The organism is Lentzea jiangxiensis (assembly GCF_900104175.1).
Classification (GTDB): Bacteria; Actinomycetota; Actinomycetes; order Mycobacteriales; family Pseudonocardiaceae; genus Lentzea; species Lentzea jiangxiensis.
This window is the reverse complement of record NZ_FNIX01000020.1, coordinates 1-115,066: the sequence shown is the minus strand read 5'-3', so window position 1 is coordinate 115,066 and position 115,066 is coordinate 1. Positions and strand designations below refer to the sequence as shown.

Here is a 115,066-nt window from a genome sequence, read left to right as displayed (position 1 = left end):
ACTCGGCCACCCTGCCGGAGTCGCTGAAGAAGTCGTACCAGGCGGTGTGGGACGGCGAGTGGTACCGCCTGTTCCTGCCGAACGAGCTGGGCGGCTTCGGCACCCCGCCGTCGGTCACGTGGGCCGCGTCCGAGCTGCTGCTCGGGGCGAACCCGGCCGTCTACATGTACCTGGCGGGTCCGAGCTTCGCGACGGTCGTCTACAACAACGGCACTGAGCGCGACAAGCAGTGGGCCCAGCTGATGATCGACCGCGGCTGGGGCGCCACGATGGTGCTGACCGAGCCGGACGCCGGCTCCGACGTCGGCGCCGGCCGCACCAAGGCCTTCAAGCAGGACGACGGCAGCTGGCACATCGAGGGCGTGAAGCGCTTCATCACGTCCGCGGACCAGGACCTGACCGAGAACATCATGCACATGGTGCTCGCTCGTCCCGAGGGCGAGGGGATCGAGGCGAAGCCCGGCACCAAGGGCCTGTCGCTGTTCCTGGTGCCGAAGTTCCACTTCGACCCGCAGACCGGTGAGCTGGGCGAGCGCAACGGCGCCTTCGTCACCAACGTCGAGCACAAGATGGGCCTCAAGGCGTCCACCACGTGCGAGCTGACCTTCGGCCAGCACGGCGTGCCTGCCAAGGGCTGGCTGCTCGGCGAGGTGCACGACGGCATCGCGCAGATGTTCGACGTCATCGAGTACGCCCGCATGATGGTCGGCACCAAGGCCATCGCGACGCTGTCGACCGGCTACCTGAACGCGCTGTCGTACGCCAAGGAGCGCGTGCAGAGCGCCGACCTCACGCGCATGACGGACAAGACCGCCCCGCGCGTCACCATCACCAACCACCCCGACGTCCGCCGCAGCCTGATGCTGCAGAAGGCGTACGCCGAGGGCCTGCGCGCCGTGTACCTCTACACCGCGACCCTGCAGGACAAGGTGATGCTCGGCGGCGATGACGCGGAGCTGGCGGCCAAGGTCAACGACCTGCTGCTGCCGATCGTCAAGGGTGTCGGCTCGGAGCGCGCGTACGAGCAGCTCGCGCAGTCGCTGCAGACGCTGGGCGGCTCGGGCTTCCTGCAGGAGTACCCGATCGAGCAGTACATCCGCGACGCGAAGATCGACTCGCTGTACGAGGGCACCACGGCCATCCAGTCGCTGGACTTCTTCTTCCGCAAGATCATCCGCGACAAGGGCCAGGCGCTCGCGTTCATCAACGGCGAGATCCAGAAGTTCCTCGACAACGAGGGCGGCAACGGCCGTCTGAAGGAGGAGCGCGCTCTCCTGAAGCAGGGCCTGGAAGACCTGCAGGGCATGCTCGGCGCCCTGGTCGGCTTCCTGACCACGTCGCAGGAGGACGTCCGCAACCTCTACAAGGTCGGCCAGAACTCGGTCCGCCTGCTGATGACCGCGGGTGACGTCCTCGTCGGCTGGCTGCTGCTGCGCCAGGCCGAGGTCGCGCTGGAGAAGCTCGGCGGCACGCCGTCCGCCAAGGACAAGGCGTTCTACGAGGGCAAGATCGCGGTGGCGTCGTTCTTCGCGAAGAACGTGCTGCCGGAGCTCACCTCGCGCCGCAAGATCGCGGAGTCCACGGACAACGCGCTGATGGACATCGACGAGAGCGCTTTCTGAGCCCCTCACCGACGACGGGCCCGCGTACCTCCTGCCCGAGGTGCGCGGGCCCGTTTCCATTGCGCCGGAAGAACAGCGGACCGACCGCGGCACCGAGGTCGAACAGCACCAGCGCGAAGACCTCACCGGGTGCAGCTTGACTTCGTTGTCAGTTGACAGGGCCTCGTTCGGAATCAAAAATTGCCCGGTGGCCCTGTACCTGCTGATGGTGTGCGCGATCGCCGGTGTCGCGGTGCTCGCGACGCTCGTCCTGCGCCGCGTGAAGAACCGGCAGCGGCGCCAGGACGCGCTGTGGTCCGGGTACCGGCAGCACATGGACGAGCTGCGCGAAGCGTCGCCCGGGGCCGAGTTGGCCAGGGTGGCGCAGGTCCACCAGGGAGCGGAGCACGGCACGAAGGCCGTGATCGCGTGGGAGCGGACCGGGATCGAGCAGGAAACGTGGTTCGAGGGGACCGACCTGGACCCCGGCGACCTCCTGCTGCTGCGCGGGAGCCCTGGCTGGGGGCCGGACGCCGGCAGTCCCAACGTCTTCTACGTGGCGCCGGGTCAGGTCCTGTCGTTGATGACCGTGGAGGCGCAGGAGGCCGCGGCCCGGCACCAGCACAGGCGCGCGGCCACCGACGTCACTCCTTGAGAGCGCGGGCAGCGGCGAAGCAGTAGACGCCGAACGCGGCGATGCCGATGGCGACCGCGGTCAGCAGGAACATGCCGTAGGGCTGTGCCGCCAGCGTCTTCAGCGCCTTGTCCATGCCACCGGACTGCTGCGGGTCCGCGTTGACGGCGGCGAGTCCGACGAGGACACCGATCACCGCATAGGCCGTGCCCTTGCCGATCCAGCCGATCCTGCCCACCGGCTCGATCCACGACGGCGCGCGGCTCATGTCGAGGTCCTTCTCGAAGGACTTCTTGACGCCCTTGTAGATGATCACACCGGCGATGGAGAGGATGCCGATGGCGATGGCGCCGACGATGAACTGGCCACCGGGCCACGAGAGCACCTGCGCGGTGAGCTCCTGCTGCTGCTGCTGGTTCTGGTTGCCGGAGCCACCGGACCCAGTCGCGTACTTGAACGCACCGAAGGCGATACCGGTCGCCGTGACGGCACGGGCCGCGGAGCCGATGCGCTTGGAGATCCGCTTGCGCTTCTTGTCGATGTAGGTGTACCCGACGAACGCCAGGAGCAGCTGCCACAGCGCGAAGCACACCAGCCCGATCGCCAGGGTCCACAGCAGCCACGAACCGGCCTGGGCGATGTCGCTCAACGCGCCTTTCGAGTCGGCCTGTTCGGAAGCACCGAACGCGACCTGGATCGCGAGCCACGCCACAAGGACGTGCACAACCCCGTACAACACCATCCCCGCGCGCCCCAGCGTCTGGACGACGGGATGTCTTCGCGCCTCTTGCGCAAAAGTGGCCACGAACGGGTGAATACCCGCGCGTGGCCACCGTGAACCAGCGTCTTGTCAGCTGCCAGGCGGCGGCGGCTCGCAGATGATCTTGAACTGCGGGTCGTACTTCACCGTGCGCGACTCGGTGCGGGACTGGCCGTTGCGGCGGTCCGTTATCGTGCGCGTGTCCGTCACGGAGAAGCCGGGTGAGCCGTTGCTCGGCGTGCAACCGGCCTTGTTGACCTTCTTCTCCTGCGGCTGCGTGGGGGCGAAATCACCGCTGGTGGAGCCGGTGACGTCGTAGTTCTTGGTGCCCCACAGCACGATCTTGATCGACGAAGGCGTCCAGATCGTCTGGATCGCGACGCCCGTGTCGTCCGGGTTCGTGAAGGCGATGTCGATCACGCTGTTGCCTGCGCCGTCCATGAACACGGTGGCCTCGCGGCCCTTCGGGTACCGCGTGATCCAGTAGCTGTGCTCCCGGTGGCCCGCGTCCTTCATGCCCGCGTAGTAGTACGCGTTGTAGAGCGTGGTCGCGAACTGCGAGATGCCGCCGCCGACCGCCTGGCCGGGGATGCCGTTCTCGATGATGCCCGACTCGACGTAGCCCTGCGCGGTGCCGCGCGGACCCGTGTACTTGTTGAGGCTGAACGTCTCCTTGGGCTTCACGATCGCGCCGTTGACCTTTTCGGCGACGACGCGGATGTTCACACCCGAGGCAGGGGTGAAGCCACCGGTCTGGAACTCGCCGATGACCTCCTTGATGCCCATCTTGTTCGCCTGCTCGGTGGTGACCTTCGCGGGCGTGTGCTTGTACTCGAACTTGATCTCGCGGCCGTCGGTCTTCTTCAGCGTGTCGAAGTACGGCTGGAGGTTCTTGTCCCAGTCGAGGTCGAGGCCGTCCACCGAGGGCTTGACCGTCGGCCTGCCGCCCTCGAAGACGATCTGGGCGTCCTTGCCCTCCTTGACCGTGTCCTTGAGCTGCGGCGTCGTGACCTCGGCGAGCTTGTCCCTGTTCGGCGTCACGTTCAGCGCGCCGCCCTCACCGGGGGCGAACGACAGGGTGGTGCCGATCTGCTCCGGGGTGAGCGTCGCGTCCTTGCCCTCGCCCTTGATGACGACCGGACCGGAGACCGCGGTCTTCACGATCTCGTTGAGCGCCTTCTCGACGCCCTCCTTGGTCGTCTTGACCTCGGTGAAGTCCATCGGGACGTCGACCGGGTCGCCGGACGCCCAGTTCGCGACGACGGCGCTGACGGCACCCTCGGTCTTGAGCTTCTGACCCGCGTGCGGCTCGACGGCGACGGGGGTGGCGCCCTCGAACCTGATGGTGCCCTCGACGGGCTCGTGGTCGAGCTTGGGGCGCATGGCCTCCAGCGCGCCGGAGACCTTCACGTCGTCGGCCTTCGTCGCGACACCGACCTCACGGCTCGTGAAGAACGAGGTGACGCGCGTGATCGGGCTGAGCGGCTGGCTGCCGGCACGGTCGATCGTGCTGTTCCAGTCGAGCTCGAGGCCCGCCGCGTTCGGGTCGAGCTCCGCCGTGACGTCGCCGGCCTTGAGCGCGACGGGCTTGCTCAGGCGGGGACCGATCTCGTCGCGGAGCTTCTTCTCGGCCTCGTCGTGGGCCATGCCGCCGACGTCGACGCCCGCCACGGTCACGCCGCGCGGGACGTTGCCGCTCGAGACGAGGATGTCGAGGCCGTACAGCAACCCCAGGACGCCGATGGCGGCCGCGACCACGATCAGCGCCTTCTTCTTCGTGTTCTTCGGCTGTGCCTCGTCCGCGCCGGGCTCGACCATCACGGGCCCGTGGACGCCGGAGTCCTCCGGCCGGGGCAGGGGCTGCGGCTCGGGCGGCCCCACCGGCTTCATGTACTCCGTGGCCGCCTCGCCCGCCGGGAACCCGACGCCGGGCACGGCCGCGGTGACGGTCGGCTCGTTCGAGTCGGGCTCCTCAGACGGCCAGGCCTCGGTCGAGGCGTCCACCTGGACCGGGGTCAACCTGGTCGTCTGCTCGGAGGACGTGCCGCCTGGACCCACCGGAGGCATCGCTCTCGTCTTGTCAGCGTCGTACGGCACAGCTCTCCCCGTTGCCTGTCTCTCCTGAGGTGGCATATGTGTGCAGCTATCAGGCGCAGATCACGAACCGGCGGCTCATAGGTACAGACCAGTACCGTGCTCGGTCAGCTCGGTCGCCACCGCGTGCAGATCGCGTTCCCTGATCACGAGGTACGTGGTGCCCTGCACCTCGACCTCGAACTGGTCCTCCGGGTTGAACATCACCCGGTCGCCGACCTTCACGTGGCGCACTCCGGTACCGACTCCGAACACCTCACCCCACGCCAACCGCTTCGCCATCTGGGCAGTAGCGGGGATCACGATGCCACCGCTGGAACGCCGCTCGCCGTCCTCCGGCGAGATGCGGACCATCACACGGTCGTAGAGCATCTGGATCTCGAGCTTGACATCAGGCACCAGCAGAGTCTACGTGGCTTGCCCAGCCCCCTCGTCCATGCCGCCCATCAGCAGCGGTAGGCGGGTAGGTGCATCGGCAACCACTCGGACGGGGACCCCCCAGTCCTGCCTGGTCAGACGGCAGACCGGGTGTTCGTCGGCAGGATCGTCACTGCAACTGGCGGCCTGCGCTACGACGTGCAGAACGCCGTTCGTGACCTGATCGTTGATCCGCAACGCCCGTACCAGTTCGGTGCTGACGCCCGCGCCCTCGAGGATGAGCTCCGGGGGAGAGCTCGTGATCTCCAAACGCGTTGAGGGGCCGTACCTCTCGTCCAGCTTCGTCCCGGTCGGCGGGGTGAAGACGACCGCGAGCTCGAACGCCCCGGACGCGATGTCCGTCGACGGCCGCTTCACCTCGTGGGCGGCGCCGTCGATCCTGGTGGCGGACGCCGCGAACCGCTCCAGGCGGTGGGCGGCGCTCGCGACGACGACCAGCTCACCGTCGACCAGCAGCGCGTCGGACGGCTCGGCGACGTCCGTGGCGATGGTCGTCAGCGTCCGGGCCGCGGGGTCGTAGCGGCGGACCGCGTTGTTGTAGGTGTCGCTGATGACCACCGAGTGGTCGTCCAGGACCGTGACGCCCAACGGGTGCTGCAGCAGCGCCTCGTCCGCGTCGCCGTCCTTGTGCCCGAACGCGAACAGGCCCTTGCCGATGACGGTGTGGACCTCGCCGTGCTCCAGGTAGCGCAGCGCGCTCGTCTCGGAGTCGACCATCCACAGCCGGTCGCCGTCCGCCGCGAGCCCGGACGTCTGCGCGAAAAAGGCGCCTTCGGCGGGCCCGTCGTTGATGCCCTCGACGGTGGTGCCGGCCAGGCGGCGGACGGTCCCCGCCGCCGGGTCGAAGAAGCCCAGCGTGTGGTTGCCGGCCATGGCGATGGCCACGCCGCCGTTCCACCACGCCACGTCCCACGGGCTCGTCAGCTCGATCTTGTCCGCCGGGCCGTCCGTCTCGCCGTCGCGCCACTGCTCGCCGGTGCCCGCGATTGTCGTGACCTCGCCGGTGGTCAGGTCCAGGCCGCGGAGGAGGTGGTTGACCGTGTCCGCGATGACGACGTCGTAGCCGTGGGTGTTCGGCACCAGCGCGAGGCCCGCGGGCTCGGAGAAGGTCGGGGACGTGCCGTCCTGCCTGCCGCGCTCGCCGGTGCCGATGCGGCGGACGACGGTCTCGCCGTCCGCCTCGAGCTCGACGATGCTGTGGTGGGCCGAGTCGCTCACCAGGATCGTGCCGCTGGGGGTGACGACGGCCTTGGCCGGGAAGCGCAGCGTGGTGCTCGCCGGCTCCGGGGCCTGGTACGGACCGGAACCGCGGTGCAGCGTGCCCTTCGCGTCGTGCTCCGCGACCAGCTCGCCGATGATGGTCCTCAGCGCCTCGACGTGGCCCTCACCTGCGGCGACGTGCACGACGTAGCCCTCGGGGTCGACGAGGACCAGTGTCGGCCACGCCTTCACGGCGTAGTTCTGCCAGGTGGTGAGCTCCGGGTCGTCGAGGACCGGGTGGTGCACCTCGTAGCGCTCGACGGCGGCCGCCAGGGCGTCCGGGTCGGCCTCGTGCACGAACTTCGGCGAGTGCACGCCGATCGTGACGAGGATGTCCTCGAACTCCTTCTCCAGCGGCCGCAGCTCGTCGAGGACGTGCAGGCAGTTGATGCAGCAGAACGTCCAGAAGTCGAGCAGCACGACCTTGCCGCGCAGGTCCTTGAGGCTGACCGTGGTGCCACCGGTGTTCAGCCAGCCGCGGCCGACGAGCTCGGGGGCACGGACACGGGCACGGCGCTTCACAGTCGTCACGGCCGTATCCAACACTGTGGACGGTCGTGCTGTTCCGACGTCCATCAGGTGAGAAGGACGGCCTTGAGCTCGTCGATGCCCTCCCGCCACTTCGGACCGTACCCGGCCTCGTCCCACAGTTCGCGCAGCTCCGATTCCGGCGCCAGCACGCGGTCCAGCGCCTGCACGGCCAGAGCGCGCACCTCCGGCGAGAAGGCGGGCATCGGCACGCCCGGACCGTACGCGGTGGTGACCGACGTGCCGCCCGGGAGCTGTGCGGCGATCAGCGCGGCCGAGGCCACCGCCTGGCACGCCTCGTCGCTGTCGAGGAACTCGTCGGACTCGATCGTGCTGGTCAGTGCGGTGCGGATGATGTTCTCCCGTTCGGCCTCCGCGGCTTCGCGCAGCTTGGCCGAGAAGTCCGCGGCGGTGTCGTTGTCGAAGTGGCCGATGTCCCAGGTTCCCATGCCGGTGATCTTCGCAGCCGCCACCGACAATTCACGGCAGCCGCAGTCCCGGCTTCTCGCCGTCGTCGAACACCGGCATCTTCCGGATCCGCGCCTCCGACAGATCGACCTCGCCACCGGTGAACCGGGCGCCGCGGAACGACACCTCACCGCCGTTGAACTCCGCGCCGTCGAACTGCACCCGCCCGGAGCTGAACTCGGCCCCGTCGAACGTCACGCGCGCGCCGTCGAACGTGGCACCGCCGAACCACACCTCGCCGCCGCAGACCACCATCCCGTCGAACGAGATCCAGCCGGCGGGGAACCGCGCCAGGCTCAGGAAGAACTTCCCGGACGGGATCCGGACGCCCGCGAAGTCCGCCGACCGCAGCACCGCCCGCACGAGGTCGAAGTCGTGGCCCTGCCAGCTGACCGCCGCGCCGTCGCGCAGGTGGCGGGAGATCACGCCGGTGATCGCCAGGCGCACCTCGGACTCGGCGTCGAGGTACCACTGCGACTCCAGCTCCGGCTCGTACGGGATGCGCAGGTAGGCGCAGAGCACGTCGATGCAGACCTGCCGCTGCTGTGGCCACTCGTCGGCGAGCGAGGCGAGCGCGTAGACACCGGCCAGCCGCACGGCGGGCGACTCGTTGCCGATCTGGTTGCAGGCGGCGCCGAAGCGTTCGTTGAGCAGCTTCACGCGTTCGCGCGTCTCGGCGGACTCGCTGATGCGTTGCTTGCGGTAGGCCACGACCAAGGCGACGACACCGCCGATGCCCGCGACGACGGTCAGCGCGACCTTGATGATGTCGAGACGACTCGTCGGCGCGGTGGGAAATCCCAGTGCCGTCCACAGCAGTGCCGCCGCGAGGGCGAAAACCGTTAGGCCGATCAGCACAACGAGGACGAGATGCCTTCTGATCGACCAAACCAGGCCGGAATCCACATGGTGGACGTTAACCGCCCGTCTGAACTTTTGCGCCATCTTTGGCGTAGAGGACGCCGGGAGGTGCGTGATGGTGGAGTACCTGGTGATCGGTGCGGGTCCGGCGGGCTTGCAGATGGGGAGTTTCCTGCACCGTGCAGGCCGTGACTACCTGGTCGTGGAGGCGGATCCGGAGCCGGCGGGTTTCTTCCGGACGTTTCCGCGGCACCGCGTTCTCTCGACGGACGACAACTGGTTGTTCGACGGAGTGCCGTTCTCGCGCTACAGCAAGAGGTCTTTCCCGAACGCCGACGACCTGGTGCGTTATCTCGAGGACTTCGCGCGGCCGTTGAACGTCCGGTACAACACACCTGTCAGCGACCTGAGCGGTTACCACGCGCGGCACGTCATCATCGCGACGGGCAAAAAGCCCCACCTGCCCAGCATTCCGGGCGTCGAGCACGCGGAGACCTACGCGAGCGCGAGCACCGACCCGACCGAGTACGCGGGCAAGCGGGTGCTGATCATCGGCCGCGGGCACAGCGCGTTCGAGACGGCGGACAACATCTCGGCCACCGCCCGCCTCACCCACACCGTCGGACGGACCGTGCAGCGGATCCGCAAGGAAGGCGAGGAGTTCGTCGCCACGATCGACGGCACCGGCGAACTGCGGTACGACAGGGTCGTCGTCTGCGCCGGCTTCCGCCGCGACACCACCCTCGACCACCCGCAGGCGCACGTGCTCACCGGCGACTCGATCAAGGCGATCCGGCACGCCGCCCGAGCGTTGCACCGCACCCTGGAAGCCGAGCACCACGGCGTCCCGTGGCCGCACCGCAGGCTGCGCAACCGCCCGGACGCGCTGGCCGCGACCGTCGCGACGCGGGCAGGCGAGATCCCGGACGGCCTCGCCGACGTCGTGGTGACGCAAGGACAACACGCCCTGCTCTACGACGAGATGCCCACGGCCGAACGCAACGGCTTCGTCATCACCAGCACGCAGGTCCGGCACTACCGGCGCAACGAGCTGATCGCCGTCGAACGACGCCTGCACCGCAAGCCGCTGGAGAGGTTCTTCTCGCAGCAGCTCGCGGTGCCGTGCATCGCCTAGACGGGCAGCGTGCGCGCGAGGAACTGCGCGGTGAGGTCCCAGGCGCGGTCGGCGGCGGCCTGGTCGTACCAGGGACCGAGGTGGTTGAGGAACGCGTGGCCCGCGGGCTCCAGGTGGATCTCGGCGTTGTCGTGCCCCTCCACCGCGTCCACGACCTTCCGGTACTCGGTGATGTACGCGTCCTCGGTGCCGAAGTGGAACAGGATCGGGCACGACACCTCGCCGAGCGTGCCGATCTGGTCCGGCACACCGGAACCGTAGAACGACACGGCCGTGTCCGGGTCCGACGCGACGGCCGCGTTGTACGCCAGCGTGCCGCCGAGGCAGAAGCCGAGCACACCGACACCACCGCTCACCTCGGGCAGCCCGCGGAGGTACTCCACCGACGCCACGACGTCCTGCACGGCGAGCGGGAAGTCGAGGTTGCCGACGACCTCCATCGACCGCTGGATGCCGGCCTCGTCGTGCTCGCCCACCCAGCCGGGCTGGAAGCGGTGGAACAGCTCGGGCACCGCCACGACGTAGCCGAGCGCGGCGAGCTTCTCCGCGATGCCCCGCAGGTAGCCGTCCAGGCCGAAGATCTCCTGGATCAGCACGATGCCGGGGCCGGAGCCCGACTCGGGGAGCCAGAGCGGCAGCGGCATGTCGTTCACTCGATGGGTCATGGAACGATCCTGCCCGAGGAAGCGGGGGTGCGGCACCGCCCGTGCGGGGTGCGTCGGGTGAGCTGCCACCGGCCCCGGCGAAAAGGGCTTCGTCCGCGCCGTCGCCAGGCCCGATAATCGGCCGGTGTTCAGGCTGATCGCGACCGACCTCGACGGCACGCTGCTGCGACCGGGCGGCGTGCTCAGCGACCGCACCCGCGCCGCGCTCGACGCCGTCGGGGCGGACGTCGTGGTCGTCACCGCGCGGCCGCCGCGGTTCGTGCAGGACCTGCGGCTGACCGGCACGGCGATCTGCTCCAACGGCGCGATGGTCTACGACCTCACCCACCGCGAGGTGACGCATGCGCAGACGGTGCCGCTCGACGTCGTGCGGAAGGTGTCGGAGGCGTTGGCCGAGGTGATCCCCGGTGTCGGCATCGCGGTCGAGACCGGGCTGGAAGTGCTGTGCGAGCCGGGGTTCCGGGGGTTCGGGCCGAGCAATCCACATCGGACGCTGGAGGTGCTCGACCACGTCTTCGACGAGGCGCACCAGGTCGTGCAGATGCTCGCGTGGGCGCCGGACGCCGAGAGCGACCACATGATGGAGATCGCCCGGGAGGCCGTCGGGCAGCACGTCGCGGTCACGCACTCGGGAGGTCTCGGCTTGCTGGAGATCAGCCCGCCCGGTGTGTCGAAGGCGGCGACGCTCGAAAGCCTGTGCGGCACAAGGGGAATCGGCAAGGACGAGGTCATCGCGTTCGGGGACATGCCGAACGACCTGTCGGTGCTCGGGTGGGCCGGCACGGCGTACGCGATGGGCAACGCGCACCCGCTCGTGAAGCAGGCCTGCGCCAACCACGCGCCGCCGAACACCGAGGACGGCGTGGCGCAGGTCCTCGAACGGCTCTTCCGCCTCTAACGGCGCGGGACCGAGGTGGGTCCCGCCACCTCGGCGCCCAGGGCGGTCACCCGCTGCCGCAGCTCCCGGTCGGCCGTCACGACGGTCACGGCGCGGCCGGCGCCCTCCTCGCGCACCACCTCGACGATCGTGTCGTCGCCGTCGCCGGGTGCGGCGACGACACGGACGTCTTCGACGGAGGAGACGTTGCGCGCCTTGCCCTCCACGACCAGGACGACTTCCTCGTCGCGGCCGCGCAGGGCGTCGCGGAGGCGTTCGGCCGCGGCCGCCCGGTCGCGCCACCACCCGTCGGGCACCGACCCGACGACGTTGGCGGCGTCGACGACGAGCAAGGGCTTCACGCTTCCAGCGTGCCTCAGCCCCGGCGGGCCCGCAGCGCGTCGAGCGAGTCGGGGCCCTCGTCCACGGCGAGTGCCGCGGCGGGAGCCGAGGAGACGCCTGCCCAGCGCAGGACGGCGGCCGTCGCGGTGGCGCGGTCGGCTTCGGGCAGGCGGGCGATGTTCGCGCCGTGGTTGCCGCCCGGCACCGTGAACGACAGCGAGTCGCGCGTGCCGCGGCCCAGCGTGAACGGCTCGGCGCTCCACGGGTCGTTCTCGCCGTTCACGAACAGCAGCCGCGAGCCTTGGTGGCGCACCCAGCGGTCGATGTCGGCCATCGCGCGCCTGTCGAAGCGCGGGAAGCGGATCGAGTCGGGCACCATCGTGCGCGGCACGCTCGAACCGGGGTGGCGCAACAGGTCGCGCACCGCGGACTCGTCCGCTTCCGGCCAGCCCAGCTGCGTTCCGGCCTGGTAGTAGTAGGTCTCGTACGGCGCGACGCCCGCGTCGGTGTAGAAGTCGAAGCCGACGGTCCTGTCGATGAACGTCCACAGGTCGTCCACCGAGGCACCCGCGCCCGGCACCAGGGCGCACTGGTCCTGGGTCCCGTACTGCCAGAACGTGAACGGCGTGTCGAGGACCAGCACCTCCAGCGCCCGGTGCGCGCCGCCGAACTGCCCGTAGGTGTACCCCTTGGCCTCCAGGCGGGCGACGAACTCGTCGCGGTGCTGCAGGACCTGCCGCTGCACGCCTTCCAGGCGCCGGTTGCACGACGGGTCGTCGCCGACGTCGCGGATGAACTCGCCGTAGACGTCGCGGTCGTTCACCACGTCGTTCGGCGCGACGTACGCGATGGTCGCGTCGACGTCGCGCGGGAAGAACCGGCGGTGGTAGATCGACGTCATGCCGCCCTTGCTGGCACCGGTCGACAGCCACTTCGCGCCGTAGATCTTCTTGAACGCGGTGACGATCCGGTGGTGGTCGTTGGCCGCCTGCCAGATGGTCAGGTCGTCCCAGTCGGCGGGCGACGGGCGCGACGGCGCGAAGAACCGCTGCTCCACGCTGATCTGGTTGCCGTCGACGAGCCGCGCGGGCTCGGAGGCGCTGACCGTGCCGGACAGGTGGTAGCCGGAGGTGTGCAGCACCATCGGCTTGGCTTCCGCCTTGTGCAGCAACGAGAACCGCTGCTCGAACTTCTGGCCGCGCGGCTTGCGGTGGTCCGCGGGCTGCTCGATGCCGAGGACGAACGTCCGGGCGGTGCCGGACGTCGCTTCGCTGATGATCCGCACGCCGGGCAGGGCGGCGAGGCGGTCTTCGATGTCGGGGGCGGCGGACACCACGGCGGCGGTGGCGGCGACCTGCGCCGATGCCAGGCCGAACGCCAGCAGGGAGCGTGCGAGTCTGTTCACCACCTCAAGCTATTGAGCCCGCACACCCCGCCGGACCGGCCGATCGTCGGGCTTATCCGAAGCTCGCGTAGTAGGACGCGGCCAGGTCCTCGCCACCGTGCCCCTTGGTGACAGCGCGGTTCAGCCGTGCGCTCGACGCCTGGGCCACGTCGAGCTGGATGCCGGCGCGCACCGCGGCCTGGTTCACGAGCAACGCGTCCTTCAGGGCGTTCTGCACGGTGAACGCGGGCGGGAAGGACCGTTCGATGACCGCGTTGCCCTTCGTCTGCAGGTAGGCGCAGTCCAGGGCGCCGCCGGACACGGCCTCCAGGAACAGCTTCGGGTCTAGCCCGGACGCCTCGGCGAGCGACACGGCCTCGCCCACCGCCGCGGTCAGCGCGAGCACCCAGCTGTTCGCGACGAGCTTGAGCTTCGACGACGCCCCGGCCTCGCCGACCCACATCGTGCGGGCGCCGATCACGTCGAACACGGGCTGCACCCGGTCGCGCAGCTCCTCGGCGCCGGAGGCGAGCACGACGAGCTCGCCCTCGGCCGCCGGCTTCGTGCTGCCGAGCACGGGCGCGTCCACGAACTCCAGCCCGAGCGACCGGGCGAGCGCGATGTGGTCCTCGGTCGCCTCGACGCCGACGGTGGACGCCTGGACCCAGACGGCGTCGTGCGCCAGCGAGGGAGCCGCGGCCTGGATGGCTTCCGTGACGGTGACACCGTCGTTGAGCACGGTCAGCACCACCTCGGCGCCGTCGACGGCGTCAGCGGGGGTGCCGGCGACGGTGGCGCCCTTGGCGGCGAGAGGTTCGGCCTTCGCACGCGTGCGGTTCCAGACCCGGACCTCGTGTCCGGCCGCGGCGAGGTTGGCTGCGATGGGGGCACCCATGAGGCCGGTGCCGAGCACGGCGATCTTCATGTCCCCAGCAAACAAGAAACCTCGCGGTGCTGCCAGGTCGGGGGTCCGACAGCACCGCGAGGTCAACTGTGACATCGGCGCACCGACGTGCGCTGTTACAACACCACGATACTGTGGCGTGGATCACGTTTAACACAATGAAACCCCTGGAGCGCGGGAGGTGCTCCAGGGGTTTCCGCTTGGGGAGGCACTCGCATCGGGGCGCGGTGCGAGTGCCGGGTTCGTGAAGTCAGCGCAAGGTGGTGACCTGAGCCTGGGCGATTGCCATCAGCTCGTGACGCATGGACGGGGTGGTCGCCATGTCGATCGCGCGAGCCACGGCCTTCCGGTTGCGCGCCTCGGCACGACGGGCGCGGAGCTTCGCTGCGAAGTTCATCTCGGTCTGCACTTCCCTCTTCGAGGTCTTGTCGGCTGGTAACCCAAGTATGCACCTTGCCGCGCGCAGAAGCACGTGATTGTCCGGTGAGTTGGGGCACATGCCGATGAATCATCGGCCGACAACGTGAACGGCCGGACAACGGTCGGAGGCCTCCGTCAGTCCTCCCGCTCCAGCAGGAAGCGCCCGAAGTGCGGCACGGTGAAGGCGATCTGACCGCGTTCCGCGCTGTAGACCAGGCCTTTCTTGATGGGCGAGTCCCGCGCGGGCAACGGCGACTAGGACTTGCGACCCAGGTGGGGCGGTGTTGACGCCCGCGTACTTTCGTCGGTCAACTGGGCGATCGACCGGAGATACTCGCGTTCAGCGGGCGTCGCACGCTCGTATCGGGAGCCGAAGAAGCCCACGGCCAGCTCCGCGTCGGCCTCCGGAGCGGCGACGGAGACGTCCAGGGCGGTGATCGGCTCGGCGGACGCGTCGAACAGGGCGTCCAGTGCCTCGTCGGCGATGCCCGCGTCTTCCCGTTCGACCGGGCCAGCACGGCGCGGTCGGCGTCCTCCCGGCTGAGCCTGTCGATGCGGACGTAGCGGAAGAGGCGTTCCGAGTACGAGTTGCCGGCGCTGAGCACCGCCGGCAGGTGCGCCAGACCGGCACCGACGACCACGAGAGGCGCGCCGCAGAGACGCGCAGACCAGCCTCGAAGTGCCGCCGAACAGTTGCGAATGGTGGGCGGTGCGGGTTGGCTGGTCCCCGTGGCTGAAGTCGTGACGAAGGGGACCGGCGAGGTCGAGCGCACCGCCGACCGCGCCCAGGTGGACGTGACGTTCGAGGCTCTCGGCGCCGAACGCTCCGAGGCGGTGAGCACGCTCAACCAGCGCGTCTCCGCCGTCGAGCCGCTGCTCGAGGAGTTCGAGGTGCGGTCGCGGCAGCTGTCCGCGCACGACAACTGGGACAACAACCAGCGCGTCGGCAGCCGCGCCCAGCAGCAGTACGTGATCTGGGTGAAGGACCTCGACCGCCTCGACGCCCTGCTGGCCGAGCTCGTGCAGGCCGAGCCGTCCTGGATCAACGGCCCGTCGTGGGCGCTCGTCGACGACACCGAGGCCATCCGCGAGGCACAGCGGGAAGCCGTGGCTGATGCGTTGCGTCGCGCCGAGGGCTACGCCACGGCGCTGGGGCGGCGGCTCGGCCCGTTGCTGCGCATCGGCGACACGGAGGGCGGCGCGCACTACTCGCCGCGGATGATGAGCGGCGGCGCGTCGTTCGAGATGGCGGGGCCGGCCGGCATGGTCGACCAGCTGAACCTGAAGGCGCAGCAGATCACCGTGACGGCGTCGTGCACGGCCGCCTGGTCGCTGCTCGACTGAGGGTGGCCACGGGGTGATCCACCCCGCTAGTGGCCGTTGAGCGACTCCATCGCGTGGTGCACGGCGGTGGCGTCGGCGTCGCCCGGGTTGGCCTTCAGCCACCTCCTGAGCCACTCGACCCGCCGCCTCGCCGCCGTGGCCAGCGTCAGCGTGATGTAGGCGCGGCGTTCCCATTCGCGCGCCGACTTCATCGCGTCCGCCGCCGGACGCCACTCGCCGCGCAGCGTGCCGGCCAGCGCACGCGCCAGCACGGGATCTCTCTCGGGATCGACTTCCAGGTTTCCCACGCCCCACCCCCACAACCGCTGCACTGCGGTCCGGGAAGTGTGCAGGAGCGACCCTCGTGTTCGGCAAGCCCTGCCGCGTCACCGTTCCAGAATCGCAGTGATGCCCTGGCCGCCCGCCGCGCAAATGGACACGAACCCGCGTCCACTTCCCTTCCGGTGCAGCAGCTTCGCCAGCGTGGCCACGATCCGGGCACCGGTGGCGGCGAACGGGTGGCCCGCCGCGAGCGACGAGCCGTTGACGTTCAGCTTCTCCCTGTCGATCTCGCCGAGCTCCTCCTCCCACGCCTTGAGCGTGGCGAGCACCTGCGACGCGAACGCCTCGTGCACCTCGTAGAAGTCGAAGTCCTGCAACGTGATGCCCGCCTTGTCGAGCATGCGCGGCGCGGCGTGCACGGGCGCCATGAGCAGGCCCTCGTCGCCGTGCACGTAGTCGACCGCGGCGGTCTCGGCGAACGTCAGGTACGCGAGGACCGGCAGCTTGCGCGCGGCGGCCCACTCCTCGGTGGCGAGCAGGACCGCGGAGGCGCCGTCGGAGAGCGGGGTCGAGTTGCCGGCGGTCATCGTGTCGCCGAAGACCGGCTTGAGCTTCGCGAGCTTCTCGGCGCTGCTGTCCGGGCGGAGGTTCTGGTCGCGGGTCAGGCCGAGGTACGGGGTGACGAGGTCGTCGAAGAAGCCCTCGTCGTAGGCGCGCGCGAGGTTGCGGTGGCTGCGCGCGGTCAGCTCGTCCTGGTCCTCACGCGTGATGCCGTACCGGGCGGCGGTGATGGCCGCGTGCTCGCCCATGGACATGCCGGTGCGCGGTTCGCCGTTGCGCGGCAGGTGCGGGACGACGTGGCTCGGGCGGAGCCTGGTCAGCAGGCTGATCTTGCGGGTGCGGTTGAACTCCAGCAGCAGCTTGCGGAAGTTCTCGTTGACGCCGATCGGGGCGTCGCTGGTCGTGTCGACGCCGCCCGCGATGCCCGCCTCGATCTGCCCGAGCGCGATCTTGTTCGCCACGGCGATGATCGCCTGCAGACCGGTGCCGCACGCCTGCTGCAGGTCGTACGCGGGGGTTTCGGGGCTGAGCCTGCTGCCGAGGACCGACTCGCGGACGAGGTTGAAGTCGCGCGAGTGCTTCAGGACGGCTCCCGCGACCACCTCGCCGAGGCGCTCGCCCTGCAGCCCGAAGCGGCTGACCAGGCCGTCGAGCACCGTCGTGAACATGTCCTGGTTCGACGCGGTGGCGTACGGGCCGTTCGAGCGGGCGAACGGGATGCGGTTGCCGCCGATGATCGCTACTCGCATGCCCGGCATACTACCTACTAGCAAGTAGACTTACTAGCGAGTAGGTTGTTGCGCGTGGACAGGTACCAGAAGTTCGCGACGTCAGGGCTGGGCCGCCAGCTCGTCCGCAGGCTCGGCCTGCCGAACCCGCACCCCCTCCGCCGGGACGCCGCACTGGCCACGCCGGTGCTCGTCGGCGGCGCGAGCCGGTTGCCCTTCCTGAAGCAGCTGGAAACGGGGTCCGCCCCCTACGGCGCGCTCGTGTTCGACGCGTCCGAGATCAGCACGGTCGCCGACCTGCGCCGGCTGCACGACTTCTTCCACCCGGTGATCACGCAGCTCGGGTCGTGCGGACGCGTGGTCGTCATCGGGCGGTCGCCGGACTCCGTGGCGCAGCGGGCCCTCGAAGGGTTCGTGCGTTCGGTCGGCAAGGAGCTGCGCAAGGGCGGCACGGCGAACCTCGTCCACGTGCACGACGGCGCCGAGGAAGGTGTGGAGTCGACGCTGCGGTTCCTGCTGTCCGGACGGTCCGCGTACGTGTCCGGGCAGGTCATCCACGTGTCCGGCACCTCGCCGACCGGCACCCTGCAGGGCAAGGTCGCGCTGGTCACGGGCGCTTCGCGCGGCATCGGTGAGGCGATCGCCGCCACCCTCGCCCGCGACGGCGCCCACGTGGTCTGCCTCGACGTGCCCGCGGCGGGGGAGGACCTGTCGAAGGTCGCGAACGCCATCGGCGGGTCGGCGTTGCAGCTCGACATCACCGGCGACCCGGCGAAGCTGACCTCCTACCTGCTCGAACGGCACGGCGGCGTGGACGTCGTCGTGCACAACGCGGGCATCACGCGCGACAAGACGCTCGCGCGCATGGACGCCGACAGGTGGGACGCGGTGCTGGAGGTCAACCTCGCCTGCCAGGAGCGGGTCAACGACGCGCTGCTGCACGGCGGCGTGCTGCGACCCGGCGGGCGGATCGTCGGGGTGTCGTCGATCGCCGGCATCGCGGGCAACGTCGGCCAGACCAACTACGCCACGTCGAAGGCCGGCGTCATCGGCATGGTCCAGACGCTCGCGCCCGTTCTCGCCTCCCGCGGCGCCACGATCAACGCCGTCGCGCCCGGCTTCATCGAGACGAAGATGACCGCGGCCGTGCCGTTCGCGACCCGCGAGGTCGGCAGGCGGATGAACAGCCTGTCGCAGGGCGGCCTGCCGGTGGACGTCGCCGAGACCGTGGCGTGGTTCGCCTCGCCGGGATCCGGTGGCGTGAACGGCAACGTCGTGCGCGTGTGCGGCCAGATGCTGCTGGGGGCCTGATGTTGCTGCGCGCGGCCCTCACGTCGTTCCGCCGCGGGGAATCCCTGACCGCCCAACCCGTTTCGGCCTCGGTCGACGTGTCGCTGGAGCACCTGGCGGCCTACAACGCGGTGTGCGGCTTCGGCCTGCGCGACGCGCTGCCGCTGACGTACCCGCACGTGCTCGGCTTCCCGTTGCAGATGAGGCTGATGTCCGGCGCCGGGTTCCCGTTCCCGCTGCCGGGCCTCGTGCACGTCGCGAACCGGATCACGCAGTCACGCCCGCTGGCGCTGGACGAGCCGCTGGAGATCACGGTGTCGGCGCGCGATCTGCGGCCGCACCCGCAGGGCACGCAGGTCGACGTCGTGACGTCGGTTTCCGGTGTCTGGGCCGGGGTGTCGACCTACCTGCGGCGCACCGGGGGCCCGGCGGGCTCTGGCGGAGAACCGCGACGACCGGCCGGCTCGGCGGTCTGGCGGGTGCCCGCGGACATCGGACGGCGCTACGGCGCGGTGTCCGGCGACCGCAACCCGATCCACCTGCACCCGGTGAGCGCCAAGCTGTTCGGCTTCCCGCGCGCCATCGCGCACGGCATGTGGACGAAGGCCCGGTGTCTGGCCGCGCTGGAAGGGCGGCTGCCCGAGTCCGTGACGGTCGACGTCCGGTTCAAGAAGCCGCTGCTCATCCCCGGTCGCGTCGAGTTCTCCGCGCACGAGGACGCCGACGGCTGGGAGTTCGCCGTCTGGGGCAAAGGACCCCACCTGCTCGGTTCAGCGACGTGACGGCGGATGCCACACGTTGCCGTCGACGAGGTCGCCGAAGCCCATCCACACGAGGTTCATGAGGCGGGCGGCGACGACGCCCGCGGGCTCCTCCGGGTGGTCGAGCCACCAGTCCGCGAGCGACTCGCCCGCCCCGACCAGCGCGGCGGCCAGCGACTCGGCCTCGAGCTTGGTCGCCGGGGCCTTCGTGGACTGGGTGAGCAGCGCCGCGACCAGTGACACCGCGCGGCCGCGCATGTCCGTGAGCTCGATCGCGAACGGACCGCCCTGCGTGGACGCCTGCCGGTGCAGCACCTGCCAGCTCGCCCGGTTCTCCCCGACGAACCCGAAGAACGCGCGCAGGCCGCTCCACAGTTGCACGTCGGGTTCCTGGTCGGGCTCGACACCCGACGCGATGGCCTCCATCATCCGCGTCGCCTCACGCCGGATGCAGGTCGCGAACAGCTCTTCCTTCGACCCGAGGTAGGCGTAGAGCATCGGCTTGGAGATGCCCGCGACCTCGGAGATCTCGTCCATCGAGGCGGAGTGGAAGCCGAGCCGCGAGAACACGTCGACGGCGGCGTCCATGATCTGCCGCTCACGCACCGCGCGCGGCAAGCGCTTGGCTCGACCTTCTGTGCGCATCACTACCCCTCGTCCGGAGCAACAAGATTATCGGATCTGCTTGCCGCCCTATCTACTCGCCAGTAGTCTTACTCGCGAGTAGGTACCAGGAGGTGTCCCCATGACGCTCGACCTCACCACCGAGGCGATCGCCAAGCTCAGCCCTGCCGAGCTGATCAGCACGTTGCAGCAGGTCTCGCCGGACGACCCCGCCCTCAAGGGCGTCGACATCGACGTCATCGCGCGCGGCATCGACCCGAAGAAGCTGGGCAAGGACGACTTCGCGGCGTTGCTGAAGGCACTCGGCGCCCTCGCCGACGGTGGCGCCGACCTCGACCTGTCGAAGATGGACCCGTCCAACTTCGCCCGCATCATCTCGCGCGCCTCGAAGGACCAGATCGAGGCCGTCGTGGCCGACGACGCCCTGCGGGTGCGCGTGCTGGACGAGGTCTTCCGCCGCATGGAGGTCCACTTCCGCGCGGACCGGGCCGGCGCGACGAAGGCCGTCGTGCACTTCCACGTGCTCGAAGACGTCTACGAGGCGATCATCGAGAACGCCGAGTGCACCATCAACAAGGGCGTGACGCGCGAGGCCCGCGCCATCGTCACGCTGACGCCCGCCGACTTCCTCAAGCTCGCGACCGGCAACGCCTCCGCCCCCGTGCTGTTCATGACGGGCAAGCTGAAGGTGAAGGGCGACCTGGGGTTCGCGGCCGGGTTCATGAGCCTGTTCAACATCCCGAAGGCCTGACCGAATTCTCTTGGGAGTGACTCAGTGGGTGGCTTCTCGCTCGAGCTGAACGAAGACCAGACCGACCTGCGCGACTGGGTGCACGGCTTCGCTCGTGACGTGATCAGGCCGGCGGCCTCCGAGTGGGACGAGCGCGAGGAGACGCCGTGGCCCGTGATCCAGGAGGCCGCGAAGATCGGCCTCTACGGCTTCGAGGCCCTCGCGACCTGGTTCGCCGACCCGATCGGCCTGTCCCTGCCGATCGCCACCGAGGAGCTGTTCTGGGGTGACGCCGGCATCGCGCTGTCGCTGATGGGTACCGGCCTCGCCGTCGCGGGCATCTTCGCGGGCGGCGAACCCGAGCAGCTCGCCGAGTGGGTGCCGGAGTGCTTCGGCGACGAGTCCGACCCGAAGCTCGCGGCGTTCTGCGCCTCCGAACCGCAGGCGGGCTCCGACGTCGCCGGCTACCGCACGCGCGCCCGGTACGACGAGGCCACCGACGAGTGGGTCATCAACGGCCAGAAGGCGTGGGCCACCAACGGCGGCATCGCGAACGTGCACGTCGTCACCGCCGTCGTCGACCCCGCCCTGGGCGCCCGCGGTCAGGCGGGCTTCATCGTCCCGCCCGGCACACCCGGCGTGTCGTCCCCGGGCAAGATCAAGAAGCACGGCATGCGCGCCTCGCACACGGCCGACGTCTTCTTCGACGACGTGCGCGTCCCCGGCCGTTGCGTCCTCGGCGGCCGCGAACGCCTGGAGGCCAGGCTCGCCCGCGCCCGCGAGGGCCAGCGCGCCGGCGGCCAGGCCGCGATGGCGACGTTCGAGACGACCCGCCCGACCGTCGGCGCCATGGCCGTCGGCGTCGCCCGTGCCGCCTACGACTACGCGCTCGACTACGCCAAGGACCGCGAGGCGTTCGGCCGCAAGATCATCGAGAACCAGTCGATCGCCTTCGACCTCGCGAACATGAAGATGGAGATCGACGCGTCCCGCCTGCTGGTGTGGCGTGCGGCGTGGATGGGGCGCAACAACGTGCCGTTCACCGCGGGCGAGGGCTCGATGTCGAAGCTCAAGGCGTCCGAGGTGTCGGTGTGGGCGACCGAGCGGGCGATCCACATCCTCGGTGGCGCCGGGTACACGCGGGAGCACCCGGTGGAGCGGATGCACCGCGACGCCAAGATCTTCACCATCTTCGAGGGGACCTCGGAGATCCAGCGGCTCGTCGTGTCGCGCGCGATCTCCGGCTTGCAGATCAGGTGAGTTGAGCACTTCTGGGCCGTCTGAGGGGCGGGGTCCTGCGAGGCTTGCAGACCCCGTCCACCGCGAGCCGCGCCAACGGCCAACGAACTGCGGACAGCACGAAGGGCGTTACCCCGGCACACCACGATCGGCTTCGTGTCGGGGTGATGCCTCGGGTGCGGATGACAGCGGCCAGCAGAAATCCACTTGGGCGGCCAGTTGCCGCAGCAGGCTTCGCTCACCGCTGGCGGCCATTTGCACGAACAGTGACGGTTCCGGCTGAGTCGCCGCATCCGGGCCCCGAGGACCATCGGCGGGTATCTTCACCGGATGACGGACGTCCGCGACTTCCGGCACGCCTGTTGTGCAGCTGCTCGTCGCACCGGCGGCAATGTGATCGAGTTCCGCCTCGCCGGCCATGTGACACCCAACTTCCACCAGGGGCTTATCGCCTACCGCGAGCGCACGGTCGCTGTCGCCTGCACGCGCGACTCAGCGGTGCTGGCCCTCGCAGAGCCCCGGACCATCGATTTCGTCGACGGCGCGGTGGAGTCGGGCCCGCTGACGTTTGTCGACGCCCCTGAGCTGATGGCTGTACTGGCCACGCTGCTGCCGAAATCCCGAGTGCTCACCCCGTCCGAGCTGAACGGCCCGTTCGACGCCACGGCGTGGCCCCACATCTCGTCAAACGACATCAGGTACTGGCGGCCCGGCACCCTCGGCGAAGCGCTCTTCAACTACTGGGACTGAAGAGCGCCGGAACCCCACATGCTCCGGTTGCCGTCACGCACCGCACTGACACCCGCGGCCAGATGACTTCCGCCAAGTGGCCGCCAGCGGGGAATCCGAACTGGCCACCGACATGGTGGGCTGCCCAAGCCAGGCCGGGTGCAGGCCGTCAAGGGCCGAGCCGGTCGAGCTTCTCACCCAGGACAGCCGGATCAGCCCCCGGCGCAAGATCAGGTGAGCCGCCCCGCCGGCCGGGACGTGCGCCCCGGCCCGCGATCTGCGGCGTTTGGTAATGTGCCGGGCGCCCCGCGGTCTGGGCGACCCCACCTGGAGGAACGCCGTGCGCACGTTGACCCATGCCGAGTTCATGGAGATGCGGCGCTTCCCCGCGCTCGACGGGTTGCGGGCGTTCGCGGCCGTGATCGTGGTGGTGTTCCACTTCGGCGGCGCCGAGTGGAAGTGGCTGTCCGGCTGGGTCGGCGTCTACCTGTTCTTCGTGCTCTCCGGCTTCCTGATCACCACGTTGCTGCTGCGCGAGCAGGACACCAAGGGCCGGATCTCGCTCAAGAACTTCTACATCCGGCGCGTGTTCCGGATCATGCCGCCGTACTTCGTGATCTTCTTCTTCATCATGGCGTTCTTCTACCTGCGCGGTGACTTCTTCACGATCCGCTACCCGGAGACGCTGAAGTACTACCTGCCGTTCATGAACGAGTTCCTGCCGGCGGGCATGGCGGGCGCGCCGAATGACTACTTCTCCGGCTCGTGGACGCTCGGCATCGAGCAGAAGTTCTACCTCGTGTGGCCCGCGCTGATGGTCGTCGCCGGAGTCGCCGCGGCCCGTCGGCGCGTGTACATCGCGCTGGGTGCGATGGCCGTGCTGATCGCCCTCATCCCGCTCACGGGCGGTTGGTTCACGGCGTACTCGATGAGCGCGCTCTACACGTCGTCGGTGCACTACGTGGTGCTGCTGGTCGGCGCTCTGCTGGCGATCGTCATGAACAGCAAGCGCCTGTACGCGTTCGTCCAGCCGTTGACGCACCCGCTGGTCGCGCCGGTCTCGATCATCGCGTTCGTCGTGCTGCACGTGAACATGGAGACGCTCTGGCACTCCACCGGCAACGCCGTGGTGCTGCTGCTGGGCTACGCGGTGCTGACGGCGGCGCTGATCGTGTCGCTCATGAACCGCAACCCCGTCACGTGGGTGCTGTCGACCGCGCCGATGCGCTTCGTCGGCGACCGCTCGTACTCGCTGTACCTGTTCCAGGGCATCGCGGGCTTCATGGTCGCCTCGATGCTGCCGCGCTTCCAGGTCTACGGCACGCTCACGGCCGTCGTGGTGACGCTGGTGTCGTTGCTGCTGGCGGACATCGTGTTCCGCTGGGTCGAGCACCCGGCGATCGAGCTCGGCCGCCGCATCATCGCGCGCCGCTCGCAGAAGGCGCAGGCGCCGGTGAACCCGCCGCACAAGGAAGTCCCGCCGGTCCCGGTCAACGCCTGAGGCCGTGTCCCGGGCACCGTTCAGCGTTGTGGCGGCGCGGATCAGAGAGGCAGGGTCAGGACCGCGCCCACTCGCTTGAGCTCGCGGCGGTGCACGGCGAGCAGCACGACGTCGGCGGGCCTGCGGAAGTGCAGGACCACGAAGTTGGGGTGCGGCGGGTCCTGGTCGACGATCTGCTCGACCCGGCCCTCGTCGTCGCTGAAGACGATCCGCTCATCCCAGATGATCTTGGTGGGCCCGAAGAACAGCTCACCCTCCTGCCACTCGCCGTCGAGGAAGACGTCGCCGTCCCCGCGCGAGTTGTCGTCCCCGCCCGGCCCGAAGGCCTCGCCGAGGACTCCCCCGAGAATCTCGAACAACGCAGACATCACGTTCCCCCTTCGTTGCCACAGGAACGAGCTGGGCGCCCAGCTGGTTCCCGTTGCCCGGGAGGGCTTATCCGAACGGCTGTCCGGCCTCGCGCAGCCAGGCCCGCTCCCGCGAGTGGTCCGGCACGGCCGGCCAGCCGTTGACCTTCGCGATCAGCACCCAGTACCGCTCGGCCCGCGGGTCCGCGAAGTCGGCGAACTCGCGCAGCTTCGTCACGAGGTGCTCGTCGTTCGGCAGGCCCAGGGCCTGCGCCCAGTTCGCGTTCACCCGGTCCACGACCTCGTCGGCTGCCGCGGACCCCGGCGCGATGCCGGCGTCGATCGCCTCACGGGCCTGGGCGATCGCGAAGGTGAACGCCTCCATCTGGTTCTCCGACCGGGGACCCATGTCCTCGCCGTTGCGGCGGTACTCCTCGTGCTGCTGCGACATCCGCTTCACCGAGGCGCGGAAGTCCGGGTCCTGCACGAGCTTCGCGAGCTCGACCCACGCCTCCAGCTGCTCGGTCGACGGGTCGTCCGGCAGCTCGATCCGCACCGACCGCATGTGCTGCTCGAACTGCGGGTCCAGCTCGTAGGGCCCGAACACCTCCTCGAAGAAGTCGTCGAGGATCCGCTGGCGCTCCTCGTCCGACATGCGTGCCAACTCGTTCATCAGTTCCATCTCCCCTCCTTTGGCGACGGCGCGCAGGACGGCACGGCGCAGCCGCAACGTCTTCATCTGCGCGTCGATCGCATCCGCGTGTGCCCGCGCCACGTCGGTCACCGACACCTCGCGCGCCAGGACGCGGCCGGCGGTCGGCAGGTCCACGCCCAGGTCCCTGAGCGTGCGGACCAGCTTCAGCCTCGCCACGGCGTCGGCGTCGTAGGTGCGGTAGCCGCCGGTGGTCCTGTCCACGGGCGGGATGAGGCCCGAGTCGGAGTAGAACCTGATGGTGCGGACGGTGAGTCCGGTCATCTTGGCGAGCTCGCCGATCTGGTAGCGCGTCACGGACCCACTGTGGACCCTCCAGTTGCTGGAGGGTCAACCTGAATCACCGGACGGGTGGCCGAACAGCGAAAAGGCCCCCGCACCGGAGTGCGGGGGCCTCGTCACGGGCTACCTCAGCAGGTCATCCTCAGCAGGTCATCCTCAGTAGGTCATCGCGATGCCCGGCTCGGCCAGCAGCGCGCCGACGTCGGCCAGGAACTGCGAGCCCTGCTGCCCGTCGACCACGCGGTGGTCGAACGACAACGCGAGCTGGCAGATCTTGCGGACCTTGATCTCGCCGTCGACCACCCACGGCATGTCGCGGATCGCGCCCAGGGCGAGGATCGCGGACTCGCCGGGGTTGAGGATCGGCGTGCCGGTGTCGACGCCGAAGACGCCGACGTTGGTGATCGTGATGGTGCCGTTCATCATGTCGGCCGGGGACGTCTTGCCCTCGCGGGCGACGGTGGCGAGCTCGTCGAGCGCGATCGCCAGTTCCTTCAACGACATCCGGTCGGCGTCGCGGACCTTCGGGACCACCAGGCCGCGCGGCGTGGCGGCCGCGATGCCCAGGTGGACGTAGTCCTTGTAGACGATCTCGTTCGCCGCCGCGTCCCAGGTGGCGTTGACGTCCGGCGTGCGGCGGGCCGCGAGGACGACCGCCTTGGCGCAGAACGCCAGCGGGGTCAGCTTCACGCCGCGGAACTCCGGCGCGTTCTTGAGGCGCGCGCGCAGTTCCATCATCGGGGTCACGTCGACCGTCAGGAACTCGGTGACGTGCGGTGCGGTGAACGCGCTGTCCACCATCGCCTGCGCGGTCGCCTTGCGGACGCCCTTGATGGGCACCCGGCGTTCGCGCGTGCCGTTGTCCACGTAGGACGTGGCGGCGGCCGGAGCGGCGGCGGGGGCGGAGACGGCGGTTTCGACGTCCTCGCGCGTGATGACGCCGCCGGGGCCGGAGCCCGTCAGGGCGTGCAGGTCGACGCCGAGGTCCTTGGCCAGCTTGCGGACCGGCGGCTTGGCCAGCGGCACGTAGCCACCCGGCGCCTGCACCGGCGCGGCGACCACCACGGGAGCGGGAGCAGGCGCGGGTGCGGGTGCCGGCGGAGCCACGACGGCAGCGGCCGGAGCGGCACCGGTGTCCTTGCGGGCACGGCGCTTCGCGGCACCGGACTTCGGGCCGTAGCCGACGAGCGTCGCGATGCGCCCGCCCGGCATCTCCTCGCCGATCTTGCCGGACGAGGTGCCGTTGGCCTCGGCGGCAGCCGGAGCCGGGGCGGCGGGTGCCGCGGCGCCACCGGGGTCGGTGTCGATCGTGATGATCGGGACGCCGACCTCGACGGTCTGGCCCGGCTCGGCCAGCAGCTCCGTCACGACGCCCGCCCACGGGCAGGGCAGCTCGACGGCGGCCTTGGCCGTCTCGATCTCGACGATGATCTGGTTGACCGTGACGGTGTCACCGGGCTTCACGTGCCAGGTGAGGATCTCGGCCTCGGTCAGCCCCTCCGCCGTGTCGGGCAGGGGGAATTGCTTGTACTGCGGCATTTCCGGTTGTCCCCTTACCAGGCGAGAGAGCGGTCGACGGCGTGCAGCACCCGGTCGAGGTCGGGGAGGAACTCCTCCTCGAGCTTCGACGGCGGGTACGGGGTGTCGAAGCCGGTCACCCGCAGCACCGGTGCCTGCAGGGAGTAGAAGCACTCCTGCTGGACCTTGGCCGCGATCTCGCTGGCGATCGAGGACTCGGACGGCGCCTCGGACACGACGACCAGGCGGCCGGTGCGGCGCACCGACTCGAACACGGGCGCCAGGTCGAGCGGCGACAGCGTGCGCAGGTCGATGACCTCCAGCGACGTGCCGTCCTCGGAGGCCGCGTTGGCGGCGTCGAGGGCAGTGCGGACCATCGGGCCGTACGCCACCAGCGTCGCGTCCGTGCCCTGACGCAGCACGCGCGACTCGAACAGCTTGCCGGGCGCGGACGTCGTGTCGACCTCGCCCTTTTCGTAGTAGCGGCGCTTGGGCTCGAAGAACAGCACCGGGTCGTCGCAGTCGATCGCCTGCTGGATCATCCAGTACGCGTCGGACGGGTTCGAGCACGAGACGACCTTGAGGCCGGCGGTGTGCGCGAAGTACGACTCGGGCGACTCCGAGTGGTGCTCGACGGCACCGATGCCGCCACCGAACGGCACGCGGATCACGATGGGCATCTTGATCTTGCCCTGCGTGCGGTAGTGCAGCTTCGCGACCTGCGACACGATCTGGTCGAAGCCCGGGAAGATGAAGCCGTCGAACTGGATCTCGCACACCGGGCGGTAGCCGCGGATCGCGAGGCCCACGGCGGTGCCGATGATGCCGGACTCCGCGAGCGGCGTGTCGAGCACGCGCTGCTCACCGAAGTCCTTCTGCAGGCCGTCGGTGATGCGGAAGACGCCACCGAGCTTGCCGATGTCCTCGCCCATCATGATGACCTTGGGGTTGGCCTCCATGGCCGCCCGCAGGCCCATGTTGAGCGCCTTGGAGATCGTGAGCGTCTGCACCGGGGTCGCCGGGGCGGCGGCGGTCGAACGATCCATCGTCGGAGCAGCCATCAGTGCTCACCTCCAGCAAAACCCGAGACGTAGTCGAGGAATTCGTCGCGCTGCGCTTCGAGGTTGGGGTTGCCCTCGGCGTAGACGTTGCTGAAGATCCGTTCAGCGGGCGGGTCGGGCATGTTCGTGCAGAACTCCCGCAGCTCCTCGCCCAGCTCGTCGGCGTCGGCCTCGACGCTCTCGAAGAACTCGCTGTCGGCCCACTGCTGGCGGACCAGGTAGACCTTCACGCGCTCGATCGGGTCCTTGAGCTTCCACATCTCCAGCTCGTCCGACAGCCGGTAGCGGGTCGGGTCGTCGGAGGTGGTGTGCGCGTCCATCCGGTAGGTGAACGCCTCGATCAGGATCGGGCCGTTGCCGTGGCGGCACTCGTCGAGCGCCCACTTCGTCACGGCGAGCGTCGCGAGAACGTCGTTGCCGTCGACGCGGATGCCGGGGAAGCCGTAGCCGCGGGCACGCTGGTACAGCGGCAGGCGCGACTGGCGCTCGGTGGGCTCGGAGATGGCCCACTGGTTGTTCTGGCAGAAGAAGACGAGCGGCGCGTCGTAGACCGCGGCCCACACGAAGCCCTCGTGCACGTCACCCTGGCTGGTCGCGCCGTCGCCGAAGAAGCACATGGTGGCTTCTCCCTCGTCGTCGCCGACCTTGCCGTCGAACTTCTGACCCATCGCGTACCCGGCCGCGTTGAGGACCTGGTTGCCGATGACGATCGTGTACGGGTGGAAGCGCTTCTCGACCGGGTCCCACGTGCCCTGGTCGGTGCCGCGGAAGATGCCGAGGAGCTCGGTCGGGTTGATCCCGCGCGTCCACGCGATGCCGTGCTCGCGGTAGCTCGGGAAGGCCATGTCGGTCTCGCGCATCGCCCGGCCGGCACCGATCTGCGCGGCCTCCTGGCCGAGCAGCGGCACCCAGATGCCGAGCTGGCCCTTGCGCTGCAGGGCGTTGGCCTCGCGGTCGACCCGGCGGATCAGGACCATGTCGCGGTACAGACCGCGCAGCTCCTCCGGCGTGATGTCGATGTCGAAGTCGGGGTGCGTGACGCGCTCACCCTCGGGGGTGAGGAGCTGCACCAGGTCGGCGCCGCCCTCGTCTGTCGCTCGCAAGCCTGCGATCACCTGTTCCGCTGTCGGTTTTGCGGCAGTGGCGGCCGGCGCTGCGTCCGGCTCAGGGTGCGTCCATTGCTCAGGGGACGACATGCGCCTACTCCTCTGTCTTCTCCGACCGCCCGATCGCTCGTGACGACCTCGTGCGGCGACGCCGGCGGTCGCCGCCAACCCTGTGGGGCCGGAGGCAGCCGTCGACGGTGACGGTGGCTTACGACCACATCCTGACACGGCCTCACCCGAGTTGGTGAGACCCGTCCCACTTCGTAACACACGAGTCAACGTTCTGATCAGCGACAACTGTCGGAGGTTCGACCTTTTGCCCTCCGACGGATGTCGTCCGGTCACCGGACGCGGATGTCCCGGTTACCGATCGTTAACTAATCGGGAGGTCTCGCACAAGAGGCTACGGACGCGAGCAGAGGCGGAGTCGTGACAGGATCGAGAGGTGGACCGCTCAGTTGTGACCAGCACCGTCAGGACGCTTTGGGACGACGACATCGTCCCGAGCCTGTCTCAGCTCGTCGCCGTGCCGGCGATCTCCCCCGCGTTCGACCCCGCCTGGGAGGAACACGGGGAGTTGGCGGCGGCGATCGACCACGTGAAGGCCTGGATCGCCTCGCGCTCGCTGCCCGGCGTGACGCTCGAGGTCGTCCAACTGGCGGGACGCACACCGCTGCTCGTCGTCGACGTCCCGCCGTCCGGCAACTCGGGCGACGACACGGTGTTGCTCTACGGACACCTGGACAAGCAGCCGCCGGTGGGCGGCTGGGGCGAGGGACTGGGCCCGTGGACGCCGGTGCTGCGTGACGGACGTCTCTACGGCCGCGGTGCCGCCGATGACGGTTACTCCGGATATGCCGCAATCGCTGCTATCGAGGCCGTGCGCACGGCGGGTGGTTCGCACGCCCGGTGCGTCGTGCTGCTGGAGACCGGCGAGGAGTCCGGTTCGCCCGACCTCCCCGCGTACCTGGAGCACCTGTCGGACCGCCTCGGCCGGGTGTCGCTGGTCGTCTGCCTCGACTCGGGCGGCTCCGACTACGACCGCATGTGGCTGACGACGTCGCTGCGCGGCCTCGTGCAGGTCACGGCCACCGTGCGGGTCCTGGACGGCGGCCTGCACTCCGGCATGGCGTCGGGCATCGTGCCGTCGTCGTTCCGGATCGCCCGGGTCCTGCTCGACCGGATCGAGAACTCGGAGACCGGCGAGATCCTGGTCCCGGAGATGCACGTCGAGATCCCGGCCCACCGCCTGGCCGAGGTCCGCGAGGCCGTCGAGGCCGCGCCGGGCGCGCTGTGGGACCCGGTTCCGCGCGTCGGCGACCTGCAACCCGTGTCGTCCGACGAGGTCGAGCTCGCGCTGAACTCCGGCTGGCGCCCGACCCTCTCGGTCACCGGCGCCGAGGGCCTGCCGCTGCCGGACGACGCGGGCAACGTCCTGCGCCCGTACACGACCCTCGTGCTGTCCTTCCGCCTGCCGCCGACGGCGTCGTCCTCGGCCGCCCTGGAGGCGGTGCGCGAGAAGCTGACCACCGACGTGCCCTACAACGCGACGGTCGAGCTCTCCCGGGTCGAGGCGGCCGACGGCTGGAACGCGCCCGAGCTGGCACCTTGGCTGTCGGCCGTGCTGGACGAGGCGGGCAAGGAGATCTTCGGCGCGCCGTGGCGCACCGTGTCGCTGGGCGGCTCGATCCCGTTCATGGGCCTGCTGCACGAGGCCTACCCGGACGCCCAGTTCGTGGTGACCGGCGTGATCGGGCCGGACTCGAACTGCCACGTCCCGGACGAGTGGCTGCACCTGGCGCACGCGGCGAGGGTCACCGAGGCGATCGCCCTGGTCCTCGACTCGCACGCGAAGCAGGGCTGACCCGTTTTCGAGTGATGTAGGACTCAGCCGAGACGCAGCCCCGACCGCCTGTTTGAACCCGTGTCGCACACTGGGGTGATGGGTGAGCATGCGGAACGGGCGCGTCTCGCGGAGTCGGACACACCGACTTCGCCGTGGCGGCTGTGGGGGCCGTACCTGTCGGGTCGCCAGTGGGGCACGGTCCGCGAGGACTACTCACCCCAGGGTGACGCGTGGGCCTCGTTCCCGTTCGACCACGCCCGTTCACGCGCCTACCGGTGGGGTGAGGACGGCATCGCCGGCCTCTGCGACGTGCACGGGTTCCTGAACTTCGCCGTCGCCCTGTGGAACGGCAGGGACCCGTTCCTCAAGGAGCGGTACTTCGGCCTCGCCAACGAAGAGGGCAACCACGGCGAGGACGTCAAGGAGCACTGGTGGGTGACCGACGGGACGCCCACCCACTCCTGGATGCAGGTGGTCTACCGCTACCCGCAGCGGGAGTTCCCGTACGCGCGGCTGCGGGAGATGGCGCGCAGCGCCGGGCGGGAGAACCGCGAGCCCGAGCTCAGCGACACCGGGGTGCTCGACGAGAACCGGTTCTTCGACGTCCAGGTCACCTACGCGAAGGCCGACACGGACGACATCTGCATCGAGATCAGCGCGACCAACCACGGGCCCCAGGACGCGCCGCTGCACCTGCTGCCCCAGCTGTGGTTCCGCAACACGTGGGCCTGGGGACGCGACCAGCGCCCGTGCCAGCTCGTCGCGAGCACCACGACCGGGCGGAAGGTCACGGCCGACCACGGCAACCTCGGCCGGTACACGCTGCACCTCGACGACTCGCCGTCGATGCTCATGACGGACAACGAGAGCAACGAGGTCGCCCTGTTCGGGGCCGAGCGCAACCCCTCGCCGTGGGTCAAGGACGGCATCTGCGACTACGTGGTGCGCGGCAGCACCTCGTCGTGCCAGGTCGCCGGGCCGGACGACGCCGGGGTGGCGGGCACGAAGTTCGCCGCCTGGTACTCGTTCGACCCGGTGGAGCCGGGCGAGACCGTCACGATCCGCCTGCGGCTGACCGGCGGCGACGGGCACGTCGACCCGTTCGGGCCGAGCTTCCGGGACACGATGAGCGCGCGGAAGCTCGAGGCCGACGAGTTCCACGACGCCATCGCACCGCAGAGCAGCACCGAGGAGAAGCACGTGCTGCGGCGTGCGCTCGCGGGGCTCATGTGGACCAAGCAGCACTACCGGTTCCGAACCCGTGACTGGCTCGACGGCGACCCGACCAAGCCCGAGGCGCCCTCGGGCAGGAGGACGCCCGAGGCGCGCAACGTGCACTGGCGGCACCTCGACGTCGCCGACGTCATCTCGATGCCGGACGAGTGGGAGTACCCCTGGTTCGCGGCGTGGGACCTGGCGTTCCACACGATCCCGTTCACGCTGGTCGACCCGGCGTTCGCGAAGGAGCAGCTGCTGCTGTTCTGCCGCGAGTGGATGATGCACCCCAACGGCCAGATCCCGGCCTACGAGTGGGAGTTCGGCGACGTCAACCCGCCGGTGCACGCGTGGGCCGCGTTGCAGGTCTACCGCGCGGACGGCAGCAGGGACCGGCGGTTCCTCGCCAAGATCTTCCACAAGCTGCTGCTCAACTTCTCGTGGTGGGTCAACCGCAAGGACGCCGACGGCAGCTACCTGTTCGAGGGCGGGTTCCTCGGCATGGACAACATCGGGCCGGTCAACCGGTCGGAGCCGATGCTGGGCGCGTGGCGGCTGGAGCAGTCCGACGCCACGTCGTGGATGGCCGCGTACAGCCTGCACCTGATGCAGATCGCGCTGGAGCTGGCGCGCGACGACGAGTCCTACGAGGACGTCGCCACGAAGTTCGTCGAGCACTTCCTGTCGATCGCGGAGGCCTTCACGCACTTCGGCTCGTCGGGCAACGGCATCTGGCACGACGAGGACGGCTTCTGCTACGACCGGGTCTCGCGGCGCCGGCCCGACGGCAGCGTCGAGTCCGAGCCGGTGCGCGTGCGGTCGATGGTCGGGCTGATCCCGCTGCTGGCGTCGGCCGTCCTGCAGCCGTGGGTGCTCGAGGAGCTGCACGGGTTCACCAGCCGGCTGGAGCACCTGCTCAAGCGCCGGCCCGAGCTGCGGCAGTTCATCACGTTCCACTACGAGCGCGGCGCCTTCGTGTCGTTGCTCGACGAGCAGAAGCTCAAGCGCGTGCTGCACCGCATGCTGGACGAGCAGGAGTTCCTCTCGCCGCACGGCATCCGCAGCCTCAGCGCGGCCCACCGCGAGGGCCTGGAGGTCAAGGTCGCGGGTCAGGACCACCGCATGGGCTACGAACCCGGCGAGTCGCACACGCCGATGTTCGGCGGCAACTCGAACTGGCGCGGCCCGGTCTGGCTGCCCACGAACGCGCTGCTCGTCGAGGCGCTGCGCACGGTCTGCGCGTTCCACGACGGCGCGTTCCAGGTCGAGATGCCGACGCACTCCGGCCGCTGGGTCACCGCGGGCCAGGTGGCGGACGAGCTGAGCGACCGGCTCGTCGGGCTCTTCCTGCCCGACCACGACGGGCGCAGGCCGTCCGACGGCAAGCGCGTCGAGGCCTCCGAGTCACCTCTTTGGCGCAAGCACGTCACGTTCAGCGAGTACTTCGACGGGGACACCGGGGAAGGGCTGGGTGCGACGCACCAGACCGGCTGGACGGCACTCGTGGCCGGTCTGCTGACCGAACGCACGCGCTGAGCAGGGCTGTCGTGATCAAATCCTGATCAAGGACACGCTCACGGATGGTTATCATTCGTGTGCAATACGTGCAAACGTTGTGTGACCTAGGCCAAATCGCACAATATTTTGCGCATCACTGGGCGATTTGACGCAAAATCATTGCAAGGCAGTGTCCTGTAACACGCACGTGCTGTCCACCACGTCACCCGAGTGGCAGGATCCCGTTCACTCGTCCGCGACAGTTACGAGGAGTGACGCAGTGGCTAGTCGTACCAGGCAGTTGATGGCCATGATCCCGGCCTTGGGACTGGCCGTGATGGCAGCTTCGGGCTGCGCGACTCCCGTGAACCAGCCCGCGGGCAACTCGGGTGTCACGCTCGTGCAGAGCGGCAAGCTCGTCACCTGCACCCACCTCTCCTACAAGCCCTTCCAGTACAGCGAGGGCGACAAGACGGTCGGCTTCGACGTCGACCTCGTCGACCTCGTCGCGAAGGACCTCGGGGTCACGCAGCAGATCTTCGACACCCCGTTCGAGACGATCACCTCGGGCACGTCGTTCAGCGCGAACCAGTGCGACCTGGCCGCCGCCGGCATGACGATCACCGACGAGCGCAAGCAGGCGATCGACTTCTCCGACCCGTACTTCGACGCCTCGCAGGCGCTGCTGGTCAAGAAGGGGGCGAACATCAAGTCCCTGGCCGACCTCAAGGGCAAGAAGCTCGGCGTCCAGCAGGACACCACCGGTGAGAAGTACGGCAACGACAACGCTGCCGCCAACGGCTACACCGTCGTGCAGTTCGAGGACCTGCCGCTGTCCGAGACGGCCGTCCGCACCGGCGCCGTCGACGCGGTGATCAACGACAACGGCGTTCTCTACGACTACGCCAAGGAGTTCCCGGACACCGAGGTCACCACCGAGTTCGAGACCGGCGAGAAGTACGGCATCGGCCTCAAGAAGGGCAACACCGCCCTGCAGACCAAGGTGAACGAGGTCCTGAAGAAGGCCAAGGAGAACGGCGAGTACGACAAGATCTACGAGAAGTGGTTCGGCAAGAAGCCGACGTCGAAGTAGTCGCTTCTCCGGGGCCGGTGCAAGCACGTCGCGCCGGCCCCGCCGCTTGTCCGAACCCTTTTCGCTAGGAGCCGCAATGGCCATGTCCAAGCGCAAGCGCGCGGGATACATCCGCTACGCGCAGTACGGACTGCTGGTCGTCATCACCCTGCTGGTCGCCTTCCTGGCCGACTGGGGGCAGATCAAGGGCGCGTTCTTCAACACCGAGATCGCCGCCTCGATGTTCCCCAGCGTCATCACCGTGGCGCTGAAGAACACCATCATCTACACCGCGCTCGGCTTCGCCTTCGGTCTCGCGCTGGGCCTCGTGCTCGCGCTGATGAAGCTGTCGTCGGTCGCGCCGTACCGCTGGATCGCGACGGTCTACATCGAGTTCTTCCGCGGTGTGCCGGCACTTCTGGTGTTCATCGGCATCTACTACGGCGTGCCGATCGCGTTCCAGATGCAGTTCCCGCCGCTGACGACGGTCATGCTGGCGCTCGGTGGCGTCGGCGCCGCCTACATGGCCGAAACGATCCGCGCCGGCATCCAGGCCGTGCCGAAGGGGCAGGTCGAGGCGGCCCGTTCGCTCGGCATGTCGAGCAGCCGCGCCATGATCACGATCGTGATCCCGCAGGCGTTCCGGATCATCCTGCCGCCGCTGACGAACGAGCTGATCCTGCTGACCAAGGACTCCTCGCTCATCTACATCCTCGGCCTGTTCCGCGAGCAGTACGAGCTCACCAAGTTCGGCCGGGAGACGCTGAGCCGCAGCCCGTCCCTCACGCCGATCCTCATCGCGGGTCTGTGCTACCTGATCATCACGCTGCCGCTCGGCTACCTGTCGCGGTACCTGGAGCGCCGTGGCACCACCGGCGGCAGGAAGAAGGTGTCGGCATGAGCGACGTCGCCGTCGAGATCACCGGGCTGAAGAAGTCGTTCGGCCCGCTGGAAGTCCTCAAGAACATCGACCTGAAGGTCAACCGCGGCGACGTGGTCTGCATCATCGGCCCGTCCGGTTCCGGCAAGTCGACGCTGCTGCGCTGCGTGAACGTCCTGGAGGAGCCGAACGGCGGCAAGATCGTCGTCAACGGCACCGAGCTGACCGACCCGGACGTCGACATCGACTCCGCCCGGACCAAGATCGGCATGGTCTTCCAGGGCTTCAACCTGTTCTCGCACCTCAACGTGCTGGCGAACCTCACGGTGGCGCAGCGCAAGGTCCTCAAGCGCTCCGAGGAGGAGTCGAGCAAGATCGCGCTGCACAACCTCGAGCGCGTCGGGCTGAGCGAGAAGGCGCACTCGATGCCCGCGCAGCTCTCCGGCGGCCAGCAGCAGCGCGTGGCGATCGCCCGCGCGCTGTCGATGGACCCCGAGGTGATGCTGTTCGACGAGCCGACCTCGGCGCTCGACCCCGAGCTCGTCGGTGACGTCCTCGGCGTGATGCGCCAGCTCGCCGACGAGGGCATGACGATGCTGGTCGTCACGCACGAGATGCAGTTCGCCCGCGAGGTCGCCGACAAGGTGATCTTCATGGACGGCGGCTACATCGTCGAGGAGGGCCCGGCGGCCGACGTGATCGGCAACCCGCAGGAACCGCGCACCCAGGAGTTCCTGGCCCGCGTGCTCGACCCGACGCACCACGGCCCGAGCGACCCGGTCTAGGTCGCGCGTGGCGAGGGGGAGAGTCGCCGCGGCCGAGGTGCTGCGGGGACTGCTGGGGGAGAACGACAACTCAGGTGGTGGCGGGTGGCGGCTGCCCCGGCGCAAGCCGAGCACCCCGCCCGTCATCCGCGTCGTGGACCGCGTGGTCACCGACGTGCTGGACCTGCGCGCGGTCGAGGTGCCGTACGTGCTCGAGTTCGAGCGCTGCCAGTTCGAGGCGGCGCCGGACCTGCGCCAGGCGAACCTCGCCGGCATCTCGTTCAGCGAGTGCGACCTGCCGGGGCTGGCGGCGCGAAACCTGCACAGCAGCAACGACGTGTCGTTGCTCGGCTGCACCGTCACCGGCCTGGCGGACCTGACCGACGCCGAGATCGCGGGCTCGGTGTTGTTGCGCGACAGCAGGTTCAGCGTGCCGGGCGAGCTGTGCCTGCACGGTGACCGGCTGACGGTCGCCGGGGCGCTGCTCGGGTTCGGCATCACCACCGAGGGCGAGGTGCGGCTCGCGGGGGCGCGCATCGGCGGCAACGTCAACCTCGGCAGCGCGGTGCTGGAGAACGCCGACGGTTTCACGTTGAACGGCAACGGCATGCAGGTCGGCGGCAACCTGCTGGGCGCGTTCACCTCGCACGGCGTGGTGTTCCTGGCCAACGCGCGGATCAGCTCGACGCTCTCGCTCAGCGGCGCGGTCCTCTCGCGGGGCACGAACTTCAAGCCCACCAGCGACCCGCACGCCGACCCGTCCGCGACGCTCTTCCTCGACCGCGTGGACGTCTCGGGCGACCTGGAGCTCGACCGCGGCTTCACGAGCCAGGGCACCATCCGCGCCGTGAACGCGAAGATCGGCGGCACGTTCTCGCTGGCGGAAGCTGTTCTGGACGCCGTGTCGCCGAACTCGGTCGGCACCGACCCGACCGGTTCCGGCCGCGCGTTGCACGTCGACGGCGCGGAGATCGGCGGTGACGTCGTCGGGCGCGGCGTGAAGATCAGGGGCCAGCTGCGCATGGTCGACACGCACGTCCGCGGCAGCATCACGGTCGAACGGGCCACCGTGGCCAACCCGGCCGCCGATGCCGTGCTGGCCAACCGCTCCCAGATCGGCAGCAACTTCGTGGTGCGCGAGTCGGACGTGTCCGGTGGCTTGGAGCTGCGCGGCATCACCGTCGGCGCGAACCTCGACCTGCGCGGCAGCAGGCTGACGAGGCCGGGCAAGTACCGGCACCAGCCGCGCGAGAAGCCGTCGCTCGACATCGGCGGCGCCACGATCGGCCGCGACCTCATCTGCGCGCGCGGCGACAAGGAGTTCGTGGCGCACGGCGGCGTGCGCTGCCGTCGTGCGGTGATCGGCCGCATGGCGAACTTCAACGGCGCGGTGCTCGGCTACAAGCTCGACAGCCACGCGTTGAACGCCATGGGCATGCAGGCCCAGGAGCTGATGCTCAACGTCGTGTCGCCGCCCAAGGGCCTGGTGACGCTGCGGCAGGCGCGCTGCACGTCGTTGGACGACAACGAGAACTTCTGGAACGCCACCGGGTTCATCGACCTCGACGACTTCCGCTACGACTCGCTCGCCTACCCGATCGACCTGCGCGACGACGCCCAGGTGCAGCGGCGGCTGCGCTGGCTGCGGCAGGCGATGCGGCGCAGCTACCACCCGCGCCCGTACGACCACTTCGCCGAGATGCTGACCGCCGCGGGCAACGAGGAGCACGCCTCCACGGTGCTCATCGAGAAGCAACGCCTGCGGTACCGCGCGGTCGCCGAGGGCATGCGGTTCTTCGGGCCCCTGGTGCTGCTGTGGAGCTTCCTGCAGCGGTCGATGGTCGGCTACGGCTACCGCCCGGCGCGCGCACTCGGGTGGCTGATCGCGGCGTGGCTGGTGGGCAGCCTGTGGTTCGAGTTCAAGGGGCCGCTGGTGGAGATCAACGAGGACGACCACCTGCCGTGGAACGCGTGGCTCTACACGATCGACCTGGTGGTGCCGATCGTCGACTTCGGCAACAAGAACCGCTGGCAGACGCCGGGCGCGTCGCAGTGGATCGCGTCGGGCCTGATCGTGACGGGCTGGATCCTGGCGACGACCGTGGCGGCCGGCCTCACCCGGATGTTGAAGCGGTAGGACTCCACCATCGGGGTATTCCGCCGGTTGGTGATCAGTGGTGCGATCGACCGGTGACCGCCGCCGAGTCGACCGAGCTGTTCGTCGGGCCTCGGACCGCGCCGCTGCAGGTGGTGCGGCTGACCTCGCCCGCTCCGGCGGGGCCGGTGCACGCGCACGTCTCCGGCCCCGGCCTGCACTCGCCGCGGCACGGCGGCGCGCTGCCGCCGGGCCCGTTCGGCTACGAGCTCGGTGTCGACGTCTCCGAGCACGCGCCCGGCGCCGTGGTGCCCGCCCGGGCCGTCGTGAGGTCCGCGGCCGGCGAGGAGTCGTGCACGTTCTCGCTGGTGGTGGGCACTCCGGGGTGGACGGTGCACCTCGTCGGGCACGTCGCCGGGGACGCGCCGTTCGCCGCGCTGCGGGCCCACCTGGACCTGGCCCTGACTGATCCCGCCTACCGGTTCACGGTGACGTCGGTGGAGCTGCTGCAGCCGTACTGGGACACGTTCCCGCAGCACCGCTCGTCGCTGCTGCGACTGATCGCCGAGGGCCGCGTCGAGGTCGTGGGCTCGGCGTCCAACGTGGTCGGTGTGCGGCCGTTGCTGTCGTCACTGCCTGCCGGATCGCCGCTCGTGGCTGCTTCGCTGGGCGAGGCCGAGCGTTCGGTGTACTCGTCGTTCCTGGAGCTGCGGCCTTTCGCCGCCGCGCCGCACGTGATGCTGCCGGTCGGGACACCTCAGGCCGCTCCGAACCCGTGGGTGACCGCGATCCACCACGACTGGAACGCGCGCTACACGTGGCCACGGGTCGTCTGCTCGTTGCCGCGCGACTACTACGTGCGCGGATCCGTTCCGGTGCCTCGCGCTCCGGCGGACGACTCACCTGCCGCCGTCTTCGCCACGCACGCCGCGCGCCTGACCGGGGCGGCCTTCCCCTCCGCCGCTCTCGCCCGTGCCGCCCTGGCACACCCGCGGGAGGCCTTCGACCTGCAGACCGACGTCGTCTCGCGTTCCCTGGACGCCCTGACGTCCGCTGTGGACTCGTCGGTCGTGGTGTGGAACCCGTTGCCCTCGCCGTGCAGCCACATCGTGTCCGTGCACCTGCCATCAGCTCGTAACGTGCACGTGGAGTTCGAGGGCGCCGCTCTGCCGACGTTGATCGACGGCGTGACGGTGACGTTCCTGGCGCGCGATGTGCCGGCGCACGGATGGCGCACCTACTCGTTGGTCGAGGACGACATCGACCACGGCTGGAAGCGCGGCTACGGCACGGAGATCGCATCCGCTCACCACGTCCTGTCGTACGACCCGATCGCGTCCCTCATCGCCGTGGACGGTCCACCGCTCGAGGCGCCGCGCCTGATCGGCCCGGTGACCGTCTGGCACAGCGAGGTCGGGGAGAGGATGGTCGGCTCCACGGCCTTCACCCTGTGGCACGACGTGCCCCACCTGAACCCGTCACCGCTGGTGGGGGTGCTGGGTTCCCGTTCACCCGCCACCGGCACCCTGGACGCCGAGGTGTCCCGCCTGTCACCGGCCGGACCGCCGCTCGGCCCCGTCGAACCGGCCGTCACGCCGATCTTCGCGCGCTACTGGCTGCACGAACCGGCACCGCTGGGCGGCCTGCCCGCCAACGTCCACCTGGAGGTCCTCGGCCCCACCCGCCTGCGCGTCGTCGTCGTGTCCAACGCCGAGGCGTTCACCGCGACCGTCCGCCTGACTCTGCCCGGCGGCTGGTCGGCGTCGTGGGGGGCGCTGCCCGTGACGCTCCCGGCAGGCGGCTACGTCTCCGCCGAGGTGGGTCTCCGGCCACCCCGCACACCCGGCTGCCACCCGGTCCGCGCGACGCTGGAGGGCCTGCCGTTCGAGGTGTACGACGTGGCCCTGCTGACCGTTCCCGAGTGGGACGCCGAGGACCCGGTCGAAGTGCTCTGGGTCGCCTCCTCGCCGTCGTCGGTCACCGTGCGGCCGGGCGAGTCGTCGCAGCTCCGCGTGGTCATGGCCTCCGGCGCCCACGGCGACCTGCCGGTGCAGGCACGAGTGCTCTCACCGCGCTCGACCTGGGACCTGGTCGGCCCGTTCTGCGTCGGCGGCCTCCTCCCGGCCCGGGGCCGCCTGCCGCTCGGCTTCACGGTCTGCGCCCCTCCGTGGGCCACCCCGGGCACCTGGTCGGCCGTCGTCCGCGTGACCGCGGGCGACCTGGTCCGCACCACTGCCCCCGTCCGCGTGGAAGTGGCTGGTTACCATCCACGACCGTGACTGATCTGGTGCTGGCACTGGACTTCGGCGGCACCAAGATCGCCGCGGCCCTGGTGGACCCGACCGGCGCCGTGGTGCGCTCCTCCAGGGTCCCCACGCCCGAGGACCCGTGGGACGCGGTGGTCGCCCTGATCTCCGAGGTCGTCGGGGACACGAGGGTCACCGGCGTGGGCATCGGCTCGGCGGGCCCCGTGGACACCGTCCGCGGCACCGTGTCCCCGATCAACGTCCCTGCCTGGCAGGACTTCCCGCTGCGCTCCTCGGTGGCGTCGCTCTTCCCGGACGTTCCCGTGGAACTGGCCGGCGACGGCGTCTGCATGGCCCTCGGCGAACACCGCCGGGGCGCGGGCCGGGGCAGCGACTTCATGGTCGGCCTGGTCGTCTCCACGGGCGTGGGCGGCGGCCTGGTCCTGAACGGCCGCCCCTTCGGCGGCCGGACGGGCAACGCGGGGCACATCGGTCACATCGTGGTGGAGGCCGACGGCGCCCCCTGCACCTGCGGCGGCCGAGGCTGTGCCGAAACAGTCGCGGGCGGCCCGCGCATGGTCGCCTGGGCCCGCCGAGCGGGGTGGCAGGCACCGGAACGCGCCGACGCCGCCCACCTCGCGGCCGCGGCCCTCGCGGGAGAAGAGGTCGCGCTGGCGGCCTTCGACCGAGCAGGCGCCGCGGTGGGAATGGCCATCGCGGGTGCCGCCGCGCTGTGCGACCTGGACCTCGCCGTCATCGGCGGCGGCGTGGCGCAGGCGGGGGAGCTGCTCTTCGAGCCGGTGCGCCGCACCCTGAAGGCGCACGCCGGTCTGTCGTACCTGGCGGATCTGGAGGTGCGCCCGGCGCAGCTCGGCGGCGAGGCGGGCCTGGTGGGCGCGGCCGCGCTGGTGCGGTAGGCGCGCAGGGACCCGAAGGTCCCTCACCCGGCCTGCCGGGCGTGCCGAAGCGGACCCTCGACCCGCCCCACGTCGACCCCGGCCCCCTCCAGGGCGGCCCGGACGGCCCGGGCGATCTCGACAGCCCCACCCGTGTCGCCGTGCAGGCAGATCGAGTCGGCGGCGATCCGGACCGGCCGCCCGGAAACGCTGCGAACCCACCCCTCGGTGGCCAGCACCACGCACCGGGCAGCGATCTCGGCGGGATCCCGCAACACGGCACCGGGCTCGGAACGGGGCACCAGGGTGCCGGCGGACGTGTAGGCCCGATCAGCGAAGGCCTCGTGCCACACCCGCAACCCGGCGACGGACGCGCGCTTCAGCCACACGGCTCCCGGCGGGCCGAGAACTGCCAGCCCGGGGTCGAACAACCGGACGGCGTCCACGACGGCATCGGCTTGGGCCTCGTGCCGGACCAGAGCGTTGTACAACGCCCCGTGGGGCTTCACGTACGACACCCGGGTCCCGGCGGCCCGGGCGAACACCGACAAGGCCCCGAGCTGAGCCAGCACCTCGTTGGTCAGCGTCTCGGGCGCCACGTCGATGAATCGCCGACCGAACCCGGCCAGGTCGCGGTACCCGACGTGAGCCCCGACGGCCACGCCCGCGGAGGCGGCGAGCGCGCACACTTCGCGCATCGTGTCCGCGTCGCCGGCGTGGTAGCCGCAGGCGATGTTCGCGCTGGTCACCACGGACATCAGGGCCTCGTCCGATCCCAGCGTCCACCGTCCGAAGCCCTCTCCCAGGTCCGCGTTCAGGTCCATGACCGCACTCCACCTCCGCCCGTTCTCCAGATCGTTGGATTGTTGAACGATTCTACGATAGGGCAATTAAACGATCCTGCAAATAGACTTGGCGGGTGACCGAGACGTGGGTGTCGACGCTGGCTCAGGGCAAAGCCGACCTGGAGCGGGCGAGCACCGCGCAGAAGGTCGCCGACATGCTGCGGGAGCGGGTGCTCGACGGTGACCTCGCGCCCGGTCTCCGGCTCAGCGAAGAGGCCATCGGCGGGGCGCTGGGGGTCAGCCGCAACACGCTGCGGGAGGCGTTCCGGTTGCTCACGCGCGACCGGTTGCTGGTGCACGAGCACAGCCGCGGCGTCTTCGTCCGCAGGCCGAGCGGGACCGACGTCAGGGACCTCTACGCCGCTCGGCGCGTGATCGAGTGCGGATCGCTGAGGCTGTGGGACGACGTCGCGGAGGCGCAGCGCGAGGCCGTGCGCGCGCCGGTGCGGCAGGCGGTGGCCAGGGCCGAGCAGAACGACTGGACCAGGGCCGGGCAGGCCAACATCCAGTTCCACCGCGGCATCGTCGGGCTCGCGGGCAGCAGCCGGCTGAGCGACGAGTCCGACCGGTTGTTCGCCGAGCTCATGCTGGCCTTCCGGGTGGCGCAGGAGATCAACGACTTCTACCAGACCTACGTGCCGTGGAACCGCAGGATCGTCGAGCTGCTCGACGACGGCAGGACGACCCAGGCGGTCGACCAGCTCGCGGAGTACTTCGACGCGGCCGAACAGGACCTCGTCGCCCGCCTCGAGGCCCATCAGTCCAAAGGAAACGTTAAGTCGTAGGCAACGATTCCGATCACGAGGCTGACGGCACCCTTCATCACGCCTAACATCCGCGCAACACCGCGTACACGGAGGGCCACCATGCCGTCGGACCACAAAACCGGCTTGCGCTGGAGCAACTGGAACCTGCTGCTGATACTCCCGTTGCTCATGCTCATCACGCCGTGGTTCAACAAGAGCGAGCCCAGCGTCTTCGGGCTGCCGTTCTTCTACTGGTACCAGTTCCTGTTCGTGCCGCTCGGCGTCCTGTGCGTCGGGATCGTCTACGTCAAGACCAAGGACGAGCCCGTGGCCACCGGCAAGCCCGACAAGCTCGGCGTGGACGACCTGGACGAGGGAGCGAACTGATGCAGTGGACCGAGCTGATCGTTTTCAGCGCTCTCTTCCTGCTCGTCACCGTGATGGGCTTCCTGGCTGCGCGGTGGCAGAAGGGCGACACGCTCGAGCACCTCGACGAGTGGGGTCTCGGTGGCCGGAAGTTCGGCAGCTGGATCACGTGGTTCCTGGTCGGCGGTGACCTCTACACCGCCTACACCTTCGTCGCGGTGCCGGCGTTGATGTTCGGTGCGGGTGCGCTCGGCTTCTACGCGCTGCCGTACACGGTGATCCTCTACCCGCTCGTCTTCCTGCCGCTGGTGCGGATGTGGTCGGTCAGCCGCGTGCACGGCTACGTCACGCCCGCCGACTTCGTGAAGGGCCGCTACGGCTCGCACTGGCTGGCGCTGATCATCGCCGTCACCGGCATCGTCGCGACCATGCCGTACATCGCGCTGCAGCTCGTCGGCCTCGAGGCCGTGCTGCGGTCCATGGGCCTCAACGGCTCCGGCATCCTCGGCCACCTGCCGCTGTTCATCGCGTTCCTGATCCTCGCGCTCTACACCTACCAGTCGGGTCTGCGGGCACCGGCGCTGATCGCGTTCGTCAAGGACATCCTGATCTACCTGGTCATCCTCGTCGCGATCATCTACCTGCCCGCGAAGTTCGGCGGCTGGGGCGAGATCTTCAGCGACGCGCAGGCCAAGTTCGACGCGACGCCCAGCAAGGCCGACGGCACGCTGCTGACCGGCACCAACCAGCTGCAGTACGCGACGCTGGCCCTCGGTTCCGCGCTCGCGCTGTTCCTCTACCCGCACTCGCTGACCGGCATCCTCGCCAGCCGCGGGCGCAACGTCATCAAGCGCAACATGGTCGCGCTGCCCGCGTACTCGCTGCTGCTGGGTCTGCTCGCACTGCTCGGCCTCGTCGCGATCAGCGCGGGCACCAAGCCGATCGTCAACCAGGCGACCGGCCGTCCCGACACCAACACGATCGTCCCCGAGCTCTTCGGCGCGAACTTCCCGTCGTGGTTCGCGGGCATCGCGTTCGCGGCCATCGGCATCGGCGCGCTGGTGCCGGCGGCGATCATGTCGATCGCGGCGGCGAACCTGTGGACGCGCAACGTCTACAAGGAGTACATCAAGAAGAGCGCCAGCCCGGCCGAGGAGGCCAAGCAGGCCAAGCTCGCGTCGCTGGTCGTGAAGTTCGGCGCGGTGGCGTTCATCGTGTTCGTCGACCCGCAGTTCTCGATCGACCTCCAGCTCATCGGCGGCGTCATGATCCTGCAGACGCTGCCCGCGGTCGCGATCGCGCTCTACACGCGCTGGTTCCACGTGTACGGCCTGGTCGCGGGCTGGGTCGGCGGCATGGGCTACGGCATGTGGCTGCTCTACAACATCGGCAACCCGGCCATCGGCAAGTCGCACTTCGCCGGCTCCGCGCTGCCGCTGGGCAACATCTCGATCTTCGGCTGGCACCCGTTCGGCACTTCCACGACGCAGATCTACGTCGGCATGGTCGCGCTGTTCGTGAACCTGCTCGTCGCGGTGGTCGTCACGCTGATCGCCAACAAGGCCAAGTGGTTCAACGGAACCGACCAGACGGACCCGTCGGACTACCACGTCGACGAGGACAACCCGAGGGTCAAGCCCGTCGCCGCCCACTGAGACGCTGTCGTCAACACTATGGGCCACCTGCCGGTTACGGCAGGTGGCCCTTTGCGTTGAGGATCGAACACGTGAAAACCATCGCCGGACTGGTCGGCCTGACCGCACTCGCCCTCACCCTGAGTCCTGCCCCCGCCCACGCGCAGGACGCGAACTGCTACGACACCACCGTCCCGCTGACCGTCGAGGAGCAGCGCCTCGACGACACGCTCGTCACCGGCGGTCCCGCTGTCGGCCCCGCGCTCGTGCGGCTCGCCGGGTTCGACACCCGCGTCACCGACTTCACCTCCCGGCTCTGCCGCCAGGTCGTCGCGAGGCAGGCTCAGCAGTTCGTCGAACGCGAAGGCAACGCGCTGTGGAAGGCCGCTGTGGCCCGCGCGCAAAGCACACAACCGCAGACGCACGACGCTTACGACGACCGCCCGCTCTACTGGGCACGGCTGCAGCTCAGCTCCGCGCTGCGCCAGTGGCAGCCGCGGTTCGCCTTGCCGCCCAACGAGCGCGCGAAGCTCATCCAGAGGTTCGACTGGGCCTCGCGGGGCCTGAGCGACGCCGCGTTCGGCTCGCAGCCCGGCGTGCGCAGGATCGCCGTCACCGGCTTCGACCCGTTCCAGCTCACCGGCACGAACGTGCGGCGCGCCAACCCGGCGGGCGCGGCGGCGTTGCAGCTCGACGGCCGCGAGATCACCACGCCGACCGGCAAGGTCGTGCTGCAGGCCGCGGTGCTGCCGGTGCTGTGGGGCGGCTTCGACGAGGGGGTCGTCGAGCAGTTCTACGGAACCGCGCTGGCGCAGAAGCCCGACGCGTTCGTGACGATCAGCCAGGGCCGGCCCGGCCGGTTCGACATCGAGCGGTGGGCGGCGCGCTGGCGCGGTGGCTTCGCGGACAACAACAACATCGGTTCCCACGGCAGCGTCCCGAACGCGCCCGGCTGGCCGCAGCCGGCGGACGAGTTCATCGAGACCTCGCTGCCGTTCCAGAAGATGATCGACGCGGGCACCGGTCCGTTCACCGTGGCGCTGAATCGGGGGTTCTGCGAGTGGGTCGTCGTCGGCTCGGAGCAGTCGTGCCGCACGGACGAGCCGACGCCGGGCAGGGTCGCGGCCTCCGGCGGCGGTGGTGACTACCTCTCCAACGAGAGCATGTACCGGGCCAACCGGCTGCGAATCGGTTACGGCGCAACGAACGTCCTCGGTGGACATCTCCACACGCCGGTGCTCGGACAGCCCGCCGACCCGGCCGCGCTGACCGACGCGGCCTTCGAAAAGCAGCGTCGGGACATCGCCGACCAAGTGAAGGCCCTAGTCTCTGTGGTGTGACTCGTGTGCGGCTGGCGGTGGCAATTGTCCTGAGCACGTTGACGCTGTCCGCGTGCGCGATCCAGGTGGGAGGGCAGGCGGTTCCCGGACCGATGCCGTCCACCGCCTCCGCCGCCGCGCCCACGCTGCCCAAGCCGGGGCAGTGCATGAACGCCTACGAGCTCAAGGTGCTGCAGTGCACCGACTCGCACGAGGCGGAGGTCATGACCATCGGTGAGATGTCCGGCCTCCCCTCGGCCTACCCGGACACGCAGGCGCTGCGCAAGGCCGCGCTCCCGCCGTGCCGCCAGGCGCTCAGCGACTACCTGGGCGGCGCGGACTCCGACTCGACGCGCCTGCGGGTCTGGGCGTTCTGGCCGAACGAGCAGGGCTGGAAGGACGGACAGCGCTGGCGGCTGTGCACCGTCGTGGAGATCAGTCCCGACGAGAAGCCGCTGGCGCGCAAGGGTTCCGTGAAGGACGTGCTGAAGAACAACGGCTTCAGCACGTTCCAGACCTGCACCCAGGGCTCACCGTCGAAGGACCAGGAGGTCAAGGTCGTCGCCTGCAACACGCCGCACATGGCCGAGGCCGTGCCCGGTGGCGTCGTGTCGCTCGGCAAGTCGTCCGACCCCGCTCCGTCCAAGGAGCAGATGAACTCCATCGCGAACGAGAAGTGCACCAAGGCCGTGCACGACTACCTGGGTTCGTCCAAGCGCACCGACGTGTTCCCCGCGTGGCGGAACCCCGGCTCGCAGGCCTGGTCAGAGGGTTGGACCAACGCCGTCTGCTACGCGGAGGCCGGCAAGGCCTTCAGCGGCACCCTCCTCGGCATCCGCGACAACCCGCTCCCGAACTGATCCCGCGACCACGACCATCAGCACGGCGGCCAGGGACAGCACCAGCATCGCGACTCCTGCGATTCCCACGGCACACCTCCCTTTGCGTCCCGGTTGACGATCTTTGTGATCGCCCTCACACACCTGAGACGTTCCCGGGAGCGGCCGGGTTCATTCCTGGAGCAAGACCGTTTCCGCCAGTCGTGGAGAAGTCCCCAGGCTGTCCACAGCTATCCACAACATGTGCACAAGTTCGTCCACACCTGTGGACAACTTCGTCCCCTGTGGACTACGAGCTGCGCGGACTCAGAGAAGATTGCTGCACAGGACCACTCCGGCAACCACGCCGATCGCCAGTCCGATCATGAACACGAGCGCGAAGCGCCACCACGGCGTGCGGGCCGGCGGAGCGGGCGGCACGGGGTAGTAGCGCACGATGCCCGTACTCGGGCCGACCTCGACGTCGCGCCTCGAACCGTCGAAGTTCAGCCCGCCGAGGAAGTCGTCCTGCGTCACACGACCAGTAGTACCCCAAAAGACGACCCGGCGGTCGCCGTTGACCGCCGGGTCGTCGAAACACCTCGGGCGAGTTAGCCCAGGCGCTGCTTCAGAGCTTCCAGCTCGTCGCGGAGCGTGGTCGGGACCTTCTCACCGATCTTCGCGAACCACTCCTCGACCAGCGGGATCTCGGCACGCCACTCGTCGGCGTCGAACGCGAGCGAGGCCTCGATGTCCTCCCGCGGCGCGTCCAGGCCTTCGAGGTCCAGGTCGTCCGCGGTCGGCACGTAGCCGATCGGGGTCTCCTGCGCGGCGGCCTTGCCCTCGAGGCGCTCGATGGCCCACTTCAGCACGCGCGAGTTCTCGCCGAACCCGGGCCACAGGAAGCGCTTGTCGTCGCCGCGGCGGAACCAGTTGACGTAGAAGATCTTCGGCAGCTTGTCGGCGTCGGCGCGCTTGCCGAGGTCGACCCAGTGCTGGAAGTAGTCGCCGGCGTTGTAGCCGATGAACGGCAGCATCGCCATCGGGTCGCGACGGACGACGCCGGTCTTGCCGACCGCGGCGGCCGTGGTCTCCGACGACAGCGTGGCGCCCATGTAGGTGCCGTGCTGCCAGTCGCGCGACTCGGTGACCAGCGGGATCGTCGTGGCGCGACGGCCACCGAAGAAGATCGCCGAGATCGGCACGCCCTTCGGGTCGTCCCACTCGGGCGCCTTGATGTCGCACTGCTCGATCGGCGTGCAGTAGCGGGAGTTCGGGTGCGAGGAGAGCTCTTCGCTGTCCGGCGTCCAGTCCTGGTGCTTCCACGAGGTGAGGTGGGCCGGGGGCTCGCCCATGCCCTCCCACCAGATGTCGCCGTCGTCGGTCAGCGCGACGTTCGTGAACAGCGAGTTGCCCTTGGCGATGGTGCGCATCGCGTTCGGGTTGGTGTGGTAGTCGGTGCCGGGCGCGACGCCGAAGAAGCCGTTCTCCGGGTTCACCGCGTAGAGGCGGCCGTCCTCACCGAAGCGCATCCAGGCGATGTCGTCGCCGAGCGTCTCGACCTTCCAGCCGGGGATGGTCGGCTCCAGCATGGCGAGGTTCGTCTTGCCGCAGGCCGACGGGAACGCGGCGGCGATGTAGTACGCCTTGTTCTCCGGCGAGGTGAGCTTGAGGATCAGCATGTGCTCGGCGAGCCAGCCCTCGTCCCGCGCCATCACGGACGCGATGCGCAGCGAGTAGCACTTCTTGCCGAGCAGGGCGTTGCCGCCGTAGCCGGAGCCAAAGCTCCAGATCTCGCGGGTCTCCGGGAAGTGCGAGATGTACTTGGTGGTGTTGCACGGCCACTGCACGTCTTCCTGGCCGGGCTCGAGCGGAGCGCCGAGGGAGTGCAGCGCCGGCACGAAGTCGGCGTCCTCACCGAAGACCGCGAGGGCCTTGGTGCCCATGCGGGTCATGATGTGCATGGAAACGACGACGTATTCCGAGTCCGTGATCTCCACGCCCAGCATCGGCTTCTCGGCGTCGAGCGGGCCCATGCAGAACGGGATGACGTACATGGTGCGACCACGCATGCAGCCCCGGTAGAGCTCGGTCATGATGGCCTTCATCTCGGAAGGGTCCATCCAGTTGTTCGTGGCGCCCGCGTCCTCTTCGCGCACCGAACAGATGTAGGTCCGCTCCTCCACACGAGCCACGTCGCTCGGGTCCGAAGCCGCCCAGAACGAGTTGGGCTTCTTCTCCAGGGGCACGAACGTGCCGGCGTCGACGAGCTTCTTCGTGAGACGGTCCCATTCGCCCTGGGACCCGTCAGCCCAAACAACCTCGTCGGGGCAGGTCAGCTCAGCGACTTCCTGAACCCATGCGAGCAAGCGCGCGTGGTTGGTAGGTGCCTGTTCGAGACCGGGAATGGTCACTGCCGTCATCTCGTCTCGTCTCCTGACTGAACGCCTCGGCCGCCCGAGGACGTGGTGGTCCGGTGCAGGACTGCGTCGTCCTCGGGAATAGCTCCACAACGCCCGTTGGTCCCGGGCGTGCGTGGAAGGGGATGGACCGAGGTTAGCCCGGTGAATGGCAGGTAACGCACCCCCAGCCTGTCGCTTCTCTCACAAAACCGATTCTGGAATCGATTCAGCACTCGGAAGGAGGTTAAGGCGGACGAGCGATCGGAAAAACACAAGAGGCCCCGGTGCGGTTCTCACCACACCGGGGCCTGTGACCTGCGCTTCAGTTCAGACGTCAGTTCGGGCTGATCCACTGCCCCGTTGTGGAATCGATTCGGACGACCCCGTCGAACCGTTCTTCCTCGAGCCAGTCGTCCGAGTCGTCCAAAATGCCGCTCTTCGAGTCGGTGACGTAGCGGCCGTCGGCCTCGATGTGCCCGTGCTCGACCTCGACCCAGTCGTCACCACGATGTTCCGACATCGTGACCTCGCCGGATCGTGTGATCTCGGTCGCCACGTCGGCCTTGCCGTCACCGTTCTTGTCGGTGAACAACCACGTGTCGCCGTCGTCGTCGCGCACGACCGCGGTGTCGGCCTTGCCGTCCCCGTCGGTGTCCTCGGTCGCCTGCCCGACGTTTCGCTGGCCGTCTTCGGTGTCCACGACAATCGCCTGTTTGGGCGACGAATTCGTTTTTTCCTGCGGAGTGTCGTTGCGGTCCACCGCGATCCACTCACCTGAATTCTCCTCGAACCGCGCCTGGCTCAGGAGATTGCCGTCCTTGTCGAACGTGCTCATCAGATCGGCGTCACCGTCGCCGTTCGTGTCGGTGAACGCGAGATGGCCACCGTCGTCCGTCTCGACCACGGCGGAGTCGTTCGTGCCGTCCTGGTCGAGGTCGAAGGTGACGTCGGCGGTGTACTCCTCGTCCTCGACGGTCACCTTCAGCTCGGCGTCGGCCGCACCGTTCTCGTCGATGTACACCGGGACACACCTCCTACTTGCTCATGTACCGGTATGACCCACGTTATGCCGGTTTGGTTCCGCCGCCAACCGTGTGCGCCGGTGCGGAGGACGTTCCACCAGGTCACGCCCGGTCGCGAACCGACCGGATCCGGCCCAGCAGCTCTTCCGCCCTCGACCGCCCTTGCTCCACCTCCGCGAGCTGCCGGGTCGCCGCCTGCAGCTCGCGCCCGCGCTCGCCGGCCTCCATCCGCAGCGCCCGGTCGACCTCGCGCAGCTCCGCCTCGATGGCCTCGATGCGCTTGGCCAGTGCCTCGTCCAGGGCCAGCGACAGGGCCTGCTCGGCCTCGATCAGCTGCTCGGCGGCCAATTGGTCCACTGTGGAGCGTGCGTCGGCGATCGCGTCGGAGAGCCACTGCTTGACGTGCTGCTTCTCGGCGGTGTGGGTTCGGGTGCGGGCCATCCACCAGCCGGCGCCGAGGCCCAGGGCGATGGTCACGGGCAGGACGATCGGGTTCAGGGCCGCGATGCCGAGACCCGCCAGCGGCATCACGGCGAGCTTGCCGGCGCCGAGGCCTCCGGAGACGCCCATGAACACCAGCAGCTTGTCCTCGGCGGTGGGTGGGCGCTTCTCCTTGGGGCGCAGGACCACCGGGGGTTGCTCGCCGCGGGCGAACTGGCCGCGGATCAGGGTCAGTTCCTCCGCGCTGAACAGGGTGGCGAGCACGGAGTCGGTGACCTGGGAGAGGCGCGCGGACAGCGCTGTGGAGATGCGGCCGGAGACGACCTGCAGCGCTGTGTCGACCTGGTGCGGCAGGCCGGCCAGGGCGGTGCGGTCGGCGGCGTCGATGGCCTGGCGGTACCAGGTCTGGAGGTCGCGCATCTGGCGGGAGATCTCGTGCGAGTTCTCGATGCGGGCTCGTTGGACCTCGCCGCGCAGGCGCACCTGCCAGCCCCTGGTGGAGGAGCGGCGTTCGGTTTGCAGCTCTTCGCGGCGGGCGCGCAGGACTGCGGCTTCGTCTTCGCCCACGGACAGAGCGCGCTTCTCGTGTTCGAGGCGGATCTCCAGTTCCGCCAGCACTGTCGTCAGGGCGCGCAGGGCGTTGGCTTCCGCCAGCATTCCGGCTCGGCCCGCGACCAGCTCCTGGAGCGCGGTCTGCAGGGCGGAGATCCCGGAGCGTTCGCGGAGCATGGCGGCCGCGTCCGGGTTCGGGGCCTGCGCGGCCATGTCGAACATGCGCGACGACACCGGGTGGAAGGGGGCGTCGGCGAAGCGCGGGGCGTGCTCGGCCAGGAGCGCCTTGTCGGCGTCGAGGACCTGGCGCCAGCCCCGGTACTGGTCGGTCTTCGTCAGGGCGAAGACGACGGTTTCGACGCGGTCGCCGACGCGCTCGAGGAAGTCGAGCTCGCCGCGGGTGAACGGGGACGAGGCGTCCACGACGAACACCAGGGCGGTGGCCGAGGTGACGGCTTCGAGAGCCAGTTCGCCGTGCACCGACTCCAGGCCGCCGACGCCGGGGGTGTCGACCACGGACATGCGTTCCAGCAACGGGATCGGCGCGTCGACCTCGACGTAGCGGGGCGGCAGCTCGCCCTCGGGCAGGTCGTGGGCTGCGGAGACCCAGTTGATCAGCAGGGGCAGCGGGAAGCTGACGGGGGCGAGCAGGCCGGGGTAGCAGGCGCGCGCCGCCCAGGTCGGGCCGTGCTGGAAGACGAGGTAGGTCGAGGTGGCCACGTCGGCGTCGACCGGGGACAGGCCCGGGGTCGCCAGCAGGGCGTTGACCAGCGAGGACTTGCCGCGGTTCGTCTCGCCGACGATCACGACCGACGACACCTCGGGCACCGAGCGGCGGGTCACCCAGTCGGCCATCGACGGGTCGAGTTCGCGCACGAGAGAAGTGAGGCGTTCGCGCGTCTGGCGGACTGTCTGCGAGAGGTTGCTCATCGGGCCGTGTAGACCGTCACGATCGGTGCGCGCAGCACGCGGCCACGGTCGCAGAAGCCGGGCACCTCGGTCTCCGCTACCAGGCCCTGCAACGACAGGTCGTCCGTCGGCACGGCGCCACCGGCCTCGTGCCGCGACGGGTCGAAGCGCTGACCGTCGGCACGCACCGCCACGACCCCTATGGACGACAGACCTTCCTCGATGCGTGCGACCACGCCGGCACTGGCGCGGTCCAGTGCGTACAGGCACAGCTGCACCAGCGCGCGGCGTTCGGCCAGCGCCTGGTCGAGCAGCTCGTCGGCAATGGTCTCCACACCGTGGTCCGACGCCACTTCGGACGGATCGGTTCCGTTCACGCTCATCGGTGCCCCCCAGCACGTAGTTGCTGCCACATGAGGAAATACGCCCGGTGGACGACGTGCGCCACCCGAGCTTGCGCCGGGGTCGCGCCGAAGGAGGCGAACGAACGCCACCACCCGGCGCGTTCCAGCGCGTACGCGACCAGCTCCGCGCCGGGACGACCCGGCAGCCCCAGCCGCGCGGCGACGTCCGGCGTGCTGCCGACGCGCAGCACCTCCTCCGTCAGGTCCGGCGCCAGCGTCACGGCACCGGACGAGACCAGCGTCAACGCCTCCAGCAACCTCAGCTGGTGCGCCTCGGGCCTGGCGAGCAGGACCTCGATCGCGTCGTGCACGCGTTGCCGTTCGCCGGGCTCGGCGGAGCTCAGCGACGTGATCGACGCCAGCGCCGCCGCCGCCTTGATGCCGTCCGCCCGCGCCCGGAACACCGCGTCGAGCCTGCCCCGGACGGCGGCGAACCCGGACGCGTCGAACAGCACCCGCCGCAGCGCGCCGGCCGTCAGCCCGGGTTCGGCGTCCAGGGCCGCGAGGGCGCGGCCGATCCCGTAGAGGTCGAGCTTCTCCAGCAACCTCGACCGCACCCCGGCCGCGACGTCGCAGTCCCAGGAGGTGAAGAGGTCGCCGGACATCAGCATCATCGTGCGGGTCTCGGCGTCCAGCGCCGCGAGCTGGCGCAACGCCTCCGCGTCCGCCGAGGTGAACTCCCCGGTCTCGGCGGACTCGGCGAGCAGGCTGATCACCGGCAGCACGTCGGCGACCCGCGGCCTGAGCAGCTCGGCCTGCTTCGCCGCCAGGATCTCCGCGGCCCGCCAGAGGTCACCCTCCGCGCCCTCGACGGTTTCCGGCGCGACGGCGTCGACCTTGTTCAACGCGGCGATCGCGTTGACGGGCCCGGCCTCGCGAGACGCCGTCGCGGCGGTGAAGGCGGCGATGGCGGAGTGGTCGTCCGCGCGCACCCCCTGCGTCACGACGTAGAGAACAGCCTCGGCACCGGCGACCGCGTTGCGCGACACGGGATCAAGCAGTTCCTCGGTGCGTGCGACCGAAGCCGCGTCCAGCGACCCGAGCCCAGGCGTGTCGATGACGGTGAAGTCGCGCAGCACCGCGTTCGTCAGATACGCCTCGATGTGCGAGATGCCCTCCACGCCGAGAGAAGCGGGGATCATGCCGTTCGCGTCGAACGGCAGTACCTGCCGCCTGCCGTCCCGCAGCACGACTTCGATGCGGTCGACCGTGCCGTATTGATAGCGCGTCACGAGCCGTGTGCACTCGCCGATGTCGGTGGGCGCGACCCGGCGGCCGATCAGAGCGTTCACGAGGGTCGACTTGCCGGACTTGATCCGGCCGGCGACGGCGACCTGCAACGGCGCGTGGAGGCGGCGCAGCACCTCCTGGAACCCGGCCGCGGTCCGCGGGGAGACCTGCGGTCGCAGGGCGACGCACAGGTTGGCGACCGCCGCGCAAAGCGGACCGGCCAACTGTTGTCCCTGCAACGCCGTCACGGGCACAAATCGTGCCACGGTTTGTGGCCGCGCGTGCACGGGTAGCCACAGCGCATGGGTGACAGCTACGTGACGTTCCTAGTGCTGGGGATCGTCCTGGTCGTGGTCGACGGCCAGCTGATCTACCACAGCGGCAAGGCATACCTCAGGCGCGCCTCGTACGACGAGGAGCAGGCCGGCGGCATGATGAAGCTGACGGCCGTGCTGTTCCACCTCGTCGTGCTGGGCCTGTTGGCCCTGGTGTCGACCATCGACGTCGACACCGGCGACCCGGTGAAGAACGTGGTCGTGAAGCTCGGCGTGGTGCTGCTGCTCCTGGCACTCGCCCACGGCGTCACGATGGCGGTCCTGGCCAGGATCAGGGATCGCCAGCTCCAGCAACAGCTCGCGGACCAGATGGCCGAAGAGCACCGCATCTACGAGGAACGCCAGGCGCACGTCGGCGAACCGCGACCCGCACCCAAGATCGAGTCGCCCTACTCGCCCAAGTAGTGGGCTCGCCCGGCGTTCAGTGCCTCCCCCTCACTGGCGCCGGGCGACCGAGCTGTGGCGACGAACTCCGCCGCGGCGGCGGAGAGCGGGTCCGGTGCATGCGAAGGCAGGGCAGCCACCACGGTGCCCTGCCTTTGTCCCGTCGTGAGCACGCTTTCGGTCTCCCGCTACGACCGCGCGCCCGCGCCGGCCGGCAAGGCACCGCCGCCGAGTTCGCATCAACCCCTCGGCACAACAACTCACACTGAAGTCGTACGGAGCGTCAGCCCGTAGCGCGACGCGGGGAAGTTCGATCCGCACCTAATCTTGTCCGGTGTGGCGGTTCAGCCTGTGGATGAAGGCTCATCCGGCGTTCGGGGACTCCCTGATCGCCGGTCTTCTGCTGCTCTTCGACCTGGGCTTCGGCGTCGAGGCGGTCGACCGCGGGGTGTCGTTCTCGGCCTACCTGGCCGTGACGCTGCTGATGCTCGGACCGCTGCCGTTCCGCCGCCACCACCCGCTCGGCTCGAGCTACCTGATCCTCGGCGGAGCGTTCCTCCAGCTCTTCAGCCACGGCAGCTACGACCTCGGCATCCCGGTCCGGATGTCCGACTTCGCGCTGGCCATAGCGCTGTACACGCTCGTCGCGTCCACGAACCGCAAGACGGCGTTGATCTACTCGGGCTGGCTGCTGGCGGGCACGCTGCTCTGGGCGATCTTCCAGATCGGCGAGCTCCAGGCCGTGTTCCTGGTGTTCATGGTGTTCGTGATCTTCGGCTTCAGCTGGGCGATGGGCGAGTTCGTCGGAGCCCGGCGCGCCTACCAGCGGGAGATGGAACAACGCCTGGTCCTGCTGGAGACCGAACGCGACCAGCAGGCCAAGATCGCGGTGGGCGAGGAACGCTCGCGCATAGCCCGCGAACTGCACGACGTGGTCGCCCACGCGGTGAGCGTGATGATCGTCCATGCCGACGGTGCCGCGTACACGATCAGGTCGCAACCGGAAGTGGCCGAGAACGCCGTCCGCACCATCGCCGACACGGGCCGCCTGGCCCTGACCGAGATGCGCCGCCTGCTCGGCGTCCTGCGCAGCGAGGACGCCGAAACCCAGTGGGCACCGCAGCCGGACGCGCGAGGAGTCGTCGAACTGGCCGAGAACACCAGGGCCGCCGGAGTCCCGGTGCGACTGGAGATCACCGGCGACGTGGACGACCTCCCGGTGGGCGTGGGCCTGAGCGTCTACCGCATCGTGCAGGAAGCACTGACCAACACCATCAAGCACGCCGGCTCGGGCACGACCGCGATGGTCCGCCTGGCCCGGACCCCGGAAGAGCTGCGCCTGGAAGTCGTCGACAACGGCTTCGGCACACCGCACGACGTCGTCAAGATCTCCGGCGGCAACGGACTGATCGGCATGAGGGAAAGGGCAGCGGTCCTGGGCGGCGAGTTCGAGGCGGGCCCCAACCCCGGCGGGGGCTGGCGCGTCCGCGCGACTTTCCCACTGGCCGCATAGGGTGATCGAGTGATTCGGGTGCTGCTGGTAGACGACCAGGAACTCATGCGCATGGGGTTCCGCATGGTGCTGGGCGCGCAGGAAGACATCGACGTCATCGGCGAAGCGGCCGACGGCCTGGACGCCGTGCAGATGGCCGACAAGCTCCGGCCGGACGTGGTCCTGATGGACGTCCGCATGCCCGTCCTGGACGGAGTGGAGGCGACCAAGCGCATCGCCGCGGCCGACACGGCGAAGGTGCTGGTCATGACCACCTTCGACATGGACGAGTACGCGCTCTCCGCCCTGCGCAACGGAGCCAGCGGCTTCCTGCTGAAGGACACACCGCCCTCGGACCTGGTCTCGGCCCTGCGAGCAGTCGCCTCGGGCGACGCCGTGGTCTCCCCGTCCGTGACCAAGCGCCTGCTGGGCCGCTTCCTCGGCGACGGCGGCGGCGAACTCCGCGACGCCACGATGCTCGACGTGCTCACCGAACGCGAGCGCGAGGTGCTCGTGCTGATCGCGAAGGGCCTGTCGAACACGGAGATCGCGAGGAAGCTCTTCCTGTCCGAGGCGACGGTGAAGACGCACGTGGGACGAATCCTGGCGAAGCTGGAACTGCGGGACCGGGTCCAGGCAGTGGTGCTGGCGTACGAGACGGGCCTGGTACGCCCGGGCGACGCCTGACAAGGCAGGCCGCCTGATCAAGCGCGATGTCGAAGGCGAGCCGTCCTGAGCAGACGCTCCCGGCGGTGGGGTCCATCGCGAGTCGCGCCACAGCTCCCGCTGCAACGAGGTAGGGGTGTCAACTCGACACGCTTCTCGCCGAGTTGACACCCCTACCTCGTTGTGGCCCGCTCCTCCAGCCCTACCGGTACGACTCCAGCCTCACCGGTACGACTCAGGATCGGCCTCGACCTCGACCCCGGCCATCCGAGGCTTCAGCACCTCCTCGTACCACCGCCCCCAGTCGGGCTGGGACCCGTCCAGGTCCGTGAACCCGTACTCCCGCTTCAACCGCCAGGACGACAAGCACTGCCCGGCGAACCGCCGCCGCTGCGGATCAGCGGCGAGGTGCGCCAACCCGCGCCCCAGGTAGTGCGGCGTCTCGGACAACGCGTAGTCGGGCACCTTCTCGACGGCGTCCCGCCAGTTCTCCTCGGTGACCCCGAACCCCTCCAGCATCTGCTCGGACCGCAGGAAACCGGGCGTAGCGGCAACCGCGGTGACGTGCGGGAACTCGCGGAGGTCCCGAGCCAGCACCTCTCCGAACCGCCGGACGGACGACTTCACGGCGTCATAGGGGAGGTTCACGAAGTAGGCGTCCCCGTCCTCCCCGTCGGTCACCTCGACCACCAGCGCGTCGTCGGACCGCAGGACCAACGGCATCAACCGGTGGATCGCCACCAGGTGCGTCTCCACCCCGTTGCGCCACATCCGCAGCTGCCGTTCGAGGTCGTGCTCCCAGAACTTCCCCCACTCGACGAGGTTCTCGCCGCCCCAGGCGTTGTCGACGAAGACGTCCAGCCGGTCGATGCGCGCGGCCAGGGCGTCCACATCGGACACCGAGGTGAGGTCACACCGGACCGGGATCCCCTTGCCGCCGGCGGAGTCGACCAGTTCCGCGGTCTCCTCGATCGTCTCGGACCTCCCGACCGGTGACTGCTGCGACCGGGTGGTCCGGCCGGCGACGTACACCGTGGCGCCGGCCGCTCCGAGCTCGACCGCGATCGCCCGGCCCGCGCCTCGTGTGGCGCCGGTGACGACCGCGACCTTCCCGCTCAGATCGGGTTCACTTCTTGCTGACACGCCGAGTTCCCTTTCCTTCGTGCCACGAGAGGACGGCCATCTCGTCACCCTCGACGGTGATCTGCACGACCTCGGTGACGTCGAACCGGAACAGGTCGATCTCCTCCGGCTCCGGCTGCCACCCCGTGCGGTCGAACAGGTTCTTCAGGTAGTCGTCCTTGTTGTTCCAGAACTCCGCGGTGCCGCTGATCTTCGCGTCGCCGGCCTCGGTCATCGAGGCGGTCGTCGACATGCAGTGCAGCGCGAACCGCGAGTCGCGGCGCAGGTCGCGGGACTTCAGCGAGTTCGGCATCATGCCCGCCCAGAGCTCGCCGTCGAGGAAGTCCGGTTCCACGCCGCTGATCCGCGGCGCGCCGTCGCGGCGCAAGGTCGCGATCAGCGCGTGCCGGTCGGCGGCGAACCTGCTCTCCACGAACGCGGCCATGTCCGGCTGTTCTGCCGTGAACTCGGCCCAGGTGGCCATCAACGCATCCCTTTCAGCACCAGGTCGACGTCTTCTGCCGTGCGGGTCAGGAGGTCGCCGCGCGGTCGCACGGACCAGTCCATCGAGATCCCGTACACCAGCGCGGCGAGGACTCGGGCCGCGTTCGGTGGGAGGTTCTCGGCCGCGCACAGGACTTCCAGCTCCGCTTCCAGCGCGGCGTAGTGCCGGGCCAGCAGCGCGCGCAGCTCCGGGTCGATCAGGTCGACGCCGAGCTGCGCCAGGTTGTTCGTGGCGACGACCGGGTCGGCCAGGCGGTCGAACCAGGTCAGCAGCGCCTCGCGGACGGACCCCGCCTCGCGCATCCGGCGGACCACGTCTTCGGTGCCCGCGCGGGTCAACGCCTGCAGCAGACCGCTCTTCGACCCGAACCGCTTCGCCACCGCGCCGACCGACACCCCGGCCTCCGCCGCCACGTCCGCGACGGTGAACTCCGGGCCGCGCCGGTCGATCACGGCCGCGACGGCGTTCAGGATCCGTTCGTCGGTGATGGTGCGAGGTCGTGCCACGGCATTAGTGAACCACAATTCACTAACCTTCGCCTAGGGTGGCTCCACGTGAACTGGAGACCGCGCCTGGTGGCCCTGGACATCGACGGAACCCTGACCGCAGTCGGCTCGAACGACATCTCACCCGCCGTGAAAGCGGCGATCACCCGTGTGACGGAACACGGCACCAAGGTCGTGCTCTGCACCGGTCGCAGCCTCATCGGCACGACCCCGATCGCCGCGCAGGTGCCCGCCTCGTTCGCCGTGTGCTCCAACGGCGCCGTGTGGTGGGACCCGGTGAGCGCGGAGGTCGTCAAGCGCACGACGTTCGAGCCCGGTCCGACGATCGAGGCGCTGCGGGCGTTGCTGCCGGACTCGGTGTTCGCGGTCGAGCAGACCGGGGTCGGCAACCTCTCGCTCGGCGAGTTCCTGCCGGGTGACCTGTGGGGCGTCACGACCAGCGCGACGTTCGACGAGATCGCGGCCATCCGCACGCCACGGCTGGTGATGCGCTGGCTCGACCGCACGCCGCCGGAGCTGTCGTTCGCGGTGAAGGACCTCGAACTGCCGGGCATCGAGTGGTCCGTCGACCACACGGAGGCGTGGCTGACCGCGGTGCCGCCGAACACCACCAAGGGCACGGCGCTGGACGAACTCAGCCGGGAGCTCGGCATCGACCCGCGCGACGCGCTCGCGATCGGCGACGGCAGCAACGACGTCGAGATGCTCGAGTGGGCGGGGCTCGGCGTGGCGATGGGGCAGGCGCCCGCGACCGTGCGGGCCGTGGCGGACGAGGTCGCGCCGACCGTGCTGGAGGACGGCGCGGCCCAGGTCCTGACGAGGTTCTTCCCGGCCTAGAACCCTCGTCCTAGTCGGAGACGTTCACCTTGGCGACGACCTTGTCGACCTTGACGCGGACGAGCAGCTCGCCGGGCACGCCGTTGCGCTCGGCGAACTCGTCGGCGCGGTCGTCGCCCATGTAGCGCGCGGCCGTGCGGCCGGCCCAGTACTGCAGCTGCTCGGCGTCCTCGTCCACAACGGCCTGGCCGGTGATCGTCACGAAGTTGAACGGCGGGTTCTCGTCGTCGAAGCAGAGCGCCACCCGGCCGTCGCGCAGGATCGACCTGCCCTTGACCGTGTCGCGGCCGGTCAGGAAGACGACGTCCGGGCCGTCGAGGTCGACCCACACCGGTGCGACGTGCGGCGATCCGTCCTTGCGGGTGACGGCCAGTTTGGCGGTGCGCGCCGGCTTGGCCAGGACGAACTCGCGCCACCAGCCCTCGGGAGCTTCCGTGTATCCCATGTGGCTCATTCAACTACGACGGAGGTAGCGCCACCCGGCGACGGAAGTTGACGGCACTCGAAGACCGCAGGTCGATGTGCCGGACCCCCTCGGAGCGCGAGAGTTGTCCCGTCACCGAGAGGGGAAAGCCCATGATCGAGGCAATCGGCCTCACCAAGAGATACGGCAGGACGGTCGCGGTCGACGACCTGTCGTTCACCGTCCAACCTGGACGGGTGACCGGATTCCTCGGTCCGAACGGCGCGGGCAAGTCCACCACCATGCGGATGATCCTGGGGCTCGACCGTCCGACGGCAGGCCGCGTGCTGATCGACGGCAAGTCCTACACCGACCTCAAGCGTCCACTGCGGACGGTCGGCGCACTGCTCGACGCCAAGTGGGTGCACCCGAACCGCTCGGCCCGCGCCCACCTCAAGTGGCTCGCGGTGTCCAACGGCCTGCCGAAGTCGCGGGTCGACGCGGTGCTCGAGTCCGTCGGCCTCACGCAGGTCGCGGGCAAGAACGCCGGCGGGTTCTCGCTCGGCATGTCGCAGCGGCTGGGGATCGCCGCGGCACTGCTCGGCGACCCGAAGGTGCTGCTGTTCGACGAGCCGGTGAACGGCCTGGACCCCGAGGGCATCCTCTGGATCCGCACGTTCATGCAGAACCTCGCCGCCGAGGGCCGCACGGTCCTGGTGTCGAGCCACCTGCTGTCGGAGATGGCGCTCACGGCCGGCGAGCTCGTGGTGATCGGCCGGGGGAAGCTGATCACGCAGAGCACAACGCAGGAGTTCATCGAGCGCTCGACGGGCAACTCGGTGCTCGTGCGCAGCCCGCAGCTCTTCAAGCTCGGCCCGCTGCTCGTCGACAAGGGCTTCACGGTTCGTGACGGCGCGGACGGCGCGTTGTCCGTGACGGGTGCCACCAGTGACCAGATCGGTGACATCGCGGCGGCGAACGACGTCGTGCTGCACGAGCTCAGCCCTCAGCGCGGTTCGCTCGAAGAGGCGTTCATGCAGCTGACCGGCGATGCTGTCGAGTACCACGCAGAGATCGGGAAGTGAGTCTGATGACCCTGTTGGCAGTGGAGAGGATCAAGCTCTTCTCGACCCGTTCGCCCTACTGGTGCAGCGCGCTCGCCATCGTCCTGGGCGTGGGGCTCACCGCGATCTTCGCGGCGGCCGGTGACGGTCCGATACCGCTCGGCCTCACCCAGATCGGCAGCAGCCAGCTCGCCATCGCGGTGGTGCTGGTGATGTCGGCGATCGCGGTCACCACCGAGTACCGCTTCAACACCATCCGCTCGACGTTCCTCGCGGTGCCGAACCGCACGTCCGCGCTCGTCGCCAAGGCCGTCGTCGTCGCGTTCATCGCCGGCGTGCTGGGCGAGATCATCGCCTTCGGCTCGTGGGGTGTGGCGAAGCTGATCTCGCCGAGCTCGGACCTCGCGATCAACACGGCTGCCGAGTGGCGGCACGTGGCGGGCATCGGCCTGATCTACGCCATCGGCGCGGTCATCGCGGTGGCCGTCGGCATCCTGGTCCGCCAGACCGCCGGTGCCGTCGCGATCCTGCTCGTGTGGCAGATGCTCGCCGAGGGCCTGATCGGGATCATCCCCAAGGTCGGCGAGAAGATCCAGGCATGGCTGCCGTTCATGAACGCCACCCACTTCGTGTCGATGGGAGCGGACAGCCCTGAACAGGGTGGCGCCGGGGTCGACTTCAAGCTGAGCGAATGGGGCTCGCTCGGCTACTTCGCCGGCATCGCCGCGGCGCTGCTGGTGGTCGCGCTGATCGTCGCCAAGCGCCGGGACGCGTGACCGGGCAAGGGGGAGCGGGACGTGGGCCATCCGTCGGGGGATGACCCACGTCCCGATCAGTCTTTCCACCGAGCGAACGGGAGAAGGCCGTGATCGAAGCAGTGGCGTTGCGCAAGCACTACGGCAGGACCAAGGCCGTCGACGACCTGTCGTTCACCGTGCGGCCGGGCAGGGTCACCGGGTTCCTCGGCCCGAACGGCGCCGGCAAGTCCACGACCATGCGGATGATCCTCGGCCTCGACACCCCCACCGGCGGCGACGTCAGGATCGACGGCAAGCACTACGCCGAGCTCAAGCAGCCGCTGCGCAAGGTAGGCGCACTGCTCGACGCGAAGTGGGTGCACCCCAACCGTTCCGCGCGGTCGCACCTCAAGTGGCTCGCCGTGTCGAACAAGATCCCCGTCAGCCGGGTGGGGGAGGTGCTGGAGGTCGTCGGCCTCACCGAGGTCGCGCACAAGAACGCCGGCGGGTTCTCGCTCGGCATGTCCCAGCGGCTCGGCATCGCGGGCGCGCTGCTCGGCGACCCCGAGGTGCTGCTCTTCGACGAGCCGGTCAACGGCCTCGACCCCGAGGGCATCCTCTGGATCCGGCAGTTCATGCACCGGCTCGCGGAGGAGGGCCGCACGGTGTTCGTGTCGAGCCACCTGCTCTCGGAGATGGCGCAGACGGCCCAGGACCTCGTCGTGATCGGCAAGGGGCAGCTGATCGCGCAGACCTCCACCGAGCAGTTCATCGCCGATGCCACGCAGGACCACGTGAGGGTGCGCTCGCCGCACGCCGCGAAGCTGCGCGAGATCCTCGCCGCGCACGCCACGGTGACGGACGACTCGGCGAGCGGAGCCCTGGTGGTGCACGGGATCCCGGCGCAGCGGATCGGTGAGATCGCGGCGGAGAACCACGTCGTGCTGCACGAGCTCAGCCCTCAGCGCGGATCGCTGGAGGAGGCCTTCATGCAGCTCACCAAGGAGTCGGTGGAGTACCACTCCCACTGAGCGGCGGCAGCACGTGCACGGTGGCCTGCGGACGCGGGCGGCGTGACCTGATGGCGGGCAACGTGATCAGCAGGCCCGTCATCACCGCGGTCCCACCGGCGACGGCGGCGATGAACGGCATCCGGCTCCCCAGGTCCACGTCCGGGCGCTGGGCGGTCCGCGCCGGCGTCGGGGCGGGCTTCGTGGTCGGCGGCTTCGGCGGCGGCAGGAGCGGGTGGCGCTCCACCGGCGGGAGCTGCGCGTTGAGCGCGCCCACCGGGTCGACCACGCCGAAGCCCGTCGTCGCGTCCCTGCCGGGTTCCGCCAGGTCCTTCGCGGATTTGATCAACGCGTTGACGACGTCCTTCGCGGGCATCCGCGGGTGCTTGGCCCGCACCAGCGCCGCGACCCCGGCCACGATCGCCGACGCCGCGCTCGTGCCGTCCACCTCGGCGTAGCCGCTGGGGTAGACGCTCTTCGGCGAGGCCGTCACGATGCCGGCCGCCGGAGCCGAGAGCACGGTGTCCGCGCCGACGTTGGACGACGCCCACGGCTTGCCGTCCCTGGTCGTCCCGGAGACCGCGATCACGCCCTGGATGTTCGCGGGCGCCGAGACGGCCCTGCCCTCGTTGCCGGTGGCGGCGACGAGGACGACGTCCTTCTCGATCGCGTAGTTCACGGCCTTGACGAGGGTCGGCGTCATCGAGCTGGAGAAGCCGAGGGACATGTTGATTACCTTGGCGCCGTGGTCGGCGGCCCACCTGATGCTCTCCGCGACGACGTCGAGCGTGAACTGCTCCCTCTCGGCGCTCGCGACCGGCAGGATCTTGACGCCGGGCGCGATGCCGAGCGCCCCGCCGTCACGGCCTGCGGCGGCGATGATCCCGGCCATCGCGGTGCCGTGGCCGTCGGTGTCGGTCGTGCCGTCGGTGCCCTTGGAGCTGCCGAACCCGGTCCCCGGTAACACCTGTCCGACCAGGTCCGGGTGCTGGGCGTCGACACCGGAGTCGATCACGGCGACGACCACGCCGTCCCCGCGCGCCTGGGCCTGCGCGGAGTAGACGTCGAGCGCGTCGAGGTGCCACTCCTGCTCCTCGATCGTCTGCGCGGCGAGCAACAGGGGCAGCGCGACGGTGAGCGCGGGAAGCAGGGCCACGCCCGCTACATCGTCTTTCCAGGTCACGGTGCAACGTGCCTGGTGTCACACGTTGCGTAAGAGAGCTGTTAACAAACTGTGAAACCAGGCAATCTGGACATCACCGGCGTTTGAGTTCGCGTTCAATTGGGTTATCCCCGCTGCGGAGGTGGCCAGTGGTCCGTGTGGAAGCAATGCTCGGCCTCGAGTGGTCCAGTGCTCTCGAAGCTCCCAACCCTGCTGAAATCGCCCTCACCCCTGCGGAGGCGCGCCGTTCCTGGGTGAACCGCGCCCCTGAGGACGAAGTGCTCGCGATGTACCGCTCGGTGCGGTCCGTCGAGGACGCGCCCGCGCCGTGGTGGCTGCGCGCGCTGGACCGGGGGCGCCTGCGCTCCCGTGCCGAAGGTCATGCCGTCGAGGACGCCGTGAGCGAGCTGCTCTCGTCCCGTCCCGGCTGGGTGTTCGTCCCGTGGGTCGACCTCGGCGAGGTCGGGTACTGGGAGTACGTCCCCTCCGAAAGTGGTGTGTACGGTCCCGCCACCCCCACGACCGTGCAGTTCACCGACTCGCACCGCGGCTTCGTCCACCTCGTTCCCGCCCACCGCGGACCGGGTCACCCGCACGCCATCGACTTCACGGTCGCTGACCTGCGGGCGCAAATCGAGGACATCGAGCTCATCGCCTAGGCTTTCCGGTCGTGACCAGGCCTGAGCACCACCGTTCCATCGTCAGCTTCGTGCAGCGCGGCGAGCGCATGACCGTGGGACAGGAACGTGCCTGGGACACGTACTGGGAGAAGATGGGCAACGACGTGAAGTCCCTGCCCGAGGGCCCGCTGGACTTCACGTCGTGGTTCGGCCGTTCCGCCCCCGTGCTGCTGGAGATCGGTTCCGGCATGGGCGAGACCACCTCCCAGCTCGTGGCCGCCGCGCCCGAGCTGAACTACCTCGCCGTCGAGGTCTACAAGCCGGGACTCGCCCAGCTGCTGCTGCGCGCCGAGCACCTCGGAGGGCTCGGCAACCTGCGCGTGCTGCGCGGTGATGCCGTCGACCTGCTGACCGACCACGTCGCCCCCGCGTCGTTGCACGGCGTGCGGATCTTCTTCCCGGACCCGTGGCCGAAGAAGAAGCACCACAAGCGCCGGCTCGTGCAGCCCGAGTTCGTGTCGCTCGTGGCGTCGCGCCTGGAGCCCGGCGGCGTGCTGCACCTCGCGACCGACTGGGAGAGCTACGCGGAGCAGATGCTCGAGGTGTGCTCCGGCGAGCGGCTGCTGACGAACGTGCACGACGGCTGGGCGCCCCGACCGGACTGGCGGCCCGTCACGAAGTTCGAGCAGCGCGCGGTGAACGAGGGCCGGACCTCCCACGACCTGATGTTCCGCCGGAACGACCTCACCTGATCGAGGTCTCAAGCGGAACGAGTGACCACCGTGGGTCTTGCGTTCACTCGTCGGAGTGGCTGGTGTTGATCACCCGAAATGCCCCGAGTGGCAGTGACGCGTAAAGCTGTTCCGGGCTTAGCGTTCCGCTCCGTGACCCCCGACGTCTTCCCCGTCGCGGAGGAGTTCGTCCGCATGTTCCACGCGGCGCACTCCGACGCAGGCTCGCTGTCCGCCCGCATCGCCCGAGTGCGCGCCGAGATCGCCGACACCGGAACCTACCGCCACACCACCCACGAGCTCGCGTACGGCGCGAGGATCGCGCTGCGCGACTCCGGCTGGTGCACCTCGGGTGTGCCGTGGCGCCGGCTGAAGGTCCGCGACCTGCGCGGCTACCGCAACGCCGCCGCCGTCGCCGGCGAGTGCGTCGAGCACCTGCGCCTCGCGACGAACGGCGGCGAGATCCGGCCGCTGGTCACGGTCTTCGCGCCGGACGCGCCCGGTGCGCCGGGACCGGTGATCTGGAACGAGCAGCTCGTCCGGTACGCCGGGTACGCCGACGGCACGGGGGACCGCCGGTACGCCCAGTTCACCGAGACCGTGCAGGGCATGGGGTGGCGTCCACCGGCGCGGCGGTCGCGGTTCGACCTGCTGCCGCTGGTGGTGGAGACCCAGCACGAGGGACCGCGGCTGTTCGCGGTGCCGTCCGAGGTCGTGCACGAGGTGCCGCTGGAGCACCCGGCCCTGCCGTGGTTCGGGGAGATGGGCCTGCGCTGGCACGCGGTCCCGGTCATCTCGAACCTCAGGCTGTCGATAGGCGGCGTGCACTACCCGGCCGCGCCGTTCAACTCGTGGTTCGTCGGCGCCGAGATCGGCACGCGGTCACTGGCCGAGGAAGGCGCCTTCGGCGTGGCGCGTCAGGTCGCCGAGGCGCTGGGACTCGACACGTCGTCCGAACGCACGCTGTGGCGGGACTTCGCCACGGTTCACCTGAACGCGGCAGTGCTGCACTCGTTCGACAAGGCGGCCGTCACGATCACGGACCACCACGCGGAGGCGTTGCACCGCCTGGCCTGGCTGCGTTCGCGCCAGCGCCCGTCGGCCGCACGGCCCGCGTTCCGGCTGGACGCCGCGGCCGCGGCGCGCGCACGGACCGGTTCTCCGGCGCGCTTCACGACCGCGTTGGACGAGACCCGTCCCCAACCGACGAGCAGGCTGGCGGAGCTGCTCCGCCAGCACCATTCCCTGACCAGCGCCTGACTTCCCCATCACACGCTGGTCCGTCGCGGTACTAGTGCTTCGAGTCGATCATCACGCCGGACAGCGCCATCAGCGCGAGGACCAGCAGGCCGACCACCGCGGCCGCCCAGGTGAAAACAACTGACAACATGTGATGTCCTCCGTCTCTCGTCTTCCGCTCCTCCAGAGTCCGTGACCGGCGTGTGATCCGGCATCCGCCGTGAGGGTATTTCCGCAGGTCGCCCACTCAGCCTTCCGGCTGACCCGCGGGTAGACCGGAGTCGGACGCGGGATCACCCCTTCGGCCCTACTGTTGCTCGGGTGGAGAGCACGGACATGAACTGGCGGTTGCTCGCCAAACGCCAGTGGCCGCTGGCGCTCTCGCTCACCGGCATCGTCATCGCGGAAACCGGGGCGATCAGCACCGACCTCGGCTGGTGGCAGCTCCCCGGCGTCCTGGTCGTCTGCGCGATCTCGGTGCTGGCTCCGCGCAAGCCGTTCGACGCGGCCCTCGCGGCGGCGTTCGCGATCGCCTGCTCGGCGCTCTACCTGCGGCTCCTCGGCGTCCCGTTCGAACCGCACTTCTTCCTCAGCGGTGCCACCGTCTCGATGACCGGCGCGGCGATGGCGACCATCGCGGTCCTCGTCCGGGAGGCCTCGCACGTCCGCGCGGTGCTCGGCACCGTGTTCGTCGTGACGGCGATGATCAGCGCGGAGGTCCTGGGGTGGCCGGCCGTGTCCGCCCGCGAGTACCGCGAGTGGCATCCGGATCCGACGTCGTACCTGTTCGGCGCGTGCATCATGCTGGTGCTGGCCATCGGCACCGGTCTCTACTTCCGCGCCCGCGACAACGAACGCGCGTCGCAGCTGGCGGCGTCCGTCGCGGCGGCGCAGAACTCCGAGCGGATGGCGCTGGCACGGGAGCTGCACGACGTGGTGGCGCACTACGTGACGTCGATCGTCGTGCACGCGCGGGCGGGTCAGCTGAACCGCGCGGCGGCCGAGCAGGTGCTGCCGACGATCGAGGCGTCCGGGCACGAGGCGCTGACGGCGATGCGCCGCCTGGTGGGAACGTTGCGGGACGGCGAGTCCTCCGGTCCGGCGGCTTCTTCGTCGCTGATGGACGACGTGCGCGCGCTGGCCGGGGAATCCGGTCTGCCGGTGCGGCTCTCGTTCGACCTGCAGGACGCCGTGCCGCAGGAACTGGCCCGCTCGGTGCTGCGACTGGTCCAGGAATCGTTGACGAACACCCGGAAGCACGCGGCAGCGGTGTCCTCAGTGGACGTGTCGCTGTCCTCGGGGGACGGGCTGCTGCACCTGGCGGTGGTGGACGACGGGGTGGCCTCGGGCGTTCCCGTCGGGGGATCGGGTGGCTACGGGCTCGTCGGCATGCGCGAGCGCGTGGACCTGCTGGGCGGCCGCTTCTCCGCAGGCCGACGCGAACCGACTGGGTGGACGGTCCGCGCCGAGCTGCCGATCGCCTAGCTCAGCTGTCGTCGCGGATGACTTCGAACTCCTGGGTCATCTCGAGATCGGTGAGCTGGTCGTCGTTCTGAGGGTCGATGTCGGCCACTGATGCCTCCGCATGATCACGCCCGCTACCCGTGCGGTGTGATCATGCCAACTCAGCGCCGGGTCGGCGGCTTGGGGGTGGCGGGCTTCTGCGCGCGGCGGAACTGCCCACTGGACGTGCACGGCTTCTTCGACATGATCTTGAGACGCCCCTGTCCTGCCCGTGGTTGCCTGTGGATGCACAAAGGGCCCGCCGCGTGACGCGTAACGGGCCCCTTGGATGGGGGAGAGTTTTTGGTCGGGGCGGACCCTGGGGGTCGGCCCGCACCCGACAGGGCGAGGATGCCCATCCCCTTCGGATGTATGCATGGATGTGACTGGCATCACAATGGCAGGATTCCCCGCATGTCACTGCGTCTGCACGCCCCGGTGGTCCTGCCCTGCGACGAGTCCTGCACCGTGGTGCGCGACGCGGTCGTGGACATCGTCGACGGCCGCATCACCCACGTCGGCCCGATCTCCTCGGCACCCGCGTTCGACGGCGAGGTCCGCTCGCTCACCGGCATCCTCCTGCCCGGTCTCGTGAACACCCACGCGCACAGCCCGATGACCGTGCTGCGCGGCCTCGGCTCCGACCTGCCGCTGCTGCGGTGGCTGCAGGAGGAGATCTGGCCGAACGAGGGGCGGATGACGGCCCAGGACGTCGGCACCGGCATGCTGCTGGGCGCCGTCGAGATGCTGCGGCACGGCGTGACCACGTCCGCCGAGATGTACTTCCACGGCCCCGAGCTGGTGTCCTCGGTGCTGGAGGCGGGCTCGCGCGTGGTGTTCGGCGGCGCGATCCTGGACGTGCCGGGCATGTCGTGGCAGTCGCTGACCGACGACATCTCGTCGTGGATCGACTCGGACGGACTGCGCTTCGGCCCCGGCGAGCGCGTCGAACTGGCCTACGGCCCCCACTCCGCCTACACCCTGTCGGCCGCCCAGCTCTCGGCCATCGCCGTCGAGGCCCGTGCGCGCGGGGCGCTGTTCATGGTGCACGTGGCGGAGTCGCCGTTCGAGGACGAGGCCGTCCGCGCCGAGTACGGCTCCGTGCCGGCGCTGCTGAAGGCGTCCGACGTGCTGGGCGGACGGGTGCTGTCCGCGCACTCCGTCCACCTGTCCGACGACGACATCGCCCTCTACGCGTCGTTCGGCGTCGGCGTGGCGCACTGCCCGGGGTCGAACGCGAAGCTCGCCTCCGGCATCGCGCGGGTGCCGGAGATGCTGGCGGCCGGCGTGCCGGTCGGCCTGGGGACCGACGGACCCGCGTCCAACGACGACCTGGACCTGTTCGAGGAGGCGCGGCTGGCCGGGCTGCTCGCCCGCGTGTCCACAATGGACGCCACCGTGCTCGGCGCCGCCCGGGCGCTGCTGATGGCGACCCGCGGCGGGGCGGCCGCGCTGGGGCGGTCCGACATCGGCGCGCTGGAGGCCGGGCGGTGGGGCGACGTCGTGCACATCGCCGCCGACGACCCCGCTTTCGCCACCGGGCTGGACGCGCCGGACTCGCAGCTGCTGGCGAACCTGGTGTGGGGGTCCGGGTCCCGGAGGGTCACCGACGTGTGGGTGGCCGGGGACCACGTCGTGGCCGGCGGGGAGTCGACCCGGGTGGACCGGGGAGAGGCCCAGGCGGCGGTTTCGGCGGTGGCCGCGCGGTTGCGGTCCGCCTGATCCGCGGCGCGTTTCCGGTCCGCGGCGGTGGGCTGCGGACCGGCTGCTGCTGTGCGGGACCCGGCCGCGGCGGCGTTCCGGGGTTCAGGCCCCCACAGCCCGCGTCGATCCCGGCCACCCGTCAAGGGTCATGACGCCGTGGGTTGCCCACGGGCCGAGAGCGGCGCCTCGGAGTAGATAGTGGTGCCTCGGAGCCGAGAGCGGCGCGCAGCAGCAGGTGCGCGCCGGGTTCCCCCAGTTTTGATCTTACCGTCCGTCAGTAGTTGACCACAGGCTGTTGATGGACCTGTGGACAACTGTCAGTGCGGGCGCGACCGCACGTTGATCTCGGTGATGTGGGCGTCGGGCGTCGCCAGCACGGCCGACGCCACCGCCCGCCCCACCGAGGCCGGGTCGATGTACTTCGACGGGTCGTACTCGCCGCCTTCCTGGCGGCGCACCGACTCCTGCATCGGCGTGGCGGTGCGACCGGGGTAGACCGTGGTGACCCGCAGGGCCGGCTCGTCGCCGCGGAGGGCGTCGGCGTAGGCGCGCAGGGCGAACTTCGAGGCCGCGTAGACGCCCCAGCCCGGGTTCGCGTTCAGGCCGGCGCCCGAGTTGATCAGCACCACGTGGCCGCCCGCCGCGCGGAGCTGGGGCAGGACCAGGTTGGTCAGCTCGGCCACGGCGAATACGTTGACGTCGAAGGTCTGGCGCCAGTCGGCCTGCGTCGCCTCCGACAGCGGTCCCAGCAGGGCGATGCCGGCGCTGTGCACGACGACGTCCAGACGGGAGACGGCGGTGAGGTCCGCCGAGGCCACGTTCGCCAGGTCGAACGGCCACGCCTGCGCCCCCGGGAGCTCGGCGGCGAGCACGGAGAGCGACGATTCGTCACGTCCGCCTAGCAGGAGGTCGTGGGTCGGGGCCAGACTGCGGGCGATGGCCGCGCCGATTCCGCTGGATGCCCCGGTGACGAGGGCGACCGGACGATCACTCATGGGGGAACTGTAGTGCCCAAGAAGTTGATCCTGCCGTACCTGTGCCTGCTCTACTTCATCAACTACCTGGACCGGGTCAACATCGGGTTCGCCGGGCCGAACGGCATGTCGGAGGAGCTCCGGCTCAGCGCGACGGTGTTCGGGTTCGCGTCCGGGGTGTTCTTCCTCGGCTACCTCCTGCTGGAGGTGCCGAGCAACCTCGCGCTGCACAGGTTCGGGGCTCGCAGGTGGATCGCGCGGATCATGGTCAGCTGGGGGATCGTCGCCACGGCCATGGCGTTCGTGCCCAACGGGACCGTGCTGATCGTGCTGCGGTTCCTGCTCGGTGTCGCGGAGGCCGGGTTCTTCCCCGGGATCATCCTGTACCTGACCTACTGGTACCCGCAGGAGGACCGGGCGCGGATCGTCGCGCTGTTCATGGTGGCGGTGCCGATCTCGACGGCGCTCGGGGCGACGTTCAGCGGGTTGCTGATCCAGTGGTTCGACTGGCGCACGATGTTCCTGGTCGAGGGGCTGCCGGCGATCGCGCTGGCGTTCGTGACGTGGTTCTGGCTGCCGGACAAGCCCGCCGAAGCCGTCGAGCAGCCGCGGGAGGAGCACTGGCCGTTGAAGAAGGTCTTCACGCACCCGCGGGTCCTGGCGCTGAGCTTCGTGTACTTCGGGATCGTGTACGGGCTCTACACGCTGGGGTTCTTCCTGCCGACGATCATCAAGGGGCTGGCGCCGGGGGCGGGCGTCGTCGAGCGCGGGCTGATCAACGCGATCCCGTACGTCCTCGGCGCGGTCGCCATGGTCCTGTGGGCCAGGCACGGCGACCGCACCGGGGAGCGGAAGTGGCACGTCGCCGCGCCGATGCTGCTCGGTGGCGCGGCGATCCCCGTGGCGCTCCACCTGGAGAACCCCGTCGCGGCGATGGTGGCCGTGTCGGTGTGCGCCATCGGGGTCTGTGCCGCCTTGCCGACGTTCTGGGCGCTTCCCACGAGTTTTCTCGGCGGCACGGCGGCGGCGGGGGGCATCGCGTTGATCAACTCACTCGGCAACGTGAGCGGCTTCGCGGCTCCGTACGTCACCGGGTGGCTGAGCGACCTGACCGGGACCCAGAAGACGGGCCTCTGGGTCGTCGGCGTCACGATGGTCGCGGCAGCGGTCGTCGCGCTCGTTCAGAGAGCGGGAGCGGAGAAGGTGTAGAGCGCCTCGTAGCGGACGGAGGTCTGGGCGCCCTCGGTGCAGCCGCCGGTCGGCGCGAGACCGCCCCTGGTGTTGAGGCGCTGCACGTAGGTGACCCCGGCGAACACCCCGGAGCCCCTGGTGGACTTCGTCTTCAGCAGGAGCTCCGGAACGGCTCCGGCGACCTCGTTGCGGGCGCCGTCGACCGGTGCCGCCTCGACCGCGCTGCCGTCGACGGTGGAGACCCAGATCGGACCGCGCGAGTGCAGTCCGACCGCCCTGCCGAGCCGGTCGGCCAGGGTGGCGGCGGGTTCGAGGCCCTTCCACGCCCCCGCCGTGCAGGTGTAGGTCTGCACGCCCTTGGCGTAGAACTTCTCGACGACCTTGTTGCCGGGCGGAACCTGGACCGCGGGTGCCACCCTCGCGGCGGCTTCGCTCACGGCAGCCGGCGTCGGCGCGGCGGTGGAGCCGACGCCTCCCGCCAGGATGCCCAGGAGAGTGGACGAGACCAGGACCAAGCCTGCGCGTTTCATCACGTCCGGGCCTACGGGAGAGTCAGCGGACCGGTTCAGTTCCGTCTCAGCCGGCGGACTTGAAGAAGGTGTAGAGCGCCTTGTAGGGCACGGACGTCTGCGCGCCGGCCTTGCACCCACCGGACGGCGCCACGCCGCCCTCGGTCTCGAGGCGCTGCACGTAGGTGACCTTGCCGAACAGGCCGTCGCCCCGTGCGGTCCTGGTCTTGAGCAGGAGTTCGGGGACGGCGCCCTCGACGTCGTTCTTGGCGCCGTCGACGGGAGCGGCCTCGACCGCGCTGCCGTCCTCGGTGGAGATCCAGACGGGGCCGCGGGAGTGGATGATGATCGGCTTGCCGTTCCTGTCCGTCAACGTCGCGGTGGGTTCCAGGCCCTTCCACGCGTTGCCGGTGCACGAGTAGGTCTGGACGCCCGTGGCCCGGTACCCACCGACCAGCTCCTGCCCGGCAGGGACCTGGACGGCCGCGGCGACGGCGACCGGCGCCTGCTCCGCCTGGGCGACGGGGCTGGGCGTCGCGATGCCGGCGGTGGAGGTGCCGCACGCAGCAAGACCCAGAAGAGCAGCAGTACCAACGAAAAGACCAGCACGACGCACGATCACTCCAAAGTAGACAGCCAATGTGGACGTTCCCTTGGCTGTCCGCGGTGCAGCCACCCCTCACACGGAGGAGCGGCTGCACCGGTTCACCGGGCGTGCGTGAGCCGGACCACAGAGATGATCAGTCGCAGATCTTGCGGCGGTCCTCGCGCCACACCACCGCGACCGACGGACGCGGCTGCGAGGTGCCGCCGTCCGGCCAGTGCGACAGCGGGTTGTTGGCCGAGGCGCCGTCGACCTCACCAGGGTGCTGCACCGACACCAGCACGAAGTCCTCGGTGATGACCGGGCCGCAGGTCTCCGCACCCTTCGGCACCGTCAGGAACTGCTTGACCTGACCGCGGCGCCTGCCGGAGACCGGCACCGCGAACAGGCCGTCGTTGGAGCCCAGCGCGTTGCCGTCGGTGGAGATCCACAGGTTGCCGTGCGTGTCGAACGCGACGTTGTCCGGGCACGAGATCGGGCTGACCTGCGACTTGTCGTAGCCGCCGAAGTACGTGCCGGGGTCCTTCGGGTCACCGCAGACCAGCAGCAGCTTCCACGAGAACGTCAGCGCCGTGTTGTCGCTGCGGCGCTCCTCGATCTCCAGGACGTGGCCGTGCTTGTTGCCGTTGCGCGGGTTGACCTCGGTCGGGCCTTCCTTGCCCACCTTGCCGCGGTCGGTGTTGTTGGTGAGCGCGGCGTAGATCCGGCGGTTGTGCGTCGAGGGCTCGACGTCCTCCGGGCGGTCCATCTTGGTGGCGCCCACCTTGTCGGCGGCCAGGCGCGTGAAGATGTAGACTTCCTCGGCGGTGAAGCCCGGCACGAACGACCTGTCGTTGTGCGCCAGCGCGATCCACTCGCCCGAACCGTCGAACTCGCCGTCCGCGGGCAGCTTGCCGGTGCCGTCGATCTCGGCGGCCGGGCTGTCACCGGTGAACTTGGCGACGTAGAGCGTTCCCTTGTCCAGCAGCTGCTTGTTGTGCTCGCGGGCGCGCTTCGAGTTGCCCTTCATGTAGCGCTCGTCGGTGACGAACTTGTACATGTAGTCGAAGCGCTCGTCGTCACCCATGTACGCGACGACGCGGCCGTCCTCGGCGACGATGACGTTCGCGCCCTCGTGCTTGAAGCGGCCGAGCGCGGTGTGCTTGACCGGCGTCGACTTCGGGTCGAGCGGGTCGATCTCGACGATCCAGCCGAAGCGGTTGGCCTCGTTGGGCTCCTGGGCCAGGTCGAAGCGCTTGTCGAAGCGCTCCCACTGGCGCGTCGACGCGCCGCCGCTGATGCCGTAGCGGGCGAGCTTGGCCTTCGTGTCCGGGTCGGCGACCTGACCGCCGTTGGCGAAGTACTGGTTGAAGTTCTCCTCGCCGGACAGGATCGTGCCCCACGGCGTGACGCCGCCGGCGCAGTTGTTCTGCGTGCCCAGGACCTTGCGGCCCGTCGGGTCGACGGAGGTCTTGAGGTACTTCGATCCGGCTGCGGGACCACGCATCTCGAACGGCGTGGTGAGCGTGATCCGGCGGTTGTACTTCTTCATGTCGTCCTTGCAGACGACGAGCTTGCCGGTGCGGTGGTCGCGGTCGACCATCACGACCGACATGCCGTGCGCGGCCCACGCGATCTTGGCGTGCTTCTCCGTGATCTTGTCCGGCGCCCAGTCCTTGAACATGAACGTCTCGGACGTGTACTCGTGGTTGCTCACCATGAGCCAGCTGTCCCAGGCGCCGGGCACCGGGACGAGGCCGCAGAAGTCGTTGTTGAAGCCGAACTGCTTGGCCTGCGCCTCGGGCGTCTGGTTGTCGAAGTCGAACTTCGGCGCGTCGGGCAGCACCGCGTCACCCCAGCGGATGACGACGTCCTGCCGGAAACCCTTCGGCACGGAGATCTGGTCGAGGGTGTTGGGCGCCACCGGCTCGAAGTTCAGACCGTCCTTGCCGTGGCCGCCGCGACCGAGGGCCTCGGCGTCGGCGTGCGCCGGGGCGGCGGCAGCGGAACCGGAGAACGCGAGCGCACCGGCACCGGCGGCCGCGACGACGGCACCGGCCTTCAGCATGCCGCGACGGCTCACGACCTCCTTGACGACGTCACCGAAGTACGCGTTGCGCGAGGTGTTGGGCGCGTCGTGCGCACAGGCGTTGCCGCAGCGGAACTCGCAGGTGACCGCCTGACGCCCGAGCGGGTGGTTCGTCGGGAGCAGGGGCAGCAGGCGGCGGCCCCGATCGGTGGGTGAGGACACGCAGGCCTCCGAGATCGGTCAGTGTGGGAACTGGCCGAACCTAAGAGCCGAACGAGATCGCCTGCCGTCCGGAAGGTGAACGGCAGGCGAACTCGTCCTACACCCGCACGACCACGGCACGCAGGGTGATCAACCGATCTCACCCAGCTGACGGTGGCCCTTGCGCCACACGGCGACGACCGACGGGCGGGGCCTGCTGGTGCCGCGGTCCGGCCAGTTCGACACGGGCTTGTCCGCGCTCGCGCCGTCCACCTCGCCGGGGTGCTGCACGCACACGGTGATCACCCGCTCGCCGATCACCGGCCCGCACGTCTCACCGCCGCGCGGCACGGTGAGGAACAGCTTGAGGTGACCGCGTTCCGGCCCTTCGAGCGGCACGCCGTAGAGGCCGTCGTTGAGCCCGCCAAGCTTGCCGTCCGCGTCCGTGGAGATCCACAGGTTGCCGTGCCGGTCGAACGCCACGTTGTCCGGACTGGAGATCGGGCTGACCTGCGACTTGTCGTAGCCGCCGAAGTAGGTGCCCGGGTCGTCGGGGAAGCCGCAGACGAGGAACAGGCCCCAGTTGAACGTGAGCGCGAGCGCGTCGCCCCGCCGCTCGGTGATCTCCAGCACCTGGCCGTGGCGGTTGTTGACCCGCGGGTTCGGCTCGGTCGCGCCCTCCTTGCCGGGCGTGACACCGCGTTCGACGTTGTTGCTGAGCGCGCAGTAGACCGTGCCGGTGCGCGGGTGGCACTGGATGTCCTCGGGGCGGTCCATCTTCGTCGCGCCGACCTTGTCCGCCGCGATGCGCGTGAAGACGTACACCTCTTCGGCCGTCATGCCGGGCACGAAGGACCTGTCGCCCGCCGCCAGCGGGATCCACTCGCCGGTGCCGTCGAACTTGCCGTCGCTCGGCAGCTTGCCGGTGCCGTCGATCTCGCTCACGGGGCTGTCGCCCTTGAACCGGCCCACGTACAGGGTGCCGTCGTCGAGCAGCGTCATGTTGTGGCGGCGTGCGGCCTTGCTGTTGCCGCGCTTCATCTTGCCGTTGGAGATGAACTTGTAGATGTACTCGAACCGCTCGTCGTCACCGGAGTAGGCGACGATGCGGCCGTCGTCGGCGACGCGGATGTTCGCGGTCTCGTGCTTGAAGCGGCCGAGGTGGGTGTGCTTGACCGGCGTGGAGTCCGGGTCGTGCGGGTCGAGCTCGATGACCCAGCCGAACCTGTTGACCTCGTTGGGTTCCTGGGCGAGGTCCCAGCGCTTGTCGAAGCGCTCCCACTTGCGGGTGGTCGCGTTCCCGGTGACGCCGTAGCGGGTCAGGCGCGGGTCGTTGCGGCCGGCGCCGTTGGCGAAGTACTGGTTGAAGTTCTCCTCGCCGGACAGGATCGTGCCCCACGGCGTGACGCCGCCGGCGCAGTTGTTGATCGTGCCGAGCACCCTGCGGCCGGTCGGGTCGACGGAGGTCTTGAGCAGGTCGCTGCCCGCGGCCGGACCGCGCACCTCGAACGGCGTGTGCAGCGTGATGCGGCGGTTGTACTTGCTGAACTTCGGCCGGTAGTGCCCGGAGAACAGCGACCGCTTGATCATGAAGACGGACAGGCCGTGCGCGGCCCAGCCGATCTTCACCTGCTCCTCGGTCGGGTTGTTCGGGTCGTACCCGCGGAACATGAACGTCTCGCTGGTGTACTCGTGGTTGGTGACCATGATCCCGCTCAGCTCCAGCGGGTCCAGCGGCAGGATCGCGGCGAAGTCGCAGTTGAAGCCGAACTGCTTCTCCTGCTTGGCGGCGGTCTGGTCGTCGAAGTCGAACTCGGGGACGCCGGGGAACAGCGGGTCGCCCCAGCGGATCACGATCCCTTGTTCGTACCCCTCGGGGACGACGACCTCGTCCAGGGTGTTGACCTCGACGGGCGTGAAGTCGAGCCCCTTCGGCGGGCGGTGGCCCTGCGCCTGCGCGGGGGCCGCGGCGGCGGTCGCGGGCAGGGCGGCCGCCGCGGTGGCCGCCACCACGGCACCGGCCTTGAGGGCGGTGCGGCGGCTGACCAGGTCGCCGAAGTAGGGGTTGTCGGAGGTGTTCGGGACGTCGTGGAAGCACGCGTCCCCGCAGCGGTACTCGCACGTCACCGCTGCTCTGCCGACGCGGTGGTTGACGAGAGGCAGAGGGATCATGGTGGGGGCCTCCTACGGTCGGCTGGGGAACCGCACCCGACCGTAGGCGTCCGTTCATGCTTTGTTAACCCACAAGTTGTTCACCGATCCCGGTGAAGGCGACAACTGCGGCGGAGGCCGTGGTCCACACCTGCCTGGACTGAGCTGACAGATTTTGATTAGCAAAGCGAAGCATCGCGGGCCACAGGGTACGGTTCCGGTGTGGATGCGGTGATCTTCGACCTCGACGGCGTGCTGATCGACTCCGAGCAGGTGTGGGACGAGGTGCGCCAGTCGTTCGCCGCCGCGCACGGCGGGACCTGGACGGACACCGCCACCCGTGACATGCAGGGGATGTCGACGCCGGAGTGGGGCGCGTACCTGGTCGAGGCGGTCGGGGTGCGCCTGGAGCCCGAAGAGGCCTCCGCCGGGGTGATCGCCGAGATGGAGAAGGCCTACGCGGCCCACCTGCCGGTGATTCCCGGTGCCGTCGAGGCTGTTCGCGCGGTGGCCTCGCGGTTTCCGGTGGCGATCGCTTCCTCGGCGCCCGCTGTGCTGATCAGGGTCTTCCTCGACGTGACCGGGCTGCCGGTGCCCGTGGCCGTGTCTTCGGAGGAGTGCGCTGCCGGGAAGCCCTCGCCGGACGTGTACCTGTTGGCGGCTTCTCGGCTCGGGGTGCCCGCCGCGTCTTGTTACGCGGTCGAGGACTCGACGAACGGGTTGAAGGCGGCGCTGGCCGCGGAGATGACCGTGCTCGCGGTGCCGAACCCGCACTTCCCGCCCGCCGCGGAGGTGCTGGAGCAGGTGCGGGTGCTGGGGTCGATCTCGGAGTTGCCGGACGCGCTGGCGTGACGCATCTCCTGCTGCCTCTGCCAGCAGGTCTGGTGCTGAGCACCAGAACCACGCGCGGGTGCCTCCCGCGGAGCGCCGTCTGTCCATAGCGTGGTGTCCATGACGCAACGAGTTGCTGTGGTCACCGGCACCGCGCAGGGCATGGGTCTGCGCATCGCCGAGGTGCTGCGCGAGGACGGGTACGCCGTCGTCGGCTTCGACCTGCGGGAGAGCGAGGGCGGGATCGTCGGCAACGTGGCGAGCGCCGCAGACGTCCAGCGCCTGACCGAACACGTCCTGGACACCCATCAACGGGTCGACGTGCTGGTCAACAACGCCGGGATCGCGGGCATCGTGCCGTTCGAGGACACCAGCCTCGAGCAGTGGGAGCGGATCATGGCGGTCAACCTGACCGGGCCGTTCCTGCTCACGCAGGCGCTGGGCAGGGTGATGCTCGAGCAGCGCAGCGGCAGCGTCGTCAACATCGCGTCCGTCGCCGGGTTGCAGGGGGTGGCGGACCGGGCCGCCTACAACACGACCAAGCACGGGTTGATCGGGTTGACGCGCACGCTCGCCGTCGAGTGGGGCGGGCGGGGGATCAGGGTCAACGCCGTGTGCCCCGGCTGGGTCAAGACCGAGATGGACGTCGAGTCGCAGGCCGGCGGATACTACGTGGACGACGACATCACCGACCACGTGCCGGCGGGGAGGTTCGCGGCGCCGGACGACATCGCGCAGGCCGTGCGGTTCCTGGCGAGCGACAACTCGAAGTACGTCAACGGTGTCGCACTGCCGGTCGACGGCGGGTGGACCGCGGACGGCAGCTGGCAGAAGCTCAGGCTCTCGAAGCGCTGAGAGGAGGGGCCGCCCGGGAAGGCGGCCCCTCGCAGATCAGGCTTCGCCGCGGATGAACGCCTCGACGGCCTCGTGCGCCTCGGAGTCCGAGTACTGCACGGGCGGGGACTTCATGAAGTACGACGACGCCGAGAGGATCGGGCCGCCGATGCCCCGGTCGAGGGCGATCTTCGCCGCGCGGACCGCGTCGATGATGATGCCCGCCGAGTTCGGGGAGTCCCAGACCTCGAGCTTGTACTCGAGGTTCAGCGGCACGTCGCCGAACGCGCGACCCTCGAGTCGCACGTAGGCCCACTTGCGGTCGTCGAGCCACGCCACGTAGTCCGACGGGCCGATGTGGACGTTGCGCTTGCCCATCTCGCGGTCCACCTGGGACGTGACGGCCTGGGTCTTGGAGACCTTCTTGGACTCCAGGCGCTCCAGTTCCTTCATGTTCAGGAAGTCCATGTTGCCGCCGACGTTCAGCTGCATGGTGCGGTCGAGCTGGACGCCGCGGTCCTCGAAGAGCTTCGCCAGCACGCGGTGCGTGATGGTGGCGCCCACCTGGGACTTGATGTCGTCACCGACGATCGGGACGCCGGCGGCGCGGAACTTCTCCGCCCACTCCGGGTCCGAGGCGATGAAGACGGGCAGGGCGTTGACGAACGCCACACCGGCGTCGATGGCGCACTGGGCGTAGAAGCGGTCCGCTTCCTCCGACCCCACCGGCAGGTACGAGACGAGCACGTCGACCTCGGCCTCGCGCAGCGCCGCGACGACGTCCACCGGCTCGAAGTCCGACTCCTCGATCGTCTCGCGGTAGAACCGGCCGAGCCCGTCGTAGGTGTGCCCGCGCTGGACGACGACGCCGAGAGGTGGCACGTCCGCGATCTTGATGGTGTTGTTCTCGCTGGCCGAGATCGCCTCGGAGAGGTCGACACCGACCTTCTTCGCGTCCACGTCGAACGCTGCGACGAACTCGACGTCGCGCACGTGGTAGTCACCGAACTGCACGTGCATCAGACCGGGCACGCGGGTGCTCGGGTCGGCGTCACGGTAGTAGTGGACGCCCTGCACCAGCGACGCCGCGCAGTTGCCAACCCCGACGATGGCCACTCGAACGGTGCGGCGGTTTTCGCCCATTGCCGAGTCCTCCTTGATCAACTTTGATGTCCTACTCGTCCTGCTCGGACAGTTCGTGCTTCTCGTGCGCGATGAGCTCGTTGAGCCACCGCACCTCGCGCTCCGTGCTCTCCAGGCCCTGCCTGTGCAGCTCACGCGTGTAGCGGTCGATCTGCTCACCCGTGCGCGTGAGCCGCTCGCGGAGCCCCTCCCTGCGTTCTTCGACACACCGCCGGCGGCCCTCCAGGATGCGCATCCTGACGTCGGCCGGCGTGCGTGAGAAGAACGCCAGGTGGACTCCGAACGAGTCGTCGTCCCAGGTCTGCGGACCCGCGTTGACCAGGAGTTCGGCGAACCGCTCCTTGCCCTCGTGAGTCAGCTTGTAGACCTTGCGCGCCCGGCGTCCCCAAGAAAGAGCCGACTCCTCCGGCCCCTCCTCCACGATCAGGCCCGCACGCTGGAGTCGCCGCAACGTTGGGTACAGCGATCCGTACGAGAACGCTCGAAACGCTCCGAGCAGGTCATGCAAGCGCTTGCGCAGCTCATAGCCGTGCATGGGCGCCTCGTGCAGCAGGCCGAGCAGCGCGAACTCGAACACGAGTCACCTCCTCGCGCCTGCACCGATAGGTGAGGCGATTATATCGATGCGATACATCGGTGGGTCCTCTCAACTGTGGGATGTGGCACACCGTGATACCGCGTCCTGGTCCGCTGCCCTGAACGGCCCATATGGCCAAAGCGGTCGGCACGTACTCTTGTCTCGTGTTGACCCAACGACAGGTGGTGGACTACTCGCTGCAGCGCCGCGCGCTGCTGGCGGAGGTCTATGCCGGTCGCACGGGCACCATGGAGGTCTGCGACGCGTCCCCGTACCTGCTGCGAGCTGCGAAGTTCCACGGAACGGCGACCGAAGTGCCGTGCCCGGTCTGCCGGAAGGAACCGCTCACGCACGTCTCGTGGGTCTACGGCGACGAGCTCAAGCACGCGGCCGGCTCGGCCCGCGCACCCGAAGAACTGGCGAAGATGGCGAACCTCTTCGACGAGTTCTCCGTGTACGTGGTGGAGGTTTGCCGCACGTGCAGTTGGAACCACCTGGTGCAGTCATACGTCCTGGGGAAGCGTGGGCTGGAAAAGCCACGCAGGAGGACCGCGGCGGAATGACCTACAGGTGACACTGCTCCGAATGAAGTACGACCACCGAACCGTGTGCTGACGCACGCCGGTCTGGGAGGCCTTTTCACGTGAACGACCAGCATGATGACAGGCAGCGCGGAGGCGAACCGCAATGGCCGACCGGGGACGACCCGGACGGCGGCGGCACGAGACGCGATGTCCCGAATCAGCCGCGACCGGGCACTCCGCCCGGCGGTTTCGCGCGCCCTCCCCAGGGTGGCACGCCGCCCGGTGGTTTCCCACAGCAGCAGCCCCCACGCCGCCCGAACGGACCAGGCGGTCCGCAGGGCGGTCCCGGTGGCCCGCAGGGCGGTCCCGGCCGTCCGCCCGGTCCCGGTGGGCCTGGTGGCCCCGGCGGTCCCGTTGGCCGTCCCCCGACGCCTCCCGGCGGCATGCCGATCGCCCCGCCTCCCGGTGGCCGCCGCCCCGGTGGTCCCGGTGCTCCCGGTCCCGGTGCTCCTGGTCCGCAGGGCGGCCCCGGTCGTCCCGGCGTTCCCCCGCGCAGCCCCGGTGAGGAACGCACCACGCAGATGCCGCCGGTCAACCGGCCGACGCAGCGCGAACCGGAGCTGATCACCCACCGCGAGCCGGAGGACGAGTTCCTCATGGCGGGCGTCGGTGCCGGTGTCGGCGACGATGACGACGACTACGAGTACGACGACGAGCCGGAGCTCACCGAAGAGGAGGAGCGCCGCCTGCGCAAGAAGAAGATCTGGAAGCGCGTCCGGATCGGCGCGTTCGTCGCGATCGGCCTGATGATCCTCGGGCCGGTGATCGCCGTCGCCGTCGCGTACCCGCTGGTCGACTGGCCGCGCCCGAACGACATCGCGGCCGACCAGGACAAGACGATCACGCTGCTCTACTCGGACGGCACTGAGATGGGCAAGATCACCTCGCCCGGTCAGAACCGCACGATGCTGACGTACGAGGAGATCCCGGACACCGTCAAGAACGCGGTCATGGCCGCGGAGGACGCGAACTTCTACGACAACCCCGGCTTCGACGCCAAGGCCATCGTCCGCGCCGTCTGGATCCAGGCGACCGGCGGCAGCAGTGGTGGTTCCGGTCTGACGCAGCAGTACATCAAGAAGGCGACGGGCAAGGAAGAAGCCACGATCACCCGCAAGTTCACGGAGCTCGTCAAGGCCTACAAGATGAGCAACGAGTCGGACCACAACACGATCCTCACCGCGTACCTCAACACGGTGTACTTCGGTCGTGGCGCCAACGGCATGAAGGCAGCGGCGCAGGTCTACTACGACAAGGAGATGAAGGAGCTCACGCCTTCCGAGGCGGCCCTCATCGCCGGCATGATCCAGACGCCCTCGTGGTCGGAGGACCAGGAGTACTCGAAGAAGCGCTGGGAGTTCGTGATGCTCCAGATGCTTCAGAAGAAGTGGATCAGCCAGGCCGACTACGACGCGCGCCAGTACCCGACGCCCCTGCCGTTCGAGCAGACGCAGCCCGCGGGTCTCGACGGCCCGCTCGCCCGCGTGAGCCAGCAGGTCCAGAACGAGATCGACAGCCAGCTGATCGGTCTCACGATGGAGAAGGCGCAGAAGGTCGGCGTCACGGTCCACACGACCATCGACCCGAAGATGCAGCAGGCCGCGGTCGACGCCGTGAACTCCGTCATGCAGGGCCAGGACCCGGAGCTGCGCACGTCGCTCAGCGCGATCGAGCCGCAGTCCGGCGCTGTGAGGGCGTACTACCCGGGCAAGGACGGCCTGAAGGGCATCGACTACGCCAAGGGCACGATCCAGGAGGCCGGCTCGTCGTTCAAGCCGTTCGACCTGGTCGCCGCCCTGAAGATGGGCAAGGGCATCGGCGACACCTACGACAGCACGCCGCGCACGATCGCCGGCGTTCCGATCCGCAACGCCTCAAGCACGACGTGCGGCAAGGAATGCACGATCCGGCAGGCCATGAAGGAGTCGCTCAACACCGTGTTCTACGACATGGTGGCGAGCCCGAACGGCACGGGCACGGTCGCCGTCGCGAACGCGGCGTACGAGGCCGGCATCCCGAAGTCCGTCATGGTCGACGGCAAGGCGAAGCAGCTGCTGGTGGGTGAAGGCGGTGGCAAGCCCAACGCCGGTATCGCCATCGGCGCCGACAACGCCCAGGTGCGGCCGTTCGACATGGCCTCGGCCTACGCGACGTTCGCCGCCCGCGGCATCTACCGCGCGCCGTTCTTCGTCACGAAGATCGCGGGCCCGAACGGCGACGTCCTCTACCAGCACGTCGACCAGCCGGTCCCGGCCTTCGACCCGGTGGAGGAGAAGAGCCGCGACATCGCCGACAACGTCACCGAGGCGTTGAAGGAGATCCCGACCTTCTCGAAGATCGGCTGCGCGGGCAACCGCGAGTGCGCCGGCAAGACCGGTACGCACGAGCTCGACGGCAGCATCGACCAGAACTCGAAGGCGTGGATGGTCGGCTACACGCCGCAGATCGCCGCCTCGGTCTGGATTGGCAAGGACGCCGGCAACGTGCCGATCAGGAACAAGGAGGGCAAGGCGATCTTCGGTTCGGGTCTCCCCGGCCAGATCTGGAAGAAGTTCATGGACGGGGCTCTCGCGGGCGCTCAGAAGGAGCCGTTCGCGAAGCCCAAGCCCCTCGGCAACTTCAACCCGCCGCGGAAGTCGGAGCCGCCACCCCCGTCCAACACGCCGCCGAACACGCCGTCGTCGAACACGCCGTCGTCGAACACGCCGGAGTCCCCGACGAAGCCGACCAAGCCGACGGGCGAGCCGTGCCAGGGCCTGATCTGTCCTCCGAGCAACCCGAACACCTCGACGTCGTCGAAGCCGGGACCCGGCAACCCGACGGGGGGCCGCGACCCCGGCGACACCTGAACGCCGTGGGTTGATCTGACGAACTGAACACGCAACGGGCCCGGCGCCGACGCGCCGGGCCCGTTGCGTTGCCGGGCTCCCTCCGCGGGACCCGACCGAGATCGGTCCGGAGATGTTGACCACGGTCAAACGGTCTTGGCCGTAACATCCGCGGCGTGCCCAGCAGCCCTGCCGAGCTTCCCGCCGAGGTCCCGACCGAGGACCGCGCCGAGGACACCGTCTCGCTCACCCGTGAAGAGCGGGTCGCACCCACGTGGACCGAGTCGCTCGCCCGCGGCCTGAGCAGACCGTTCGGCGGTCCTCTCGGCGTGCACGCGCTCGTCGGCAGGAACTACTTCTGGACGGCGCTGCGGGTCGTGCTGATGCTCGCCGTGGTCACGTTGCTGCTGGGGTGGGTGCAGAAGTCGCCGTGCATCCAGCAGTACGTCGACGACAAGGGCGTCGTGCAGCTCGACTGGCGCGGCAGCAGGCAGTTCACGGCCCTCTGCTACTCCGACACGGTGCCGCTGTACACGGCGGAGCGGCTCGACCAGCGCGGTTCCTTCCCGTACATCACGTCGTGGAAGGACGACGAGGGCAAGCCGACCGAGCACGTCCGGTACATGGAGTACCCGGTGGTCACAGGGCTGTTCATGTGGCTCAACGCGCGGGTGGCGCAGGGGCTTGTGACGCTCGTGCCGGGCATGCCGATGACGGTGATCGTGTTCTTCAACGTGACGGCGTTCTGGTTGGCCGTGGCGTGGCTTGTCACCGTGTTCTGCGTTGCGCGCATTGCGCGTCGCCGGATGTGGGACGCGGCGATAGTCGCCGTGTCGCCGTTGGTCATCGTCCACGCGTTCACGAACTTCGACACGATCGCGACGGCGTTCGCCACGGCAGGCCTGCTGGCGTGGGCGCGGAAGAAACCCGTGCTCGCCGGCGTGCTGCTGGGGCTCGGTGGCGCGGCGAAGCTCTATCCGTTGTTCTTGCTGGGACCGCTGCTGTTGTTGTGCTGGCGGTCCAACAGACTCAAGGTGGGCCTCACCACCACCGCGGCGGCCATAGGCGCGTGGGCGCTCGTCAACGCACCGATCGCGCTGAACCCGGCCTCGTACCCGGGGTGGAGGGAGTTCTTCCGCCTCAACACCGAGCGCAACGCGGACCCCGACACGCTCTACAACGTGCTCGTGCAGTGGACGGGGTGGCAGGGCTTCGACCCGGGACTGACGCAGGGACAACCGCCGACGGTGCTCAACACGGTCAGCATGGTGCTGTTCCTGGTCTGTTGCGCCGGCATCGGCTACGTGGCGCTCTCGGCTCCGACGCGGCCACGGCTCGCGCAGCTCGGGTTCCTCGTCGTGGCGGCGTTCCTGCTGACGAACAAGGTGTGGAGCCCGCAGTACTCGCTGTGGCTGGTGCCGCTGGCGGTGCTCGCGTTGCCGCGCTGGAAGCTGCTGCTGGCCTGGATGGCGGTCGACGCGCTGGTGTGGGTGCCGCGCATGTACTTCTACCTCGGCACGGACAACAAGGGACTGCCGATCGACTGGTTCCTCGGCGCCGTGCTGCTGCGAGACGCGGCCGTCATCGCGTTGTGCGTCTTCATCTTGAAGGAGATCTACAACCCGGAGCGGGACCTCGTGCGCATGGCGGGCGACGACCCGTTGGCGGGCGTCCTGGTCGATGCGCCGGACCGGCAGCTCATCACACCCGCACGAGGCGAGCCATCGCACCGAATGCGGCCGCGTTCGGGTGCAGGTGATCACCGGAGTCGAACTCCGGACGCAGTCTGAGCGGATCGGCGGGGTCGCGGACGGCGGCGTCGAAGTCGACATGGCCGGGGAAGGTGGCGCGGATCCACGCGTTCACCTTCTGCCGTTGCTGATCCTTGGCCTCGGTCCAGGTGTACCAGCCGCGCCACGGCGTGATTGTGCCGAGGTGGAACTGGACGCCCTCGTTCTCGCAACGCCGCTGGATCGTGCGGATGCCCGCGATGACGTTCTCGGCGCTGACGCCGTTCTGGATGTCGTTGATGCCGCCCAGCAGGAAGACCTTCCGCACTTCTCTGCTGAAGAGCACGTCGCGGGACATGCGGATGACCATCGGCGCGTTGCCCAGCACCACGCCGTTGCCGTTGATGCCCGCGTTCAGCACGGCGTAGTCGGTTTCGAGCAACGACGGCCACGTGTCGTCGTAGAAGCCCTCGGTGATCGAGTCGCCGAACGCCACCACCGCGCCCGGTGCCGTGAAGCCCGCGACCTCGACCGCCGAGACCAGGCAGATGTGCTCGCGTGTGGAGGTGATGGTGCGATGTGCGCGCGCCTGACACGGTGTGCCGGCCGGGGTGTACGTGCTGATGTCGAGCGTCTTGGTGACCGCGAGCTGCACGGCATCGCTGTAGACCTCGTCGCGGGCCCTGATCGTGACGGCGCGGGACCTGTTGAACGTCAGCTGCCGCGTCTCACCGCCGGCCGCGACGGTGACCTGCTCGACGCGGACGGGTTCGGTGCCCATGAGGTTCGACAGGCGCACCCGGACCGAGGTGCCACCCGCGGTGAGGTCGATCGTCGTCCGCACGCTCTGGTCGGGCACCGCTTCCGACAGGGTCGGGACGGCCTGCCACACGGGCAGCCAGCGGATCACCTCCGACCGCGTGGGCACGCCGGAGGCGCCGCAGGCCAGCAGCAGCGCCAGCACGATGATCACCCTCACGGGTGAAGTCTGCGACGATCAGCTCTTCGCTGCCACAGTCCCGCGGAGGAACTTCAGGTCTTCCCGGTCGTCCTCGGTCACGTCCCGGGCCTTGAGGAAGACCACGAACAGCGCGACCAGCAGAGCCGCACGACCCCACACGCCGATCATCACGGCCTGTGCGGAGAAGCTGTCGTAGATCCCGGCCGGCTGACCGAACTCGATGGCCCAGAACCAGCGGAAGATGCCGATCCCCATCGCCAGGTCGACCACGAAGTAGACGTACGCCCAGACCAGCTTCACGCGCAGCAGCACCAGGAACGGCACCAGCCACAGCGTGTACTGCGGCGAGTGGACCTTGTGCAGCAGCATGAAGCCGCACAGCATCGCGCCGGACACCGCGATCCACGGGTAGGTGCCCTCGCGGCGGAAGCGCAACCAGCCGTAGCCGGCGGCGATCGCGAACGACAGCAGGATCGTGATCGGCGAGACCACGCCGACCAGCGACTGCATGGCGTCGTCGCCGATGAACGGCCGCAGGCCCCAGTACCAGATCGAGTTCGTGGTGATGTCGACGCGGCGCAGCTGCTGGAACTCGAACGACGCGAGCCAGCCGTCGTAGCCCGCGAAGGCGAACGGCAGGTTGACCAGCACGACCGTGACGATCGAGGCGAGGGCGACCTTGACCGCGCCGGCGACGTCGACCTTCTTGCCCTCGGGCATCTCCTGGCCGCGCCAGCCGCCGGTGGCGACGAAGAGCATCAGCGGCAGCACGAACGCCGCCGGGTAGACCTTGAACGCGAACCCGAGCCCGAGCAGCACCGACGCGACCACGGCCCGTTCGACCAGCGGCCGGTTCCAGCGGTGCACCACGAAGACCGCGGCCACCGAGCACAGCACGACCGGCAGGTCCCAGTTGTGGAACGCGTAGAGGACCAGCGGTGGCCCGATCGCCCACAGCAACGCGCGCCAGCGGGCGAGCTTGCCCAGCAACCAGCCCGTGACCAGGCCGAACGGCGCCATCAGCAGCGACGAGTAGAGCAGGTACTCCGCGTCGTTGTGCGCGAAGATCGCACCGGCCCAGATGATCAGGCCGGAGAGCACCGGGTACTCGACCGAGCCGCCGACGAGGACGCCCTTGTCGTTGATGCCGCCGTCGACGTACGGGAAGACGTGCCGGTCGATGTCGCGCCCGATCCAGAGGTGCTGGATGTCGGAGTAGCAGACGTCTTCCTTGTTGCGCTCGTCGTAGTCGGGCTGCGTGCGGCCCCACTGGTCGAACGCCGGACCCGTGCAGCGGTCCTTGTTGATGAAGCCCAGCAGCAGCGTGAGGCCGCACAGGAGCACGAGCACGACAGCGGCGGCACTGCCGAAGCGGTTCGCGAAACGCCGGGCTTCGCCTCGCTCGGGCGTCACGCTCACCACCTCGTGCACGGTGCTCACCGGCCGGCGCGGTCGCGCAGGAAGGCGATGTCGTCGGCCTGGCCCTCGTCCGGTGTCTCCACCACGACGGGGCATCCGGCGGTGGCGGCCACGGCGGCCAGCTGCTCGGCGTCGATGGTGCCGGTGCTGATGTTGTCGTGCCGGTCGCGCGAGGAGCCGAACTCGTCGCGCGAGCTGTTGAGGTGCACGAGGTCGATGCGGCCGGTGATGGCCTTCACCCGGTCGACGACGCCGACCAGGTCCTCACCGGCGGCGAACGCGTGGCAGGTGTCGAGGCAGAAGCCCGCGCCGAACTCGCCGACCGCGTCCCAGAGCAGCTTGAGGGAGTCGAACGTGCGGGCCATGGCGTTCTCGCCGCCCGCGGTGTTCTCGATCAGGACGGGGACCGCGAAGCCGCCCTCGGCGACCTGGCGCTCGAAGAACTTGCGCCAGTTCGCGAAGCCCTCCGCCGGGTCCTCGCCCTTCGTGACGTGGCCGCCGTGCACGACCAGGCCCTTCGCGCCCACGGTCGCGGCGGCCTCCGCGTGCTGGACCACGTTCTTCCTGCTCGGAATCCGGATCTTGTTGTTCAGCGACGCGACGTTGATCAGGTACGGGGCGTGGACGAACACCTCGAGGTCGGAGGCGAGCAGCGCCTCCGCCTGCGGATGGGGTTTGGGCTTCTTCCACCCCTGGGGGTCCGACAGGAAGAACTGGACGACGTCGGCCCCGCGTTCGGCCGCGGCGCCGACCGGGTCGTCGTCGCGTACATGGGCCCCGATGCGCATGCACAGGAGGGTAGTCGGCACCCGCAACGCCATCGCAGCCGCCGCCGATAGGAGCAATCGGAAAAACTGGGGGTGGTACGCGTCACCACCAGGACCTACGGTCGTTACCAGAGAGTAGGAAAGGGGTTGGCATGCGACTGCTGAGCGTCACCGCCGCGACGTGTCTGGCGCTGGCCTCCGCCGGTGTCGGGGCGGGTCCGGCCGCGGCCGCGGAGCCCATCGTCATCGGAAGTTGTGCGACGTCGATCCAGGGCGCGCCCGGCACCCCCGTCTCGCTCAGCCCCGCCGCCGTCACGCAGCCGATCACGGACCTCGTGCGCGCGGTGCCCCTGCTCGGACCACCCCTCGCGGAGCCGTTCAAGCAGGCGTTCTCGCAGGTCGAACCCATCCCGATCGGTGCGGTGCAGGCCGGGACGACGACCATCAGCGGCGGCACGATCGCGAACGCGGTGATGGTCGAGGTCGCCAAGATCCCGCTCCTCGGCCCGATCCTCGGCACGCTCGACCAGACCGTCCGCGCGACCCTGACGAGCGGCTGCAAGGTCACCGTGACCGGCGTGAACCAGGTCGCGGCGCCGATCCAGGACGGCAGCAGGGCCGTCGCGGACGCCTCCCAGCAGGCCGTCGGCGCGGTCCCCGGCGCACCGAAGCCCCCCGCCCAGCAGCCCCGGCCCGGTACGCCGCCCGGTCAGCCCGGCACGCAGCCGGGCGCCCAGCCCGGTGTTCCGGGCACGGGTGCGGGCGCGCCGAGCAACCGCGACTTCTCGCTGTACCCGATCGGCGCGAACTTCGGCCGCGTGCCGCTGTTCAGCTACGGCTCGCTGCCGTTCGCGATGCCCGGCCTGTACTCGCCGTCGCCCGGCGTGCGCTACGGCTCGCAGGTCCCGCGCGCGTCCAGCGGCAACGGCATCGAGGGCGACTCGGTGCAGGCGGCCGGCCGTGCCACGGCGCTGCCCAGGCTGGGCGGCCCCGGTGGCGTCGGCGCTCCGGTGCTGGTCGCGGTGCTGATGCTGGCCCTGGTGACGGGCGCGCTGGTGAGGACCTGGGCGCTTCGCCGCACCCCTGCGTAGCCGGTGGACGCGCCCTGATAACCTTTTTCAGTTGCTGACGCGACGACCCTCCTGCCACGGAAAGCCCGTGGCCGTGAGTCCACAGGAGGTGAGTGGTCCTCATGCGTCATTACGAAGTGATGGTCATCCTCGACCCCAGTCTCGACGAGCGCACGATCGCGCCGTCCCTCGACACGTTCCTCAACGTCATCAAGACGTCGGGTGGCAACGTGGAGAAGGTCGAAGTCTGGGGCAAGCGCCGTCTGAGCTTCGAGATCAACAAGAACGCCGAAGGCATTTACGCGGTGCTCGACCTGACCTCGACGCCGGAAGCGGTGAAGGAACTGGACCGCCAGCTCGGTCTGCAGGAGACGGTGCTCAGGACCAAGGTCCTGCGCCGGGAGCCCGCCAAGGCCGCCAAGCTGGCTGCCAAGGCCGCAGCCAAGTCGGACGCCAAGTCGGCCAAGTCGGCGGCCAGGGCCGCTGCCAGGGCCTGACGAACCTCGACTAGGGGAGCTCCCAAGACATGGCTGGCGAGACGACGATCACGGTGGTCGGGAACCTGACCGCCGACCCGGAACTCCGCTTCACCCAGAGCGGTGCCGCGGTGGCGTCCTTCACGGTCGCCTCCACGCCCCGCACCTTCGACCGCCAGTCCGGTGAGTGGAAGGACGGCGAAGCGCTGTTCCTGCGGTGCAACGTGTGGCGTCAGGTCGCGGAGAACGTGGCCGAGTCGCTCACCCGTGGTTCGCGAGTGCTCGTCTCCGGACGGTTGCGTCAGCGTTCCTTCGAGACGAAGGAAGGCGAGAAGCGCACTGTCGTGGAGCTCGAGGTCGACGAGATCGGCCCCTCGCTGCGCTACGCGACCGCGAAGGTCAACAAGGTCAGCCGTGGAGACGGCGGCGGTGGCGGCGGCTTCGGCGGCGGCGGCGGTCAGCAGTCTCGTGGCGGCGGTGGTGCGCCTGCAGACGACCCGTGGGGTTCCGCCCCGCCGGCCGGCTCGGGTGGCTTCGCCGACGAGCCCCCCTTCTAGACCGCTGCACCGGTCATCCAGAACCTCGATCACTGCGTATTCCAGGAGTTAGAGACACATGGCCAAGCCGCCTGTGCGCAAGCCCAAGAAGAAGGTCTGCGCCTTCTGCAAGGACAAGAGCGCGTCCCTGATCGACTACAAGGACACGACTCTCCTCCGCAAGTTCATCTCCGACCGCGGCAAGATCCGTGCCCGCCGCGTCACGGGCAACTGCTCGCAGCACCAGCGCGACGTCGCTGTTGCCGTGAAGAACGCCCGTGAGATGGCCCTGCTGCCCTACACCTCGACCGCTCGCTAAGGAAAGGGGACACCGCGATGAAGCTCATCCTCACCGCTGACGTTTCCGGCCTCGGCGCTCCCGGCGACATCGTCGAGGTCAAGGACGGCTACGGCCGCAACTACCTGCTCCCGCGCGGTCTCGCGATCGTCGCGACCCGCGGCGCGCAGAAGCAGATCCAGGTCATCACCCGCGCGCAGGACACCCGGCGCGTGCGCGACCTGGACCACGCCAAGGAGATCAAGGCCGCTCTCGAGGGCCTTGGCGGCGTGACCCTGGCCGCGAAGTCGGCCAGGGGCTCGAAGAAGCTCTTCGGCTCGGTCACCAGCTCGGACGTGGCGGCTGCCGTCAAGTCCGCCGGTGGTCCGACGCTGGACAAGCGCGCCATTGAGCTGCCGGGTCACATCAAGACGACCGGCACGCACTCGGTCACGGTCCGTCTCCACCCCGAGGTCACCGTGGCTCTGCCCCTGAACGTGACCGCGGGCGAGTAGGCCCCTCGATCTCGTCAGGCGAGCCACCCGACAGTGGTCGGCGGGTTCGCCTGCGGTTCGGATCGCCGAAGCGCCACCGGCCCGGAATGCTCCGGGCGGGTGGCGCTTCTGCACGTTCGGAGCAGTGTTGATCTGTCCACGTCCTGTGGATAAACGCGGCGTACAGCGCGACGGCGACACGCCGAAGAAGGTGTTCTTCGCGACACGCCGACGGTGCGCCCCACAACTTTTTCCACAACTTGTGCACAGCCCTTGAGCTGGAGTTATTTCTGTCACTCCACCGGTTGTCAACAGGTTGTCCCCAGCGTCATGAGCCCTGTGGGCAACCATCCACAGGTTGTCCCCCAGTTGTCCACAGGGCGATCCACACGCTGGTTTGCTTGCTCCGGACGGGTCCCTCTAGCGTCGCTGCCAGGGAGAGGTCATCGCGCAGTGTGGCCGCCCGAAATTGTCGGTGCAGTGAAGTACAACTAGGGGACCAGGCACCGGCTCTCGACTCTTCGCAGGGGTGATTCTTCAGTGGCGCTCGTGGACGACCGGGGCATGGCGGAGCCCGCATTCGAGCGTCAGCCACCCCAGGACCTGGCCGCCGAGCAGTCCGTGCTGGGCGGCATGCTGCTGTCCAAGGACGCCATCGCGGACGTCATCGAGGCGCTCGCGCCGAACGACTTCTACCGCCCGGCGCACCAGGCGATCTACGACTGCATCCTCGACCTGTACGGCCGCGGCGAGCCCGCCGACCCGATCACCATCTCCGCCGAGCTCGAGCGCCGCGGCGAGCTGCTGCGCGTGGGTGGCGCGCCGTACCTGCACACGTTGATCGCGACGGTGCCCACGGCCGCGAACGCCGGCTACTACGCCGAGATCGTCGCCGAGAAGGCGGTGCTGCGGCGTCTGGTCGAGGCCGGCACCCGCATCGTGCAGCTCGGGTACAACGGTGCCGAGGGCGCGGACGTCGACGAGGTGGTCGACCGGGCGCAGGCCGCGATCTACGAGGTCACCGACCGCCGCACGACCGAGGACTACGTGGCCCTCGAAGACCTGCTGCAGCCGACGATGGACGAGATCGACGCGATCGCGTCCCGCGGCGGCATCTCGCAGGGAATCCCGACCGGCTTCGCCGACCTCGACGCGCTCACCAACGGCCTGCACGGCGGCCAGATGATCATCGTCGCCGCCCGCCCCGGTGTCGGCAAGGCGCTCGCCCTCGACACCCCGCTGCCCACCCCGTCCGGCTGGACGACGATGGGCGAGGTGGAGGCCGGCTCGTTCCTGATCGGCGCCGACGGCCGTCCGACCAGGGTGGTCGCCGCGACCGAGGTGATGACGGGCCGCCCGTGCTTCGAGGTGGAGTTCTCCGACGGCACCGTGATCGTCGCCGACGCCGAGCACCAGTGGCTGACGGAGTCGTGCAGCGAGACCGGTGGCTTCTGGGCGATCCGCACCACCGCGCAGCTGTTCGACCGCTCCGGCCTGTGCCGCCAGTTCATCCGCATGTCCGCCGCCTGGGACCTGCCCGCGCTGCCGTTGCCCCTCTCGCCGCGCGCTCTCGGCCTGTTCCTCTCGGGTCTCGGCGACCTGGAGCTGACCGACGAGGAACTGCGCGTCGCCAAGGACCTCGACCTGGCCGACGACCCGCACATCCCCGCCGCATACCTGCGCGCGTCCCGCAGGCAGCGCGAGGAACTGCTGGCAGCGCTGCAGATCGACGGCCGCTTCGCCCGCCTCCGCCGCGACGTCGACGAACTCGTCGCGGGTCTCGGCCGCCACGACCGGGTGGAGATCGTCGCGGTGCGCCCGATCGCCTCCGTTCCGGTGCGGTGCGTGGAGGTCGACAACCACGACCACCTGTACCTCGCGGGCGAGACGATGATCCCGACCCACAACTCGACGCTGGGTCTCGACTTCGCGCGGTCGTGCTCGGTGAAGCACGGCCTGACCAGCGCCATCTTCAGCCTGGAGATGAGCCGCACCGAGATCGTGATGCGCATGCTCTCCGCCGAGGCGCGGATCCGCCTGGGCGACATGCGAGGCGGCACGATGAGCGACGACGACTGGACCCGCCTGGCCCGCCGCATGAGCGAGATCAGCGAGGCCCCGCTGTTCGTCGACGACAGCCCCAACCTCACGATGATGGAGATCAGGGCCAAGGCCCGTCGCCTCAAGCAGCGCCACGACCTCAAGCTCGTGGTCGTCGACTACCTCCAGCTGATGTCGTCCGGCAAGAAGTCCGAGTCTCGCCAGCAGGAAGTCTCCGAGTTCTCCCGGTCGCTGAAGCTGATCGCCAAGGAGCTCGAAGTCCCGGTCATCGCGATCTCGCAGCTGAACCGAGGCCCGGAACAGCGAACCGACAAGCGCCCGATGCTCTCCGACCTCCGCGAGTCCGGCTCGCTCGAGCAGGACGCCGACATGGTCATCCTGATCAACCGCCCCGACGCCTGGGAACGCGACGACCCGCGAGCCGGCGAGGCCGACCTGATCGTCGCCAAGCACCGCGCCGGCCCGACCGCCACCATCACCGTCGCGCACCAGCTGCACTACAGCCGTTTCACGGACCTGGCGCAGACCTGAGCGTCACGTCCAGGCAGGTCCAGGCAGGTCCGTTCACCTGGTCACGGGTGGCTGACCTGCCGGGCGGCCTCCAAGACCGCGTCGACCACCTCTTCCAGCGGACGGCAGCCGTCGACGAGGTCGAAGAGGTCTCGCACCTCTTCCTCGTTCTCGGCGCATCCGCACAGGAACGCCGTCTCCGCGTGCGTTCTCGCGGCCAAGGCCTCGACCTCGTCCCGGTTGATCCTCCAGCCGTAGCGGTCGAGCCAGCCCTGCCAGTCCGCGTCGAACGCCTGGTGCCCCTGCTCTTCAGCGGGTCGCCGACGGTGGACTTGCCGGCTCCTGACGTGCCGGTCGCCCAGCTCAGGGTCATCTCGGTTCCAGGCCGCGCAGTGCCGTGTCCACCACGTGCTCGACGTACTCGTGGGTCAGCGGGCCCGTGCGTTGCAGCCACCGGTTGAGGACCGGGCCGAAGAGCAGGTCGACGGCGACCTCGAGGTCGACGTCCCCGGCGAGCTGACCGGCGCGCTGGGCGGCGCGGAGGCGTTCCTTCTTCAGCTCGCGCATCGGCTGGTCCAGTCGCGCCCGGTAGTCGGCGGCGAGGACCGGGTCGTTGACGATCTCGACGTGCATCGCGCGCATGGCCTTGTCGTTGCGCGGGTCCTCCAGCTCGTCGACCGTGGCCTTCAGGACGAGTTTCAGGTCCGCGGACAGGTCGCCGGTGTCCGGTAGGGCCGCGGCCTCGCCCTCGCCGGCGAACGAGAGGAAGGCGTCGAACAGCAGCGCGCCCTTCGACGGCCACCAGCGGTAGATCGTCTGCTTGCCGACGCCGGCTGCCTGGGCGATGCCTTCGATGCTGAGCTTCGGATACCCCACCTCCCCGACCAGTTCGATGGCGGCGATGAGGATGGCGCGCCGGGCGTTGTCGTTGCGGCGGCTGGGATCGGGACCGACCTTCGTGGGCACGGGCGGAGTCTAGCGTTGCACGAGACGAGACGGTCCGTCTTGACAGAGCGGTGGGACGCGGGCAAGCTGTCGTCATCAGCGAGACGAGACGGTTCGTCTCGTTAACTCCAGGGGGATGATGTGGTCATGTCAGCCAGCTCCAAGGTCTGGTTCGTCACGGGCGCCAGCCGGGGCCTCGGCCGCGCCTTCACCGAGGCGGCACTGGCCGCCGGCGACAGGGTCGTCGGCGTTGCCCGCGACCTCTCGCCGCTCGACGACCTCGCGGAGCGGCACCCCGAGGGGCTCCTCCGGCTGGGTCTCGACGTCACGGACCGGGAGGCGGTCTTCGACGTCGCGAGCAGGGCGGTCGAGCACTTCGGACGGCTCGACGTCGTCGTGAACAACGCCGGTGCGCTGTTCACCGGCATGGTGGAGGAGTTCGGCGAGGCCGAGGCCCGCGCGCAGGTCGAGCTCAACTTCTTCGGTGCGCTCTGGGTCAGCCAGGCGGTGGTGCCGCACCTGCGCGCCGGCGGGGGCGGACGCCTCCTGCAGATCTCCAGCATCGGTGCGCTCGGGGGTTTTCCGAGCACCGGGCTCTACAGCGCCAGCAAGTTCGCGTTGGAGGGGATGAGCGAGGCCCTTGCCGCCGAGGTCGCGCAGTTCGGCATCAAGGTCACCATCGTCCAGCCCGGCGGGTACTGGACCGACCTCTACACCAGCAGCAGGGCGACCGAGCCGAACCCGGTCTACGGCGATCTGCGCGCCGAGCTCGAGAAGCAGTGGGCCGAGGGGTCTGTCGACAGCGAGCCCCGGCTGGCCGCCGAAGCGGTGATGAAGCTGGTCGCGAGCGACGAACCGCCGTTGCGGCTCCTGCTCGGCAGCATGGTCTACGACGTCGCCTTCGACATCTCCCGGCGGCGGATGGACACCTGGGCCGCCTGGGAGGAGACCAGCCGGGCCGCGGAAAAGGCGGTTCCAGCGCCAACGGCCTCATGACGGCTCACCGTGAGGGGTTGTTCGAGACGGTGGCGCTGGTCCGCGCTCGCACTCGCGGCACGCTGGTGACGCTGGTCCTGGTCAGCAGGCCACGCCTCAGGCCCGACTATCGCGAACACGGATTTCGACACAGGCCCTGGACGGCACCGAGCCCCGGCGACACCGTCGTGTCGCCGGGGCTCGGCTTCTTACCGGAGGAGGGTGTTACAACTGCGGGGTGTTACAGCGAGCCGGTCACCTTCTGGAACAGGTTGGCCGGGTCGATCATGGTGAGCGCCGGGTTGTTCAGCAGCGGCAGCTGCGGCAGCGCGCGCTCGTCGGCCTGCGGGGTCAGGCCGCGGGTCGGGTTCAGGTTGAGACCCGAGAGCGAGGCCGGGCCGTCGACGGGCAGCACCGGCAGCGAGCGCTCGGTGGGCACCGCGGGCAGCTGCACCGGCAACGGCAGGGCCGGGGCGGTCACCGGGGCGGACGGCAGCGAGCGCTGGGTGGCGCCCAACGGGATGAGGCGCTTCGCGACCTCCAGCACCTGGCCGAGCGGCAAGCCCTGGACGTTCGGCGTGATGCCGGCCGTGCCGCCGTTCAGCGGCAGCGCGGCGCGCTGGGTGGCGCCCAACGGGATGAGCCGCTTCGCGACCTCCAGCACCTGGCCGAGCGGCAGACCCTGGACGTTCGGCGTGATGCCGGCCGTGCCGCCGTTCAGCGGCAGCGCGGCGCGCTGCTTCGCCAGACCGGGCAACGCCGGGGCGGGCAGCTGGCCGGGCAGGGCCGGGATGGGCAGCTGGCCGGGCAGAGCCGGGATGGGCAGCTGGTTGGTCATGGCCAGCAGGTCGGCCGGGTTCGGCAGCTGGTTCACGGGCAGCTTGTCGAGACCGTGGAACGCCGGGACCTCGTCGACCTTCATCAGGCTGTCGATGCCCTTGGGCAGCTGGATGCCCTTGAGCCGCGTGGCGCGCAGGGTGCCGGTGTCCTCGCCGGTGCGCTGCTCGTCGTGGTCGACGCCCTCGATGATGGCCTGACCGAGCACCTCGACGGGGATGCGCGCGAGCTTCGCGGCCGCCCCGACCGGGACGGTCGTCTCGCGGGCGGTCAGCGGGCCGCTGCCCTCCGTGATCATCTCGCCGCCGGCCTTGGTGTGCGACGACTCGTCGGTGGGCGTCGTCGCGTTGCCCGCCACCGCGACCGCGTCCGCGTACACGCCGGCGAAGGCGTTGGCGGGGACGTTGACCAGGTTGCCGGAGACCGAGGCGTCCTCGGCCGAGGACGAGCTGTCGTCACCGGACACGACGTTGGTGTCGGACACCGCGTCGGACTTGGTGATGCCGGCCGCCGAGACGCTGTTGCCGGGAACCGCGGGGAGCACGGCCGGCTGCGCGCCGACCAGGTTGCCGGAGACGGAACCACCGTCGCCGTTGCTGCTGACGTCGCCACCGGCGACGGACGACAGGTCGTTGGTGGACGTGGAGTCGACGTTGCCGCCGCCGCCGGCCGACCAGCCGAGCACCTGGGAGCCGGTCGCGACCGGGGTCGAGACGGCGTTGCCCGCGATGGAGCCCTGCTCGCCGGTGGTGACGGCGTCGCCGCCGGCCTTCATGTCGGTGGCGTTGTCGCCCGTGGTGGAGTTGTTGCCCACCAGGGTGAAGCCGTCGGCGAAGACCTGGGCGGGCGTCGAGGTCGGGGCCTGGACGATGTTGCCGGACACCGAGCTCTTCTTGCCGGTCGCCTGCGGCGCGTTGCCCGCGGTGACCGTGGTGTCGTTCGACGCGTCCGACGTGGTGTTGCCCACCACGCCGGCGGTGAACGCGAAGACCTGCGGTGCGGCCGCGGTCGGTGCGGTCACGATGTTGCTGGAGACCGTGCCGCGGTCGTCCGCGGTGTTCGGGGTGCCGCCGGAGCGGACCTCCTTGACCTCGTCGGCCGAACCGTGGGCCTGGCCGCCGACCGCACCCGCCACGCCGTAGACCTCGGCGGGCGTGGCGACCGGGATCGAGCCGATGTTGCCGGAGCCGACGGAGTCGTTGCCCGTCGTGCCCTGGTAGCCGGACGTGACCGACTTGACGTCGTTCTTGCAGGTGCCCGTGGACTGGCCGGCGACACCGGCGCCGTTGCCGCACGCGTCCACGGCCGTGGCCGGCGGGAGGTCCGCGATGTTGCCGGACAGGACCGACTTGTCGCCGATCGTGTAGGCCTCGCCACCGGCGGCCGAGTTGGCCTCGTTCGCGTGGTCGGTCACCGCGTTGCCGACCACCGAGCCGCCGTTGCCACCCGCCGCGACGGGCAGCGAGACGGGCGCACCGGCGACGTTGCCGGAACCGGTCGAACCGTTGCCGGTGGTGTGCTTCGAGCCGCCGGCGCGGGAGTCGTTGGTCGTGTCGCTGACCGCGGCCGCGTTGCCGCCGAGGGCACCGGCGTTGTCGTCGACCGTGACCGGGCCGGCGAACGAGGGCTCGGCGATGTTGCCGGCCAGCGTGGCGGGGTCGCCGTTGGTGATCGTCTTGCCGCCGGCGTAGGCGGCGCCGGTCTGCGTCGAGTTGCTGGCGGCGTTGCCCGCGGCGCCGGCCGAGTTGCCGTTGACCTCGAACAGCGGGGCCACGGGCACCGGCATGGCGTTGCCGGACATCGAGCCGTTCCGGCCGCTCGTGACGATGTCGCCCTCGGACGAGGCGAACGTGTCAGCGGAGGAGCTGGCCTCGGCGATGCCGCCCGCGCCCACACCGTTGCCGGTGACCTGGACCGGGGTCGCGCCTCGCTCGGCAACGACGTTGCCGGACATCGTGCCCTTTTCACCACTCGTGGTGATGTCGCCGCCGGTCGTCGTGACCTGCTCGGCGTCACTGGTCCTCGTGGCGGCGTTGCCGCCCGCGCCGACCGCGTTGCCGGTGGCCTGGACCGGGACCACGTGGCCGACGGCGAACACGTTGCCGGCGAGGGACTGGCCGGAGCCGTCGGTGACGACGGTGCCGTCGCGGTGCGCGGCCTGCGAGCAGGCGCCGTACGCCTCGGTGTCGGCGAGAACCGCGATCGCGTTGCCGCAGATGTTGATCGGCGCGTCGAGGTGCCCCTGCATCCTGTTGCCGCGCACCACGTGCTGCGTCGGGGTGTTGCGCAGGCGCTCGCTCGTCTGGCGGACCAGCGGGTTCGCGACGGGAGCGGCCGTGCGGGTGGGCACCGCGCTGGCGACGCGGTCCGTGCTGACCGTGCGGTCGACCTTGGGGACCGTGACTTCCCTGGCCGGCGTGGCCAGCTTGTTCTGGTCGGCCTTGATCGGAACCGAGGCCGCGACGTCGACGGGCGAAGGTGCGGCGTCCGGGTCGACGTTCTCCTGAGCAGAAGCGATGCCCGTACCGAGCATCAGCAAACCACCAGTGACAAACGCGGTCTGAAGTCCGCGCTTTGCCCAGGTCTGCATTAGATCTCCTTCTTCCAATTCCCGTCTGCGAGCGACGGGGGTTCATGGGGGGTGGGCCGAAACGCGCAGGGGAAGGCGCGTCATCACCGGGGGAGTCGCACGCGGTGATCGACCGGAGGAGCGCAAGAAAAAAGCGCGACGGTCGACTTCCGGACAGCCAGGGGAGTGGGCTGCCGCGGACCGCGCGCTGGAATCAGTCGGGGTTGATACCGGGCTGCTTGCCCGGCGTCACGGTGACCTCGTCGGTGGACGGCGCGAGAGCGCGCGTCGACGAGATGCCGTGGGCGTTGCCGGACGCAGCGAGAGCAGCGGTGGTGCTGCCCTTTGCAGAACCAGAACCGTCGTTGCACGAAGAGCAGTGCACAGGCGCGGGCGCCGGGGCGGGCAGCTTCGGGAACGGGTTGCTGGGCAGGGACGGACGCTGCTCGGAGGGCACGACAGAGTCGTTGTGCTCCAACAGATCCGTCCACGAGGCACCGGAGGGGCCGGTGAACTGCGGGACCACCGGTGCCGGCGACTGCGCGACCTCGGCGGTGGGGGTGACCGGGATCTCCGGGAACGTCACGTCCATCGACCGCGCCGTGGCGGGGCTGTCGGACTGACCGGTCCTGTCGACCTGCGGCAGGACCCGCTCGGTGATCTGCTGGACCACCGGGCGGACCTGCACGTCCGGCATGGAGGCGCGATCCTTCTCGTGCTCGGCACGCAGCGTTTCGTCGATCTTGTGCACTGCCTCGGCAGCGGGCGCGACGACCGGGAGCTTCTCGTCCGTCTTGGCGACGATCTCGCTGACGACGTCGAACTGCTGCGCGTCGTCCACCGCGTGGGCCGACGACGTGGTGAGCACCCAGGCAACGGCGGTTCCCGCGATCGCCCCGCCGACGGCGAGCAGCGCTCGGGTGGCGAACCGGCGGATGCCGTTCGCTCCCGTCTTCGCTCGCAGATCAGCGGACAACGCAGGAGACCTCGCTACTCGGATGGCATTCGGGGAAATCGCCGACGACCAACTGATCAAGTCGACGTCGGCGACTCTGCCAGTCCCGCCACCCGGAAAGCACGCCCAGAGCGTCCGATTAACTACATCGTGTGACGATCACACGCGCTTCAAAACCCTTGCGGCACCGGCGGCCGCGGTCGACGCGAGCACCCAGCCCACGGCCACGAGCAGCGAGGACACCCACTGCGACGCACCGGTGAACTGCCACTTGCCGTCGTGGCCGAAGTCGATGATCGGGATCAGCAGGTCGAGCGCGAGGAGCGCGGAGTTCCACACCGGGTTCTCGTCGTCGTTGAGCCTGACCATCGGGTGCCAGTTGAACCACAGGGCGCCGAAGAGCCAGAAGACGGCGAGCCAGCAGATCGCGAGCCACGGCCGGTAGCCGTAGCCGACGGTCCACCTCTGCACCACGCCCCAGACCCGCCCCGCCGGCCCGAGTTCGGCGTAGCGGCGGCGTTGCTTCTCCAACTGGACCTTCTGCGCGAGCTCCTCTTCGCCGCCCTGCTGGTAGACGGCGGCGAGCTGTTCGTACGGTCCGGGCGCGAAGTCCGGCTGCACCTTGCGCAGCCATTGGAGCCGCGTCTGCACCGGCACGTCCGGGTCGGCGGTGATGCCGGCGAACTCGAAGTCGTCCACGGCGACGCCGCCCTCGGCGTCCCACAGGCCGGGCCCGTCGGTCACCGACACCGCCTTCAGCCGGCTCAGCACGATCTTGCCCTTGGGCTGCTGGCCCGCGGGGATGTGCAGGCGGAACTGGTGGACGGTGAGCCCGTAGGCGTTGAGCGCGATGTCCGCGGCCGTCGAGCCGAGGTGCGAGTCGCTGAAGGTCGCCATCTTGCCGACCTCGCCCAGCCGGATCCGGACGCCGCCGACGGCCGTGAACCCGCGACTGCACAGGAGGTCCTTGCCGATCGTGATGGCGCGGGCGTCCAGCGACGGCTTCTGCGTGCCGTTCGCGCGCAGCCGGGGCAGCGTGAGCTCGGCGCCGGAGAGGTCGAGGGTGGAGCCGATGTTGGCGTTCTGCAGGCGGACGGAGCCCTTGGCCCTCAGCTCCCGCAGGAAGAGCGTGCCGCCTATCTGGAGGCGGTCGGCGAACAGGACGTCGATGCCGGGTCCGTGCAGCGAGACGCCGGACATGCTGGCGCTGCCCTGGATCTGGGCGTTCGACAGCCGCACCTGGCCGTAGGTCTGCAACGGCGGCGTGCGCGTGCCTCCGTTGTTCGCGGCGCTGCGGGCCTCGACGTCACCCCGCACCTGCATGCCGTCGGCGTGCAGGGCGACGGGGATCCGGTTGGTGACGTCGCCGGCGAGCTCCTCGGCGACGTCGCGCGGCCCGATCACCGCGCCGGACAGCCGCAGGTAGCCGCCGACGATGGCGTTGGGCAGCCGGACCGTGCCGGTGGAGGTGAAGCCGCTGTCGAGCTCGACGTTGCCCTCGACCCGGATGCGGTCGGCCACCAGCGTCGCCGCCTCGTCGGCCAGCCCGTGCGGCAGGACCAGCACCTGGTGGTCGACGCGGTGGGTGGAGTGCAGGCGGGCGCCGGTGAACTCGAGGTTGCCCCCGACTCTCGCACCGTCGAGCAGCACCCGGCCGTCCGCGGTGAAGCGGCCGCCCTCGGCGTTGCAGAAGACGTTGCCCGCCACCACGATCCCGGACGCCTCCAGCGCGTCGCGGCCGGTGTTGATCAGGCGTGCGCCGCCGAGGTGGACGCTGCCGCCGATCGACGCGCCGCGGAAGCGCACCTCGCCGTTGGCCCGCAGCGCGATCGCCTGGACGGACCCGCTGACCCGCAGCCGGGCGCCGAGCAACGCGTGGTCGGTGTTCGAGCGCAGCACCGCGCCCGCGAGCCGGAGCGTGCCGTCGACGGCGGCGTCGGTGAGGTCGACGGTGCCGGTGCAGGTGAAGCCGGCTTCGAGGACGAGGTCGCTGAAGACGCGGAGGTTGCGGCCCTGCAGGCCGGGGACGCGGGTGCCGCGGAGCCGGAGCCCGATGAGGCGGGCCATGCGGAGGTCCAGTGGGTTCTCGAACGCGCAGTGCGTGAGGTCGATGACCCTCGTGACGCGCGTGCCCTCCAGCTCGAACCTGCCGGTGATCCGGGCGTTTCGCAACCGCAGCGCGGGCAATCCCTTGCGCGGAACGCGGTACATGCCGGTCAGCAGCCCGGTGAGCACCTCGCCGCGCGTGCTCTGCCCGGTCAGGTCGATCTCGGTGCCGCTCGCGTAGGCCCCGGCGACCTGGCGCTCCACTTCGGTCAAGTCTTCCGGCTTGATCACTTCGTCCTCCCCCTGACGAGTTGGATCATCCCCAACGATGTTCCGGTTTGGCGAGGGGTCGAACAGTTAACGTGAGGTCCATGAGGGCGCCGGAGTCGGGGATCAGCAGTCGCGTTCCGCTGCTGCTACGGGTGAGTGCCGCGCTGAGCTGGCGGTTCGTCGTCGTGGTGGCCGCGTTGTACGTGGTCGCGTACGTGTTCGGCTTCCTGGCGTCGATAGTGATCCCGGTCGCAATCGCGCTGCTGCTGGCCGCGCTGCTGTCGCCGGGTGTGTCGAAGCTCGTCGAGTGGCGGGTGCCGCGCGGTGTCGCCGTGACCGTGATGATGATCATCGGGCTCGGCGTGCTCGGCGGCGTGCTGACGTTCGTGATCAGCGAGTTCTCCCGCGGCCTGCCGGAGCTGCAGTCGCAGGTGGCGAACTCGCTCGACACCATCCAGACGTGGCTCAAGGACGGACCGGCGCACCTGTCGGACCAGCAGCTGCAGACCTACATCAACGAGATCGTGCAAACGATCAAGGAGAACCAGGCGGAGATCACGTCCGGTGCTCTGACGACCGCCGCGACCCTCGGCGAGGTGCTGACCGGGCTGCTGCTGGCGCTCTTCACCCTCATCTTCTTCCTGCACGACGGCGATGGCATCTGGCGCTTCGTGACTCGTGCGGTTCCTCGCGAGGTGCGCCAGCGTGTGGACGTCGCCGGCCGGCGTGGGTTCAGCTCTCTCGTTTCCTACGTGCGCGCGACGGCCGTGGTCGCGATCGTGGACGCCGTCGGCGTCGGTATCGGTCTGGCGATCATCGGCGTGCCGCTCGTGGTGCCGTTGTCGGCGTTGGTGTTCCTCGGTGCGTTCATCCCGATCATCGGTGCGGTGTTCACGGGTGCGGTCGCCGTGTTGATCGCGTTGGTGACCAACGGGCCTATCGCTGCTCTCGTCGTGCTGGCTGTGCTGATCGGTGTCATGCAGCTGGAGTCGCACGTGCTGCAGCCGATCCTGCTGGGGCGTGCGGTGAAGCTGCACCCGTTGGCCGTGGTGCTGGCGATCGCGGGCGGGTTGGTGACCGGGGGCATCTCCGGGGCGTTGCTGGCGGTGCCGCTGCTGGCCGTGCTGAACTCCGGCATCCGGTCGCTGGTGTCCGATGCGGACGCGGAGCAGAACCCGCAGAAGGTGGACGTGCTGAACCCGCAGGAGACGGCTCCGAAGGACGACAAGAGCGAACGGGTCGAGGAACTCTGAGCCGCTAGGCCATCGAGACGAGGTTGCGGCCGTACGCCTTGGCCGCCAGCAACGCGGCGTCGGCGGCCACGAGCAGGTCCGGCAGCTCGTAGCCGAACCTCGTCGTCGTCGACACTCCTATGGAGACTGTCAGGCCGTGCAGCTCGCGCGGCTTGCCGTCGGTGGCCATCGTGGGCACGCGGAGGGCCGCCACGGCCTTGCGCACGCGTTCGGCGACCGACTCGGCCTCGTCCGGGGTGGCGTCGGGCAGCAGGACCACGAACTCCTCGCCACCGAAGCGGCCCACCAGGTCTCCCCGGCGGACGGTGCCGCGCAGCAGCAACGAGATGGCGGCCAGGGCGGCGTCACCCGCCAGGTGGCCCACCTCGTCGTTGACCCTCTTGAAGTGGTCGAGGTCCAGGAGCATCACGGCCATCGGGCGCGTGCGGGTGGAGCCCTTGGTGAGTTCGTAGCGGGCCCGGCTGTCCCAGTGGACGGCGTTGGCGAGGCCGGTCTTGGCGTCGCGCTGGGCCGAGCGGCGCCACTGGGGGAGCTGGGCCGCTCGTTCCAGCAGGGCGAGCGGTGGGCCGGCGATCAGGACGTGGACGGCGTTCGACTCCGCCACGCAGCCCATCAGGCCACCGATCGACACGGCGACGATGCCGAGTACGGCGTCGATGGGGTCGCCGACGTTCTCCTCGAAGGTCGCGTCGGGGGTGCGCAGCTTCAGGCCGAACGCGATCAGGGCCGCCCGCAGGATCAGCAGGGCGCTGGCGCCGAGGGTCATGAACAGCAGGTTCGCGTGCGGGTCGACCCAGCCGAGCAGGTAGCGGGTGGCGAAGACGGCGAGGGCCGTGGCGCTGAGGGTGAAGAGCCAGCGGTGGGTCTCGGGGCGCTGGGCGAGCAGGCAGTGCAGGGCCGGGCCGAACAGCAGCAGCACCATCAGGTTCGGCGGCAGGGCCAGGATGCCCGCGGTCAGGTAGCAGAGGTGCGCCGCCCACGGGTTGCGTTCGGTCTCGCCCAGGTGGTGGCTGTAGATGGAGCTGCCGATGACGACCGCGCCCGCGGTGCCCGCGATGGCGGCGAACCTGGCGATTTCGGAGGGTGACGGCGTTTCGGAGGAAACGATCGCGTAGGTGACCGTGGCGAGGGCCGCCGCGTCGATCAACAGCCAGTAGCAGAGCGCGGGCCGTCGCAAAGTCCACACCGGCCAATCGCGCACCCGCACCACGCTCCCCCCGAACCCGGAGAGCGTCGCACATTCCTCCGTTCGGCAGAAGACGGCCACCTGGGGGTTAGCTACGCCACGTTCACGCGGCAGGATGGTGGTCGAAAGGAGCACAGCGTGCCCAAAGAGCCAGCCGAACGTGTGATGAAGGTGATCGACGATCCGGCTACGCCCCTGTGGCGCGGCACGATCGCGCTACGCATAGTCACATTCCTCTTCGCGGCGGCCAACGTCATCGCGAACCAGTCCGAGTACGGCCGGCCGTGGCTCGCGTGGACCGCGCTCGGGGTGATGGCGCTGTGGTCCGTCTTCACCAGCCGCGCGTACAGCACGACGTGGGGCAGGCGGTGGCCGCTCGTGCTCGTCGACCTGGGGCTGACCTGCGGACTCATGTCGCTGTCGCAGTTGATCATGTCCGACCACCAGCTGCTGACGCTCAACGTCCCGCTCATCACGACGATCTGGGCGTGCGTTCCGGCGGTCGCCCTGGGCGCGCTCGGCGGGCCGTACGCGGGCTTCGCGGGCGGGCTGGCGGTCGGTCTCTCCACCTACCTGTCGAAGGGCGTGCCGAGCCTCGACCTGCTGCGGGACGTGGTGCTGCTGGCGGGCGCCGGCATGGTCGTCGGCATGGCGTCCGCCACGGCACGGCGGTCCGCGGTGCTCCTCGCGCAGGCGTTGCGAGCCGAAGCCGCGACGGCCGAACGCGAGCGCCTTGCCCGTTCGATCCACGACAGCGTGCTGCAGGTCCTCGCCCGCGTGCGCAAGCGCGGTCTGGAGGTCGGCGGCGAGGCGGCCGAGCTGGCGCAGATGGCCGGTGAGCAGGAAGTCGCGCTGAGGAACCTCGTGGCCGCCGCTCCCGTCGACTCCACAGTGGATGGGGAGATCGACCTGCGGCCCGGTCTGCAGGTCCTCGCCACGCCGCGGATCCAGGTGTCGACACCCGCCACGCAGGTCATGTTCGCGGCCGCCGCGGCGGGCGAGCTCACCTCGCTCGTGCGCGAGGCCCTGTCCAACGTGGACAAGCACTGCGGTGAGGACACGCGGGCCTGGGTGCTGCTGGAAGACCTCGGCGAGGAGATCGTGCTGAGCGTCAGGGACGATGGACCGGGGATCCCGGAAGGCCGCCTCGCGCTCGCTGCCGCGGAAGGCAGGATGGGCATCGAGAAGTCGATCAAAGGCCGGGTGGAGTCGCTCGGCGGAACGCTGGAGCTCCAGACCGGGCCGGGGGAGGGCACGGAGTGGGAGGTTCGGGTGTTCAGGAAGGGGGCGGCAAGGTGACGGTCTCGGTGATGGTCGTGGACGACCACCCGATGTGGCGCGAAGGCGTGGCGCGCGACCTGCAGGAGCGCGGCTTCGAGGTCGTGGCGACCGCGGGCGACGCGCCGTCGGCGGTGCGCATCGCGAAGGCGGTGCGGCCGAACGTGGTCCTGATGGACCTCAACCTCGGCGAGCTGTCCGGTGTGGACGCCACCGCCATGATCACCAGCGAGCTGCCGGACACGCGCGTGCTGGTGCTGTCCGCGTCCGGCGAGCACGACGACGTGCTGCAGGCCGTGAAAGCCGGCGCGTCCGGCTACCTGGTGAAGTCCGCGTCCTCGGAGGAACTGGTCGAGGCCGTGTCCCGCACCGCCGCCGGGGACGCCGTGTTCACCGCGGGGCTCGCGGGCCTGGTGCTGGGCGAGTACCGGCGCATGGCCGCCGCGCCGGACGACTCGGAGGAGAAGCCGCAGCTCACCGAACGGGAGACCGAGGTGCTGCGGCTCGTGGCCAAGGGCCTGACCGCCCGGCAGATCGCGAACCGCCTGGTGATCTCCCACCGCACGGTCGAGAACCACGTCCAGTCGACTTTGCGGAAACTCCAACTGCACAACCGGGTGGAGCTGGCGCGTTATGCCATCGAGCACGGTCTCGACGCCGAACCGGAGGCAGAGAAATGACAGACCCCAGAGACTTACGCGTGTCCGACGCGGAACGCGAGCACGTCGTCAGCCTGCTGAACAAGGCGGTGGGCCGCGGCATGATCACGCTCGACGAGTTCACCGTCCGCACGGACACCGCCCTGGCAGCGAAAACCCGGGCCGACCTGAACGTCGTGCTGGTCGACCTGCCCGGCATGGTCAACAACGAACTGGCCCACGCGCGCACGGAACTGAAGAACACGATGAGCACCACGACCCGCAAGGGGCACTGGGTCGTGCCGCAGGAGCTCGTCATCCGCAACACGCTCGGCACCACGAACCTCGACTTCACCGCGGCCGACGTGCCGCCGGTCGTGAACGTCGACCTGGACGTGTCGCTCGGCACGGTGAAGCTGATGTTGCCCGCCGGGTCCTCGGTCAACGTCGACGCCGTCGAGATCACGGCGGGTGAGGTGAAGGACAAGGTGCGCAGCACGGTGGGGAACCCGCACTTCCAGCTCAAGGGCGTGGTGCGCGGGGGAACCGTGGTGATCAAGCGCAGCAAGCGCTGATCTGCACGGCTACTTCCCAAGCCGCAGGATCGGGGCATGCGATGCCTCGTGACCGGCGCGACCGGATACCTCGGCGGACGACTCGTGCCCCGGCTGCTGGCCGAGGGGCACGAGGTCCGCTGCCTCGTGCGTTCACCCGAGAAGCTGCGCGACGTCCCGTGGGCCGCTGACGTCGAGATCGTGCGCGGTGACGTGCTCGGCGACCTCGACGAGGCCATGCGGGACGTCGAGGTCGTGCACTACCTCGTGCACTCGTTGCACTCGAAGGACTTCGCGGACGCCGACCGCAAGGCCGCGGAGAACACGGCGAGGGCCGCGGAGCGCGCGGGGGTCCGGCGGATCGTGTACCTGGGCGGGCTGCACCCCGAGGGCACGGAGCTGTCGCCGCACCTCGCGTCCCGCAAGGAGGTCGGCGAGGTCTTCCTGCGCTCGCCGGTGCAGGCCGTGGTGCTGCAGGCCGCGATGATCATCGGGTCGGGGTCGGCGAGCTTCGAGATGCTGCGGTACCTGACCGAGCGGTTGCCGGTCATGGTGACACCCCGGTGGGTGCACAACCGGATCCAGCCGATCGCCGTGCGCGACGTGCTGCGGTACCTCGTGCAGGCCACGACGCTCGAGGACCAGAACCGGACGTTCGACATCGGCGGGCCGGACGTGCTGACGTACCTGCAGATGATGCTGCGCTACGCCGAGGTCGCCGGGTTGCCGAAGCGGCGGGTGCTGCCCGTGCCGCTGCTGACGCCAGGGCTGTCGTCGCACTGGGTCAACGTCGTCACGCCCGTGCCCCGGTCGATCGCGAAGCCGCTGATCGAGTCGCTGGTGCACGAGGTGGTGTGCCGGGAGGACGACGTCCGCGAGGTGCTGCCCGGCGAGAACCTCGGGTACGTCGAGGCCGTCGAGCTCGCGTTGAACAAGGTTCGCGACGCCGACGTGGAGACGCGCTGGTCGGGGGCGTCGACGCCGGGGGCGCCGAGCGAGCCGCTGCCGACCGACCCCGACTGGTCCGGCGGGTCGGTCTACACCGACGACCGCGAGAAGAGGACCAACGCCACTCCCGAGCGGTTGTGGGAGGTCGTGGAGGGCATCGGCGGCGAGCGCGGCTGGTACTCGTTCCCGCTGGCCTGGGCTGTGCGGGGGTGGCTGGACCGGCTGGTCGGCGGGGTCGGGCTGCGGCGCGGGCGGCGGGACCCGCACCACCTCCACGTCGGCGAGGCACTCGACTTCTGGCGGGTCGAGGAGATCGAACGCGGCCGGTTGCTGCGGCTGCGGGCCGAGATGAAGGTGCCCGGCAAGGCTTGGCTGGAGCTTCGAGTGGCGGCCAACGAGGGACACGGGTCCACTTACCACCAACGTGCCGTGTTCGTCCCGAAAGGGCTCGTCGGCCACCTCTACTGGGCGGCGGTCTACCCCTTTCACGGCATCGTGTTCGGCGGCATGGTGCGCAACATCGCCAATGAAGCCGAGCTGCACAAGAACTTCAGAAAGTCCTGATGGACTGCACAAGCAGCAAAGGGTGAGACTTCGGAGCATGAAGGCTCTCGTCAAGGTCGCCGCTGGGCCTGGCCTCGAACTGACCGACGTCCCGGACCCCACCCCCGGACCGGCGGACGTGCTGGTCAGGGTGTTGCGCACCGGCATCTGCGGCACCGATCTGCACATCGACTCGTGGGACGACTGGGCCGCGGCCAACATCAAGGCGCCGCTGGTCCTCGGGCACGAGTTCGTCGGCGAGGTCGTCGAGGTCGGCGCCTCCGTCACCGGCGTGAAGGTCGGGGACCTGGTCAGCGGCGAGGGCCACCTCGTGTGCGGGACGTGCCGCAACTGCAAGGCCGGCCGCCGCCACCTCTGCGCGAACACACGTGGTCTGGGCGTGCACTCCAACGGCGCGTTCGCGCAGTACGTCGTGCTGCCCGAGCAGAACGCCTGGGTGCACCGCACGAAGGTCGACCTGGACGTGGCCGCGATCTTCGACCCGTTCGGCAACGCCGTGCACACCGCGCTGAGCTTCCCGGTCATCGGCGAGGACGTGATCATCACGGGCGCCGGGCCGATCGGCATCATGGCCGCCGCCGTCGCCAAGCACGCGGGCGCGCGCAACGTCGTAATCACCGACGTCTCCGAGCACCGCCTCGACCTCGCGCGCAAGGTCGGCGTCGACCTCGCGGTGAACGTCGCCGAGAAGACGATCGAGCAGGCGCAGGCCGAACTCGGCATGGCCGAGGGCTTCGACGTCGGCATGGAGATGTCGGGGAAGCCGTCGGCGCTCCAGAGCATGATCGCGAACATGGCGCACGGCGGTCGCATCGCGATGCTGGGGCTGCCCGCGGAGGAGTTCGGAGTCGACTGGAGCAGCGTCGTGCTGAAGATGCTGCACATCAAGGGGATCTACGGCCGCGAGATGTTCGAGACCTGGTACTCGATGACCGTGCTGCTGCAGCGCGGTCTCGACCTCGCACCGGTGATCACGCACCGGTACGACCACACGCGGCACGCGGAGGCGTTCGCCACCGCGCGCGAAGGCAAGTGCGGCAAGGTCATCCTCGACTGGACGGGAGCCTGATGTACGGCGAGCTGAAGAACGACCTGGTCAAGACGATCGGGGAGATCCGGGAGGCCGGGCTCTACAAGTCCGAGCGCGTGATCGGCACCCCGCAGAACGCCGCCGTCCGGGTCGGTTCCGGCGACGAGGTGCTGAACTTCTGCGCCAACAACTACCTCGGTCTCGCCGACCACCCGAAGCTAGTCGAGGCCGCGAAGAAGGCTCTCGACGACTGGGGCTTCGGCATGGCGTCGGTGCGGTTCATCTGCGGCACCCAGGAGCCGCACAAGGAACTGGAGCGCAAGCTCAGCGAGTTCCTCGGCACCGACGACACGATCCTCTACAGCTCGTGCTTCGACGCCAACGGCGGTTTGTTCGAGACGCTGCTCGGCGCCGAGGACGCGATCATCTCCGACGAGCTGAACCACGCGTCGATCATCGACGGCGTCCGCCTCTCGAAGGCGAAGCGCTACCGGTACCGCAACCGCGACATGGACGACCTGGAGCGCCAGCTCAAGGACGCTGCGGACGCCCGTTACCGCATGATCGCGACCGACGGCGTGTTCTCGATGGACGGCTACCTCGCGCCGCTCGACGAGATCTGCGACCTGGCCGAGCGCTACGACGCGCTGGTCATGGTCGACGACTCGCACGCCGTCGGCTTCACCGGCCCGACCGGCCGCGGCACCCCGGAGCTCTTCGGCGTGCAGGACCGCGTAGACATCGTCACCGGCACCCTCGGCAAGGCGCTGGGCGGTGCGTCCGGCGGCTACACGTCCGGCCGCGCGGAGATCGTCGAGCTGCTGCGCCAGCGCTCACGCCCGTACCTGTTCTCGAACTCCCTCGCGCCGTCGATCACCGCGGCGGCGATCGCGACGCTGGAGATGCTGTCCACCTCGTCCGACCTGCTCACGCAGCTGCGCTCCAACACCGAGCTGTTCCGCCGGCGCATGACGGAGGAGGGCTTCGACCTGCTGCCGGGCGAGCACCCGATCATCCCGGTGATGATCGGCGACGCGGCGGAGGCGGCGCGGCTGGCGGACCTGCTGCTCGAGCAGGGCATCTACGTCATCGGCTTCTCGTACCCGGTCGTGCCGCACGGCAAGGCGCGGATCCGGACGCAGATGTCGGCCGCGCACACGACGGAGGACGTGAACCGGGCGGTCGACGCGTTCGTCGCCGCTCGCGCCAAGATGTGACCCCGGTCACAGGGATGTAAGAATTCGCACGGTCGGCGCACTACCTCGTGAAGAGGGAGGGGGCGATCGTGGAGGACTTCTCCGCTGTCTACCGCGAGTGCTATCCGCGGGTGCTCGCCTACGCCGCGAGCCACGCCGGGTCGCGGCTCGCCGAGGACATCACGAGCGAGACCTTCACGATCGCCTGGCGCAAGCTCGACCGGATGCCGTCGAACGCGCTGCCGTGGCTGATCGGCATCGCCCGCAACCTGGTGCGCGAGGCACGCCGGCAGACGACGCACTACGAGCTCGCCGACCTGCCCGCGGACGACGCCTTCGCGGTCATCGAGCTGCGGGCGGCGCTCGCGAGCCTCTCCGAGTCCGACCAGGAGGTGCTCACGCTCATCGCGTGGCACGGACTGGGCGCCGCCGAGGCCGCGCAGGTGCTCGGGTGCACCACGGCGACGTTCTTCGTGCGCCTGCACCGGGCCCGGCGACGGTTGCAGGCCGCTCTCTCGTCAGCGAACTTCGACCGTGCGAGGGAGTCATGGAAGACCTCATGAAGGACCTGGCGCAGGCCAAGCCGCCCACGCCCGAGGTCGACCCGCAGCGGATGGAGAGCGACCTCGCGCGCATCATCACGTTGCCGCGGGAGAGGCCGGCCAGAAAGCAGTTCGTGCGGCGCTTCGCTCCGTTGGTGGTCATCGCCGCCGTGATCGTGCTTGCCGTCGTGCTGATGCCCGCGCCCCCTCAGCCCGTGCAGCCCGCAGCGCCGCCGAAGTGGTGGCACGCGCTGACGCGGCAGTGGTCGTTGATGATCGTCGGTGATCCGGCGGACCCGTACGCCGTGTCCTTCGACCACAGGACCGAACGGTGGGTCGCCGCGAACCAGCAGATCGCGGTCATCCAGAAGGACGGCGAGGTGACGCCGTTCTCGCTCGACCGCGGCACCGAGTGGGAGGCGGCGGGCAAGCCGGAGGCGGTGCCGCAGGTCGGCGGCGACCACCTGGTGCGCATCGGCCCGATGAAGCCCGCCGTGCAGAAGACCGCCGTCTCCGGGTTCCAGATGTCGCTGCACAGCAACGCGCGTTTCGACTCGCTCGACTCGTTGCCCGCCGACCCGCGCGAGTTGGGGAAGGCGCTGGAGACCATCATCGGGAAGGACGCCTACCGGATCGGGTCGCTCGCGATGGAGCTGATGAGCGCGAACGTGCGCGACGACCAGCGGCGGGCGGCGTTCGAGCTGCTCAAGACCCTCGACGGGGCTCGGTTCCTGGGTGACGTGACCGTGCTCGACGAGCGCAGGGGAACCGGCGTGGCGATCGCCGCGCCGTCGACGTTCCAGTTCACCGGCGTCGAGACGCAGCTGGTGGCCGACCCGGAGACCGGCCTGCCGATCCTCAAGCGGGACGTGATCACCACGCCGCAGCACGGCCTGCCCGCGGGCACGGCCATCTCGCAGGAGCAGTACCTCCTGCTGGAGCAGGTGGACTTCGAGCCGATCCTGCCCCAGGACGTCCCCGTGAACGGCGAGGTGGAGTCCCCCATCATTGAGCGGTGATCGACCCACGACGGCTCCGCGTGCTGCGCGCACTCGCCGACCACGGCACCGTGACGGCCGCGGCCGCCGCACTGCACCTCACGCCGTCGGCGGTGTCGCAGCAGCTCGCGGCCCTGGAGTCCGAGGCGGGACATCCGCTGCTGATGCGCAAGGGCCGCCGGGTGTCGCTCACCCCGGCCGGTGACCTGCTCGTCACGCACGCCCACGTCGTCGCCGCCGAACTGGAACGGGCCCAGGCCACTTTGGACGCCCTGGCGTCGGGCACCTCCGGCCGGGTGGCGGTCGCCGCGTTCGCCTCGGCCATCACGCAGGTCGTGGCACCGGCGTTGGCGGCGCTGAAGCATCGCTCCATCGAACTGTCCGTGCGCGACGCCGAGGGGCACGAGAGCGTGCGGTTGCTGCTGGACGGCGAGATCGACGTGGCGATCACCGAGGAGCACCGCACCACCGAGCGCTTCACCCGGTTCCCGCTCTACACCGAGCCCTTCGACGTGGTGCTGCCGCCGGGGCACGCCGCGCGCGGACCGGTGGACCTCGCGTCGCTGGCCGACGAGGACTGGGTGGTGACGCTGCCGGGGAACCCGCTGCGGGACGTCGTGGAGATGGCGTGCGCGCAGGCCGGGTTCGCGCCGCGGATCCGGCACGTGTCCGACGACTTCCGGGCCATCCAGGCCCTGGTCGCCGCCGGTGCCGGGGTGGCGCTGGCTCCCCGCAACGCCGTGCGCGGGGTGCCGGTGGCCGGAGTGGCGCCGTTGCGGCGGGTGGTGGCGGCGGTGCGGCGCGGGTCGGAGGACCACCCGCTGATCCGCGCCGTCCTCGACGAGTTGCGGCGCTAGGTGTACTTGGTCATGAGGTTGGTGACTGAACGCGGCTGATGGGTGGGTGCCCGTCGAGTGCGGAGTGACTGCGTTCAGTGTTGTAGTGCTCAAGCCAGGGCGCCAGTGCTGCGGATCGGGTGGGGTTGTCGAGGAAGACCTGGCGGTAGGCCCACTCGGTCTGCAGGGTTCGGTTGAACCGCTCGACTTTGCCGTTCTGCCAGGGACAGTGCGGCTTGATGGTCTTGTGCCGAGCGCCGATCGCGGCCACGGCGGCGGCGAAGTCGCGGGAGATCAGATAGTTCTTGGCGTTGTCGGTCAGGACG

General features: G+C 69.6%; 107 protein-coding genes and 1 pseudogene (1 of these 108 cut by a window edge). 59 read left to right on the top strand and 49 right to left on the bottom strand.

The annotated features are described in order from the left end of the window. On the top strand, positions 1–1,622 hold the 3' portion of the coding sequence (locus BLQ91_RS33700; RefSeq protein ID WP_090103539.1) for an acyl-CoA dehydrogenase. 214 nt of this gene lie to the left of the window's left edge; only the last 1,622 of its 1,836 coding nucleotides appear in the window; the start codon falls outside the window, past its left edge; its stop codon occupies positions 1,620–1,622. Between the two features lie 187 nt (positions 1,623–1,809). After that, the gene (locus BLQ91_RS33695; RefSeq protein WP_090103538.1) at positions 1,810–2,256 is read left to right on the top strand and encodes a hypothetical protein; all 447 of its coding nucleotides are present in this window, start codon (positions 1,810–1,812) and stop codon (positions 2,254–2,256) included. Here BLQ91_RS33695 and BLQ91_RS33690 read toward each other — a convergent pair. The 6 genes from BLQ91_RS33690 to BLQ91_RS33665 form a co-directional block, all read right to left on the bottom strand. Then, positions 2,246–2,977 carry a DUF1206 domain-containing protein gene (locus BLQ91_RS33690; protein ID WP_090103536.1) on the bottom strand — a complete coding sequence of 244 codons (732 nt, stop codon included), beginning with the start codon at positions 2,975–2,977 and terminating at the stop codon, positions 2,246–2,248. The genes BLQ91_RS33695 and BLQ91_RS33690 overlap by 11 nt on opposite strands. A 108-nt stretch (positions 2,978–3,085) precedes the next feature. After that, a complete protein-coding gene (locus tag BLQ91_RS33685) occupies positions 3,086–4,885 on the bottom strand; it encodes a VanW family protein (protein WP_425412569.1) in 1,800 nt (599 codons plus the stop codon). 282 nt (positions 4,886–5,167) lie between these two features. Beyond that, entirely contained in the window at positions 5,168–5,488 is a 321-nt protein-coding gene (locus BLQ91_RS33680; RefSeq protein WP_176960089.1) for a GroES family chaperonin, read from the bottom strand. Positions 5,489–5,497: 9 nt separating this feature from the next. After that, positions 5,498–7,363: an NHL domain-containing thioredoxin family protein gene (locus tag BLQ91_RS33675; RefSeq protein ID WP_090103533.1), complete on the bottom strand. Its 1,866-nt coding sequence runs from the start codon at positions 7,361–7,363 to the stop codon at positions 5,498–5,500. Beyond that, entirely contained in the window at positions 7,363–7,764 is a 402-nt protein-coding gene (locus BLQ91_RS33670; RefSeq protein WP_090103629.1) for a DUF4259 domain-containing protein, read from the bottom strand. The genes BLQ91_RS33675 and BLQ91_RS33670 overlap by 1 nt, the downstream gene beginning before the upstream one ends. 31 nt (positions 7,765–7,795) lie before the next feature. Then, complete coding sequence (locus tag BLQ91_RS33665; RefSeq protein ID WP_176960088.1) at positions 7,796–8,641, bottom strand: pentapeptide repeat-containing protein; 846 nt, start codon at positions 8,639–8,641, stop codon at positions 7,796–7,798. 118 nt (positions 8,642–8,759) lie between these two features. Here BLQ91_RS33665 and BLQ91_RS33660 point away from each other — a divergent pair, with 118 nt between their 5' ends. Then, positions 8,760–9,779, top strand: a complete 1,020-nt coding sequence (locus BLQ91_RS33660) for an NAD(P)-binding domain-containing protein (RefSeq protein ID WP_176960087.1) — start codon at positions 8,760–8,762, stop codon at positions 9,777–9,779. Here the strand turns inward: BLQ91_RS33660 and BLQ91_RS33655 are convergent. Beyond that, complete coding sequence (locus BLQ91_RS33655) at positions 9,776–10,444, bottom strand: dienelactone hydrolase family protein (RefSeq protein WP_090103530.1); 669 nt, start codon at positions 10,442–10,444, stop codon at positions 9,776–9,778. The genes BLQ91_RS33660 and BLQ91_RS33655 overlap by 4 nt on opposite strands. A 124-nt stretch (positions 10,445–10,568) precedes the next feature. On the opposite strand from BLQ91_RS33655, the gene BLQ91_RS33650 reads away from it, so the two are divergent. Beyond that, positions 10,569–11,342 (top strand): HAD family hydrolase, encoded by a 774-nt coding sequence (locus tag BLQ91_RS33650; protein ID WP_218130499.1) that lies wholly within the window; start codon positions 10,569–10,571, stop codon positions 11,340–11,342. Here the strand turns inward: BLQ91_RS33650 and BLQ91_RS33645 are convergent. From BLQ91_RS33645 to BLQ91_RS33630, 5 genes and pseudogenes are all read right to left on the bottom strand, one after another. Then, on the bottom strand, positions 11,339–11,683 hold the full coding sequence (locus BLQ91_RS33645; protein WP_090103528.1) for an NYN domain-containing protein: 345 nt from the start codon (positions 11,681–11,683) through the stop codon (positions 11,339–11,341). The two genes, BLQ91_RS33650 and BLQ91_RS33645, sit on opposite strands and share 4 nt — an antisense overlap. Positions 11,684–11,697: 14 nt before the next feature. Beyond that, entirely contained in the window at positions 11,698–13,068 is a 1,371-nt protein-coding gene (locus tag BLQ91_RS33640; RefSeq protein ID WP_218130498.1) for a S28 family serine protease, read from the bottom strand. A gap of 52 nt (positions 13,069–13,120) precedes the next feature. Beyond that, positions 13,121–13,972 carry an NAD(P)-dependent oxidoreductase gene (locus BLQ91_RS33635; protein ID WP_090103524.1) on the bottom strand — a complete coding sequence of 284 codons (852 nt, stop codon included), beginning with the start codon at positions 13,970–13,972 and terminating at the stop codon, positions 13,121–13,123. 229 nt (positions 13,973–14,201) lie between these two features. Next, the gene (locus BLQ91_RS41745) at positions 14,202–14,360 is read right to left on the bottom strand and encodes a hypothetical protein (protein ID WP_218130504.1); all 159 of its coding nucleotides are present in this window, start codon (positions 14,358–14,360) and stop codon (positions 14,202–14,204) included. Between the two features lie 146 nt (positions 14,361–14,506). Continuing rightward, positions 14,507–15,024, bottom strand: a pseudogene (locus BLQ91_RS33630) (ATP-binding protein); the annotation flags it as partial. A gap of 76 nt (positions 15,025–15,100) precedes the next feature. Here BLQ91_RS33630 and BLQ91_RS33625 point away from each other — a divergent pair. Continuing rightward, positions 15,101–15,715 carry an SIMPL domain-containing protein gene (locus BLQ91_RS33625; RefSeq protein ID WP_245734036.1) on the top strand — a complete coding sequence of 205 codons (615 nt, stop codon included), beginning with the start codon at positions 15,101–15,103 and terminating at the stop codon, positions 15,713–15,715. Positions 15,716–15,741: 26 nt separating this feature from the next. On the opposite strand, the gene BLQ91_RS33620 is transcribed toward BLQ91_RS33625, so the two are convergent. After that, positions 15,742–16,002, bottom strand: coding sequence for a hypothetical protein (locus BLQ91_RS33620; protein WP_143022942.1), 261 nt, complete (start codon positions 16,000–16,002; stop codon positions 15,742–15,744). A 78-nt stretch (positions 16,003–16,080) separates the two neighbouring features. Next, a complete protein-coding gene (locus tag BLQ91_RS33615) occupies positions 16,081–17,295 on the bottom strand; it encodes an acetyl-CoA C-acetyltransferase (RefSeq protein WP_425412567.1) in 1,215 nt (404 codons plus the stop codon). 45 nt (positions 17,296–17,340) lie between these two features. Here BLQ91_RS33615 and BLQ91_RS33610 point away from each other — a divergent pair, with 45 nt between their 5' ends. Together BLQ91_RS33610 and BLQ91_RS33605 are read left to right on the top strand one after the other, a co-directional pair. Next, on the top strand, positions 17,341–18,576 hold the full coding sequence (locus BLQ91_RS33610; RefSeq protein WP_090103515.1) for a 3-oxoacyl-ACP reductase: 1,236 nt from the start codon (positions 17,341–17,343) through the stop codon (positions 18,574–18,576). Beyond that, positions 18,576–19,337, top strand: coding sequence for a MaoC family dehydratase (locus tag BLQ91_RS33605; RefSeq protein WP_090103513.1), 762 nt, complete (start codon positions 18,576–18,578; stop codon positions 19,335–19,337). The genes BLQ91_RS33610 and BLQ91_RS33605 overlap by 1 nt, the downstream gene beginning before the upstream one ends. Here BLQ91_RS33605 and BLQ91_RS33600 read toward each other — a convergent pair. Next, on the bottom strand, positions 19,326–19,961 hold the full coding sequence (locus BLQ91_RS33600) for a TetR/AcrR family transcriptional regulator (RefSeq protein ID WP_090103622.1): 636 nt from the start codon (positions 19,959–19,961) through the stop codon (positions 19,326–19,328). The two genes, BLQ91_RS33605 and BLQ91_RS33600, sit on opposite strands and share 12 nt — an antisense overlap. Positions 19,962–20,061: 100 nt before the next feature. Between BLQ91_RS33600 and BLQ91_RS33595 the strand changes: the two genes are divergently transcribed. The 4 genes from BLQ91_RS33595 (at position 20,062) to BLQ91_RS33580 (ending at position 24,139) form a co-directional block, all read left to right on the top strand. Beyond that, positions 20,062–20,691: an SCP2 sterol-binding domain-containing protein gene (locus BLQ91_RS33595; RefSeq protein ID WP_090103511.1), complete on the top strand. Its 630-nt coding sequence runs from the start codon at positions 20,062–20,064 to the stop codon at positions 20,689–20,691. Between the two features lie 24 nt (positions 20,692–20,715). Beyond that, entirely contained in the window at positions 20,716–21,930 is a 1,215-nt protein-coding gene (locus tag BLQ91_RS33590; protein WP_090103509.1) for an acyl-CoA dehydrogenase family protein, read from the top strand. A 309-nt stretch (positions 21,931–22,239) separates the two neighbouring features. Further along, a complete protein-coding gene (locus tag BLQ91_RS33585; protein ID WP_090103507.1) occupies positions 22,240–22,659 on the top strand; it encodes a hypothetical protein in 420 nt (139 codons plus the stop codon). A gap of 319 nt (positions 22,660–22,978) precedes the next feature. After that, positions 22,979–24,139 carry an acyltransferase family protein gene (locus tag BLQ91_RS33580; RefSeq protein ID WP_176960086.1) on the top strand — a complete coding sequence of 387 codons (1,161 nt, stop codon included), beginning with the start codon at positions 22,979–22,981 and terminating at the stop codon, positions 24,137–24,139. 41 nt (positions 24,140–24,180) lie between these two features. On the opposite strand, the gene BLQ91_RS41740 is transcribed toward BLQ91_RS33580, so the two are convergent. The 5 genes from BLQ91_RS41740 to pdhA form a co-directional block, all read right to left on the bottom strand. Beyond that, the gene (locus BLQ91_RS41740) at positions 24,181–24,507 is read right to left on the bottom strand and encodes a hypothetical protein (RefSeq protein ID WP_176960085.1); all 327 of its coding nucleotides are present in this window, start codon (positions 24,505–24,507) and stop codon (positions 24,181–24,183) included. A gap of 67 nt (positions 24,508–24,574) precedes the next feature. Then, entirely contained in the window at positions 24,575–25,495 is a 921-nt protein-coding gene (locus BLQ91_RS33570) for a helix-turn-helix domain-containing protein (RefSeq protein ID WP_090103502.1), read from the bottom strand. Positions 25,496–25,636: 141 nt separating this feature from the next. After that, a complete protein-coding gene (locus BLQ91_RS33565) occupies positions 25,637–27,019 on the bottom strand; it encodes a dihydrolipoamide acetyltransferase family protein (RefSeq protein ID WP_090103500.1) in 1,383 nt (460 codons plus the stop codon). Positions 27,020–27,033: 14 nt separating this feature from the next. Continuing rightward, complete coding sequence (locus BLQ91_RS33560; RefSeq protein WP_090103497.1) at positions 27,034–28,059, bottom strand: alpha-ketoacid dehydrogenase subunit beta; 1,026 nt, start codon at positions 28,057–28,059, stop codon at positions 27,034–27,036. Continuing rightward, positions 28,059–29,255 carry a pyruvate dehydrogenase (acetyl-transferring) E1 component subunit alpha gene (gene pdhA, locus BLQ91_RS33555; RefSeq protein WP_090103495.1) on the bottom strand — a complete coding sequence of 399 codons (1,197 nt, stop codon included), beginning with the start codon at positions 29,253–29,255 and terminating at the stop codon, positions 28,059–28,061. The genes BLQ91_RS33560 and pdhA overlap by 1 nt, the downstream gene beginning before the upstream one ends. A gap of 355 nt (positions 29,256–29,610) precedes the next feature. Here pdhA and BLQ91_RS33550 point away from each other — a divergent pair, with 355 nt between their 5' ends. The 8 genes from BLQ91_RS33550 to BLQ91_RS40665 all read left to right on the top strand — a co-directional run bounded on the left by BLQ91_RS33550 (position 29,611) and on the right by BLQ91_RS40665 (position 41,697). After that, positions 29,611–31,029, top strand: coding sequence for a M20/M25/M40 family metallo-hydrolase (locus BLQ91_RS33550; RefSeq protein ID WP_090103493.1), 1,419 nt, complete (start codon positions 29,611–29,613; stop codon positions 31,027–31,029). A gap of 78 nt (positions 31,030–31,107) precedes the next feature. Further along, the gene (locus BLQ91_RS33545; RefSeq protein ID WP_090103491.1) at positions 31,108–33,762 is read left to right on the top strand and encodes an MGH1-like glycoside hydrolase domain-containing protein; all 2,655 of its coding nucleotides are present in this window, start codon (positions 31,108–31,110) and stop codon (positions 33,760–33,762) included. Positions 33,763–34,003: 241 nt separating this feature from the next. Further along, positions 34,004–34,816, top strand: a complete 813-nt coding sequence (locus tag BLQ91_RS33540; protein WP_090103489.1) for a basic amino acid ABC transporter substrate-binding protein — start codon at positions 34,004–34,006, stop codon at positions 34,814–34,816. 76 nt (positions 34,817–34,892) lie between these two features. Next, on the top strand, positions 34,893–35,696 hold the full coding sequence (locus BLQ91_RS33535) for an amino acid ABC transporter permease (protein ID WP_090103486.1): 804 nt from the start codon (positions 34,893–34,895) through the stop codon (positions 35,694–35,696). Next, on the top strand, positions 35,693–36,460 hold the full coding sequence (locus tag BLQ91_RS33530; RefSeq protein ID WP_090103484.1) for an amino acid ABC transporter ATP-binding protein: 768 nt from the start codon (positions 35,693–35,695) through the stop codon (positions 36,458–36,460). Before BLQ91_RS33535 ends, BLQ91_RS33530 begins: the two co-directional genes overlap by 4 nt. 7 nt (positions 36,461–36,467) lie before the next feature. After that, complete coding sequence (locus BLQ91_RS33525) at positions 36,468–38,576, top strand: hypothetical protein (RefSeq protein WP_090103482.1); 2,109 nt, start codon at positions 36,468–36,470, stop codon at positions 38,574–38,576. Between the two features lie 53 nt (positions 38,577–38,629). Beyond that, the gene (locus BLQ91_RS40670) at positions 38,630–40,813 is read left to right on the top strand and encodes a hypothetical protein (RefSeq protein ID WP_143022941.1); all 2,184 of its coding nucleotides are present in this window, start codon (positions 38,630–38,632) and stop codon (positions 40,811–40,813) included. Beyond that, positions 40,810–41,697 carry an ROK family protein gene (locus tag BLQ91_RS40665; RefSeq protein ID WP_143022940.1) on the top strand — a complete coding sequence of 296 codons (888 nt, stop codon included), beginning with the start codon at positions 40,810–40,812 and terminating at the stop codon, positions 41,695–41,697. Before BLQ91_RS40670 ends, BLQ91_RS40665 begins: the two co-directional genes overlap by 4 nt. Positions 41,698–41,720: 23 nt before the next feature. Here BLQ91_RS40665 and BLQ91_RS33515 read toward each other — a convergent pair whose 3' ends face one another. Continuing rightward, positions 41,721–42,500, bottom strand: coding sequence for a LamB/YcsF family protein (locus BLQ91_RS33515; RefSeq protein ID WP_090103480.1), 780 nt, complete (start codon positions 42,498–42,500; stop codon positions 41,721–41,723). Between the two features lie 95 nt (positions 42,501–42,595). Between BLQ91_RS33515 and BLQ91_RS33510 the strand changes: the two genes are divergently transcribed. From BLQ91_RS33510 to BLQ91_RS33490, 5 genes are all read left to right on the top strand, one after another. Then, positions 42,596–43,306 (top strand): GntR family transcriptional regulator, encoded by a 711-nt coding sequence (locus tag BLQ91_RS33510; RefSeq protein ID WP_245734034.1) that lies wholly within the window; start codon positions 42,596–42,598, stop codon positions 43,304–43,306. 81 nt (positions 43,307–43,387) lie between these two features. Continuing rightward, positions 43,388–43,654 (top strand): DUF3311 domain-containing protein, encoded by a 267-nt coding sequence (locus tag BLQ91_RS33505; protein ID WP_090103478.1) that lies wholly within the window; start codon positions 43,388–43,390, stop codon positions 43,652–43,654. Continuing rightward, positions 43,654–45,288, top strand: coding sequence for a monocarboxylate uptake permease MctP (gene mctP / locus BLQ91_RS33500; RefSeq protein WP_090103476.1), 1,635 nt, complete (start codon positions 43,654–43,656; stop codon positions 45,286–45,288). Before BLQ91_RS33505 ends, mctP begins: the two co-directional genes overlap by 1 nt. Positions 45,289–45,359: 71 nt before the next feature. Further along, a complete protein-coding gene (locus BLQ91_RS33495; RefSeq protein WP_245734032.1) occupies positions 45,360–46,607 on the top strand; it encodes a pyroglutamyl-peptidase I in 1,248 nt (415 codons plus the stop codon). After that, complete coding sequence (locus BLQ91_RS33490; protein WP_143022939.1) at positions 46,604–47,446, top strand: septum formation family protein; 843 nt, start codon at positions 46,604–46,606, stop codon at positions 47,444–47,446. The genes BLQ91_RS33495 and BLQ91_RS33490 overlap by 4 nt, the downstream gene beginning before the upstream one ends. A gap of 285 nt (positions 47,447–47,731) precedes the next feature. On the opposite strand, the gene BLQ91_RS33485 is transcribed toward BLQ91_RS33490, so the two are convergent. The 6 genes from BLQ91_RS33485 to BLQ91_RS33460 all read right to left on the bottom strand — a co-directional run bounded on the left by BLQ91_RS33485 (position 47,732) and on the right by BLQ91_RS33460 (position 54,618). Continuing rightward, complete coding sequence (locus BLQ91_RS33485; RefSeq protein ID WP_090103470.1) at positions 47,732–47,941, bottom strand: hypothetical protein; 210 nt, start codon at positions 47,939–47,941, stop codon at positions 47,732–47,734. Between the two features lie 74 nt (positions 47,942–48,015). After that, on the bottom strand, positions 48,016–49,827 hold the full coding sequence (locus BLQ91_RS33480; protein ID WP_090103468.1) for a phosphoenolpyruvate carboxykinase (GTP): 1,812 nt from the start codon (positions 49,825–49,827) through the stop codon (positions 48,016–48,018). A 313-nt stretch (positions 49,828–50,140) separates the two neighbouring features. Next, positions 50,141–50,827: a hypothetical protein gene (locus tag BLQ91_RS33475; protein ID WP_090103466.1), complete on the bottom strand. Its 687-nt coding sequence runs from the start codon at positions 50,825–50,827 to the stop codon at positions 50,141–50,143. A 103-nt stretch (positions 50,828–50,930) separates the two neighbouring features. Then, entirely contained in the window at positions 50,931–52,751 is a 1,821-nt protein-coding gene (locus BLQ91_RS33470) for a dynamin family protein (RefSeq protein ID WP_090103464.1), read from the bottom strand. Further along, positions 52,748–53,113, bottom strand: coding sequence for a nucleotide exchange factor GrpE (gene grpE / locus BLQ91_RS33465; protein ID WP_090103462.1), 366 nt, complete (start codon positions 53,111–53,113; stop codon positions 52,748–52,750). Before grpE ends, BLQ91_RS33470 begins: the two co-directional genes overlap by 4 nt. Beyond that, complete coding sequence (locus tag BLQ91_RS33460) at positions 53,110–54,618, bottom strand: dynamin family protein (protein WP_425412568.1); 1,509 nt, start codon at positions 54,616–54,618, stop codon at positions 53,110–53,112. Before BLQ91_RS33460 ends, grpE begins: the two co-directional genes overlap by 4 nt. 48 nt (positions 54,619–54,666) lie before the next feature. Here BLQ91_RS33460 and BLQ91_RS33455 point away from each other — a divergent pair, with 48 nt between their 5' ends. From BLQ91_RS33455 to BLQ91_RS33445, 3 genes are all read left to right on the top strand, one after another. After that, the gene (locus tag BLQ91_RS33455; protein ID WP_090103458.1) at positions 54,667–55,104 is read left to right on the top strand and encodes a hypothetical protein; all 438 of its coding nucleotides are present in this window, start codon (positions 54,667–54,669) and stop codon (positions 55,102–55,104) included. A gap of 313 nt (positions 55,105–55,417) precedes the next feature. Further along, on the top strand, positions 55,418–56,596 hold the full coding sequence (locus BLQ91_RS33450; RefSeq protein ID WP_342670680.1) for a sensor histidine kinase: 1,179 nt from the start codon (positions 55,418–55,420) through the stop codon (positions 56,594–56,596). 9 nt (positions 56,597–56,605) lie between these two features. Then, the gene (locus tag BLQ91_RS33445) at positions 56,606–57,262 is read left to right on the top strand and encodes a response regulator (protein WP_090103456.1); all 657 of its coding nucleotides are present in this window, start codon (positions 56,606–56,608) and stop codon (positions 57,260–57,262) included. 201 nt (positions 57,263–57,463) lie between these two features. Here the strand turns inward: BLQ91_RS33445 and BLQ91_RS33440 are convergent, their stop codons facing one another. From BLQ91_RS33440 to BLQ91_RS33430, 3 genes are read right to left on the bottom strand one after another with little or no spacing between them, the layout of a single operon-like run. Further along, positions 57,464–58,384 (bottom strand): SDR family oxidoreductase, encoded by a 921-nt coding sequence (locus BLQ91_RS33440; protein WP_245734030.1) that lies wholly within the window; start codon positions 58,382–58,384, stop codon positions 57,464–57,466. After that, positions 58,368–58,847 carry a pyridoxamine 5'-phosphate oxidase family protein gene (locus BLQ91_RS33435; protein WP_218130497.1) on the bottom strand — a complete coding sequence of 160 codons (480 nt, stop codon included), beginning with the start codon at positions 58,845–58,847 and terminating at the stop codon, positions 58,368–58,370. The genes BLQ91_RS33440 and BLQ91_RS33435 overlap by 17 nt, the downstream gene beginning before the upstream one ends. Further along, complete coding sequence (locus BLQ91_RS33430) at positions 58,847–59,374, bottom strand: TetR/AcrR family transcriptional regulator (protein ID WP_090103452.1); 528 nt, start codon at positions 59,372–59,374, stop codon at positions 58,847–58,849. Before BLQ91_RS33430 ends, BLQ91_RS33435 begins: the two co-directional genes overlap by 1 nt. A gap of 48 nt (positions 59,375–59,422) precedes the next feature. Between BLQ91_RS33430 and BLQ91_RS33425 the strand changes: the two genes are divergently transcribed. Continuing rightward, positions 59,423–60,211: an HAD family hydrolase gene (locus BLQ91_RS33425; protein WP_090103450.1), complete on the top strand. Its 789-nt coding sequence runs from the start codon at positions 59,423–59,425 to the stop codon at positions 60,209–60,211. A gap of 10 nt (positions 60,212–60,221) precedes the next feature. Here BLQ91_RS33425 and BLQ91_RS33420 read toward each other — a convergent pair whose 3' ends face one another. Next, a complete protein-coding gene (locus BLQ91_RS33420) occupies positions 60,222–60,656 on the bottom strand; it encodes a PPOX class F420-dependent oxidoreductase (protein ID WP_090103448.1) in 435 nt (144 codons plus the stop codon). Between the two features lie 131 nt (positions 60,657–60,787). On the opposite strand from BLQ91_RS33420, the gene BLQ91_RS33415 reads away from it, so the two are divergent. The 3 genes from BLQ91_RS33415 to BLQ91_RS33405 all read left to right on the top strand — a co-directional run bounded on the left by BLQ91_RS33415 (position 60,788) and on the right by BLQ91_RS33405 (position 63,446). Next, positions 60,788–61,699, top strand: coding sequence for an ABC transporter ATP-binding protein (locus tag BLQ91_RS33415; protein WP_090103446.1), 912 nt, complete (start codon positions 60,788–60,790; stop codon positions 61,697–61,699). Positions 61,700–61,704: 5 nt separating this feature from the next. Beyond that, the gene (locus tag BLQ91_RS33410; protein ID WP_090103444.1) at positions 61,705–62,454 is read left to right on the top strand and encodes a hypothetical protein; all 750 of its coding nucleotides are present in this window, start codon (positions 61,705–61,707) and stop codon (positions 62,452–62,454) included. 89 nt (positions 62,455–62,543) lie between these two features. Next, the gene (locus tag BLQ91_RS33405; protein ID WP_090103441.1) at positions 62,544–63,446 is read left to right on the top strand and encodes an ABC transporter ATP-binding protein; all 903 of its coding nucleotides are present in this window, start codon (positions 62,544–62,546) and stop codon (positions 63,444–63,446) included. On the opposite strand, the gene BLQ91_RS33400 is transcribed toward BLQ91_RS33405, so the two are convergent. Continuing rightward, positions 63,412–64,581, bottom strand: coding sequence for a S8 family serine peptidase (locus BLQ91_RS33400; RefSeq protein ID WP_245734028.1), 1,170 nt, complete (start codon positions 64,579–64,581; stop codon positions 63,412–63,414). The genes BLQ91_RS33405 and BLQ91_RS33400 overlap by 35 nt on opposite strands. A 260-nt stretch (positions 64,582–64,841) precedes the next feature. On the opposite strand from BLQ91_RS33400, the gene BLQ91_RS33395 reads away from it, so the two are divergent. From BLQ91_RS33395 to BLQ91_RS33375, 5 genes are all read left to right on the top strand, one after another. Continuing rightward, positions 64,842–65,246 carry a hypothetical protein gene (locus tag BLQ91_RS33395; RefSeq protein WP_245734027.1) on the top strand — a complete coding sequence of 135 codons (405 nt, stop codon included), beginning with the start codon at positions 64,842–64,844 and terminating at the stop codon, positions 65,244–65,246. Positions 65,247–65,314: 68 nt separating this feature from the next. Next, positions 65,315–65,959, top strand: a complete 645-nt coding sequence (gene trmB / locus BLQ91_RS33390; RefSeq protein ID WP_218130503.1) for a tRNA (guanosine(46)-N7)-methyltransferase TrmB — start codon at positions 65,315–65,317, stop codon at positions 65,957–65,959. A 132-nt stretch (positions 65,960–66,091) separates the two neighbouring features. Next, a complete protein-coding gene (locus BLQ91_RS33385) occupies positions 66,092–67,198 on the top strand; it encodes a nitric oxide synthase oxygenase (RefSeq protein WP_245734026.1) in 1,107 nt (368 codons plus the stop codon). 300 nt (positions 67,199–67,498) lie between these two features. Then, positions 67,499–68,662 carry a sensor histidine kinase gene (locus BLQ91_RS33380; RefSeq protein WP_090103431.1) on the top strand — a complete coding sequence of 388 codons (1,164 nt, stop codon included), beginning with the start codon at positions 67,499–67,501 and terminating at the stop codon, positions 68,660–68,662. A 432-nt stretch (positions 68,663–69,094) separates the two neighbouring features. Continuing rightward, positions 69,095–70,402 carry an amidohydrolase family protein gene (locus BLQ91_RS33375; RefSeq protein WP_090103429.1) on the top strand — a complete coding sequence of 436 codons (1,308 nt, stop codon included), beginning with the start codon at positions 69,095–69,097 and terminating at the stop codon, positions 70,400–70,402. A gap of 299 nt (positions 70,403–70,701) precedes the next feature. On the opposite strand, the gene BLQ91_RS33370 is transcribed toward BLQ91_RS33375, so the two are convergent. Next, positions 70,702–71,379, bottom strand: a complete 678-nt coding sequence (locus BLQ91_RS33370; protein WP_090103427.1) for an SDR family oxidoreductase — start codon at positions 71,377–71,379, stop codon at positions 70,702–70,704. A gap of 12 nt (positions 71,380–71,391) precedes the next feature. Between BLQ91_RS33370 and BLQ91_RS33365 the strand changes: the two genes are divergently transcribed. Next, positions 71,392–72,567 (top strand): MFS transporter, encoded by a 1,176-nt coding sequence (locus BLQ91_RS33365; protein WP_245734025.1) that lies wholly within the window; start codon positions 71,392–71,394, stop codon positions 72,565–72,567. Here BLQ91_RS33365 and BLQ91_RS33360 read toward each other — a convergent pair. The 4 genes from BLQ91_RS33360 to BLQ91_RS33345 all read right to left on the bottom strand — a co-directional run bounded on the left by BLQ91_RS33360 (position 72,540) and on the right by BLQ91_RS33345 (position 78,043). Then, positions 72,540–73,079: a DUF3455 domain-containing protein gene (locus tag BLQ91_RS33360; protein ID WP_090103612.1), complete on the bottom strand. Its 540-nt coding sequence runs from the start codon at positions 73,077–73,079 to the stop codon at positions 72,540–72,542. The genes BLQ91_RS33365 and BLQ91_RS33360 overlap by 28 nt on opposite strands. Positions 73,080–73,125: 46 nt before the next feature. Next, on the bottom strand, positions 73,126–73,674 hold the full coding sequence (locus BLQ91_RS33355) for a DUF3455 domain-containing protein (protein ID WP_245734023.1): 549 nt from the start codon (positions 73,672–73,674) through the stop codon (positions 73,126–73,128). Between the two features lie 124 nt (positions 73,675–73,798). Then, positions 73,799–75,892 carry a PhoX family protein gene (locus tag BLQ91_RS33350; protein ID WP_090103425.1) on the bottom strand — a complete coding sequence of 698 codons (2,094 nt, stop codon included), beginning with the start codon at positions 75,890–75,892 and terminating at the stop codon, positions 73,799–73,801. 129 nt (positions 75,893–76,021) lie between these two features. Next, positions 76,022–78,043, bottom strand: a complete 2,022-nt coding sequence (locus tag BLQ91_RS33345) for a PhoX family protein (RefSeq protein WP_090103423.1) — start codon at positions 78,041–78,043, stop codon at positions 76,022–76,024. A 201-nt stretch (positions 78,044–78,244) separates the two neighbouring features. Here BLQ91_RS33345 and BLQ91_RS33340 point away from each other — a divergent pair, with 201 nt between their 5' ends. Together BLQ91_RS33340 and BLQ91_RS33335 are read left to right on the top strand one after the other, a co-directional pair. Next, complete coding sequence (locus BLQ91_RS33340) at positions 78,245–78,874, top strand: HAD family hydrolase (protein ID WP_090103421.1); 630 nt, start codon at positions 78,245–78,247, stop codon at positions 78,872–78,874. A gap of 99 nt (positions 78,875–78,973) precedes the next feature. Beyond that, complete coding sequence (locus tag BLQ91_RS33335; RefSeq protein ID WP_090103605.1) at positions 78,974–79,708, top strand: SDR family NAD(P)-dependent oxidoreductase; 735 nt, start codon at positions 78,974–78,976, stop codon at positions 79,706–79,708. Between the two features lie 36 nt (positions 79,709–79,744). On the opposite strand, the gene BLQ91_RS33330 is transcribed toward BLQ91_RS33335, so the two are convergent. Together BLQ91_RS33330 and BLQ91_RS33325 are read right to left on the bottom strand one after the other, a co-directional pair. Beyond that, positions 79,745–80,830 carry an inositol-3-phosphate synthase gene (locus BLQ91_RS33330; RefSeq protein WP_090103419.1) on the bottom strand — a complete coding sequence of 362 codons (1,086 nt, stop codon included), beginning with the start codon at positions 80,828–80,830 and terminating at the stop codon, positions 79,745–79,747. A 31-nt stretch (positions 80,831–80,861) separates the two neighbouring features. Beyond that, on the bottom strand, positions 80,862–81,407 hold the full coding sequence (locus BLQ91_RS33325) for a PadR family transcriptional regulator (RefSeq protein ID WP_090103417.1): 546 nt from the start codon (positions 81,405–81,407) through the stop codon (positions 80,862–80,864). A 164-nt stretch (positions 81,408–81,571) separates the two neighbouring features. Between BLQ91_RS33325 and BLQ91_RS33320 the strand changes: the two genes are divergently transcribed. From BLQ91_RS33320 to BLQ91_RS33305, 3 genes are all read left to right on the top strand, one after another. Beyond that, on the top strand, positions 81,572–81,970 hold the full coding sequence (locus tag BLQ91_RS33320; RefSeq protein ID WP_176960083.1) for a DUF5318 domain-containing protein: 399 nt from the start codon (positions 81,572–81,574) through the stop codon (positions 81,968–81,970). Positions 81,971–82,374: 404 nt separating this feature from the next. Then, positions 82,375–84,840, top strand: a complete 2,466-nt coding sequence (locus BLQ91_RS33310) for a transglycosylase domain-containing protein (RefSeq protein WP_176960082.1) — start codon at positions 82,375–82,377, stop codon at positions 84,838–84,840. Between the two features lie 155 nt (positions 84,841–84,995). Then, on the top strand, positions 84,996–86,609 hold the full coding sequence (locus BLQ91_RS33305; protein WP_090103413.1) for a glycosyltransferase family 87 protein: 1,614 nt from the start codon (positions 84,996–84,998) through the stop codon (positions 86,607–86,609). Here the strand turns inward: BLQ91_RS33305 and BLQ91_RS33300 are convergent. The 3 genes from BLQ91_RS33300 to BLQ91_RS33290 are packed head-to-tail and all read right to left on the bottom strand — an operon-like array spanning position 86,521 to position 89,717. Continuing rightward, entirely contained in the window at positions 86,521–87,528 is a 1,008-nt protein-coding gene (locus BLQ91_RS33300) for a GDSL-type esterase/lipase family protein (RefSeq protein WP_090103411.1), read from the bottom strand. The two genes, BLQ91_RS33305 and BLQ91_RS33300, sit on opposite strands and share 89 nt — an antisense overlap. 18 nt (positions 87,529–87,546) lie before the next feature. Continuing rightward, complete coding sequence (locus tag BLQ91_RS33295; RefSeq protein ID WP_245734021.1) at positions 87,547–88,923, bottom strand: glycosyltransferase family 87 protein; 1,377 nt, start codon at positions 88,921–88,923, stop codon at positions 87,547–87,549. 23 nt (positions 88,924–88,946) lie between these two features. Further along, on the bottom strand, positions 88,947–89,717 hold the full coding sequence (locus tag BLQ91_RS33290) for a deoxyribonuclease IV (protein ID WP_090103409.1): 771 nt from the start codon (positions 89,715–89,717) through the stop codon (positions 88,947–88,949). A gap of 131 nt (positions 89,718–89,848) precedes the next feature. On the opposite strand from BLQ91_RS33290, the gene BLQ91_RS43490 reads away from it, so the two are divergent. The 6 genes from BLQ91_RS43490 to dnaB all read left to right on the top strand — a co-directional run bounded on the left by BLQ91_RS43490 (position 89,849) and on the right by dnaB (position 95,141). Next, positions 89,849–90,787, top strand: coding sequence for a hypothetical protein (locus BLQ91_RS43490; RefSeq protein ID WP_143022936.1), 939 nt, complete (start codon positions 89,849–89,851; stop codon positions 90,785–90,787). 101 nt (positions 90,788–90,888) lie between these two features. Next, positions 90,889–91,263 (top strand): 30S ribosomal protein S6, encoded by a 375-nt coding sequence (gene rpsF / locus BLQ91_RS33275; protein ID WP_090103599.1) that lies wholly within the window; start codon positions 90,889–90,891, stop codon positions 91,261–91,263. Positions 91,264–91,292: 29 nt separating this feature from the next. Further along, positions 91,293–91,799 (top strand): single-stranded DNA-binding protein, encoded by a 507-nt coding sequence (locus BLQ91_RS33270; protein WP_065915547.1) that lies wholly within the window; start codon positions 91,293–91,295, stop codon positions 91,797–91,799. A 58-nt stretch (positions 91,800–91,857) separates the two neighbouring features. Then, positions 91,858–92,097 carry a 30S ribosomal protein S18 gene (gene rpsR, locus BLQ91_RS33265; protein WP_030480165.1) on the top strand — a complete coding sequence of 80 codons (240 nt, stop codon included), beginning with the start codon at positions 91,858–91,860 and terminating at the stop codon, positions 92,095–92,097. A gap of 17 nt (positions 92,098–92,114) precedes the next feature. Then, positions 92,115–92,570 carry a 50S ribosomal protein L9 gene (rplI, locus tag BLQ91_RS33260; RefSeq protein ID WP_090103403.1) on the top strand — a complete coding sequence of 152 codons (456 nt, stop codon included), beginning with the start codon at positions 92,115–92,117 and terminating at the stop codon, positions 92,568–92,570. Between the two features lie 543 nt (positions 92,571–93,113). Continuing rightward, positions 93,114–95,141, top strand: a complete 2,028-nt coding sequence (dnaB, locus tag BLQ91_RS33255) for a replicative DNA helicase (RefSeq protein WP_090103597.1) — start codon at positions 93,114–93,116, stop codon at positions 95,139–95,141. 41 nt (positions 95,142–95,182) lie between these two features. Here dnaB and BLQ91_RS41735 read toward each other — a convergent pair whose 3' ends face one another. Together BLQ91_RS41735 and BLQ91_RS33250 are read right to left on the bottom strand one after the other, a co-directional pair. Next, positions 95,183–95,341: a hypothetical protein gene (locus tag BLQ91_RS41735; protein ID WP_176960081.1), complete on the bottom strand. Its 159-nt coding sequence runs from the start codon at positions 95,339–95,341 to the stop codon at positions 95,183–95,185. Between the two features lie 148 nt (positions 95,342–95,489). Beyond that, positions 95,490–96,086: a TetR/AcrR family transcriptional regulator gene (locus BLQ91_RS33250; RefSeq protein ID WP_090103402.1), complete on the bottom strand. Its 597-nt coding sequence runs from the start codon at positions 96,084–96,086 to the stop codon at positions 95,490–95,492. Positions 96,087–96,212: 126 nt separating this feature from the next. Between BLQ91_RS33250 and BLQ91_RS33245 the strand changes: the two genes are divergently transcribed. Next, positions 96,213–97,061: an SDR family oxidoreductase gene (locus tag BLQ91_RS33245; protein WP_090103594.1), complete on the top strand. Its 849-nt coding sequence runs from the start codon at positions 96,213–96,215 to the stop codon at positions 97,059–97,061. Positions 97,062–97,281: 220 nt separating this feature from the next. Here BLQ91_RS33245 and BLQ91_RS33240 read toward each other — a convergent pair whose 3' ends face one another. From BLQ91_RS33240 to BLQ91_RS33230, 3 genes are all read right to left on the bottom strand, one after another. After that, complete coding sequence (locus BLQ91_RS33240) at positions 97,282–100,467, bottom strand: beta strand repeat-containing protein (protein ID WP_143022935.1); 3,186 nt, start codon at positions 100,465–100,467, stop codon at positions 97,282–97,284. A 193-nt stretch (positions 100,468–100,660) separates the two neighbouring features. Further along, a complete protein-coding gene (locus BLQ91_RS33235) occupies positions 100,661–101,422 on the bottom strand; it encodes a hypothetical protein (protein ID WP_090103399.1) in 762 nt (253 codons plus the stop codon). A gap of 138 nt (positions 101,423–101,560) precedes the next feature. Next, positions 101,561–103,738 carry a translocation/assembly module TamB domain-containing protein gene (locus tag BLQ91_RS33230; RefSeq protein ID WP_245734019.1) on the bottom strand — a complete coding sequence of 726 codons (2,178 nt, stop codon included), beginning with the start codon at positions 103,736–103,738 and terminating at the stop codon, positions 101,561–101,563. 80 nt (positions 103,739–103,818) lie between these two features. On the opposite strand from BLQ91_RS33230, the gene BLQ91_RS33225 reads away from it, so the two are divergent. Further along, positions 103,819–104,970, top strand: a complete 1,152-nt coding sequence (locus tag BLQ91_RS33225) for an AI-2E family transporter (RefSeq protein ID WP_090103397.1) — start codon at positions 103,819–103,821, stop codon at positions 104,968–104,970. Between the two features lie 4 nt (positions 104,971–104,974). Here BLQ91_RS33225 and BLQ91_RS33220 read toward each other — a convergent pair whose 3' ends face one another. Beyond that, entirely contained in the window at positions 104,975–106,171 is a 1,197-nt protein-coding gene (locus BLQ91_RS33220) for a GGDEF domain-containing protein (RefSeq protein WP_090103590.1), read from the bottom strand. Between the two features lie 150 nt (positions 106,172–106,321). Here BLQ91_RS33220 and macS point away from each other — a divergent pair, with 150 nt between their 5' ends. Genes macS through BLQ91_RS33175 form a run of 9 tightly spaced genes read left to right on the top strand, consistent with a single transcriptional unit; the run spans position 106,322 to position 114,761 of the window. Beyond that, on the top strand, positions 106,322–107,455 hold the full coding sequence (gene macS, locus BLQ91_RS33215) for a MacS family sensor histidine kinase (protein WP_090103395.1): 1,134 nt from the start codon (positions 106,322–106,324) through the stop codon (positions 107,453–107,455). 11 nt (positions 107,456–107,466) lie between these two features. Further along, positions 107,467–108,114 (top strand): response regulator, encoded by a 648-nt coding sequence (locus tag BLQ91_RS33210; RefSeq protein ID WP_090103588.1) that lies wholly within the window; start codon positions 107,467–107,469, stop codon positions 108,112–108,114. Between the two features lie 20 nt (positions 108,115–108,134). Further along, positions 108,135–108,647, top strand: coding sequence for a DUF1707 SHOCT-like domain-containing protein (locus tag BLQ91_RS33205; RefSeq protein WP_245734018.1), 513 nt, complete (start codon positions 108,135–108,137; stop codon positions 108,645–108,647). A 36-nt stretch (positions 108,648–108,683) separates the two neighbouring features. Then, the gene (locus BLQ91_RS33200) at positions 108,684–110,138 is read left to right on the top strand and encodes an SDR family oxidoreductase (RefSeq protein ID WP_090103391.1); all 1,455 of its coding nucleotides are present in this window, start codon (positions 108,684–108,686) and stop codon (positions 110,136–110,138) included. Between the two features lie 37 nt (positions 110,139–110,175). Beyond that, positions 110,176–111,207, top strand: coding sequence for an L-threonine 3-dehydrogenase (tdh, locus tag BLQ91_RS33195; protein WP_090103389.1), 1,032 nt, complete (start codon positions 110,176–110,178; stop codon positions 111,205–111,207). Continuing rightward, positions 111,207–112,385 (top strand): glycine C-acetyltransferase, encoded by a 1,179-nt coding sequence (locus BLQ91_RS33190; protein ID WP_090103387.1) that lies wholly within the window; start codon positions 111,207–111,209, stop codon positions 112,383–112,385. The genes tdh and BLQ91_RS33190 overlap by 1 nt, the downstream gene beginning before the upstream one ends. Positions 112,386–112,432: 47 nt before the next feature. Next, positions 112,433–112,927: an RNA polymerase sigma factor gene (locus tag BLQ91_RS33185; RefSeq protein ID WP_218130496.1), complete on the top strand. Its 495-nt coding sequence runs from the start codon at positions 112,433–112,435 to the stop codon at positions 112,925–112,927. Then, positions 112,912–113,925, top strand: a complete 1,014-nt coding sequence (locus BLQ91_RS33180) for a hypothetical protein (RefSeq protein ID WP_143022934.1) — start codon at positions 112,912–112,914, stop codon at positions 113,923–113,925. The genes BLQ91_RS33185 and BLQ91_RS33180 overlap by 16 nt, the downstream gene beginning before the upstream one ends. Further along, a complete protein-coding gene (locus BLQ91_RS33175) occupies positions 113,922–114,761 on the top strand; it encodes a LysR family transcriptional regulator (RefSeq protein ID WP_090103383.1) in 840 nt (279 codons plus the stop codon). The genes BLQ91_RS33180 and BLQ91_RS33175 overlap by 4 nt, the downstream gene beginning before the upstream one ends. A gap of 10 nt (positions 114,762–114,771) precedes the next feature. Here BLQ91_RS33175 and BLQ91_RS33170 read toward each other — a convergent pair. After that, positions 114,772–115,066: integrase core domain-containing protein (locus tag BLQ91_RS33170; RefSeq protein ID WP_143022933.1), on the bottom strand; the 295-nt coding region annotated here is incomplete at its 5' end.

Excerpts from the sequence above, each read along its gene's own strand:
- BLQ91_RS33515 (WP_090103480.1), bottom strand. The coding sequence starts at position 42,500 with ATGGACCTGAACGCGGACCTGGGAGAGGGCTTCGGACGGTGGACGCTG.
- dnaB (WP_090103597.1), top strand. The coding sequence starts at position 93,114 with ATGGCGGAGCCCGCATTCGAGCGTCAGCCACCCCAGGACCTGGCCGCC.
- BLQ91_RS33675 (WP_090103533.1), bottom strand. The coding sequence starts at position 7,363 with ATGGACGTCGGAACAGCACGACCGTCCACAGTGTTGGATACGGCCGTG.
- BLQ91_RS33615 (WP_425412567.1), bottom strand. The coding sequence starts at position 17,295 with ATGCCGGGCATGCGAGTAGCGATCATCGGCGGCAACCGCATCCCGTTC.
- BLQ91_RS33685 (WP_425412569.1), bottom strand. The coding sequence starts at position 4,885 with ATGAAGCCGGTGGGGCCGCCCGAGCCGCAGCCCCTGCCCCGGCCGGAG.
- BLQ91_RS33585 (WP_090103507.1), top strand. The coding sequence starts at position 22,240 with ATGACGGACGTCCGCGACTTCCGGCACGCCTGTTGTGCAGCTGCTCGT.
- BLQ91_RS33270 (WP_065915547.1), top strand. The coding sequence starts at position 91,293 with ATGGCTGGCGAGACGACGATCACGGTGGTCGGGAACCTGACCGCCGAC.
- BLQ91_RS33360 (WP_090103612.1), bottom strand. The coding sequence starts at position 73,079 with ATGAAACGCGCAGGCTTGGTCCTGGTCTCGTCCACTCTCCTGGGCATC.
- BLQ91_RS33595 (WP_090103511.1), top strand. The coding sequence starts at position 20,062 with ATGACGCTCGACCTCACCACCGAGGCGATCGCCAAGCTCAGCCCTGCC.
- BLQ91_RS33240 (WP_143022935.1), bottom strand. The coding sequence starts at position 100,467 with ATGCAGACCTGGGCAAAGCGCGGACTTCAGACCGCGTTTGTCACTGGT.
- BLQ91_RS33535 (WP_090103486.1), top strand. The coding sequence starts at position 34,893 with ATGGCCATGTCCAAGCGCAAGCGCGCGGGATACATCCGCTACGCGCAG.
- BLQ91_RS33335 (WP_090103605.1), top strand. The coding sequence starts at position 78,974 with ATGACGCAACGAGTTGCTGTGGTCACCGGCACCGCGCAGGGCATGGGT.
- rpsF (WP_090103599.1), top strand. The coding sequence starts at position 90,889 with ATGCGTCATTACGAAGTGATGGTCATCCTCGACCCCAGTCTCGACGAG.
- BLQ91_RS33635 (WP_090103524.1), bottom strand. The coding sequence starts at position 13,972 with ATGAAGATCGCCGTGCTCGGCACCGGCCTCATGGGTGCCCCCATCGCA.
- macS (WP_090103395.1), top strand. The coding sequence starts at position 106,322 with ATGAAGGTGATCGACGATCCGGCTACGCCCCTGTGGCGCGGCACGATC.
- BLQ91_RS33660 (WP_176960087.1), top strand. The coding sequence starts at position 8,760 with ATGGTGGAGTACCTGGTGATCGGTGCGGGTCCGGCGGGCTTGCAGATG.
- BLQ91_RS33180 (WP_143022934.1), top strand. The coding sequence starts at position 112,912 with ATGGAAGACCTCATGAAGGACCTGGCGCAGGCCAAGCCGCCCACGCCC.
- BLQ91_RS33470 (WP_090103464.1), bottom strand. The coding sequence starts at position 52,751 with ATGAGCAACCTCTCGCAGACAGTCCGCCAGACGCGCGAACGCCTCACT.
- BLQ91_RS33670 (WP_090103629.1), bottom strand. The coding sequence starts at position 7,764 with ATGGGAACCTGGGACATCGGCCACTTCGACAACGACACCGCCGCGGAC.
- BLQ91_RS33290 (WP_090103409.1), bottom strand. The coding sequence starts at position 89,717 with ATGCGCATCGGGGCCCATGTACGCGACGACGACCCGGTCGGCGCCGCG.
- BLQ91_RS33415 (WP_090103446.1), top strand. The coding sequence starts at position 60,788 with ATGATCGAGGCAATCGGCCTCACCAAGAGATACGGCAGGACGGTCGCG.
- grpE (WP_090103462.1), bottom strand. The coding sequence starts at position 53,113 with ATGAGCGTGAACGGAACCGATCCGTCCGAAGTGGCGTCGGACCACGGT.
- BLQ91_RS33560 (WP_090103497.1), bottom strand. The coding sequence starts at position 28,059 with ATGGCTGCTCCGACGATGGATCGTTCGACCGCCGCCGCCCCGGCGACC.
- BLQ91_RS33410 (WP_090103444.1), top strand. The coding sequence starts at position 61,705 with ATGACCCTGTTGGCAGTGGAGAGGATCAAGCTCTTCTCGACCCGTTCG.
- BLQ91_RS33420 (WP_090103448.1), bottom strand. The coding sequence starts at position 60,656 with ATGGGATACACGGAAGCTCCCGAGGGCTGGTGGCGCGAGTTCGTCCTG.
- BLQ91_RS41740 (WP_176960085.1), bottom strand. The coding sequence starts at position 24,507 with ATGTCTGCGTTGTTCGAGATTCTCGGGGGAGTCCTCGGCGAGGCCTTC.
- BLQ91_RS33330 (WP_090103419.1), bottom strand. The coding sequence starts at position 80,830 with ATGGGCGAAAACCGCCGCACCGTTCGAGTGGCCATCGTCGGGGTTGGC.
- BLQ91_RS33245 (WP_090103594.1), top strand. The coding sequence starts at position 96,213 with ATGTCAGCCAGCTCCAAGGTCTGGTTCGTCACGGGCGCCAGCCGGGGC.
- BLQ91_RS33210 (WP_090103588.1), top strand. The coding sequence starts at position 107,467 with ATGGTCGTGGACGACCACCCGATGTGGCGCGAAGGCGTGGCGCGCGAC.
- BLQ91_RS33480 (WP_090103468.1), bottom strand. The coding sequence starts at position 49,827 with ATGACGGCAGTGACCATTCCCGGTCTCGAACAGGCACCTACCAACCAC.
- tdh (WP_090103389.1), top strand. The coding sequence starts at position 110,176 with ATGAAGGCTCTCGTCAAGGTCGCCGCTGGGCCTGGCCTCGAACTGACC.
- BLQ91_RS33565 (WP_090103500.1), bottom strand. The coding sequence starts at position 27,019 with ATGCCGCAGTACAAGCAATTCCCCCTGCCCGACACGGCGGAGGGGCTG.
- rplI (WP_090103403.1), top strand. The coding sequence starts at position 92,115 with ATGAAGCTCATCCTCACCGCTGACGTTTCCGGCCTCGGCGCTCCCGGC.
- BLQ91_RS33545 (WP_090103491.1), top strand. The coding sequence starts at position 31,108 with ATGGGTGAGCATGCGGAACGGGCGCGTCTCGCGGAGTCGGACACACCG.
- trmB (WP_218130503.1), top strand. The coding sequence starts at position 65,315 with ATGACCGTGGGACAGGAACGTGCCTGGGACACGTACTGGGAGAAGATG.
- BLQ91_RS33505 (WP_090103478.1), top strand. The coding sequence starts at position 43,388 with ATGCCGTCGGACCACAAAACCGGCTTGCGCTGGAGCAACTGGAACCTG.
- BLQ91_RS33310 (WP_176960082.1), top strand. The coding sequence starts at position 82,375 with ATGCCGATCGCCCCGCCTCCCGGTGGCCGCCGCCCCGGTGGTCCCGGT.
- BLQ91_RS33225 (WP_090103397.1), top strand. The coding sequence starts at position 103,819 with ATGAGGGCGCCGGAGTCGGGGATCAGCAGTCGCGTTCCGCTGCTGCTA.
- BLQ91_RS33690 (WP_090103536.1), bottom strand. The coding sequence starts at position 2,977 with ATGGTGTTGTACGGGGTTGTGCACGTCCTTGTGGCGTGGCTCGCGATC.
- BLQ91_RS33190 (WP_090103387.1), top strand. The coding sequence starts at position 111,207 with ATGTACGGCGAGCTGAAGAACGACCTGGTCAAGACGATCGGGGAGATC.
- BLQ91_RS33370 (WP_090103427.1), bottom strand. The coding sequence starts at position 71,379 with ATGAGTGATCGTCCGGTCGCCCTCGTCACCGGGGCATCCAGCGGAATC.
- BLQ91_RS33600 (WP_090103622.1), bottom strand. The coding sequence starts at position 19,961 with ATGCGCACAGAAGGTCGAGCCAAGCGCTTGCCGCGCGCGGTGCGTGAG.
- BLQ91_RS33655 (WP_090103530.1), bottom strand. The coding sequence starts at position 10,444 with ATGACCCATCGAGTGAACGACATGCCGCTGCCGCTCTGGCTCCCCGAG.
- BLQ91_RS33200 (WP_090103391.1), top strand. The coding sequence starts at position 108,684 with ATGCGATGCCTCGTGACCGGCGCGACCGGATACCTCGGCGGACGACTC.
- BLQ91_RS33345 (WP_090103423.1), bottom strand. The coding sequence starts at position 78,043 with ATGATCCCTCTGCCTCTCGTCAACCACCGCGTCGGCAGAGCAGCGGTG.
- BLQ91_RS33455 (WP_090103458.1), top strand. The coding sequence starts at position 54,667 with ATGGGTGACAGCTACGTGACGTTCCTAGTGCTGGGGATCGTCCTGGTC.
- BLQ91_RS33375 (WP_090103429.1), top strand. The coding sequence starts at position 69,095 with ATGTCACTGCGTCTGCACGCCCCGGTGGTCCTGCCCTGCGACGAGTCC.
- BLQ91_RS33605 (WP_090103513.1), top strand. The coding sequence starts at position 18,576 with ATGTTGCTGCGCGCGGCCCTCACGTCGTTCCGCCGCGGGGAATCCCTG.
- pdhA (WP_090103495.1), bottom strand. The coding sequence starts at position 29,255 with ATGTCGTCCCCTGAGCAATGGACGCACCCTGAGCCGGACGCAGCGCCG.
- BLQ91_RS43490 (WP_143022936.1), top strand. The coding sequence starts at position 89,849 with ATGCGACTGCTGAGCGTCACCGCCGCGACGTGTCTGGCGCTGGCCTCC.
- BLQ91_RS33435 (WP_218130497.1), bottom strand. The coding sequence starts at position 58,847 with ATGGCCACCTGGGCCGAGTTCACGGCAGAACAGCCGGACATGGCCGCG.
- mctP (WP_090103476.1), top strand. The coding sequence starts at position 43,654 with ATGCAGTGGACCGAGCTGATCGTTTTCAGCGCTCTCTTCCTGCTCGTC.
- rpsR (WP_030480165.1), top strand. The coding sequence starts at position 91,858 with ATGGCCAAGCCGCCTGTGCGCAAGCCCAAGAAGAAGGTCTGCGCCTTC.
- BLQ91_RS33530 (WP_090103484.1), top strand. The coding sequence starts at position 35,693 with ATGAGCGACGTCGCCGTCGAGATCACCGGGCTGAAGAAGTCGTTCGGC.